This window comes from Nonomuraea sp. 3-1Str, assembly GCF_031570565.1.
Classification (GTDB): domain Bacteria; phylum Actinomycetota; class Actinomycetes; order Streptosporangiales; family Streptosporangiaceae; genus Nonomuraea.
The window spans coordinates 1-115,343 of record NZ_JALHBK010000024.1; the positions used below are offsets into that span (position 1 = coordinate 1).

At 71.7% G+C, this 115,343-nt stretch carries 99 protein-coding genes and 1 pseudogene (1 of these 100 running past the window's edge); 63 read left to right on the forward strand and 37 right to left on the reverse strand.

The features are described from left to right. Positions 1-207 precede the first annotated feature (207 nt). The 4 genes from MTP10_RS30375 to MTP10_RS30390 all read left to right on the forward strand — a co-directional run bounded on the left by MTP10_RS30375 (position 208) and on the right by MTP10_RS30390 (position 8,941). Positions 208-4,224, forward strand: a complete 4,017-nt coding sequence (locus MTP10_RS30375; protein WP_310713448.1) for a carboxypeptidase regulatory-like domain-containing protein — start codon at positions 208-210, stop codon at positions 4,222-4,224. A gap of 22 nt (positions 4,225-4,246) precedes the next feature. Next, entirely contained in the window at positions 4,247-5,296 is a 1,050-nt protein-coding gene (locus MTP10_RS30380) for a LacI family DNA-binding transcriptional regulator (protein ID WP_310713450.1), read from the forward strand. 69 nt (positions 5,297-5,365) lie between these two features. Next, a complete protein-coding gene (locus MTP10_RS30385) occupies positions 5,366-7,999 on the forward strand; it encodes a hypothetical protein (RefSeq protein ID WP_310713452.1) in 2,634 nt (877 codons plus the stop codon). 24 nt (positions 8,000-8,023) lie between these two features. Further along, a complete protein-coding gene (locus MTP10_RS30390; RefSeq protein ID WP_310713454.1) occupies positions 8,024-8,941 on the forward strand; it encodes a DUF72 domain-containing protein in 918 nt (305 codons plus the stop codon). Positions 8,942-8,948: 7 nt separating this feature from the next. Here the strand turns inward: MTP10_RS30390 and MTP10_RS30395 are convergent, their stop codons facing one another. Together MTP10_RS30395 and MTP10_RS30400 are read right to left on the reverse strand one after the other, a co-directional pair. Continuing rightward, complete coding sequence (locus MTP10_RS30395) at positions 8,949-10,637, reverse strand: acyltransferase (RefSeq protein ID WP_310713457.1); 1,689 nt, start codon at positions 10,635-10,637, stop codon at positions 8,949-8,951. A 66-nt stretch (positions 10,638-10,703) separates the two neighbouring features. Beyond that, a complete protein-coding gene (locus tag MTP10_RS30400) occupies positions 10,704-12,071 on the reverse strand; it encodes an SWIM zinc finger family protein (protein WP_310713459.1) in 1,368 nt (455 codons plus the stop codon). A 134-nt stretch (positions 12,072-12,205) separates the two neighbouring features. On the opposite strand from MTP10_RS30400, the gene MTP10_RS30405 reads away from it, so the two are divergent. Both MTP10_RS30405 and MTP10_RS30410 read left to right on the forward strand, forming a co-directional pair. Then, entirely contained in the window at positions 12,206-13,168 is a 963-nt protein-coding gene (locus MTP10_RS30405; RefSeq protein WP_310713461.1) for a LysR family transcriptional regulator, read from the forward strand. Between the two features lie 109 nt (positions 13,169-13,277). Beyond that, positions 13,278-14,441 (forward strand): FAD-binding oxidoreductase, encoded by a 1,164-nt coding sequence (locus MTP10_RS30410; RefSeq protein ID WP_310713463.1) that lies wholly within the window; start codon positions 13,278-13,280, stop codon positions 14,439-14,441. Between the two features lie 179 nt (positions 14,442-14,620). Here MTP10_RS30410 and MTP10_RS30415 read toward each other — a convergent pair whose 3' ends face one another. The 7 genes from MTP10_RS30415 to MTP10_RS30445 are packed head-to-tail and all read right to left on the reverse strand — an operon-like array spanning position 14,621 to position 21,542. Continuing rightward, a complete protein-coding gene (locus tag MTP10_RS30415; RefSeq protein WP_310713465.1) occupies positions 14,621-15,397 on the reverse strand; it encodes a Cof-type HAD-IIB family hydrolase in 777 nt (258 codons plus the stop codon). Continuing rightward, positions 15,394-16,197, reverse strand: a complete 804-nt coding sequence (locus tag MTP10_RS30420; RefSeq protein WP_310713467.1) for an inositol monophosphatase family protein — start codon at positions 16,195-16,197, stop codon at positions 15,394-15,396. Before MTP10_RS30420 ends, MTP10_RS30415 begins: the two co-directional genes overlap by 4 nt. Then, a complete protein-coding gene (locus tag MTP10_RS30425) occupies positions 16,188-16,952 on the reverse strand; it encodes an HAD-IA family hydrolase (RefSeq protein WP_310713469.1) in 765 nt (254 codons plus the stop codon). Before MTP10_RS30425 ends, MTP10_RS30420 begins: the two co-directional genes overlap by 10 nt. After that, a complete protein-coding gene (locus MTP10_RS30430) occupies positions 16,949-18,049 on the reverse strand; it encodes an ABC transporter ATP-binding protein (protein ID WP_310713470.1) in 1,101 nt (366 codons plus the stop codon). The genes MTP10_RS30425 and MTP10_RS30430 overlap by 4 nt, the downstream gene beginning before the upstream one ends. After that, positions 18,050-19,876, reverse strand: coding sequence for an iron ABC transporter permease (locus MTP10_RS30435; RefSeq protein ID WP_310713473.1), 1,827 nt, complete (start codon positions 19,874-19,876; stop codon positions 18,050-18,052). 29 nt (positions 19,877-19,905) lie between these two features. Beyond that, positions 19,906-20,565, reverse strand: a complete 660-nt coding sequence (locus MTP10_RS30440) for a DUF47 family protein (protein ID WP_310713475.1) — start codon at positions 20,563-20,565, stop codon at positions 19,906-19,908. Continuing rightward, positions 20,562-21,542 carry an inorganic phosphate transporter gene (locus tag MTP10_RS30445; RefSeq protein WP_310713672.1) on the reverse strand — a complete coding sequence of 327 codons (981 nt, stop codon included), beginning with the start codon at positions 21,540-21,542 and terminating at the stop codon, positions 20,562-20,564. Before MTP10_RS30445 ends, MTP10_RS30440 begins: the two co-directional genes overlap by 4 nt. A gap of 305 nt (positions 21,543-21,847) precedes the next feature. Here MTP10_RS30445 and MTP10_RS30450 point away from each other — a divergent pair, with 305 nt between their 5' ends. Beyond that, a complete protein-coding gene (locus MTP10_RS30450; protein WP_310713477.1) occupies positions 21,848-23,014 on the forward strand; it encodes an ABC transporter substrate-binding protein in 1,167 nt (388 codons plus the stop codon). A 122-nt stretch (positions 23,015-23,136) separates the two neighbouring features. Beyond that, positions 23,137-24,411, forward strand: coding sequence for a phytase (locus MTP10_RS30455; protein WP_310713479.1), 1,275 nt, complete (start codon positions 23,137-23,139; stop codon positions 24,409-24,411). 114 nt (positions 24,412-24,525) lie between these two features. On the opposite strand, the gene MTP10_RS30460 is transcribed toward MTP10_RS30455, so the two are convergent. Next, positions 24,526-25,800 (reverse strand): GH39 family glycosyl hydrolase, encoded by a 1,275-nt coding sequence (locus tag MTP10_RS30460; protein WP_310713481.1) that lies wholly within the window; start codon positions 25,798-25,800, stop codon positions 24,526-24,528. Positions 25,801-25,996: 196 nt separating this feature from the next. Next, entirely contained in the window at positions 25,997-27,034 is a 1,038-nt protein-coding gene (locus tag MTP10_RS30465) for a LacI family DNA-binding transcriptional regulator (RefSeq protein WP_310713483.1), read from the reverse strand. Between the two features lie 269 nt (positions 27,035-27,303). On the opposite strand from MTP10_RS30465, the gene MTP10_RS30470 reads away from it, so the two are divergent. The 7 genes from MTP10_RS30470 to MTP10_RS30500 all read left to right on the forward strand — a co-directional run bounded on the left by MTP10_RS30470 (position 27,304) and on the right by MTP10_RS30500 (position 36,052). Next, on the forward strand, positions 27,304-28,578 hold the full coding sequence (locus MTP10_RS30470; RefSeq protein ID WP_310713485.1) for an extracellular solute-binding protein: 1,275 nt from the start codon (positions 27,304-27,306) through the stop codon (positions 28,576-28,578). Positions 28,579-28,585: 7 nt separating this feature from the next. Further along, the gene (locus MTP10_RS30475) at positions 28,586-29,548 is read left to right on the forward strand and encodes a sugar ABC transporter permease (RefSeq protein ID WP_310713487.1); all 963 of its coding nucleotides are present in this window, start codon (positions 28,586-28,588) and stop codon (positions 29,546-29,548) included. Continuing rightward, on the forward strand, positions 29,545-30,390 hold the full coding sequence (locus MTP10_RS30480; RefSeq protein WP_310713489.1) for a carbohydrate ABC transporter permease: 846 nt from the start codon (positions 29,545-29,547) through the stop codon (positions 30,388-30,390). The genes MTP10_RS30475 and MTP10_RS30480 overlap by 4 nt, the downstream gene beginning before the upstream one ends. Positions 30,391-30,411: 21 nt before the next feature. Then, positions 30,412-32,739, forward strand: coding sequence for a glycoside hydrolase family 3 N-terminal domain-containing protein (locus tag MTP10_RS30485; protein WP_310713491.1), 2,328 nt, complete (start codon positions 30,412-30,414; stop codon positions 32,737-32,739). Continuing rightward, entirely contained in the window at positions 32,736-34,298 is a 1,563-nt protein-coding gene (locus MTP10_RS30490) for a glycoside hydrolase family 43 protein (RefSeq protein WP_310713493.1), read from the forward strand. The genes MTP10_RS30485 and MTP10_RS30490 overlap by 4 nt, the downstream gene beginning before the upstream one ends. A 115-nt stretch (positions 34,299-34,413) precedes the next feature. Beyond that, on the forward strand, positions 34,414-35,172 hold the full coding sequence (locus tag MTP10_RS30495; RefSeq protein WP_310713495.1) for an IclR family transcriptional regulator: 759 nt from the start codon (positions 34,414-34,416) through the stop codon (positions 35,170-35,172). Positions 35,173-35,212: 40 nt separating this feature from the next. Beyond that, positions 35,213-36,052, forward strand: a complete 840-nt coding sequence (locus MTP10_RS30500; protein WP_310713497.1) for an SMP-30/gluconolactonase/LRE family protein — start codon at positions 35,213-35,215, stop codon at positions 36,050-36,052. Between the two features lie 63 nt (positions 36,053-36,115). Here MTP10_RS30500 and MTP10_RS30505 read toward each other — a convergent pair whose 3' ends face one another. Beyond that, positions 36,116-37,057, reverse strand: coding sequence for a zinc-binding dehydrogenase (locus MTP10_RS30505; RefSeq protein WP_310713499.1), 942 nt, complete (start codon positions 37,055-37,057; stop codon positions 36,116-36,118). 269 nt (positions 37,058-37,326) lie between these two features. On the opposite strand from MTP10_RS30505, the gene MTP10_RS30510 reads away from it, so the two are divergent. From MTP10_RS30510 to MTP10_RS30560, 11 genes are all read left to right on the forward strand, one after another. Continuing rightward, on the forward strand, positions 37,327-38,409 hold the full coding sequence (locus MTP10_RS30510) for an alanine racemase (protein ID WP_310713501.1): 1,083 nt from the start codon (positions 37,327-37,329) through the stop codon (positions 38,407-38,409). Positions 38,410-38,433: 24 nt separating this feature from the next. Further along, on the forward strand, positions 38,434-39,198 hold the full coding sequence (locus MTP10_RS30515; RefSeq protein ID WP_310713502.1) for an SDR family NAD(P)-dependent oxidoreductase: 765 nt from the start codon (positions 38,434-38,436) through the stop codon (positions 39,196-39,198). Between the two features lie 114 nt (positions 39,199-39,312). Then, positions 39,313-40,614, forward strand: coding sequence for an alpha-galactosidase (melA, locus tag MTP10_RS30520; protein WP_310713503.1), 1,302 nt, complete (start codon positions 39,313-39,315; stop codon positions 40,612-40,614). Beyond that, positions 40,607-41,659, forward strand: a complete 1,053-nt coding sequence (locus MTP10_RS30525; RefSeq protein WP_310713505.1) for an amidohydrolase family protein — start codon at positions 40,607-40,609, stop codon at positions 41,657-41,659. Before melA ends, MTP10_RS30525 begins: the two co-directional genes overlap by 8 nt. Then, positions 41,656-42,588 (forward strand): sugar ABC transporter permease, encoded by a 933-nt coding sequence (locus MTP10_RS30530; RefSeq protein ID WP_310713508.1) that lies wholly within the window; start codon positions 41,656-41,658, stop codon positions 42,586-42,588. The genes MTP10_RS30525 and MTP10_RS30530 overlap by 4 nt, the downstream gene beginning before the upstream one ends. 9 nt (positions 42,589-42,597) lie before the next feature. Beyond that, entirely contained in the window at positions 42,598-43,467 is an 870-nt protein-coding gene (locus tag MTP10_RS30535; RefSeq protein ID WP_310713510.1) for a carbohydrate ABC transporter permease, read from the forward strand. Positions 43,468-43,476: 9 nt separating this feature from the next. Then, positions 43,477-44,817 carry a sugar ABC transporter substrate-binding protein gene (locus MTP10_RS30540; protein ID WP_310713511.1) on the forward strand — a complete coding sequence of 447 codons (1,341 nt, stop codon included), beginning with the start codon at positions 43,477-43,479 and terminating at the stop codon, positions 44,815-44,817. Between the two features lie 12 nt (positions 44,818-44,829). Next, a complete protein-coding gene (locus MTP10_RS30545) occupies positions 44,830-46,674 on the forward strand; it encodes a spherulation-specific family 4 protein (RefSeq protein WP_310713513.1) in 1,845 nt (614 codons plus the stop codon). Between the two features lie 142 nt (positions 46,675-46,816). Further along, positions 46,817-47,413: a helix-turn-helix domain-containing protein gene (locus MTP10_RS30550; RefSeq protein WP_310713515.1), complete on the forward strand. Its 597-nt coding sequence runs from the start codon at positions 46,817-46,819 to the stop codon at positions 47,411-47,413. Beyond that, entirely contained in the window at positions 47,413-49,149 is a 1,737-nt protein-coding gene (locus MTP10_RS30555; RefSeq protein WP_310713674.1) for an ABC transporter ATP-binding protein, read from the forward strand. The genes MTP10_RS30550 and MTP10_RS30555 overlap by 1 nt, the downstream gene beginning before the upstream one ends. After that, on the forward strand, positions 49,146-51,101 hold the full coding sequence (locus tag MTP10_RS30560) for an ABC transporter ATP-binding protein (protein WP_310713516.1): 1,956 nt from the start codon (positions 49,146-49,148) through the stop codon (positions 51,099-51,101). The genes MTP10_RS30555 and MTP10_RS30560 overlap by 4 nt, the downstream gene beginning before the upstream one ends. On the opposite strand, the gene MTP10_RS30565 is transcribed toward MTP10_RS30560, so the two are convergent. Further along, on the reverse strand, positions 51,098-51,514 hold the full coding sequence (locus MTP10_RS30565) for a VOC family protein (protein WP_310713517.1): 417 nt from the start codon (positions 51,512-51,514) through the stop codon (positions 51,098-51,100). The genes MTP10_RS30560 and MTP10_RS30565 overlap by 4 nt on opposite strands. Positions 51,515-51,589: 75 nt before the next feature. On the opposite strand from MTP10_RS30565, the gene MTP10_RS30570 reads away from it, so the two are divergent. Continuing rightward, positions 51,590-52,174 carry a TetR/AcrR family transcriptional regulator gene (locus MTP10_RS30570; RefSeq protein ID WP_310713519.1) on the forward strand — a complete coding sequence of 195 codons (585 nt, stop codon included), beginning with the start codon at positions 51,590-51,592 and terminating at the stop codon, positions 52,172-52,174. Between the two features lie 931 nt (positions 52,175-53,105). Here the strand turns inward: MTP10_RS30570 and MTP10_RS30575 are convergent. Together MTP10_RS30575 and MTP10_RS30580 are read right to left on the reverse strand one after the other, a co-directional pair. Next, positions 53,106-53,522: a hypothetical protein gene (locus MTP10_RS30575; protein WP_310713520.1), complete on the reverse strand. Its 417-nt coding sequence runs from the start codon at positions 53,520-53,522 to the stop codon at positions 53,106-53,108. Beyond that, a complete protein-coding gene (locus tag MTP10_RS30580) occupies positions 53,519-53,758 on the reverse strand; it encodes a hypothetical protein (protein ID WP_310713521.1) in 240 nt (79 codons plus the stop codon). Before MTP10_RS30580 ends, MTP10_RS30575 begins: the two co-directional genes overlap by 4 nt. A 421-nt stretch (positions 53,759-54,179) precedes the next feature. On the opposite strand from MTP10_RS30580, the gene MTP10_RS30585 reads away from it, so the two are divergent. Genes MTP10_RS30585 through MTP10_RS42060 form a run of 4 tightly spaced genes read left to right on the forward strand, consistent with a single transcriptional unit; the run spans position 54,180 to position 55,631 of the window. Next, complete coding sequence (locus MTP10_RS30585) at positions 54,180-54,365, forward strand: helix-turn-helix domain-containing protein (RefSeq protein WP_310713523.1); 186 nt, start codon at positions 54,180-54,182, stop codon at positions 54,363-54,365. Next, positions 54,362-54,640, forward strand: a complete 279-nt coding sequence (locus tag MTP10_RS30590) for a hypothetical protein (RefSeq protein WP_310713524.1) — start codon at positions 54,362-54,364, stop codon at positions 54,638-54,640. The genes MTP10_RS30585 and MTP10_RS30590 overlap by 4 nt, the downstream gene beginning before the upstream one ends. A gap of 23 nt (positions 54,641-54,663) precedes the next feature. Beyond that, positions 54,664-55,245 carry a tyrosine-type recombinase/integrase gene (locus MTP10_RS30595; RefSeq protein ID WP_310713526.1) on the forward strand — a complete coding sequence of 194 codons (582 nt, stop codon included), beginning with the start codon at positions 54,664-54,666 and terminating at the stop codon, positions 55,243-55,245. Continuing rightward, positions 55,242-55,631, forward strand: a complete 390-nt coding sequence (locus tag MTP10_RS42060; RefSeq protein WP_397334535.1) for a tyrosine-type recombinase/integrase — start codon at positions 55,242-55,244, stop codon at positions 55,629-55,631. The genes MTP10_RS30595 and MTP10_RS42060 overlap by 4 nt, the downstream gene beginning before the upstream one ends. A gap of 511 nt (positions 55,632-56,142) precedes the next feature. On the opposite strand, the gene MTP10_RS42065 is transcribed toward MTP10_RS42060, so the two are convergent. After that, complete coding sequence (locus tag MTP10_RS42065) at positions 56,143-56,664, reverse strand: polymorphic toxin-type HINT domain-containing protein (RefSeq protein ID WP_397334534.1); 522 nt, start codon at positions 56,662-56,664, stop codon at positions 56,143-56,145. Positions 56,665-56,710: 46 nt separating this feature from the next. Between MTP10_RS42065 and MTP10_RS30600 the strand changes: the two genes are divergently transcribed. Further along, on the forward strand, positions 56,711-57,067 hold the full coding sequence (locus tag MTP10_RS30600; protein WP_310713528.1) for a hypothetical protein: 357 nt from the start codon (positions 56,711-56,713) through the stop codon (positions 57,065-57,067). A gap of 125 nt (positions 57,068-57,192) precedes the next feature. Here the strand turns inward: MTP10_RS30600 and MTP10_RS30605 are convergent. The 9 genes and pseudogenes from MTP10_RS30605 to MTP10_RS30645 all read right to left on the reverse strand — a co-directional run. After that, positions 57,193-57,417, reverse strand: a pseudogene (locus MTP10_RS30605) (IS5/IS1182 family transposase); the annotation flags it as partial. Between the two features lie 225 nt (positions 57,418-57,642). Continuing rightward, positions 57,643-58,497, reverse strand: a complete 855-nt coding sequence (locus MTP10_RS30610) for a DinB family protein (RefSeq protein ID WP_310713530.1) — start codon at positions 58,495-58,497, stop codon at positions 57,643-57,645. Further along, the gene (locus MTP10_RS30615) at positions 58,494-59,003 is read right to left on the reverse strand and encodes a hypothetical protein (protein WP_310713532.1); all 510 of its coding nucleotides are present in this window, start codon (positions 59,001-59,003) and stop codon (positions 58,494-58,496) included. Before MTP10_RS30615 ends, MTP10_RS30610 begins: the two co-directional genes overlap by 4 nt. Beyond that, positions 59,000-59,542, reverse strand: a complete 543-nt coding sequence (locus tag MTP10_RS30620) for a hypothetical protein (protein ID WP_310713534.1) — start codon at positions 59,540-59,542, stop codon at positions 59,000-59,002. Before MTP10_RS30620 ends, MTP10_RS30615 begins: the two co-directional genes overlap by 4 nt. 39 nt (positions 59,543-59,581) lie before the next feature. Next, positions 59,582-60,022 (reverse strand): acyl-CoA thioesterase, encoded by a 441-nt coding sequence (locus MTP10_RS30625; RefSeq protein ID WP_310713536.1) that lies wholly within the window; start codon positions 60,020-60,022, stop codon positions 59,582-59,584. Then, positions 60,019-65,280, reverse strand: coding sequence for an SDR family NAD(P)-dependent oxidoreductase (locus MTP10_RS30630; RefSeq protein ID WP_310713538.1), 5,262 nt, complete (start codon positions 65,278-65,280; stop codon positions 60,019-60,021). The genes MTP10_RS30625 and MTP10_RS30630 overlap by 4 nt, the downstream gene beginning before the upstream one ends. Positions 65,281-65,285: 5 nt before the next feature. Beyond that, entirely contained in the window at positions 65,286-66,206 is a 921-nt protein-coding gene (locus tag MTP10_RS30635; RefSeq protein WP_310713539.1) for an enediyne biosynthesis protein UnbU, read from the reverse strand. Continuing rightward, the gene (locus tag MTP10_RS30640) at positions 66,203-68,107 is read right to left on the reverse strand and encodes a CRTAC1 family protein (RefSeq protein ID WP_310713540.1); all 1,905 of its coding nucleotides are present in this window, start codon (positions 68,105-68,107) and stop codon (positions 66,203-66,205) included. The genes MTP10_RS30635 and MTP10_RS30640 overlap by 4 nt, the downstream gene beginning before the upstream one ends. Continuing rightward, entirely contained in the window at positions 68,104-69,054 is a 951-nt protein-coding gene (locus tag MTP10_RS30645) for a DUF1702 family protein (RefSeq protein ID WP_310713543.1), read from the reverse strand. Before MTP10_RS30645 ends, MTP10_RS30640 begins: the two co-directional genes overlap by 4 nt. A gap of 522 nt (positions 69,055-69,576) precedes the next feature. On the opposite strand from MTP10_RS30645, the gene MTP10_RS30650 reads away from it, so the two are divergent. After that, the gene (locus MTP10_RS30650) at positions 69,577-69,987 is read left to right on the forward strand and encodes an SRPBCC domain-containing protein (protein ID WP_310713544.1); all 411 of its coding nucleotides are present in this window, start codon (positions 69,577-69,579) and stop codon (positions 69,985-69,987) included. Positions 69,988-70,543: 556 nt separating this feature from the next. Further along, the gene (locus tag MTP10_RS30655) at positions 70,544-71,476 is read left to right on the forward strand and encodes a hypothetical protein (protein WP_310713546.1); all 933 of its coding nucleotides are present in this window, start codon (positions 70,544-70,546) and stop codon (positions 71,474-71,476) included. Here MTP10_RS30655 and MTP10_RS30660 read toward each other — a convergent pair. The 3 genes from MTP10_RS30660 to MTP10_RS30670 are packed head-to-tail and all read right to left on the reverse strand — an operon-like array spanning position 71,445 to position 73,934. Further along, on the reverse strand, positions 71,445-72,167 hold the full coding sequence (locus MTP10_RS30660; protein WP_310713548.1) for a winged helix-turn-helix transcriptional regulator: 723 nt from the start codon (positions 72,165-72,167) through the stop codon (positions 71,445-71,447). The two genes, MTP10_RS30655 and MTP10_RS30660, sit on opposite strands and share 32 nt — an antisense overlap. Before the next feature lie 58 nt (positions 72,168-72,225). Continuing rightward, on the reverse strand, positions 72,226-73,452 hold the full coding sequence (locus tag MTP10_RS30665) for an AarF/UbiB family protein (RefSeq protein WP_310713550.1): 1,227 nt from the start codon (positions 73,450-73,452) through the stop codon (positions 72,226-72,228). Next, positions 73,449-73,934 carry a hypothetical protein gene (locus MTP10_RS30670; protein WP_310713552.1) on the reverse strand — a complete coding sequence of 162 codons (486 nt, stop codon included), beginning with the start codon at positions 73,932-73,934 and terminating at the stop codon, positions 73,449-73,451. Before MTP10_RS30670 ends, MTP10_RS30665 begins: the two co-directional genes overlap by 4 nt. Positions 73,935-74,080: 146 nt before the next feature. Here MTP10_RS30670 and MTP10_RS30675 point away from each other — a divergent pair, with 146 nt between their 5' ends. Then, positions 74,081-76,483, forward strand: a complete 2,403-nt coding sequence (locus MTP10_RS30675; RefSeq protein ID WP_310713554.1) for an AarF/UbiB family protein — start codon at positions 74,081-74,083, stop codon at positions 76,481-76,483. A 6-nt stretch (positions 76,484-76,489) separates the two neighbouring features. Here the strand turns inward: MTP10_RS30675 and MTP10_RS30680 are convergent, their stop codons facing one another. Together MTP10_RS30680 and MTP10_RS30685 are read right to left on the reverse strand one after the other, a co-directional pair. Further along, complete coding sequence (locus tag MTP10_RS30680) at positions 76,490-77,323, reverse strand: hypothetical protein (protein WP_310713555.1); 834 nt, start codon at positions 77,321-77,323, stop codon at positions 76,490-76,492. Beyond that, positions 77,320-78,483 (reverse strand): KR domain-containing protein, encoded by a 1,164-nt coding sequence (locus MTP10_RS30685; RefSeq protein WP_310713557.1) that lies wholly within the window; start codon positions 78,481-78,483, stop codon positions 77,320-77,322. The genes MTP10_RS30680 and MTP10_RS30685 overlap by 4 nt, the downstream gene beginning before the upstream one ends. A 352-nt stretch (positions 78,484-78,835) precedes the next feature. On the opposite strand from MTP10_RS30685, the gene MTP10_RS30690 reads away from it, so the two are divergent. The 8 genes from MTP10_RS30690 (at position 78,836) to MTP10_RS30725 (ending at position 87,944) form a co-directional block, all read left to right on the forward strand. After that, positions 78,836-80,107 (forward strand): HEAT repeat domain-containing protein, encoded by a 1,272-nt coding sequence (locus MTP10_RS30690; protein ID WP_310713559.1) that lies wholly within the window; start codon positions 78,836-78,838, stop codon positions 80,105-80,107. A gap of 50 nt (positions 80,108-80,157) precedes the next feature. Beyond that, positions 80,158-80,799, forward strand: coding sequence for a DUF6073 family protein (locus MTP10_RS30695; RefSeq protein ID WP_310713562.1), 642 nt, complete (start codon positions 80,158-80,160; stop codon positions 80,797-80,799). Between the two features lie 47 nt (positions 80,800-80,846). After that, on the forward strand, positions 80,847-81,860 hold the full coding sequence (locus tag MTP10_RS30700) for an SRPBCC domain-containing protein (protein WP_310713564.1): 1,014 nt from the start codon (positions 80,847-80,849) through the stop codon (positions 81,858-81,860). A 51-nt stretch (positions 81,861-81,911) separates the two neighbouring features. After that, on the forward strand, positions 81,912-83,180 hold the full coding sequence (locus MTP10_RS30705) for a cytochrome P450 (protein WP_310713566.1): 1,269 nt from the start codon (positions 81,912-81,914) through the stop codon (positions 83,178-83,180). Positions 83,181-83,342: 162 nt separating this feature from the next. Next, positions 83,343-84,434: a class I SAM-dependent methyltransferase gene (locus MTP10_RS30710; RefSeq protein ID WP_310713568.1), complete on the forward strand. Its 1,092-nt coding sequence runs from the start codon at positions 83,343-83,345 to the stop codon at positions 84,432-84,434. Then, entirely contained in the window at positions 84,431-85,864 is a 1,434-nt protein-coding gene (locus tag MTP10_RS30715) for an alpha/beta fold hydrolase (RefSeq protein ID WP_310713570.1), read from the forward strand. The genes MTP10_RS30710 and MTP10_RS30715 overlap by 4 nt, the downstream gene beginning before the upstream one ends. Before the next feature lie 11 nt (positions 85,865-85,875). Beyond that, entirely contained in the window at positions 85,876-87,327 is a 1,452-nt protein-coding gene (locus tag MTP10_RS30720) for an alpha/beta fold hydrolase (protein WP_310713572.1), read from the forward strand. Between the two features lie 26 nt (positions 87,328-87,353). Beyond that, positions 87,354-87,944 carry a hypothetical protein gene (locus MTP10_RS30725; RefSeq protein WP_310713575.1) on the forward strand — a complete coding sequence of 197 codons (591 nt, stop codon included), beginning with the start codon at positions 87,354-87,356 and terminating at the stop codon, positions 87,942-87,944. Positions 87,945-87,965: 21 nt separating this feature from the next. Here the strand turns inward: MTP10_RS30725 and MTP10_RS30730 are convergent, their stop codons facing one another. Beyond that, positions 87,966-89,255 (reverse strand): FAD-dependent monooxygenase, encoded by a 1,290-nt coding sequence (locus tag MTP10_RS30730; protein ID WP_310713577.1) that lies wholly within the window; start codon positions 89,253-89,255, stop codon positions 87,966-87,968. A gap of 148 nt (positions 89,256-89,403) precedes the next feature. On the opposite strand from MTP10_RS30730, the gene MTP10_RS30735 reads away from it, so the two are divergent. From MTP10_RS30735 to MTP10_RS30745, 3 genes are all read left to right on the forward strand, one after another. After that, on the forward strand, positions 89,404-89,775 hold the full coding sequence (locus MTP10_RS30735) for a VOC family protein (protein WP_310713579.1): 372 nt from the start codon (positions 89,404-89,406) through the stop codon (positions 89,773-89,775). Between the two features lie 147 nt (positions 89,776-89,922). After that, positions 89,923-91,434 (forward strand): MFS transporter, encoded by a 1,512-nt coding sequence (locus MTP10_RS30740; protein ID WP_310713581.1) that lies wholly within the window; start codon positions 89,923-89,925, stop codon positions 91,432-91,434. A gap of 40 nt (positions 91,435-91,474) precedes the next feature. Then, complete coding sequence (locus tag MTP10_RS30745) at positions 91,475-92,044, forward strand: DUF5655 domain-containing protein (protein WP_310713583.1); 570 nt, start codon at positions 91,475-91,477, stop codon at positions 92,042-92,044. 54 nt (positions 92,045-92,098) lie between these two features. Here the strand turns inward: MTP10_RS30745 and MTP10_RS30750 are convergent, their stop codons facing one another. After that, entirely contained in the window at positions 92,099-93,103 is a 1,005-nt protein-coding gene (locus MTP10_RS30750; protein ID WP_310713585.1) for a Rieske 2Fe-2S domain-containing protein, read from the reverse strand. Between the two features lie 169 nt (positions 93,104-93,272). On the opposite strand from MTP10_RS30750, the gene MTP10_RS30755 reads away from it, so the two are divergent. From MTP10_RS30755 to MTP10_RS30785, 7 genes are all read left to right on the forward strand, one after another. Further along, positions 93,273-93,716, forward strand: a complete 444-nt coding sequence (locus MTP10_RS30755; protein ID WP_310713587.1) for an ester cyclase — start codon at positions 93,273-93,275, stop codon at positions 93,714-93,716. A gap of 19 nt (positions 93,717-93,735) precedes the next feature. Further along, complete coding sequence (locus tag MTP10_RS30760; protein ID WP_310713590.1) at positions 93,736-94,224, forward strand: ester cyclase; 489 nt, start codon at positions 93,736-93,738, stop codon at positions 94,222-94,224. A 76-nt stretch (positions 94,225-94,300) separates the two neighbouring features. Next, on the forward strand, positions 94,301-95,191 hold the full coding sequence (locus tag MTP10_RS30765) for a helix-turn-helix domain-containing protein (RefSeq protein WP_310713592.1): 891 nt from the start codon (positions 94,301-94,303) through the stop codon (positions 95,189-95,191). Between the two features lie 46 nt (positions 95,192-95,237). Next, positions 95,238-96,254, forward strand: a complete 1,017-nt coding sequence (locus MTP10_RS30770; RefSeq protein WP_310713594.1) for a Rieske 2Fe-2S domain-containing protein — start codon at positions 95,238-95,240, stop codon at positions 96,252-96,254. A gap of 34 nt (positions 96,255-96,288) precedes the next feature. Beyond that, the gene (locus MTP10_RS30775) at positions 96,289-97,353 is read left to right on the forward strand and encodes a methyltransferase (protein ID WP_310713596.1); all 1,065 of its coding nucleotides are present in this window, start codon (positions 96,289-96,291) and stop codon (positions 97,351-97,353) included. Next, positions 97,353-98,552 (forward strand): cytochrome P450, encoded by a 1,200-nt coding sequence (locus MTP10_RS30780; protein ID WP_310713598.1) that lies wholly within the window; start codon positions 97,353-97,355, stop codon positions 98,550-98,552. Before MTP10_RS30775 ends, MTP10_RS30780 begins: the two co-directional genes overlap by 1 nt. A gap of 159 nt (positions 98,553-98,711) precedes the next feature. Then, complete coding sequence (locus MTP10_RS30785; protein WP_310713601.1) at positions 98,712-99,083, forward strand: metalloregulator ArsR/SmtB family transcription factor; 372 nt, start codon at positions 98,712-98,714, stop codon at positions 99,081-99,083. On the opposite strand, the gene MTP10_RS30790 is transcribed toward MTP10_RS30785, so the two are convergent. After that, positions 99,071-99,556 (reverse strand): SRPBCC domain-containing protein, encoded by a 486-nt coding sequence (locus MTP10_RS30790; RefSeq protein WP_310713603.1) that lies wholly within the window; start codon positions 99,554-99,556, stop codon positions 99,071-99,073. The two genes, MTP10_RS30785 and MTP10_RS30790, sit on opposite strands and share 13 nt — an antisense overlap. A gap of 85 nt (positions 99,557-99,641) precedes the next feature. Here MTP10_RS30790 and MTP10_RS30795 point away from each other — a divergent pair, with 85 nt between their 5' ends. The 6 genes from MTP10_RS30795 (at position 99,642) to MTP10_RS30820 (ending at position 104,876) form a co-directional block, all read left to right on the forward strand. Beyond that, on the forward strand, positions 99,642-100,535 hold the full coding sequence (locus MTP10_RS30795) for an LLM class flavin-dependent oxidoreductase (RefSeq protein WP_310713605.1): 894 nt from the start codon (positions 99,642-99,644) through the stop codon (positions 100,533-100,535). A 135-nt stretch (positions 100,536-100,670) separates the two neighbouring features. Beyond that, positions 100,671-100,910 carry a hypothetical protein gene (locus tag MTP10_RS30800; protein WP_310713606.1) on the forward strand — a complete coding sequence of 80 codons (240 nt, stop codon included), beginning with the start codon at positions 100,671-100,673 and terminating at the stop codon, positions 100,908-100,910. A 5-nt stretch (positions 100,911-100,915) separates the two neighbouring features. Further along, the gene (locus tag MTP10_RS30805) at positions 100,916-102,970 is read left to right on the forward strand and encodes a hypothetical protein (protein ID WP_310713608.1); all 2,055 of its coding nucleotides are present in this window, start codon (positions 100,916-100,918) and stop codon (positions 102,968-102,970) included. A gap of 14 nt (positions 102,971-102,984) precedes the next feature. Continuing rightward, a complete protein-coding gene (locus MTP10_RS30810; protein ID WP_310713610.1) occupies positions 102,985-103,527 on the forward strand; it encodes a hypothetical protein in 543 nt (180 codons plus the stop codon). Between the two features lie 93 nt (positions 103,528-103,620). Continuing rightward, positions 103,621-104,481 carry an NAD(P)H-binding protein gene (locus MTP10_RS30815; RefSeq protein ID WP_310713612.1) on the forward strand — a complete coding sequence of 287 codons (861 nt, stop codon included), beginning with the start codon at positions 103,621-103,623 and terminating at the stop codon, positions 104,479-104,481. An 8-nt stretch (positions 104,482-104,489) separates the two neighbouring features. Then, positions 104,490-104,876 (forward strand): DoxX family protein, encoded by a 387-nt coding sequence (locus tag MTP10_RS30820; RefSeq protein WP_310713614.1) that lies wholly within the window; start codon positions 104,490-104,492, stop codon positions 104,874-104,876. Between the two features lie 16 nt (positions 104,877-104,892). On the opposite strand, the gene MTP10_RS30825 is transcribed toward MTP10_RS30820, so the two are convergent. Continuing rightward, positions 104,893-105,564, reverse strand: a complete 672-nt coding sequence (locus MTP10_RS30825) for a DNA-binding response regulator (RefSeq protein WP_310713616.1) — start codon at positions 105,562-105,564, stop codon at positions 104,893-104,895. A 67-nt stretch (positions 105,565-105,631) separates the two neighbouring features. Here MTP10_RS30825 and MTP10_RS30830 point away from each other — a divergent pair, with 67 nt between their 5' ends. Continuing rightward, positions 105,632-106,474: an oxidoreductase gene (locus MTP10_RS30830; protein WP_310713618.1), complete on the forward strand. Its 843-nt coding sequence runs from the start codon at positions 105,632-105,634 to the stop codon at positions 106,472-106,474. A 46-nt stretch (positions 106,475-106,520) separates the two neighbouring features. On the opposite strand, the gene MTP10_RS30835 is transcribed toward MTP10_RS30830, so the two are convergent. Next, positions 106,521-107,759, reverse strand: a complete 1,239-nt coding sequence (locus MTP10_RS30835; RefSeq protein WP_310713619.1) for an FAD-dependent oxidoreductase — start codon at positions 107,757-107,759, stop codon at positions 106,521-106,523. A 124-nt stretch (positions 107,760-107,883) separates the two neighbouring features. On the opposite strand from MTP10_RS30835, the gene MTP10_RS30840 reads away from it, so the two are divergent. Together MTP10_RS30840 and MTP10_RS30845 are read left to right on the forward strand one after the other, a co-directional pair. After that, on the forward strand, positions 107,884-111,726 hold the full coding sequence (locus MTP10_RS30840) for a Pls/PosA family non-ribosomal peptide synthetase (protein WP_310713620.1): 3,843 nt from the start codon (positions 107,884-107,886) through the stop codon (positions 111,724-111,726). Beyond that, positions 111,723-112,994: a M1 family metallopeptidase gene (locus MTP10_RS30845; protein WP_310713676.1), complete on the forward strand. Its 1,272-nt coding sequence runs from the start codon at positions 111,723-111,725 to the stop codon at positions 112,992-112,994. Before MTP10_RS30840 ends, MTP10_RS30845 begins: the two co-directional genes overlap by 4 nt. Positions 112,995-113,010: 16 nt before the next feature. Here the strand turns inward: MTP10_RS30845 and MTP10_RS30850 are convergent, their stop codons facing one another. Next, the gene (locus MTP10_RS30850) at positions 113,011-114,213 is read right to left on the reverse strand and encodes a cytochrome P450 (protein ID WP_310713622.1); all 1,203 of its coding nucleotides are present in this window, start codon (positions 114,211-114,213) and stop codon (positions 113,011-113,013) included. A gap of 83 nt (positions 114,214-114,296) precedes the next feature. Between MTP10_RS30850 and MTP10_RS30855 the strand changes: the two genes are divergently transcribed. Next, the gene (locus tag MTP10_RS30855; RefSeq protein ID WP_310713624.1) at positions 114,297-114,932 is read left to right on the forward strand and encodes a TetR/AcrR family transcriptional regulator; all 636 of its coding nucleotides are present in this window, start codon (positions 114,297-114,299) and stop codon (positions 114,930-114,932) included. On the opposite strand, the gene MTP10_RS30860 is transcribed toward MTP10_RS30855, so the two are convergent. After that, positions 114,922-115,343, reverse strand: partial view of a medium chain dehydrogenase/reductase family protein gene (locus MTP10_RS30860; protein ID WP_310713625.1) — the 3' portion only. The gene runs 610 nt beyond the window's last position; the window shows 422 of its 1,032 coding nt (coding positions 611-1,032); its start codon lies beyond the right edge, outside the window; it ends in the stop codon at positions 114,922-114,924. The two genes, MTP10_RS30855 and MTP10_RS30860, sit on opposite strands and share 11 nt — an antisense overlap.

Consider the following 115,343-nt stretch of genomic DNA (forward strand, 5'->3'; position numbering starts at 1 on the left):
CGTCCTCGACGCCCTCCAGGCCGGCGACGGCGCCCACCTGCTGGACGCGGCCCTCATGGAGAGCCCGCCCCAGGACCGGTGGGGCATGTGCGGCAACCTCGTCACCCACGACGTCACCCACCCCACCCCTCTGTCCGGTTGATCCGTCCACCGGCGCGCCCTCCGCGAGGGGCGCGCCGGCCCACCCCCCTGCTGAGGAGCACGGCGATGTCACCCGATGCCGCCCCCGCCCGATCGAGAGCCCTCCGGATCCTGACGGCCGCCGCCCTGGCCGCGGCCCTGACCCTGCACGCCGCCCCCGCCGCGGCCACGGTGCAGAGCGCTGGGCAGACCTACTACGTCGACTCCGCCGGCGGCGACGACGCCGCGTCCGGCCTGGACGAGGCGCACCCCTGGAAGAGCCTGGACAAGGTCAACGCCACCACGTTCCACCCCGGGGACCGCCTCCTGCTGCGCGCCGGCGGACGCTGGACCGGGCAGCTCTGGCCCAAGGGCTCCGGTGAGAGCGGCGCGCCCATCACCGTCGACCGGTACGGCGACGGCGCCAAGCCGCGCGTCGACGGCGCCGGCCAGGTGGACGACGCGGTCCGGCTGTTCAACCAGGAGCACTGGACGATCCGGAACTTGGAGGTCACCAACGAGGTCCCCGCCACCGGCACCCCGGGCGAGAACCTGCGGGACCTGCGCGGCGTCCATGTCTCCGGCGACGACAGCCGGACCCTCGACGGGTTCGTCATCGACGCCGTGGACGTCCACGACGTCACCGGCCAGGTGAACTGGATCAGCGGCAGCATCGAGAACAACGCGCCCGGCGTGCGGTTCAAGACCGGCTGGGACGGCTCGAAGAGGACCGGCGGCATCGTGTTCGACACGACGGTGCCCGACATCAAGGCCCCGCCGGAGCGCGCCACCGTGCTCAACGACGTGGTCGTCCAGAACTCCACCGTCCGCGACACGTCGTTCGCCGGCATCGTCGTCAAGCAGTACACCGGCGACGGCAAGGACGACGCGGGCGAGACCATCGCCACCGCCACCGGCTGGGGCACCCGCACCAGCGCGGACGACCCCAAGTTCACCCCGCACACGAAGATCGTCATTCGGAACAACCACGTCACGCAGGGCGGCACCGCGTACGGCTGCAACGGCATGTACATCACCAACGTCCGCGGCGCGCTCATCGAGCACAACGTCGTATACCGCGCCGGCACCTCCGGCATCGAGACGTACTACGCCGACGACGTGACGCTCCAGTTCAACGAGGTGTACGAGACCCAGCAGAAGGCCGGCGGCGCCGACTCCAACGGCATCGACCCGGACAAGGGCACCACCCGGCAGGTCGTCCAGTACAACTACCTGCACGGCAACGGCGACGGCATCCTGCTCTGCCAGTTCGCCTTCGGCGACGCGGTCGTGCGCTACAACGTGATCGCGGGCAACACCAGGTACCAGGTCTACCTGCACTCCGACCGTGCCGCCACCGCGAAGGTGCACAACAACACGATCTACAACGACCGCAGCGCGTACCTCGTCTACGGGTACGGGACCTCCCTGGAGGCGACGTACGACATCCGCGACAACATCCTCTACTCCACGAGGGCCGGCGCGGCGCTGACGACCAGCCCGACCATCACCTACAGCCACAACCTGTACGGCGGCGCCGACCTCGCGGTGCCCGCGACCGACGAGCACGCGATCGTCGGCGACCCGCGCTTCGCCGCCGCCCCGGTCACCGGCCCGTACGGCACGCCCGAGAGCGGCCCGCGCCTCGACACCGCCCACGGCCTGCGCGTCGTCTCCGGCTCGCCGGCCGTCGACACCGGCGTCGCGGTCGAGGACAACGGCGGCCGCGACTACGCCGGCGCAGCCCTCTACAACGGCGCCCCCGACCGCGGCGCGTTCGAGTACACCACCGCGGACGGCGCCACGACCGAGTCCGTCACCGGCGTCGTCCGCACCCCGGCCGGCGCGCCCGTGTCCGGAGCGGCCGTGACCGTCCAGGGCGCGCCCGCCGGCGCGACCACCGGCGCCGACGGGCGGTACGCGGTCGGCAGGGTGCCCTTCGCCGACGGCGTCACGGTCACCGCCACCCGCAACGGCTACCGGCAGGCCACCCGCGCCGTGAACGTCCGGCCCGGCAACGTCACCGTCGCCGACCTCACCATGGCCCCGACCAGCGTGGTCGGCACCGTCACCGGCCGGGTGCTCGACCAGGCCGCCCAGCCGCTGGCCGGCGCCACCGTCACCGTCAAGGACGGCGACCAGGCCCTCGGCACCGCCACGAGCGGCGACGACGGCGCCTTCACGGTCGAGGACGTGCCGGCGGGCGACGGCTACACCGTCCGCGCCGAGCTCGGCGGCCACACCGCCGCCACCCGGACGGGCGTGAAGGTCGACGCGGCGACGGCCACCGACGCCGGCGCGCTGCTCCTCACCCGCCCGATCCCCGGCTACCTGGCCGTGCACGACTTCGACGCTCTCCCGGCCGGGCCGCTGACCAGCGGCGACGGGCTCGTGGTGAGCAGCGCGGGCGGGCGCGTGGACGTCGTCGAGACGCCCGGCGCCACCGGCAAGAGCGTCAAGCTCACCCGGACGACCAGCAGCGGCAGCACCAGCCTGTCCCGCTCGTTCTCGCCGCCGCTCAAGGGCGTCGTCACCGTGGAGGCGCGGGTCATGAGCGAGGCGGCGTACTCCTCCGGCAACCACTGGTTCTCCGTGCCGTACGTGCGCGGCTCGACCGGCCAGAACGCCGTCAGCCTCGCCTTCACCAAGAACACCATCGTCGCCTACCAGGGCGCCACCACCCGCACCGTCGGCACGTACGAGCCCGGCCGCTGGTACCACGTCGCGGCCGTGATCGACACGGTCAACCAGCGCTTCGACCTGCTGATCGACGGCAGACGGGTGCTGGAGGGAGCCACGTTCAGGACCGCCCTCGACGGCGTCGCCCAGATCGACTACTACGCCAACAGCACCAACTACGGCACCCTGAACCTCGACGACCTCCGCGTCGCCCAGGGCGTCGGCCTGGCCCGCGACGACGCCGGCCTGCTCAGCGTCGAGACCGGCCAGGGCACCCCCGGGCCCGGCGACGACGGCACGTACGTGCTGGACGTGCCGGCGCGCGTCGCCCAGGTGGACGTGACCGCCGTGGCGCGCAGCCCGTTCGCCCGCTCGGTCGCCATCGACGGCGAGCCGACCGCCGGAGCGCAGGCCACGCGCCGGATCACGCTCGGCGACACCGGCGCCGACGTGCGCGTCACCGTCACCGCCGAGGACGGCACCGACGCGACGCGCATCCTGAGGATCAGGCGCGGGCCGCTCGCCCAGGACACCAGCCTGACCGCCCTGGTCCCCGACGCCGGGACGCTCGACCCGGCCTTCGACCCCGACGTCCACGCGTACACGCTGACCGTGCCGTCCTCCCGCGACTCGGTCGCGTTCACGCCCACCGCGCTCAACCCCAAGGCCGGCATCACGGTCGCGGACCGGCAGGTCACCAGCGGCGCCACGTCACCCGCCGTCCCCGTCGCCGTGGGCGACACCGACGTCGCCGTCAAGGTGGTGTCGGAGGACGGCACGGCCGACGCCACGTACACGGTCGAGGTCACTCGTCCGGCACCCGAGCTCCCGCAGGACGGCGCCGCCGAGCCGCCCGGCTGCGCCGAGCTGTCGACCACCCTCGGCCAGGCGAACGGCCTGCGCGACGGCACCTACGACGTCACCGTGAACCTGTGGTGGGGCGTCAACGGCAGCGTCTTCGTCCTGTACGAGAACGGCAAGGAGATCGCCCGCCGCGACCTCACGCCGAGGACGCCCTCGGCCCAGCGGGCCACGGTGTCCGTCACCGGCCGCCCCAACGGCGGCTACGTCTACACCGGCGAGCTGCTGAACCAGGCCGGCCGCACCGCCACCACCTCCGTCAAGGCCGTGGTGACCGACGCCGCCCCCGGCGAGCCCGTGCTCAGCTCGGACAACTGGGACGGCGACGGCTCCTACACCGTCCGGATGAACCTGTGGTGGGGCACCAACGCCACCGCGTACCGGCTCTACGAGGACGGCGTCCTCGTCGACACGCAGCGCCTCGACGCGGCCACCCCCGCCGCCCAGAGCGCCGCGACCGTCCTCACCGGCCGGGCGGCCAGCACGCACACGTACGTGGCGGAGCTGGAGAACGCCGCCGGGGTCACCAGGAGCGGCCCGCTGACCGTCAAGGTGACCCGGTGATCCTGATGGCACAATGACCGCCATGACCGACGACGGGCAGGGGCGGGGCACGCCCGCCGCGGCGCCGACCCTGCACGACGTCGCCCGGGAGGCGGGCGTCTCGATCGCCACGGCGTCGCGCGCGCTCAACGGCAGCGCGCGCAACGTCCGCGCCGAGAACGTCTCCCGCGTGCGGGCCGCCGCGGCCAAGCTCAACTACGAGCCGCACCTGTCGGCGCAGGCCATCGCCCGGGGCTCGACCAGGACGGCCGCCCTGGTCGTCAGCGACATCGCCGACCCGTACTTCTCCTCGATCGCCGCCGGCGTCACGCTGGCGGCCGACGAGGCCGGGCTCATCGTCACGGTGGCCGTCGCCGACCGCTCGCCGGCGCGCGAGCTGGAGATCGTCAGGACGCTGCGCGGCCAGCGGCCCCGCGCCGTCATCGTCGCCGGCACCCGCATCGCCGGCGCCGCCACGCGAGAGGCGCTGATCGAGGAGCTGGAGGCGTACCGCACGGCCGGGGGACGGGTGGTGCTGGTCAGCCAGCACGACTTGCCCTTCCCGACCGTCACCGTCGACAACGCGGGCGGCGCCCACCGGCTCGCCCGCGCCCTCACCGGGGCGGGCTACCGGCGCTTCGCCGTGCTGCGCGCCCCCGACCGGGTCCGCACCTCCCACGACCGCTGCGCCGGGTTCGCGGCCGGCCTCGCCGAGGCGGGCGTCGCCCTGGACCAGGCTGACGTGTTCGAGACCGAGTTCACCCGCGCGGGCGGCTACGACGCGGCCCGCCGCCTCGCCCGGCGCGGCCTGCGCGGCGTCGAGCTGGTCTTCGCCGTCAACGATGTGATGGCCATCGGCGCCATGACGGCCCTGCGCGACGAGGGGCTCGTGCCCGGCCGGGACATCGCGATCGCCGGCTTCGACGACATCGCGCCGGCCCTCGACGTGGCGCCCGCCCTCACCTCGGTGTCGGTGCCGCTGGAGGAGGCCGGCCTGACCGCGATGCGCCTCGCCCTGTCCGCCGACCCGGGACCGGCCGTCACCACCGTCCCCGCCACGGTCGTCCTGCGCGACAGCACCCCGCCCCGGTAGGCGATCAAGATTGTCGTAAGCCGCCGCTAGTGTCCCGGATCCAGTGACGCCGTCCTGGAAGGGGCCCGCATGGCCGCCTGGCACGACCTGCACAAGCTCATCATCGGCGGCGACGTCGCCGGCACGGTCGCCTACGTCGCCGGGCTCGGCCCCGCCGACCGCAGGACCGTCGCGGCCGAGCTGGCCGAGCACGTCCGCCGGCGCCCCAGATGGGAAGGGAGGTGGCGGCACGAGGTACGGCCCCTGATGCTGGCGGGCGCCGGCTGCCTCGGCGGCTCGGCGGCCGTGGCCTCGTGGCTGTTCCGGCGCGACTTCCGGTGGCGCAGGCAGGACCCCCGTGACGTGGAACGCCTCCTCGGCCTGCTGCGCGACCGGCCCGAGCCGTGGCGTGCCGACCTGGCCAGCCGCCTCGCCGCGCGGCTGCGCCTCCCCGACCTGCAGCACTGGGAACTGACCGCCGCCCTCGTCCGCGAGACCGGCGTCGAGCCGCCGGACGGCGCGGCGTTCACGATCGGCTGGCTGCGTGCCCTCACCCCCGCTTCGGCCGCCGCCGACCCGCTGCTCCCCGCAATGGCCCAGCGCATCTTCGAGGCCGACGGCCTGAGTGAGGCGCTGCCCGGCGCCGTCCCCACCCTCGCGGCGCTGACGGACTCCGGGCTGCTGGAGCGCCGGGCCGTGCTCGACGGCGTCGTCGGACGCCTCCTGCGCGACGGCCAGAACGGGCTGCCCCTGCTCGCGACCCTGCACGACCGGCTCGCTCCCAGCCTCGGCGAGACCGCCGAGCGGGCCAAGGACTACGCCCGCCTGCTGCCCGCCGCTCCCGTCGCGGTGGCCGAGACGGCCGTGGCACGGCTGCGGGCGCTGGACGAGGCCGGGCGGCTGACCGGGGAGCTGTTCGCCGAGGCGGTGGAGTCCCTGGCGTTCCGGCCGGAGCCCAGGCTGCTGCGGTCGCTCCTGTCCTGGCTCGGCGCCACGGCCGCGGGTGCCGCCACGTCCGGTCCCGGCGGCGGACGGGCGGACGTCGCGCTCCGCGTCCTCTCGCAGGTCGCCGGGCACGACTCTCTGGTCCTGCAGGAGCGGGCCGTACGGCTGGCCGTGAAGCTCGCCCCAGTGGCGGGGGAGGAGGGCCGTGAGGCGGTCAGGGAAGCGGCGGCCGCGCTGCCGGCCGACCTGCGCGATCGGATCGGCGCGGCGTACGGCGAGGTCGGCGGTGAGGCCCCGCCAGAGGTGCCGGTCCTCGTCGCCGTCCCCGCTCCGCAACCGCTGCCGTCCATCGCGTCGCCCCGTGAGCTCGTCCGTGAGCTCATCGGCTTCCGGTGGCCGTACGACCCCCTCACCTTCGAACGCCTCCTCGCGGGGCTCGCCGAGTGGTCGCACCGGGAGCCCGACGCGCTACGCGAGGCACTGCGCCCCTGGTGGGAGCCGCACCGCGCGTACGCTTTCGACTACTTCGTCCGGGACGCCGACGACGCCCTGGACGAGGTCCTCGACCGGGCGTTCTTCGCGTTCGCCATGCCGAAGGTTAGCCGTGAGCTGCCGCACGACCCCGAACGGGCCCGCGATCGGTGGGCCGTCGCCGCGGGCGCGATCGACCGCCTCTCCCGGCGACGCGCCTTCGAGCTCGTCGCCCCGTTCGAGAGGGGCGTGGTCCATCCCGTCCTGCTGGCCACGCCTACGTCGGGCACCGGCCACGTCGACCACGGCGTGCTGCTCGACCGCCTCGAACGCCTGGAGGCAGCCGGGGCGCGGGCCCTGCCCGCCGACCTGACGCAGGCCCTGCTCAGACTGCCCCGGGAGATCGACGCGGCGACCGTCCGCCGGGTCAGGACGTTCACCTCGGACGCCGGCCGGGCCTGCGCCTCCTGGATGGCCGGCGACCGCCTGGCCGATCCCGAGGTGTCCTGCCGGCCGCGCGTCTCCGGCATGCCCGGCTCCGTCCGCTGGAGCGTGGACGTCGTCGTGACCGGTCGTGACGCCGCTCTGCCCGAGCCGGTCGCGGGGCTGTTCGAGCCGGCGCCGGAGCACAGGCACACGCTGGGGTGGTGGCCGCGCGGCCTTCCCTCGCACCGGGAGCTCGCCGCCGCCCACCTCGTGCCGCACCTGGCCGCCTCCGTGGAGGTGCGCGACGGCGGCGCGGCCGTCCTGCCCGCCCCCGCGCGCGGCGGGGGGCCCGCCGGTACGGCGACGGCGTACGCGCTGGCCTGCGGCATGAGCCACGCCGGCCCGGCCGCGCGGGCGAGCGCCACGGACGCCCTGCTCATCCTGGCCGCCCGCGGCGAGGTGCCCGTCGAGGCCATGGCCGACGCGCTCACCGAACGGATCACGAACGGCTACGCCAAGCTCAACCGCGTGGCGGCGGTCCTCGGCGACGCCACGCGGGCGGGAGCCCACGAGGCGGTGTGGGCGCTGTCGGCGCGGCTCGTGCCGGGACTCCTCCTGGGAGTCCTGCCGGGACTCATCCCGGAGCTCCTTCCGGAACTCGTTCCCGGGCTCCTCCCGGCAGACGGCGACAGGCCCCGCGCCGGACTCGCCGATCTGCTGGCCGTCGCCGCCGCGGCCGCCCGCCTCACGGCCGCCCGCGCCGACCTGCCGGGGCTCGCGGAGCTGGCATCCCGCAAGGGGTCCAGCCGGCTGCTCCAGGAGGCGCGCAGGCTCCAGCGGCTCATCGCGCCCCGGCCGGACGAATCCCCGGCGACGAGCTGACCTCGCGGAGCGTACGGTGAAGGCATGGGGAAGATCCTTGTCGGTACGGCCTCCTGGACGGACAAGTCGCTTCTCGCCTCCGGCTGGTATCCCCCGGATGCCGCCACGCCGGAGGCCAGGCTGGGGTACTACGCGAGCCGGTTCCCCCTGGTGGAGGTGGACGCCACCTACTACCACCCGCCCGCCGAGCGCACCGCCGAGCTGTGGCGGGACCGCACCCCGCCGGGCTTCACGTTCAACGTCAAGGCGTTCTCGCTGCTGACCCATCACCCGACCCGCCCCGCGGCGCTGTACAAGGACTTACGGGCCGCGCTCGGCGAGCCCCGGCGCACGCTCTACCTGCGTGACGTGCCGCCGGAGGTGGCCGAGCAGGTGTGGGCGCGGTTCCTGAGCGCGCTGCGGCCGTTACGCGAGGCGGGCAAGCTGGGGGCGCTGCTGTTCCAGTTCCCGCAGTGGTTCACCCCCGGCGCCGCGAGCCGCCGCCACATCCTGGAGTGCCGCGACCGCTGCCGGCCGGCGCGCATTTGCGTCGAGTTCCGCAACACCGCCTGGCTGGACGAGCGGCACCGCCGCGAGACGCTCGCCTTCCTGGAGGCCCACGACCTGCCGTACGTGGGGGTGGACATGCCGCAGGGGCATCCGTCGTCGGTCCCGCCCGTGCTGGCCGCCACCTCCGACCTGGCCGTGGTACGCCTGCACGGCCACTCGGACAAGTGGACGAGCCGGGTCATCGAGGAGCGGTTCGGCTACCTGTACGCGGAGGAGGAGCTGCGGGACTGGGCCGGCCGGATCGCGAAGCTGTCCGGCGAGGCCGCCACCACGCACGTGCTCACGAACAACTGCTGCGCCGACAACTCCCAGCGCAACGCCGCCCGCCTGGCCGACCTGCTGGCGGAACACGGCGCCGACGTCGTCCACCCCGCCGGCCCGCCCGGATCGTGAACGAGTCCTACCGGGCGGGGAGGTCGACGGCCGGTTCCGGGCGGTGGACGCCCCGGGGGCGGTAGCCGAGGGACTCGGCCAGGCCGAGCAGGTCGGCGACGTACCAGAGCGTGGCCAGCCACATCTCCGTGCCCTGGAGTCCCGGGCGGTGGTCGCGGTGGTTCGGGCCGCTCAGCGGCGGGTGCGCGAAGGGGAAGCCCTCGCCGTCCACCCATTGCGCGGCGATGAGCGCGACCTGGGCGGACGCCCACGCGGTGATCTCGTCGGCGCGGTGCGCGCTCTGCCGCCGGGCCAGCCAGAGGGGGTGCGCCACGTCGAGCCCGTTGCAGGCGGTGGTGCGTCCCGGGCCGAAGTGCCGGGTGTCGGCGGCGTGCGTGAGCACGGTGTCGACGGCGCGCTCCGGGTACGGCACCGGCAGCCCGAACTGGGCGAACGATCCCCGCGTCGCCCGGTAGAAGCCGTTGACCGGCTGGAGCAGCCCGTCGCTGGGGCGTTCGCGGCTCCACATGCCGTTGTCGGGGCGGCAGCGGGTGAGCAGGCCGCCGAAGAAGGCGTCGAGCTGGGCGGGGGAGACCTCGCCGTGGCGGAGGTTCCACATCAGGGCCGTGCCCAGCGTGTCGACGCCCGCCCCGGCCTGCCAGCCGGCGTCGCGCCACGGCTGCCCGTCGAGCACGGCCGAGATGTCCGCCGGGGTCATGCGCTCCACCGCGCGGATCGGGTGCTCGAACCGGGATCCGAGCAGGTCAAGGGCGTAGCCGAGGCTGAGGACGTGGTAGTGCGCGGTGCCGTCCTCGTACCCGGCGGGCGGCGGGGCGTGCCGGCCGTCGGGGCCGAGCAGCGGGGTCAGGCCCGAGACGGGGTCCTGGTTCTGCCGCAGCCTGCGGACGTGCTCCTCGCGCGGAAGCCGGCGCGGTGGCTCGCCGGTCAGCAGGAAGGACAGCTCGACGGCGTCGGCGTGCGCGCGCAGGGTCGGGGCGTCGCCGGGGGCGTTGACGTAGCGGCCGGACGGGGTGCCGTCGGGCGCGTCGGCGTCGTCCTCCCAGCTCCGCCCGACGATCCGCGCGCACTGCTCCCGCGCGCGGTCCGCCAGCTCGGCCAGGGCGTGCGCGGCGTCGGCGTGGCGGGACGCCTTGCGGTGGCGCCGGTCCCGGATGAACCGGGCCGGGTTGCCCGCCACGACGGCCCACTCGGGCACGTCCTTGGTGACGACCGAGCCGGCGCCGACGACGGCGTGGGAGCCGATGGTCACCCCGTCCACGATCACCGCGTTCGAGCCGATCCACACGTCGTCGCCGACGGTGATGCCGCGCTCGCTGTGCGGCTGCCGGTGGACGGGGCGGTCGGGCTCCATGGAGTGGTTGAAGCCCAGGATGGACGTGTGCGCGCCGATCCGGACGCCGTCGCCGAGGGTGACCTTGCCGCGTACGACGGTGAACGGGTTGACGGTGCAGTCGTCACCGGTGCGCAGGCTGCCGGTGACGTAGGCGTGGGCGGCGATGTAGCAGTCGTCGCCCATGCGCAGGTCGGCCGGGTGCACCATGGCCAGCTCGGAGACGAACGTCCGCTCCCCGATGGAGCCGCCGGTCAGCTCGACGAGCCCGCGCTGCCGTTCGAGCTGCGCCTTCCGCTGCTCCTCGTCCGCCTCCTGCCAGAACAGCCAGGCGTTGTAGTCCAGCAGTTTGGCGTCGTGCTCCATGCGGCTCCTCGCGGTCGCTGCCAGGATCGGGCAGATCGGACATGAGCGTCCAAGAGTGTACGACGTCTACGCCGGACCGCCGGGAAGAGGTGACGCGTCCGCGAGCTCGTCCGCGGTGGCGCGGGCGGCGATGCGGGCGGCCAGCACATGCTTGCACGGGCCGCGGGACCCACGGTGGTCCCACCACCACGGGCACGTGCAGGAGCCGTCGGCCAGCCCGACCTCGCGCACACCGCCGTCGGTGCGCACCCGCGCCGTGTCGCCGTCGAGCCGCACGGCCCCGGCCTCGACCAGCGCCTTCGCCGAGGCCAGGCGCGGGTTGAGATGCTGGACGTGCTCGCGGTCGTACGGCAGCTCGCGGTGGAAGTGCGCGGCCTCGGACAGGTCGTAGCCGACGCGGCCGGCCGTGCCGAGCTGGGTCAGGGCGGCCCGGACCCGGTCGGTGGGCAGGCCCGCGCGGTCGGCGAGCAGGCCGATCTCCACCTCCGGCTCGAAGTTGAGCAGCATGCCCACCACGTCGGCGTCGGCCTCGGCCTCGTCGGTGGCGAGGTCGGCCAGGACCGCGCCCTCACCGGAGAAGCCACGCCAGCGCTCCGGCGACAGGACCAGCGTGTACCGCATGCCGGGCAGCTCCAGCTCCCAGGCGCTGGACGCCGGGCCGCCGGTCCCGGCCGGGCCGTACACCTTGAGGCTCTTGGCGAAGCGGAGCAGGGGGAGCAGCGTGGCCAGGCGGCCCACGCCGGACAGGCACACCGCGCCCGCGGCGGGACGGTCGGTGACGCGCAGGTCGCGGCCCGCGGGGGCGACCCAGAGGTCGGCCGTCGCCCGCTTGGGCAGGGACCGCAGGAAGCGCACGGCGCTCATGCCGGGCAGCTCCGCCCGCAGGTCCATGCCCGCCGCGATGACCTGGACCTCGGCGAAGCCCCGCAGCCACCGCTCCGGCAGCGGCACCTTCTTCTCCACGACCGCGCCGTCGAGTGTCGTCACGGTCAGCTCGTCGGCGCCGACGCCCAGGTGGAGCGGGTCGCGTCCGCCCACCCTGGCCAGCGCCTCGCGCAGGGGGCCGTTGACGTCGACGTTCGTGGTGCCCCGGTCGAACACCTCGCCGTCCAGGGCGTCGTCGAGCAGGTCGAGCCGGGAGTAGACGCCGCCGCAGGCGGAGAACGACTCGAAGCGCAGCCGGTCGCCGCCGCAGGTGACGACCGGGTCGCGGGTCCAGCCGGGACGCGGCTGGTGGTAGCGGGTGAGGGCCACGTCGGCCACGCCCAGCAGCGCCGCGGCTGCGGGCGCGGCCTGGGTCACCACGCCGCTGAAGAACCGGGGCGCCAGGGAGGGGCCGCTGAGGGCCCGGCCACCGGAGGTGGACAGTCCCAGACGCCCGTCCACCATCGCGGAGGGCGCGGCGTAGCTGTAGGTCTGCGTCGCTTGGGTCATGGGCGGGACAGTAGAGATCATCACTGACAAAAGAGCGCGGGCGCGGCCTGTCCGGCATGTGGGTGGCGGCTGTTCGCGGGCGTGCTGCTGCGAGAGAATGGGTGGAATTGGTACATGTAAGGACAGATCTGCTGATGCTGAATCCGGTTCACCTCCGGACGCTCGCCGCCGTGCTGAACGCCGGATCGTTCGCCGGCGCCGCGCGGAGCCTCGGCTACACCGGCTCGGCGGTCTCGCAGCAGATCGCGGCGCTGGAACGGGTGGTCAGGGTGCCGCTGTTCGAGCGCGGCGCCCACACGATCACGCCGACCTCGGCGGCCCGCTACCTCGTCCTGCGCTCCGTGGACGTGCTGTCCGCGCTGGACGCCCTGGAGGAGGACGTCCGCGGCCTGTGCGAGGGCACGATCGGCCGCCTCCGGGTGGGCAGCTTCCCCACGGCCAGCCGGCGGCTCCTGCCCGTCGCCCTGGCCGCGTACGCCCGGACGCACCCGTCCGTCGAGACCCACCTCGACGAGGGCGAGCCCGACGAGCTCGTCCCCCTGGTACGCGCGGGGGAGCTCGACCTGGCGCTGGTCTACCGGTACGACCTGGTCCCGAGGGCCTGGCCGCGGGACCTGCACCAGGTGAGGCTGCTGGAGGAGGAGCTGCTGGTGCTGCTGCCCGAGCGGCACTCGCTGGCCGGCGCCGAGAGGATCGGGCTCGACGACCTCAAGCACGAGACGTGGGTGGCCACCCGGGAGGGCACCGCCGGAGCCGCGTTCCTGCGCGGCCTGTGCGCCCAGGCGGGCTACCAGCCGCGGGTCGACCACCGCAGCGGCGACTACGGCGTCATCCGCGGCTTCGTGCGCTCCGGCCTCGGTGTGGCCCTCGTCCCTGCGCTCGCCCACCAGCCCGGCGAGGGCGTGGTCGCGACCGGGCTCGACGGGGTCGCGGCGCGCCGCCGCATCGGCGCCGTGTACCGTTCCCGGACGACGAACCCGACGGTCGGCGGCGCGGTGCGCGCCCTGCGCCAGGCCGCGGCCCGGCTGGGCGAGGGCGGGCATCCCGGCCTCTCGTACGAGGCCGGCGGCGACGCAGCACAAGACGAGCGCCGATGAAGCACAAGAAGTTCTTCCGCCACGCCCGCAGATGGCCGCGCTCGACCGCTTCCTCCCGCGTCACCCGCTCCGCGATGCTGGACCTACCGTCGCCGAAAGGAGTCGTCTGATGCAGGAGTCCGGGCGCGAGCTGCCCGCGCGGGCCTCGGCCGTGATCATCGGGGGTGGCGCCATGGGCGTCAGCTCGGCCCACGCGCTGGCCGCGGCGGGGGTCCCCGACGTGGTCCTGCTCGACAAGGGGCCGCTGGGCTCCGGCTCGACCTCGAAGGCCGCCGGGGGAGTGCGCGCGCAGTTCTCCGACCGGGTCAACATCGAGCTCGCCGTCCGCAGCCTGGAGACGTTCGACGCCTTCACCGAGCGCTTCGGGCAGGAGATCGACCTGCACAAGCCCGGCTACCTGTTCCTGCTGGACTCACCGGCGGCCGTCGCCGAGTTCGAGAAGAACGTCGCCGTCCAGAACGACCTCGGCGTGCCCAGCCGGATGATCTCGCTGCGCGAGGCCGCCGAGCTGTCGCCGCTCATCGACACCGAAGGGCTGCTCGCCGCCGCCTACTCGCCGACCGACGGCCACTGCACGCCCGAGTCGGTGGTCCTCGGGTACGCGGGCGCGGCCCGGCGGCTCGGCGCGCGGCTGCTGCCGAACTGCGCCGCGACCGGCATCGAGACCGTGGACGGCCGCATCGTCGCCGTCCTCACCGAGGGCGGGCGCATCGAGACCGACACCGTGGTCTGCGCGGCCGGCGCCTGGTCGGCCCCGGTCGGCGGCTGGGTGGGCGTCGACCTGCCGGTCACCCCGCTGCGCAGGCAGGTCCTGGTCACCGAGCCGATGCCGGACCTGCCGCCGACGGCGTTCACCATCGACTTCGCCACCACGTTCTACTTCCACCGGGAGGGGCCCGGCCTGCTGCTGGGCATGTCCGACCCCGACGAGACCCCCGGCTTCAAGCTCGACCGGTCCGACGCGTGGCTGCCGAGGCTGGGCGAGGCCATGGCCCGCCGCGTCCCGGCGCTCATGGAGACCGGCATCGCCACCGGCTGGGCCGGCCTGTACGAGGTGACGCCCGACCACAACGCCCTCATCGGGGTGGCCCCGGACGTGGACCGGTTCATCTACGCCACCGGCTTCTCCGGTCACGGCTTCCTGATGAGCCCGGCCGTCGGTGAGGTGGTCCGCGACCTGTGCCTGGGGCGGGAGCCGTTCGTGGACGTCAGCGGCCTGGACGCCCGCCGCTTCGCCCGCGCGGGGGCGCGCCCCGAGCTGAACATCGTCTAGCGGGGCGCGGCGCCGGCGCTGTTGCTCCTCGCCGGCCGCCAAGCCCGCCGCGGTCGCCGCCGTCACCGCCACGCTGATCGGCGGGGGAGCGGTGGTCGTCCACGGCATACGGCCGGAGCCCGCGCCCCGGCGCGCAGCCGGGTCGCCTCCGCCTGACACCCTCGACATCAGGGCGGCCGTCAGGACCGGAGCGCGAGCTCCACCACCTCGGCGACCGCGCCGTCCGCGCAGGCCCCGGCGACGACGTCGGCGGCCGCGCGGACCTCGGGGTGACCGTCGCCGACCGCGACACCCACCCCGGCCGCCATGATCATGTCGAGGTCGTTGGGGTTGTCGCCGACGGCCGCGACCTGTTCCAGGGGCACGCCCCGGGACGCGGCCAGCTCGCGCAGCGCGCTGCCCTTGGTCGCCCCCGCGGGCAGCACCTCCAGGTAGGTCGCCTCCGACCGGACCGTCACTGTCCCGGGGATGTCCAGGTGCGGCAGCCGGTCGCCGATCAGCATGCACTTGGTGATGCCGCCGGGCGGCAGCGCCGTCCAGTCGCCCGGGTCGCGCAGCTCGATCCCGTCGCGCCGCGCGAAGTCCCGCAGCTCGGGCACGTCGTGCACCGCCAGCGCCTCCTCACCGCAGAAGGCGACCGGGTGGACGCCCTGCCGGGCCAGCTCGTCGAACCCGCCGAGCAGCGTCTTCCACGCCGGCGCCGGCAGGTGGCGCGAGCGCAGGACCGCTCCGGTGGCCAGGTTGACGGTCCGGGCGCCGTTGTAGAGGATCGCCGGCCCGTCCAGGCCCAGCTCGTCGTAGTAGCGGCGCGCCGACGCCTCCATCCGCCCGGTCGCGATGACGACCTCCCCGCCCGCCTCGCGGAAGCGGCGCAGCGCGTCGCGGCTGGCGGGGACCATGGCCAGGTCGCGTCCCACGAGCGTGCCGTCCAGGTCGGTGACGATCCAGCGGATCACGCGGTCATCCCCGGCCCGGCGACCTCGGCCATGACGGAGCCGGCCAGGTCGTACCCGCCCACGCAGGCGAGGTAGCCGCCGGGGGCGAGGACGTCGCCGGACAGCGGGATGTAGACGCCCCCGGCCTGCCGGACCAGCAGCGACCCGGCCGCCACGTCCCAGGCGTTGACGTGGGTGCCGTAGGCGACGTCCGACCATCCCGCGGCCACGTGCGCGAGCTTCAGCGCGGCGCTGCCCGGCCGCCGGGTGGAGGCGAAGGCGTTGACCATGCGGGCGAAGCGGTGCAGCGCCTCCTCGCCCTCCGCCTCCAGGTCGCGGGGGCTGGGATAGCTGGACAGCAGCACCGCGTCCCGGTCCGTGCGGGCGCCGGAGCTGCGGATCGGCTCCCCGTTGTACGCGGCGCCGCCGAGCCAGGCGGTGAACTCGTCGTCGCGGACGGGGTCGTAGACCACGCCGGCGACCACCTCGCCGTCCACGGCCGCCCCGATCGAGGTGCAGAAGAACGGCAGGCCGGCGGCGAAGTTGGCGGTGCCGTCGATGGGGTCGACGTACCAGTGGACGGCGCCCTCGCCGTGGGTGCCGCCCTCCTCGCCCACCACGACGCTGCCGGGGGAGCGCCGCGCCAGGACCTGCCTGATGTGGTCCTCGGCCGCCTTGTCGTGCTCGGTGACCGGGTCGTGGAAGTCGCGCTTGGTGCGCACCTCGGGCCTGGAGCGGAAGGCGTTCCTGAGCCGGTCGCCGACCGCCCTCGCCGCCTCGGCCGCGATGGCCGCCAGCTCGCGTGAGGTGTTCACGTCCATGTCGCCTCCAGAAGGTTCAGCAGGCCGCGCGGGTCCTCGACGGTGGCCTGCGGGATCTGCCGCACGGGGTACGGCATCTTGTCGGTGCTGGGGGAGACCATGAGGACGGTGGCCCCCACCCCGGCTCGCGCGCCGCACACCACGTCCCGGTCGTGGGTGTCGCCGACGTACCAGACGTCGGCCGGATCGACTCCGAGGGCGCGGCAGGCGAGCAGGATCATCTCGGGGTTCGGCTTGCGGACGCCGACCTCGTCGCTGTAGACCTGCGCCGCCACTTGGCGGTCGAGGCCGGTGCGGGCCAGGAAGTCGCGGTGCACGGCGCCGCACAGCGCGTTGCTGACGACCGCGGGCGTGACGGCGTGCTCGCGGCAGGCGGCCAGCAGCTCCTCCGTCCCCGGGCGGATCTTCCGGTCGCTGCGCAGCTCGCCCATGCGCTTGCACAGGGCCGTCGCCTCGACGGTCACCAGCGTTCGCGCCTGGTCCGGCCAGTCGGCCGCGACGAACTCCGCCCAGAAGCGACGGTGGGTGAGCTCCTCGGGCGCGATCCGCCGCGAGGCGGCGTTCTTCCAGGACGAGTCGGCCCGCGCCCCGGCCCGGATGTCGCCCTCGACCTCCTCGGCCGTGAGAGCGTCGAAGCCGGCCCCGGCCAGCAGGCCGTGCACCTCGGCGGCCAGCTCGGCCGCCCATGACGGGCGCTTGCCCGTCTGCACGATCACGCCGCCGAAGTCCAGCAGCAGCGCTCTGGGACGGATCACGCGCCCACCCCCTCGGCGTCCCAGGAGGAGATCCGGGTCCCGTCCGCGCCGAACAGGTGCAGCCGCTCGGTCCAGACGGTCAGCACGTCGCCGGGCTCGGCCAGGACCGGCGTGTAGGACACGGCGTACAGCTCGGCGTCGAGGACGCGCAGCCGTACGGTCCAGGAGGAGCCCGCCGGCAGGACGGCCTCGACGACCGCCTCCTCGCGCCAGGCGGAGCCGGGCGGCGGGTCCAGCCGCAGCGCCTCGGGGCGGACGCCGACGGCGGCGGGCGGCTCCGGGCGCGGCATGCGCTGCTCGACGTGGCGCAACAGGGACGCGGCCAGGCCGGCGGGTGAGGGGCCGACGTCCACGATGGCCATGGGCGGGCTGCCGACGAACTCGGCGACGAACCGGTTGGCGGGCCTGGCGTACATCTCCATGGGCGCGGCGAGCTGCTGCAGCTCGCCCTCGTTCATGACCGCGATGTCGGTGGCCATGGTCAGGGCCTCCAGCTGGTCGTGGGTGACGAAGACGATCGTGGCTCCCGACTCCTCGTGGATGCGCTTGAGCTCGGCGCGCATCTCCAGGCGCAGCCGGGCGTCGAGGTTGGACAGCGGCTCGTCCAGCAGCAGCACGGACGGGTTGACGGCGAGCATCCTGGCCAGGGCGACGCGCTGCTGCTGCCCGCCGGAGAGCTGCGACGGATAGCGGTCCATGGCGGCGTCGACGTGGACCATCTTGAGCGCCGTCTCGGCGCGGGCCCGCCGCTCCGGGCCGGGGACCTTGCGCATGCGCAGGCCGAACTCGACGTTCTCGCGCACGGACATGTGCGGCCAGAGCGCGTAGTTCTGGAAGACCAGCCCCATGCCGCGCTTCTCCGGCGGCACGTACAGGCCCTGCTCCACGGAGTCGAGGACCCGGTCGCCGACGGCGATGGTGCCCGCGGTCGGCTGTTCGAGACCGGCGATCATCCGCAAAGTGGTGGTCTTGCCGCAGCCGGAGGGGCCGAGCAGGCACATGAACGCGCCGTCGGGGACGACGAGGTCGAGGTTGTTCACCGCGCGGTCGCCGCCGCCGTAACTCTTGGCGACTCCGCTCAGGGTGATGGTCGGCATCTATCCTCCTAGGCCGGACGCCAGGCCGCTCTTGGTCAGGCGCTGGGTCAGGGACGTCATGGTGAAGGAGAGCAGGGCGATCACGAGGACGACCGCGTTGGCGAGCTGGGTGTATCCGTAGTCGACGAGGCCGATGGACAGGGTGGTGAGGAGCTCGGTGCCGGTGGTGGTCAGCATGATGACGATGCTGAGCTCCTTGAGCCCGGACACGAACGGCAGCGTGATCCCGGTGACGAGCGCGCCCTTCTGGATGGGGAAGACGATCCGCCGCATCCGCTGCCACCAGGAGGCGCCGGCGATCTGCGCGGCCTCCTCCGGCTCCCGGCCGAGCTGCGTCATCGCCGCGATGCCCGAGCGGGAGCTGTAGGGCAGGTGGGTCACGGCCATCACGAGGATGAGCAGGAACGTGGTGCCGTACAGCGCGGGGACGGGGCCCCTGGCGACGGCGAACAGCGACAGCGAGGCCGCCGCGAACGCGATGCCGGGGACGAGGTAGGGCAGGAAGGACACCTGCCGGAGGAACCCGCCGATGCGCGGCGCCGTCCCCCGGACCACGACGTACCCGATGAGCAGGCCGACGACGGCGCAGATCAGCGCGGCCACGCCGACGACGCGCAGCGAGTTCCACGCCGCCTCCCACAGCTCCGGGCCGCGCAGGACGCCGTGGGGGAACCCGACGGCCCCGGGCAGCCGCTCGGCGAGCCAGTAGTCGAGGGTGAGGGTGGACAGGTCGAGAGGCGTGCGGGTGAGCGTGGACAGCAGCAGCGTGAGCACCGGGACGAGCACGCTCACCGCGAAGACCAGCAGGCCGAGCGCGAAGGCGGGCCAGCGGCGGCGGCGCAGGTCGCCCAGCCGGTCCATCGCCCCCTTGCCGCCCACGGTGACGAACCGGCGGTGCTCGCGCACCAGCCGCATGTCGGTGAAGACGATCAGCACGCCGATGACCACGATGACGGTGGCCAGGACGGAGGCCACCCCGGTGCCGCGGTCGCGGATCGACTGGAAGAGGCCGGTGGATAGCACCCGGTAGTCCGCGGGCAGGCCCAGCACGTACGGCGTGCCGAACGTGCCCAGCACCCGGCCGACCACGAGCAGGACGGCCGAGGACAGCGCCGGCAGCATCAACGGCGCCACGATCCGCCGCACGACGGTCCGCCGTGGGGCGCCGAGGACCCTGGCGGAGTCCTCCAGCTGGGCGTCGATCCGGCGCAGCGCGTTCCCGACGAGCAGCAGGACGAACGGGTAGTAGTGCAGCCCCAGCGTGACGATGATCGGCAGGGCGCCGTAGGCCAGCCAGTCCGGCGTGCGGACGCCCTGCGCCTGCAGGAAACCGGGCTGCCCGCCGGAGCGCTCGTTCTTGAACAGCGTGAGCCACGCCAGCGAGAACGTCCACGAGGGCAGCATGTACGGGATGACGAGCGCGCCCGCCAGCCAGCCGCGCCCCGGGACGTTGGTCCGGGTCAGCAGCCAGGCCGTCCCGCCTCCGAGCAGCAGCGCGAACAGCGTGGTGCCGACCGCCACCACGATCGTGTTGACCAGCGGCTCCCAGAACAGCAGGCCGCTGATCGGCGAGCGGAAGACCCGCCACAGGTAGTAGCCGGTCCATTCGCCCGGCTGCTGCCCGGCGTGGACCTCGTCGCCGTACTGCAGGCGGAAGGCGTCCGACAGCACGGCGACCAGCGGAGCGACGACGAGGTAGGCGAGCAGGACGACGAGGACCAGGCCGAGCAGGGCCGTCGGGTCGTGGCGCAGCACGCGCAGCCGGTACAGCAGCCGGCGCCGCCGGGGCGGCCGGCGCGGCGGCTGCGTCCTGGTCGTTACGGCCATGGGTTCTCCTCCGGGGGGATGAGGGACGTTCAGTGGCTTCGTTTGAGCATCGCGTCGGCGAGCGCGTCGGCGGACTCCCCGAGCCGGCGGCCCACCGCGTCCAGGCGGGTCAGCAGCTCGCGCTCGCGCAGGGTGTCCATCCTCAGCGACCCGGCGAACAGCTCGGTGAGCCGTGCCTGGTGGAGCTGACGGACCCGGCTGCAGCACTTGCGGGTGGCCAGCACGGCCACGGTGACCGAGCCGGGGTCGTCGAAGACCTTGAGCAGGGCCTCCTCCAGCTCGTCGAGGCCGTCGACCACGGCCCGCAGCGGCTCGACGGCGAAGTCCAGGCCGGCCGGCCCGAACAGGTCCGCCTCGCGCACGAAGTCGCGCAGGTGGTCGAGGACGTCGTCGATGGAGCGGGAGAGCCGGAACAGGTCCTCCCGGTCGAGCGGGGTGGCCAGGATCCGCCGCAGGGCGCGGACGAGCTCGGCCCGCGCCGCGTCGCCCTCGTGCTCGATCTCGGTCATCCGGGTCCGCGCGGCCGGGCGCTCGATCGCGCCGGAGGCGGCCGAGCAGGCCAGGACGGCCCCGGCCCGCGCCATGGCGACCTGGCCGCGGACGAGATCGACGACCCGCCGTCCCGACCGGCCGCGCAGCTCGTCCCAGGCCCGCCCGAAGCGCCACCTGCGGCCGGTTCCGCCGCTCACAGCAGCCTCAGCGCGAGGCCGGCCACGCAGCCGAGCGCCAGGGACGACGGCAGGGTGACCAGCCAGGCCGTGCCCACGTTGGCCACCGCCTGCCAGCGCACCCGCCGGGAACCCTCGCTCGCCACCACGCCGACGACACCGGCGAGCACGGACTGGGTCATGCTGACCGGGCTGCCCAGGGCCGAGCTGCCGAGGACGGCGCCGGTGGCGGCCGTCTCGGCCGAGAGGACGTGCAGGGGCCGGGCGATGACCAGGCCGCGGCCGAGGCGCTCGCCCACGCGGGTCAGGCCGGCCAGGGCGCCGGCGAGGAACAGCAGGGCGAGGCAGGCCATCCAGCCGGGGGAGAGGCCGACGGGACCGACCCCGCCGAGACCGTCCCGGCCCACGTCCACCGCGACGCTCACCACCGCCACCATCTTCTGGCCGTCGTTGACCGCGTACGCCGTGCACTGGGCGGCGTAGGCCAGCAGGTGGGCGGCCAGCACCAGCCGGGGCATCCGGTGGTAGGACGGCACGCGACGCGAGAGGGCCCCCAGCAGGTAGCCCAGGACCAGACCGGCCAGCGGCGCGCAGGCGCCGACCCCGAGGACGACGGCCACGCCGTGCCACGACACCGGAAGCCCGGCGCCCAGCCCGGCGCCGGCGATGCCGCCGATGACGGCCAGCGTCAGGCTGGTCGGCAGTCCTTTGCCGGTGAGGGCGGCGACCACGGCCACCGCGGTGACCACTCCGGCCAGGAACACCGCCGCGCCGCCGTGGGTGCCCAGCCCCGCCAGGCCCTCGGTGAACGTTCGCGCGACGGCGAGCCCCAGCACGTACGGCCCGGCGAACAGGACCACCGTGAGCAGTGCCGCGGCGGCCCACCCCGGTGTCCGGGGGAAGCGCAGCCCCAGCCCGATCAGGGTGGCTCCGTCGTTGGCGCCGCTGATGAGGACGAAGAGGACCGCGACCACGGCGAACGCCGCCGTCCAGCCCATCACGTGGTGTCGGCGGCGGCGCCGGTGGCGCCTGTTGGACCGATGTCCGGCGGACTCACACGCATGTCGGCTCCTCGTCAGGGGCCTTCAGTATTAGATGAACACAAGATGAACAGTCAATACTTTGTCTTGACATTCTCACTACCTGTCGTCTTGCCGGGTGAAGGGATCCGGTGAGGCTTGTTCACTTCTACGTAAGTATGTCTTGACAAATTATTCACCTGATGTTCATCGTTAACCCCACCGGCGGCGGCTCGGGGCTCTGCGGGCGCCGGTGACCCGAGAGGCAAGGAGTGACGCCACCCATGAGGCGTACCAGGAAGATCATTTCTGTGGCGCTGCTGGCGGTCGCGGCGGCCGCCTGCGCGCCGTCCACCAGCGGCGCTCCGTCCCCGGCGGCGACCGCCGGGGCGTTGCCCGCCCCGTCCCTCGACGCCGGCCTGGACCTGGACGCCCTGGTCGCCGCCGCGAAGAAGGAGGGCAGCCTGCTGGTCTACGACTCCAGCGGCGACATCGAGGAGGTGGCGAAGGCGTTCACCGCCAAGTACGGCATCGCCATGGAAGGGGTGAAGTCCGACACTCCGCAGACCGCGGAGAAGATGATCAGGGAGCACGCCGCGGACAACGTCACCATCGACGCGGCCATGTACGAGGACGGCGGCGTGCTGGTCGGCCAGCTCATGCCGCAGGGCGTGGCGCGGACGTGGATCCCCTCAGACCTGACGGACCAGATCCCCGCCGAGAACCGGAACCCCCTGCTCGCCCTGTCGAAGGCCACGGTCTTCGCCTACAACGGCAGGCTCTCTCCCGGCGGATGCCCGGTCAAGAACGTCTGGGACCTGACCGAGCCGGAGTGGGCCGGCAAGCTGGTGATGCAGGACCCCCTCGGCAAGCCCACCGTGCTGTCGTTCTTCACCCAGCTCGACGCACATGGCAACCAGGCCCTGGAGCAGGCGTACCAGGCGAAGTACGGCAAGGCGCTGAAGACCGAGGAGAAGAGCGCCGCCTACGAGTGGATCAAGCGGATATCCCGCAACAGGCCGGTGCTGACCGGCTCCGACGAGGACGTCTCCGCCGCGGTCGGCGCGCCGAACGCCACCGACAAGAAGATCGGCTTCATGTCGATCTCCAAGTTCCGCAACAACGAGGACAAGGGGTACAAGCAGGCGACCTGCGAGGGGATGACGCCGTTCGCCGGCTTCAGCTACCCCAAGTACGTCGCGGTCGCCGCCAAGAGCAAGCACCCCAACGCGGCCAAGCTGTACGTCCGCTTCATCATGACCGAGGAAGGCGTCAAGCACGAGATCGGCGAGGGCGGCGTGTCCGGCAACACCACCGTCAAGCCGCTCGTCACCGCGCCCGGCCTGTCGGACTGGCAGGGCCAGCTCTTCCACACCGACCCCAAGGGCCTCCTCGGGGACCTGCGCGACCGCCAGACCGTCTCCGACTTCTGGCGGGTCAACCACGGCTGACCCGTGGAGGGTCCCCGGCGTTCACCGGCCCGTCACCCGGCCCGGCGACACTCGCCCGTGTCCCTGTGCCGGCTCCCGTAGCTCCACGGCTCCATCACCCCCGAAAGAGAAGAGGAGGCGCGATGCGTCCCCTGCCCAGGCTTCTCCTGGCAGCCCTGACGTTCACCCTGATAGGAGGGCTGGCCGTGCCCGCGGCCGGCTCCGACGTGGCGTCGATCGACCCGGACGTCGAGACCCCCGCCCTGTTCGACGACGAGGCCGGCGGCAACGCCAACGGCGACGACCCGGCGATCTGGGTCCACCCGTCAGACTCGGGCGCGAGCGTCGTGATCACCACCGCCAAGGAGGGCGGGCTCTACGTCTACGACCTCCGCGGACGGCAGCTCCAGCATCTCCCGGCGCCCGCCGCCCCCGGCCCCGACGACGAGGCCGGCCGGTTCAACAACGTGGACGTCACCTACGGCTTCGGCGGCAGGGACCTCGCGATCGTCTCCGACCGCGGCCGCGACACCCTGCGCGTCTACGCAGTCTCCGGCGGACACCTCACCGACGTGACCGACCCGGCCGCTCCGTTCGTCTTCAACACCACCCAGCAGCAGGTCAACGACGCCGAGACGGCGTACGGCCTGGCCGCCTGGAAGGACTCCACCGGCACCTACGCGCTGGTCAGCCGCCGCCACAGGACCTCCGTCGGCCTGGTGAAGCTGCTCGCCAAGCCGGGCGGCACGGTCGGCTACCAGGTCGTCAGGACGCTGGACCTGCCCGCGTCGTTCACGCTGCCGAACGGACGGACCTGGGCGCCCTGCCTGGAGCCCGGCGAGCAGGCCCAGGTCGAGGGCATGGTCGTGGACCAGGACAAGGACGTCCTCTACGCCGCCCAGGAGGACGTCGGCATCTGGCGGGTGCGGGCCGACCTCACCGGAACCCCCGTCCTGGTGGACAAGGTCCGCGAGTACGGCGTCCCGGGCACCTACGACCCGGCGACCGAGGAGTGCACCCCCGGCGCGGACCCCGGCTACGGCGGCCGGCACCTGACCGCGGACGCCGAGGGCCTGACCATCTACTACCGGGACAACGGCAAGGGCTACCTGCTGGCCTCCAGCCAGGGCGACAGCACCTTCGCCGTTTACCGCAGGGAAGGGACCAACCCCTACCTGGGCCAGTTCCGGATCGGCCAGCACGACGGCATCGACGGCGTCGAGAACAGCGACGGCTCGACCGTGCTGAACGCGCCGCTGGGCGACTTCGACGAGGGCCTGTTCGTCTCCCACGACGGCCTCAACACCCCTGCCGAGGCCGACCGGGAGAACACGAACTTCAAGTTCACCGGCTGGGACGACATCGCCGACGAGCTCGACCTGGACGTGGACACCGACGGCTGGAACCCGCGCGGCTGACGCACCTGCCGTGACGTGCCCCGGGGCGCCACCGCTTCAGGCGGTGGTGCCCCTCTCGACGCGGCGGAGGCCACCATGCGCCTCCTCGCGGGGATCACCGGCCACGCGGGGGCGTCACGGTGTGAGCGTGACGGCGTACGCGTCGAGGGGGTCCGCCCAGTCGATGGTCACCGTGACGGAGCCGCCGCCCACCTCGGCCCGGCTGTCGGAGACCGTCACCGGCGCGCCGACGTGGGAGCCGGTCGCGGGAAGGCGCTCCACCCGGATGTTCGTCGATCCGCCGCTCAGCAGGTAGGGCGGGACGTCGTCGTACCGGACGGCCACCTGGCCCGCCTCGGCCGCCGGCGTGGCTCCCAGCACGGCGATCGACCTGCGGGCGGCGGGATCCTGGAAGACCACGCCGTCGCGGGCCTCGGCCGCCCCGGGCGTGAGGCCGGCCCGGACGCCGCTCTGCTCGGCGTAGCGCTTGTACACCCACCACTGGCCCATGGGCAGCCCAGTTTCCGCGGTGGTGAGCTCGCCCAGCGTGTCGTGCAGCGACGGCGTCCGGCCGACCATGCCCCAGTTCGCCCGCGACCCGTCGCAGCCGCCCCGCTCCAGCCGCGCGACGTACCACGCGGAGGGACCCGGCTGCTGGTCGTCCCCGGCGGCCCCGTACTCGTTGACCGAGAACCCGGAGACGCTCATGTCACGGGCGGCCAGCAGGGCGCGCGCCTCGGCGGCCTCGGCGGCCGGGTCGCCGGGCAGGGTGTGCCAGCTCAGCACGTCGGGGACGACGTCGTTCGCCTTCACGTAGTCGAGGTAGGCGGCGAACCAGGGGTCCCCGGGCGAGCACGCCGAGCTCGGGCCCACGATCACGGCGCCCGGGAGGGCGGCCCTGATGGCCAGGGTGCCGCGGCGGAACATCTCCAGGTACTGGTCCTGGCCGCGACCGCGCCAGAAGGCGTCGTAGTCGGCCTCGTTCCACACGTCCCAGCGGATGTCCTCTCCGGTGATCCCGTCGGCCTTGGCGTCGCCGACGAGCTGGTCGAGGAAGGCGGTGTAGCCGCTCCAGTCGCCGTCGTCCCCCGGATAGCGCGGGATGTCGGCCCCGTCGGCGCCCCACAGATCGGAGAGCAGCACCTCGAGGTGGGCGCCGGTCCGCCCGGCCCGCGCGCGGTACGCCTTCACGAGGTCCCACCGTGCGGCGTACCCGCCGGTGACCCAGCCGCCGTCGGGAGCGGGGAGCTGCGAGCCGCCCGCCCGGAGCTGCCTGACCTTGATCTCGTCCGTCATGGGCGGCGGGGGCTGGGAGGCGTCAGGGGAGAGGCCGTAGAGGAAGCCGGACGCCCGATACGTGGGAGCTCCGCCGTGGGTCGCCATGTCGATGACGATGCGGTCGACGATCATGTCGCCTCCGTGGTCAGGGCGCGTGCCGCGCGGTCGTCGGCCGGGAGTCGTGGGGGAGGCGTGCGTTCCTGTGATAGCGCTAACAGCTGACGCTGGGTGCTCACGCCTGTGGTCCGCGTCACGTTAGGCGGGGCCGCGACGCACTGTCAAGGGTTCACCGAAGCCATACGTACGGTGAAACCACAGAAAGTTTCGGTCAGCGAGCGGGCGGAGCGGTGCTGCCCCGGACGACGAGCTCGGTGCCCAGCTCGACCCGGCCCTGGGGTGGCGGGCCGCCCCGGGCGAGCGTCACCAGCATGGTGGCCGCCGCTGCGGCCATCTCGGTCAGCGGCTGGCGGATCGTGGTCAGCGGCGGCAGTGCCCAGCGCATCGACGGCAGGTCGTCGAAACCGACCACGCTCAGGTCGTCCGGGACCCGCAGCCCCATCGCGTGGGCCGCCTGGTAGACGCCGATGGCCTGGCCGTCGTTGCCGGCGAAGATCGCGGTCGGCGGGTCTGGCAGCCGCAGCAGCGCGCCGGCCTGGGCGAGTCCGCCCTCGACGAGGAAGTCGCCCTGGCGGATCAGGTCCGGGTCGACGGGCACACCGGCCATGTCCAGGGCGGCGCGGTAGCCGTCGAGTCGGGCCCGGTTGCACAGGGCGTAGCCGGGGCCGGTGATGATCGCGATGCGCCGGTGCCCGAGCTCCAGGAGGTGGCGGGTGGCCGCGAGGCCCCCGCTCCAGTTGCCCGCGCCCACCGAGGGGAGTCCGCTCCCCGCGTCGCCGGTCGGGTCCAGGAGGACGAGGGGGATGTCGCGGGCCGCGAGCTGGGCGCACTGTTCGTCGGTCAGGCCGGAGAACACCGGGATCACCCCGGTGGGGCGGCGGGTCAGCACGTCGTCGATCCAGTCGCGGCCGGCGACGGGGCGGTGCCGCAGCTCCGAGACGACCACGGCCAGGTGGTGCTCGCGGGCCACCTGCTGGACCCCTTTGATGATCTCTATCGCGTAGTCGCCCTCCAGCGCGTGGAAGACCAGCTCCACCAGGGGGGCCTGGCTGACGCGCCGCCGCTGCCTGCGGTAGCCGTGCTCGCGGATGAGGCCCTCGACCAGGGCGCGGGTCTCGGGCGCGACCTCCGACCGGCCGTTGACCACCTTGGAGACCGTCGCCGTGGACACCCCGGCCAGCTCGGCGAGCTGCGCGATGGTCAGCGGCTGGGCGGGCGCGGAGCCGTACGGCTCCCTGGTCGCGGTCATGGCGGCAGTCTAACCAGAGCGTTTCGGGCGTTCACCCGACTGTTTCGGCGATCTTACAGGCAGGTTCTTGACGGGTTTCGAGACATCGGCCTAAAGTCGCGGCTTAACGATCGGCCATATTGCCGAAACTTTCAGGACCCGGCGTCCTTCCCGGCGAGGGCGCCGCGCTGCCGGTCGACGAGAACTCCCGTGCCAACCCCCTTCGACTCCACCGCCGCCGCGCCCGGCGGCCCGTGCCAGCACTGAAACCACCATCGGAAGAGATCGCCGTGAAGTCTCGCATCATCCCCTCGGCCGCGCTCACCGCGGCACTCGCCCTGGCCACGGCCGCCTGCGGAGGCGGGAGCACCTCGTCCCAGCCGGCCGGCGACGGCAAGTCCTTCGAGTTCTGGTCGTTCACCGGGATCAACCAGAAGGTCTCCGTCGAGGGCTACCAGAAGCAGAACCCGGGTGTGCAGGTGAAGCTCACCGAGGTGGGCAACTCGGTGGAGACGGCGCAGGCGCTCACCACCGCGCTGGCCGGGGGCAAGGTGCCCGACCTGGTGCTCATCCAGGGCGACGACCTGCCCAAGTTCGTGCAGCAGCCGCAGAACTTCCAGGACCTGCGCCAGTACGGCGCGGACAAGGTCAAGGGCGACTACCTCGACTGGGTGATGAGCCAGAGCACCGCCAAGGGCGGCGAGATCATCGGCATCCCCACCGACGTGGGCGGCATGGCCGTCGCCTACCGCACCGACCTGTTCAAGAAGGCCGGGCTGCCCACGGACCGGGAGGAGGTCGGCAAGCTCTGGCCCACCTGGGACGCCTTCATCGAGACGGGCAAGAAGTACACGGCGGCGACCGGCAAGGCGTTCGTGGACAACGCCGCCACCAGCGTGTTCTACCAGGCGGTCAACCAGGGCCCGCAGAAGTACTACGACCCCTCCGGCAACGTCGTCTACAGCACCAGCCCGCAGGTCAAGGCCGCCTTCGACCTGGCCATCAAGGCGGCGCAGGCCGGGATCACGGCCAAGCAGAGCTCGTTCACCGACGGCTGGAGCGCGGGCATGGGCAAGGACCAGTTCGCCGTGATCTCCGCGCCGTCCTGGATGCTGAACGGCATCCGCACCAACGCCCCCGGCACCAAGGGCAAGTGGGACGTCGCCGTCATCCCCGGTGGGGCGGGCAACTGGGGCGGCAGCTATCTGGCCATCCCCAAGAACGCCAAGAACCCCAAGGCCGCCTGGGACTACATCGCCAAGACGCAGTCGCCGCAGGGCCAGCTGGACCACTTCGTGGACTCGGGCGCGCTGCCCACCACCCCGTCGGTCTACAAGGACCCGAAGCTGACCGGACTGAAGGATCCGTTCTTCTCCGACGCGCCGACCGGCGCCATCTACACCACGTCGCTGCTCGGGCTGAAGCCGTTCCACATCGGCCCCGACAGCTCCGCCATCGGCCAGGAGTTCCAGAACGCCATCACCAACGTCGAGCAGGGCAAGGGCGACCCGGCCAAGGCGTGGGACGCGGCGCTGGGCAACATCAAGACCGCCATCGGCAAGTAGGACGAGCGTGACGACGAGTCTCGGCACGAGACGGGCGGCCGGCAGGCCGCCCGTCTCGCCCGCGCCCCCCACGAGCGCGCGAGAGCGCATCAGCGAGCGGATCGCCCCGTACGCCTACATCGCTCCGTTCTTCCTGATCTTCGGGGTGTTCGGGCTGGTGCCGCTGCTTTTCACGTTCTATGTGGCGCTGTTCGACTGGAACCCGATCGGCGAGCACGTCTTCATCGGCTTCGACAACTTCAGCCGTCTGCTCGCCGACACCCGGTTCTGGAACGCCGCCTGGAACACCATCAGCATCTGGCTGCTGTCCACCGTGCCGCAGTTGGCGCTGGCCCTCGGGCTGGCGCACCTGCTCAACCACGCGCGGCTGCGGATGGCGGTGTTCTTCCGCATGTCGATGCTGGTCCCGTACATCACCTCGGTCGCCGCCACCACGATCGTGTTCGCCCAGATGTTCGACCGCGACTACGGCCTGCTCAACTGGGTGCTCGGATGGTTCGGCGTCGAGCCGATCGACTTCGTCCAGTCGGTGTGGGGCAGCCACGTGCTGATCGCGGTCATGGTGACCTGGCGCTGGTTCGGCTACACGACGCTGCTGTACCTGGCCTCCCTGCAGGCGATCCCACGCGCGGTCTACGAGGCGGCCGCGGTGGACGGCGCCGGCGGCTGGAAGCAGTTCCGGCACATCTCCGTACCGTCGCTGCGGCCCGTCATCGTGTTCACGATCGTGACCTCGACGATCGGGGGCCTGCAGATCTTCACCGAGCCGCTGCTGGTCTCCCGCAGCGCGCCGCTCACCTGCGGGCCGATCCGGCAGTGCCAGACGCTCACGCTCTTCCTGTACGAGCAGGGCTTCGGCCAGTTCCAGTTCGGCTACGGCGCGGCCATCGGCGTGGCCCTGTTCGTGCTGGTCATCGCCGTGGCATCGCTCAACTACGTCCTGTCCACCCGCATCCGTCCGGAGCGATGATGACCGAGCCGAAGCGGCGTTCCGCCGAGCGCGTGCGCTGGTGGACCTACCTCCTGCTGGCCCTCGCGGTGCTGGGCTGCGTGTTCCCGCTGTACTGGATGTTCGTGGTGGCCACCACCGACACCGCGACCGCCACCCGGCTGCCGCCCGAGATCGTGCCCGGCGGCAACTTCTTCCACCTGGCCGGGCTGGTGTTCACGACCGTGCCGTTCGTCCGCTCGATCGTCAACAGCCTGATCGTGGCCGGGACGATCGGCGTCGGGCACGCCGTGCTGTGCTCGCTGGCCGGCTTCGCCTTCGCCAAGCTGCGCTTCCCCGGCCGCAACGCGCTGTTCCTGGTCGTCGTGCTGACCATGACCGTGCCGACGCAGCTCGCCGTCATCCCGCAGTACATGATCATTTCGTCGCTGGGCTGGGTGGACACCCTGCAGGCGCTGATCGTGCCGGGACTGGCCAGCGCGTTCGGCATCTTCTGGATGCGCCAGCACCTGTCCACCACGATCAGCGACGAGATCCTGCAGGCCGCCCGCATCGACGGTGCGACGACCTGGCAGATCTTCTGGCGCATCGCCTTCCCGCTGGTGCGCCCGGCCGCGTTCGTGCTCGGGCTGCTCGGCTTCGTCACCGCGTGGAACGACTTCCTGTGGCCGTTCATCGTGCTGAAGTCGCCCGAGATGTACACCGCGCAGATCGCCATCAAGGCTCTGCAGAACAGCTACACCGTCGACCTCGGCCTGGCCATGGCGGGCTCGTTCCTGACCACGCTCCCGCTGCTCGTGCTGTTCGTCTTCGTGGGCCGGCGCATGGTGGCCGGGATCATGGACGGCGCCTTCAAGGGCTGAAGCACTCACTCTGAGGAAGTCATGACATATGTGAACGTCCCGTGGCGGGACCAGGGCCGCACCCCCGCCGAGCGGGCGGAAACCCTGCTGGCGGAGCTGACCCTGGAGGAAAAGGTCGCTCAGCTCGGCTCGGTGTGGATCCGCGTGGACGACGGCGGCGAGGTCGCGCCCATGCAGGACTTCTTCGCCGTGCCCGGCACCGACCTGGACGATCGGCTGCGCGACGGCATCGGCCACCTCACCCGCGTCCACGGCACCGAGCCGCTGAGCCCCGCCGAGGGAGCCGAACGCCTGCGGCTGCTCCAGGAGCGGGTGGTGGCGGCCAGCCGGCTCGGCATCCCGGCGATCGCGCACGAGGAGTGCCTGACCGGGTTCGCCGCCTTCGGCGCGACCGCGTACCCCACGCCACTGGCCTGGGCCGCGACCTTCGACCCCGCCCTGGTGGAGCGCATGGCCGCCGCGATCGGCCGGGACCTGCGCGCCGCCGGCGTGCACCAGGGGCTGTCGCCGGTGCTCGACGTGGTGCGCGACTATCGCTGGGGGCGCGTCGAGGAGACCCTCGGCGAGGACCCGTACCTGGTCGGGCAGCTCGGCGCCGCCTACGTGCGCGGTCTGGAGCAGACCGGGATCATCGCCACGTTGAAGCACTTCGCCGGGTACGCCGCCTCCCGCGCGGCCCGCAACCACGCGCCGGTCGGCATGGGCCCGCGCGAGTTCGCCGACGTGATCCTGCCGCCGTTCGAGACGGCGCTGCGGGAGGGCGGGGCGCGCTCGGTCATGAACTCCTACACCGACGTCGACGGCGTGCCGGTCGCGGCGAGCGCCGACCTGCTGCGGCGGCTGCTGCGCGAGGAGTGGGGGTTCGACGGCACCGTGGTGTCCGACTACTGGTCGATCCCGTTCCTGGCCACGATGCACCGCGTCGCCGAGGACGACGCCGCCGCGGGCGCGCTCGCGCTGCGCGCCGGCATCGACGTGGAGCTGCCCGAGACCCGGAGCTACGGCCGCAACCTGGTCGAGCAGGTGAAGGCCGGCCGGGTGGAGGAGTCGGTCGTGGACGAGGCGGTGCGCCGGGTGCTGCGGCAGAAGGCCGAGCTGGGCCTGCTGGACGGCGGCCCGCTCGTCCCGGAGGGCGCGGCGGACGCCGACCCGGACAGCGCGGCCAACCGCGAGCTGGCCGCCGCCGTCGCGGAACGGTCCATCGTGCTGCTGCGCAACGCCGGCCGGCTGCTGCCCCTCGACCCGCGGACGACCGCCAGGATCGCCGTCATCGGGCCCTGCGCCGACGACCCGCGCACCCTGATGGGCTGCTACTCCTTCCCCAACCACGTGCTCGACCGGTATCCCTCCCGCGGCATGGGCCTGCCGGTCGAGACCGTCCTGAGCCGCGTCGAGGCGGAGTTCCCCGGCGCCGCCGTGCGGTACGCCCTCGGAGCGGACGTCTCCGGCGGGGACACGTCGGGCTTCGCCGCGGCGGCCGACCTGGCCGCGGGCTCGGATGTCGCGCTGCTGCTCGTCGGCGACCGGGCCGGGATGTTCGGCGGCGGCACCTCGGGCGAGGGCTGCGACGCGGCCGACCTGCGGCTGCCCGGCGTGCAGGCGGAGCTGGTGGAGGCGGTGCTGGAGACGGGGACACCCGTCGTGCTCGTCGTGGTGTCCGGGCGTCCCTACGCCCTCGGCGCGTACGAGGACCGGGTGGCCGCCGCGATCCAGGCGTTCTTCCCCGGGGTGGAGGGAGGAGCGGCGCTCGCCGGGGTGCTGAGCGGCCGGGTGAACCCGTCCGGGCGGCTGCCCGTGCAGATCCCGCGCTCGCCGTCCATCAACCCGTCCACCTACCTGCAACCGCCGCTCGGCGGCAGGGCCGACGGGATCACGGTGCTGGACCCCACTCCCGCCTTCCCGTTCGGCCACGGGCTGTCGTACGCGCCGGTCGCGTACGAGGCCATGGGCACGTCGCAGCCGGAATGTCGTACGGACGGCGAGATCGAGGCGCGGGTGACGGTCCGCAACGCGGGCGAGCGTCCCGTGGAGGAGGTCGTGCAGCTGTACGCCTCCGACCCGGTGGCGCAGGTCACCCGGCCCGTGGTGTGGCTGGTCGGCTTCGCCCGGGTGCCGCTGGAGCCGGGGGAGTCCCGCGAGGTCGCCTTCGACGTGCCCGCCGACGCGTTCTCGTTCACCGGCGTCGACGGCCGCCGGCTCGTGGAGCCGGGGGAGATCGTGCTGTCGTCCGGGCCGTCTGCGGGCGACCTGCCGCTGAGCGCCCGGATCCGGGTCACCGGAGCCCCAGGCGTGCTCGGTGCCGCGCGCCGGCTCACCACCCGTGCCCGTCTCCAGGAGAGGAACCAGTGAACACGCGGACCTACGACAACCCGGTGGTGGCCGGGTTCCACCCCGACCCGAGCGTGTGCCGGGCCGGCGACGACTACTACCTGGTGTGCTCCAGCTTCGAGTACTTCCCCGGCGTGCCGATCTTCCACAGCCGTGACCTGGTGCACTGGCGGCAGATCGGCAACGTCCTGGACCGGCCCTCGCAACTCCACCTGCCCCCGGACATCCCCGCCTCCGGCGGGATCTACGCGCCGACGATCCGCCACCACGACGGCACCTTCTACCTGATCACCACGAACGTGGGAGGGCGGGGCAACTTCATCGTCACCGCCGAGCGCCCCGAGGGGCCGTGGTCGGACCCGGTCTGGATCGACCTGCCCGGCATCGACCCCGACCTGACCTGGGACGAGAACGGCTCCTGCTGGTGCGCCTTCTCCGGCACCCAGGTCGCGCGGATCGACCCCGCGGCGGGCCAGATGCTGGAGGGCCCGTACCAGGTCTGGTCCGGCACCGGCGGGAAGTACCCGGAGGCGCCGCACCTGTTCCAGGTGGACGGCCGGTGGTACCTGCTGATGTCGGAGGGCGGCACCGAGCGCGGCCACGCCGTGTCGATCGCCCGCGCCCGCTCGCCGCGCGGCCCGTTCGAGCCCGGCCCGGCCAACCCGATCCTCACCCACCGCGGCACCGACCGGCCGATCCAGAGCACCGGCCACGCCGACCTGGTCCAGGCCGCCGACGGCTCCTGGTGGATGGTGCTGCTCGGCACCCGCCCGCGCGGCTACACCCCGGAGTTCCAGGTCCTGGGCCGGGAGACCTTCCTCACCCCGGTGCGGTGGGAGGACGGCTGGCCGGTCGTGGGGCCCGTCGAGGAGCGCCACCCCGCGCCCGCCGTCTGGCACCCGCTCGCGCCGGAGCCGTCCCGCGACGACTTCGACGGTGACGCCCTGGCCCCGTACTGGATCTCCCCGCGCGACCGCCCGGACGGTTCGTGGTCGCTGACCGAGCGCCCCGGCCGGCTCACCCTGCACGCCACCGGCCCGACCCTCGACCGGCCCGGCCACACCTTCGTCGGCCGCCGCCAGCAGCACCACGACTGCCGCGTCACCGCCCGGCTCGAACCGGCCCCACCCGGATCGGAACCGGCCGGATCGGAACCGCCCGGATCGGAGCCGGGCACGGCGGGGCTGTCCATCCGGATGGACGAGGCCCACCACTACGACCTGGAGGTGAGCGGCGGGCGGGCCCGGGTGATCGCCCGGATCGGGCCGCTGCGCCAGTGCGTGGCCGAGCGGCCGGTGCCGCCCGGCCCGCTCACTCTCACCATCGACGTCCGCACCCGCGACATCCTGCCGCCGTCCGTCATCGGGCCGGTCGCCGGGTCGCCCACGCAGCCGACCGGTGTGGCGGCCAGGGGCCCGGACACCATCTCCTTCTCCGCGGGGGACACGCTGCTGGCCGAGCTGGACGGCCGCTACCTGTCCACCGAGGTCGCCACCGGCTTCACCGGCCGGGTCATCGGCATGTACGCCACCGAGGGCAGCGCGTGCTTCGACTGGTTCGACTACCAGGCGACCGGCTAGGCATCAGGGGCACGGCTCCTTCCGACAAGTACCCGTTCTGGAGGGCGGATGTGAGGCGAGATTCCGGATGACGCGCTAGCATTCCATTGCATGGAATCTTCTGGAAGAGAGCCCCGTGGGTGAGGCCCAGTCCCCGGTGGGGAGCGTCGACCGCGCCCTGCTGATCCTGCAGGAGATCGGCAAGCACAGCCGGGGCGTTACGCTCGACGAGCTCGCCACCCGGCTCGCCCTGCCCAAGAGCTCGCTGCACCGCCTGCTCGGCGCGCTGAAGCACCGCGGCTTCGCCGCGCAGCCCGAGCCGAGCGGCCCCTACTTCCTGGGCACCGAGCTGCTGGCCACGGCCTTCCGATACTACGAGTCCATGGACCTGCGCACCCTCGTGCGTCCGCTGCTGCTGCGGCTGCGCGAGGAGTTCGACGAGACCGTGCACATGGCCGTGCTCGACGGCGGCGAGATCGTCTACCTCGACAAGGTCGAGGCCGTGCGGTCGATCACGATGAGCTCGGTGGTGGGCGGGCGCAACGCCGCGCACTGCACGGGCGTCGGCAAGGCGCTGCTGGCCTGGACGTACCCGACCGACGAGGCCGTCAAGGCGTGGGCCGAGAGGTACGGCCCCCTCGGCGTGCGGACCAGGAACACCATCACCGCCCCGGCCAAGCTCGCCGCCCACCTGGAGCAGGTCCGGGACCGCGGCTACGCGCTCGACCTGGAGGAGAACGAGCCGGGCGTGCGCTGCGTCGCGGCGCCGATCTTCCTGGGCAGGACCGTGCCGGTCGCCGCGGTGAGCGTGACCGCGATCAAGGACCGGATGTCGCCGGCCCGGCTGGAAGAGGTCGGGGCGGGCCTCCGTCGCGCGATCTCCGAGCAGCTCTGACCGGAATGCCATTCTGCATGGTGGATCGAAGGGGTTTGGGATGGACCTGAAACCGGTACCGGTTCCCGCGGCCCGGCTCGGCGAGGGGCCACGCTGGGACGACGGCACGGGGACGCTGCTGTGGGTGGACATCCCGGCCGGCCTGGTGCACCGGCTGGACCCCGCCGACGACGCCCTGGAGTCCATCGACGTGGGCCGGCCGGTCGGCGTGGCGCTGCCCCGGGCCTCGGGCGGCCTGGCGCTCGCGGTCAGGGACGGCTTCGCCGTCCACGAGGGGGGACGGCTGGAGGTGGTCGCCCCCGTGACCGCCGCCGAGCCGCCCGGCAACCGGATGAACGACGGCGCCTGCGACCGCGCCGGACGGTTCTTCGCGGGCACCAAGGCCGAGGACGACACCCCGGGCGCGGGCTCGCTCTACCGGCTGGACACCGACCGGAGCTGCGCGCGGGTGCTGGCCGGGGTGACGATCTCGAACGGCATCGCGTGGAGCCCGGACGAGCGGCTGCTGTACTACGTGGACACGGCCACCGACCAGGTGGACGTCTTCGACTACGACCCGGCGAGCGGCGAGATGGCGAACCGGCGGCGCTTCGCCGGGCTCCCGCAGCCCGACGGCATCACGGTGGACGCCGCCGGGCACGTGTGGGTCGCGCTGTGGGGTGGCGCGTCGGTCGTGCGGCTGCGGCCCGACGGCTCGACGGACCTGACCGTCCCCGTCCCGGCCGCCAACGTGACGAGCTGCGCGTTGGGCGGGCCCGATCTGGACGTGCTCTACGTGACCACCGCCTGGGACGGCAGCGGCGGCGGGGAGCTGTGGCGCTGCCCCACCCCGTACACGGGCCTGCCCGCCAATCCCTACCGCGACCTGCTCCGCCCCTGACGGCCGGCACGCACGGAGAACGGGCGCCCGAGGAGTCCGGGCGCCCGTGGAAGGCCGGGAAGGTCAGGCTCCGGGGGACAGGAGGGCCTTGACGGGGTTCGGGTCGCCGTTCATGAGCCTGGTGAAGACCTCCGCCCCTTCGCTCAGCGGGAACGTGTCCACCCAGCTCAGGTCCCAGCTCCCGACCATCGCGGCGGCGGCGGCGAAGTCGGCGCCGGAGTAGGCGAACGAGCCCAGCACCCGCTGCTCGCCGCGCACCAGCCCGGCCGCGTCGAAGCCGGGCTCGGTGTCGGCCAGCCCCAGCCAGACCGCCGTCCCACCCGGCCGCAGCAGGGCGGCCGACGCGCGACGGGTGGCCGCCGCGCCCACCGCGTCGAAGATCACGTCGTACTCGCCGGTCAGCTCGCCGGTCGCGGCGTCCGCCCCGAGGCGGCCGGCGAGGGCCAGGCGGCTCTCCGACCGGTCGGCGACGTCCACCCCGGCGGCCCCGCCCGTACGGGCGACCTGCAGGCACGCCAGCCCGATCGCGCCCGCGCCGATGACACCCACCCGCGCCCCGGCCGGGGCTCCGGCCAGCTCCCAGGCGTGCACGGCGTTCGCCACGGGCTCCACGACGCCCGCGGCCGTCCAGCCGAGTCCCTCGGGCAGGGCGACCAGCGCGGCGGCGGGCACGGACACGCGCTCGGCGAACCCGCCGGGCCGGTGCACCCCGACGATCCGCCGGTTCCGGCACACGTTCCGCAGCCCGAGCGCGCACACGTCGCACGACCCGCACGACAGGATCGGGTTGACCAGCACCGGCCGCCCGTCGTCGGTGCGGCCCGCGAACTCGTGCCCCATCACCAGCGGCGGCACCCGGAAGCCGGGCGTCCTGACGCCGTGCAGCTCGCTCCCGCAGATGCCGGAGGCGACCACGTGGACCAGCACCTCGTCCCGGCCGACCACGGGCTCGTCGACCTCCCGCAGCTCCACCGTCGCGGGTCCGGTGAACACCAGTGCCTTCACGGCGTCGCTCCGATCACAGGGTTGGTCAGGGTGCCGATGCCGGAGACGTCCACCTGGACGGCGGCCGGCGGGGGATCGCCGGTGCCGGCGCGTACGGTGCCAAGCCTCATATGTGCTCCCGATTCCGCTATGCAGAATGTAGTTCCGAAACCACGACAGAACATCAGCACCACGCAACGATGTCAAGAGTTCCGCTAAACGGAACGCTAGTGCGCCATGCGGAATTGGTGCTATTTTCGCCGGGAACTACCAGAGGGGCGGTCCCACGCATGTACCCCGAGATCGACACGCCGGCTCTCGTCATCGACCTGGACGTGGTCAGGGCCAACGTGAGCGAGATGGCGAAGGCGGCGGCGAGCAACGGCGTCCGCCTGCGCCCGCACATCAAGACCCACAAGATGCCCGAGCTGGCGCGCATGCAGCTCGACGCCGGGGCGAGCGGCATCACCTGCGCCAAGCTCGGCGAGGCCGAGGTGATGGCCGACGCCGGGATCGACGACATCCTGCTCGCCTTCCCGATCTGGGGCGAGCCCAAGCTGCGCCGGCTGGCGGCGCTGCGCGAGCGGGCCAGGGTCCGCGTCAGCCTCGACTCGCCCGAGGTGGCGGAGGGGCTCGGCCGGCTGGGCGGGCCGCCGGTGGAGGTCCTGGTCGAGGTGGACACCGGCCAGCACCGGCTCGGACGCCCGCCGGGGCGGCCCACCGCCGACCTGGTGGCCGAGATCGCCGCGATCCCCGGCGTCGAGGTCGTCGGCCTCCTCACGCTGGCCGGCCACGCCTACCACTCCCGCACCGCGGAGGAGCTGGCCGAGACCTCCCGGCGCGAGGGCGCCGACCTGGTGGCCACCGCCGAGCTGTGCGCCCGCGAGGGCATCGCCCTGCGCGAGATCAGCGTCGGCTCCACGCCCACCGCCAGGCACGTCGCGGGAGTGGCCGGGGTGACCGAGATCAGGCCGGGCACCTATGTCTTCAACGACACCGCGATGATCCGGCTGGGGGTCGCCACCGAGCGGACCGCCGGCGCCCGCGTGCTGTCCACGGTCATCGCCCGGCCGACGCCCGAACGGGTCGTGTTCGACGCCGGCACCAAGTGCCTCACCTCCGACGGCACCGGCACGCCCGACTGGATCAGGGTGGTCGGGCATCCGTACGCGCACATGGACTTCCTCAACGAGGAGCACGGCGTGGCGCTGCTGGAGCCGGGCCACCACGACGCGCTGCCGGTCGGCACGCGGGTCCAGCTCATCCCCGGTCACGCCTGCTCGGCCGTGAACATGTTCGACTCCGCGTACGGGGTCGAGGGCGGCCGGGTCACCACCGAACTGCGCGTCGCGGCCCGCGGCGCCGTGCGCTGACATGCTGACGAAGGGGGAGGTCGCATGAGGGGACTGGCCGGCAAGAGGGTGCTGATCAGCGGCGGCAGCAGCGGGATCGGCGCCGCCACGGCACGCAGGTTCCTGGAGGAGGGCGCCAGGGTCGTCATCGGCGGGCTGGACCCGGCCGAGGTGGCGGCGACCGCGTCAGAGCTGTCGGCGCTGGGCGAGGTGAGCGGCCTGGCGGCCGACGTGTCGGCGGAGGCGGAGGTCTCCCGGCTGGTCGAGGGCGCGATCGCGGCGCTCGGCGGGCTGGACGTCCTGATCAACAACGCCGGAACGGCCTGGCGCGAGCCGTTCCTGGAGATCTCGCCGGAGCACTGGGACCGGATCATGGCCGTGAACCTGCGCGGCATGTTCCTCGTCGCCCAGGCCGTGGCCAGGCGGCTCGTGGACCAGGGCACGGGCGGGGTGATCCTCAACATGTCCTCCACCAACGGCCTGGGCGGCGAGGCGGACTACGCCCACTACAACGCCTCCAAGGGCGGGGTGCTGCTGCTCACCAAGACCATGGCCGTGGAGCTCGGCAGGCACGGCATCCGGGTCAACGCGCTCTGTCCCGGCTACATCAGGACCCCGCTCAACGCCTCCATCTCGGCCGGGCTGGCCGACGACTTCGTCTCGTCGTACGAGAGCGAGCTGATCCCGCTCGGCCGCGCCGGTCTGGCCGAGGAGGTGGCCGCCGGCTACGCCTTCCTCGCCAGTGACGACGCGGCCTTCATCCACGGCACCGAGCTGGTCATCGACGGTGGTCAGCTGGCCGTCATGTAGATCCACCCCTTGACACGCTCTCCGCTCGGGTGGTGTCCTGTCCCTTATTCGGAATGGCATTCTGTCATACGGAACGCGTTCATTGCCTCACGCCCATGAAATTGAGGTAGATAGATGGCCCGCATCGTCCTGGTCGGCGCAGGCAGCATCACCTTCGCGAAGAACCTCCTCTCCGACCTCCTGACCTTCCCCGAGCTGACCGAGTCGACGATCGTGCTGCACGACATCGACCAGGGCCGGCTGGACACCGCCGAGGCGATGACCCGGTGGATGGTGACGGAGCTCGGGATCGGCGCGAAGGTCGAGGCCCACGCCGACCGCAGGGCCGCGGTGGACGGCGCCGACTACGTGATCAACGAGATCGCCGTGGGCGGCATGGACGCCGTGCGCCGCGACTTCGACATCCCCGCCGCGTACGGCGTCCGCCAGACCATCGCCGACACCCTCGGCATCGGCGGCATCTTCCGCGCCCTGCGCACGATCCCGGTGATGGTCGGACTCGGCGAGGACCTGGCCGAGCTGGCCCCGGACTCCACCCTGTTCACCTACACCAACCCGATGTCGATGATCCCCTGGGCCGTCTACGCGGGCACCCCCTTCCGCAACGTCGTCGGCGTCTGCCACGCGGCCCGCGACACGCAGAGGACCCTGGCCCGGATGGTCGGCGTACCCGAGGAGGAGATCTCCTTCCTCACCGCGGGCGTCAACCACCAGGCGTTCGTGCTGCGCTTCGAGCGTGACGGCGAGAACCTCTACCGCCGCCTGGACGCCCTCATCGAGCGCGAGCCGGAGCTGGCGCGCCGCGTCCGCGTGGAGGTCTACCGGAACTTCGGCTACTTCCCCACCGAGTCCAGTGAGCACGGCTCCGAGTATCTTCCCTGGTTCCTGTCCCGCGAGGAGGAGGTGGCCCGCTACCGCCTGCCCGTCGGCGTCTACCTGGAGTGGCTGGCCGACGGCTGGGAGGAGTACGAGTTCCACAAGCGCTCGCTGGAGGCGGGCCGGGGCGTGCCGATCCAGCGCGGCGAGGAGCTGGCCACGCTGGCCATCCACTCGATGGAGACCGGCACCCGCCGCATGATCCACGGCAACGTCCGCAACGACGGCCTGATCTCCAACCTGCCCCGCGAGGCCACCGTCGAGGTGCCCTGCCACGTGGACCGCGCCGGCGTCCAGCCCGTCCGGGTGGGCGAGCTGCCCGCCCAGGTCGCCGCGCTCAACCGGACGTTCCTCAACGTCAGCGAGCTGACCGTGAAGGCGGCGCTCGAAGGCCGCCGCGACCACGTCTACCAGGCGGCCCTGCTCGACCCCAACACCGCCGCCACGCTGCCGGTACGCCGCATCCGCGAGCTGGTCGACGACCTGATCGCGGCCCACGGCGACCTGCTGCCCGAGGGAATCAGGGACTCCCATGTGTGACGCCGATCTGCCCCTGTCCAGGTACCGCCCCGTCTCCCAGCTCCGGGTCGCCGCCCACGAGGTCGAGCGCGCCCGCGTTCCCGCCGTGGACGCCCACATCCACCTCGGCCGCTGGCTGACCGAGGACGGCGACTGGATGGTCAAGGACGTCCCCGCCCTGATCGGCCTGATGGACGAGCTGAACCTGCGCGGCATGGTCAACCTCGACGGCCGCTGGGGCCGGGAGCTGGCCGAGAACATCGAGCGCTACGACGCCGCCCACCCCGGCAGGTTCGCCACGTTCTGCCACGTCGACTGGTCGCAGACGGCCGAGCCCGGCTTCGGCGAGCGGCTGGCCGCGCAGCTGCGCAGGTCGGTGGCGGAGGGCGCGGCCGGGCTGAAGGTGTGGAAGGACGTGGGCCTGCGGGTCCGCGACGACCGCGGCGAGCTGGTGATGCTCGACGACCCGCGGCTCGACCCGCTGTGGCAGGCCGTCGCCGAGGCCGGCATCCCGATCGCGCTGCACACCGCCGACCCGGTGGCGTTCTTCGAGCCGATGGACGAGCGCAACGAGCGGCTCGAACTGCTGGCCGCCCGCCCCGACTGGAACTTCTCCGGCCCCGGGTTCCCGCCGTTCCAGCGGCTGATGGACGCGATGGAGTCGATGGTCGCCCGGCACCCGGCCACGACGGTGATCGGCGTGCACGCGGGCTGCTGGCCGGAGAACCTCGGCTTCGCCGAGCGGATGCTCGACACGTACCCGAACTTCCACATCGACATCGCGGCGCGCATCGCCGAGCTGGGCCGTCAGCCGCGCGCCACGCGCGCGCTGATGCTGCGCCACCCGGGACGGGTGCTGTTCGGCACCGACGAGATCCCGCCGGACCGCGACATCTACCGCATCCACTTCCGCTTCATGGAGACCGCCGACGAGGCGTTCCCGCACTCCCTGGACGACCCGCCGCTGATGGGCCGCTGGACGATCTCCGGGCTCGACCTGCCCGACGACGTGCTCCAGCAGGTCTACACCGGCAACGCCCTCAGGCTCGTGCCGAGGCTCGCATGACCACCAGCCTCACGCGCGGCAGGCCGCCACTGCTCAAGGTGGTCCGGCCGCAGCACAGCGCCGAGGGCGGGCAGGGCCGGGTGGCGCTGCTGTTCCTCATCCCGACGCTGGTCGGCTTCGCGGCCTTCTACGTCTACCCGAGCATCCGCGGCGTGTGGCTGTCCACCACGGACTGGAACCTGCTGTCGGAGCCCGGCTTCGTCGGCGCGGACAACTACGCCGAGCTGGCCACCGACCCGCTGTTCTGGCGGGCGCTGCTGCTGACCGTCTACAACACGGCGCTGAACCTCGTCGGCCAGCTCTCCCTGGCGCTGCTGCTGGCCGCGCTGATGCACCGGCTGACCAAGTCCGTGGTGCTGCGGGCCACGCTGCTGCTGCCCTGGCTGGTGCCGAACGTCTCCACCGCGCTGCTGTGGCTGTGGCTGCTGGACGCCAACCTCGGCTTCGTCAACCAGCTCCTCGACGCGGCGGGACTGCCCACGCACGGCTTCTTCAACGCGCCGGGCGAGGCCATGCCGAGCGTGGCGGCGGTGACCACGTGGGCCTCGGTCGGGTACGTGGCGCTGCTGCTGTACGCGGGCATGCTGCAGATCCCCGGCTCGGTCTACGAGGCGGCGGCGATGGACGGCGCGGGCGAGGTCCGCACGTTCTTCCGCATCACGCTGCCGCTGCTGCGCCCGGTGCTCGCCCTGGTGCTGGTGGTCTCGGTGATCGGCTGCTTCCAGGTCTTCGACGCCATCGCGGTGACGACCAAGGGCGGCCCGATCAACGCCACCAAGGTCATCTACTACTACATCTACCAGGAGGCGTTCACCCACTTCCGGATGGGCTACGCCTCGGCCATGGCGCTCAGTCTCGTGGTGATCCTGGGCGCGCTCACCTACCTGCAGATGCGCATCATGCGCGCCTCCAGCTCGGACCTGGGTTAGGAGGGGACGATGCGCGCAGGCAGGATCGCCGGATGGACGGTGCTGGGACTGGCCGTCCTGGTGACCGTGTTCCCGTTCTACTGGATGGTGCGGACGGCGCTCACCGACGCCAACCACATCTTCTCCGACAACTTCTCCCTCATCCCGAACCACTTCACCTGGGCGAACTTCAGGCGCGTGCTCGGCCTGTCCCCCCTCGCCGAGGCGCGGGCGGCCGGCGGCTCCGGCGCCTCGCTCGACTTCCTGCTGTACCTGCGCAACTCGATCGTCTACTCGGCGGTCGTGGTCGTGGTGCAGACCCTGTCGTGCGCGATGGCCGGCTACGCCCTGGCCCGGCTGCGCTTCCGCGGCCGGGAGGCGGTGTTCGCCGTGTTCGTCTCGGCGCTGATGGTGCCGCCGATCTTCACGCTGCTGCCGAACTTCGCCTTGGTACGAGACCTCGGGCTGCTCAACACGTTCGCCGGGATCGTCGCTCCGGTGCTGCTGATGACCCCGTTCACGGTCTTCTTCCTGCGGCAGTTCTTCCTCTCGCTGCCGCGCGAGGTGGAGGAGGCCGCCGTCATCGACGGGGCGGGGGTGTGGGGCCTGTTCTGGCGGATCGCGCTGCCCATGTCGCGGGGCCCGCTCGTCACCATCGGCCTCATCAACGGTGTCGGGGCCTGGAAGGACTACCTCTGGCCCCTCCTGGTCGGCAAGGAGGAGGACAGCCGCGTGCTGACGGTGGCGCTCGGCGTGTTCCTGGAGCAGTCGCCGAACGCCCGGCCCGACTGGACGGGCCTCATGGCCGGCTCGACCCTCTCCGTCATCCCCGTCCTGCTGCTCCTGCTCTTCTTCGGCAAGCGGCTGGCCGGCTCCCTGCAGTTCACCGGCATCAAGTAAAGGACCCCCATGTCCAGAAAAGCTCTCGCGGCCCTGGCCGGAATCGTCACCCTCGCCACCGCGTGCGGCAACGGCGGTGGCTCCGGCGAGGGCGGCGGCCCGGTCACCCTCAACTACCAGATGTGGGTCGACAGCCAGGTCCCCGCGTACAAGCAGTGCGCGGACGCCTTCACCAAGAAGAACCCGGACATCACCATCAAGCTCAGCTCGGTCGCCTGGGCGCAGTACTGGCAGAACCTCACCACCCAGGTGGTCTCCGGCACGGCCCCCGACGTGTTCCGCGACTCGGTCGCCTACTATCCGCAGTTCGCCAAGAACCACCAGCTCCTCGACATCGCCCCGATGGTCGAGCGCGACAAGGTGGACCTGGGCCAGTACCAGAAGGGCCTGACCGACATCTGGGTGCGCGACGGCAAGCGGTACGGCCTGCCGCTGGACTGGGACACCGTCGGCGTCTTCTACAACAAGGACCAGGTCAAGAAGGCCGGCCTCGACCCGGCCACCCTGGCGGAGTGGACATGGAACCCGCAGGACGGCGGCACGTTCGAGAAGGCCATCGCCGCGCTGACCGTGGACGACAAGGGCCGTAAGGGCACCGACCCCGGCTTCGACAAGGACCACGTCGCCGTCTACGGCATCGCCCCCGACTACAACACCGGCGCCCTCGGGCAGACCGGCTGGGCCGCCTTCGCCGCGAGCAACGGCTTCAAGTACCTGGACAAGAACCCCTTCGGCACCAAGTACTTCTACGACGACCCGAAGCTGGCCGAGACCATCGACTGGTTCGCCGGCCTGATCAAGAAGGGGTACGCGCCGGCGTACGACAAGCAGTCGGCGCTCGGCGGTGACGCGGTGCTCCAGGCCGGCAAGACCGCGATGGTGATGGCCGGGTCCTGGATGGCCAAGCCGTACCTGGACAACAAGACCCTCAACCTGGCCGTCGCGCCGCTGCCCACCGGGCCCCAGGGCCGCATGACGCCGATCAACGGCGTGTCCGACGCGATCTACGCCGGGACCAAGCACAAGGACGAGGCCTGGAAGTGGGTCAAGTTCGTGGGCTCCTCCGAGTGCCAGGACCTGGTCGCGGCCACCACCGAGGTGCTGCCCGCCATCACCACCGCCTCCGACAAGGCGCTGGCCGCGCACAAGGCGGCCGGTCGCGACGTGCAGCCGTTCGTGGACGAGGCCAAGGCCGAGGGCGGGACGTTCCTGCTGCCGGTCACCGACCACGCCGACAAGATCAACGAAATCATGGACGTCGCGATCTCCTCCGTGCTGCTCGGCCAGGCCGACGCCAAGACCGCGCTCCCCAAGGCCAACACCGAAGTCAACGCGCTGTTCCAGGAATAGGAAAGGGCTCAGATGCTCAAGTCCCGCTGGCGCGAGCTGCTCGCCGCCACGCTGTTAACCGTCCCCCTGCTCGCCGCCACCCCCACCGCCGCCGACGCCGCGGCCGCCACCCTGGACCAGCAGGTCGTGGTGCCCGCCTACTTCCTGCCCAGCGGTAAGGGCCTGGAGTACTGGAACCAGATGCTCACCGCGGCCAGCAAGCCCGCCATGGCGATCGCCAACGTGGCCAACGGCCCCGGGGGCGCCTCCAGCCCGGCCTGGGCCGGCATGCTCCCCCAGGCGCACAACGCCGGCATCAAGGTCATCGGGTACGTCGACACCGGCTACTTCGGCACCACCGGCCAGACCACCAGGCTCGGCTCCACCTCGATCGAGGACTGGCGCACGCAGATCCAGTCCGACGTCAACAAGTGGTACGCCTACTACGGCAGCAGCATCGACGGCATCTTCTTCGACCAGGCGCAGTACCACTGCGGTCCCGGCGACGTGGGGCAGACCTGGGCCGACCTGTACCGCGACTCCACGGCCTACGTGAAGAAGTACCACCCGGGCGCGACCACCATCGCCAACCCCGGTGTGTCGCCGTACGCGTGCTACCAGGACACGGCCGACATCCTCGTCACCTTCGAGGGCCCGTACAGCAAGTACCTCACCCGCGACGGCGACTACGTGCCCCAGGCGTGGGAGGCCGCCTACGACCCGCAGCGGATCTGGCACCTGATCTACGACGTGCCCGACACGACCGCGCTGGCCACGGTCATGGCCAAGGCCAAGGCCAACAATGCCGGACGCGTCTACGCCACCGACGACGTGCTCGCCAACCCGTGGGACAACCTGCCCGGCTCGGCGTACATGTCGGCCCAGATCACGGCCGCCAAGGGCACCGGCGGAGCCGTTCCCGCGACGCCCGCCAAGCCCACGGCCGGCCAGGTGAAGGCCGACAGCCTGCGCCTGAGCTGGACCTCCGCCGCGTACCCCGGAGTGGTCGGTTACGACATCTACCAGGGCAGCACGAAGATCGGCACCGAGGCCAACTTCACCCCGTCGGCCACGACCTTCGACGTGGGCGGGCTGTCCGCGGCCACCGCGTACTCCTTCACGATCAAGGCCCGCGACGCGGCCGGCAACGTCTCGGCCGCCAGCACGGCGCTCTCGGTGACCACCGCGGCCGCCAGCGCGACCGCGCCCACCAAGCCCGGCACCCCGGTCGCCTCCAACGTGGGCCCGACCAGCGCCAAGCTCACCTGGACCGCCTCGACCGACCCCGACTCCGGTGACGGCATCGGCTCGTACGAGGTGTACCGGAACGGCGTGCGCGAGCTGACCGTGCCCGGCACCGTCACCTCCGCCACCGTCGGCGGCCTGGCCATGGCGACCTCCTACAGCTTCACCGTCCTGGCCCGTGACACCACCGGCCGCGCCTCCGCGCAGACCGCCGCGGTGGCCGTCACCACCACCAACCCGGCGCCCATCACCGGCGCGACGGCGTCGGCCACGGCGACCACCGCCAGCTACACGGCCCAGTTCAACCTGCCGTACACGTCGTACCACGTCTTCATCGACACCGACGCCAACTACCAGACGGGCTGGTCCATCGGCAACGGCACCAGCTACATCGGCGCCGACTACATGATCGAGAACTCGACGCTCTACCAGAAGACCGGCGCCGCCGGCGAGTTCACCTGGACCGCCGTGACCGGCGTGAACCCGCTGGTGTCCAGCGCCGGCGGGCTCTACAAGTGGTCGGTCCCGCTGTCGTCGCTCACCGGCGTCGGCACCACCCACAACATCCTGTTCCACGGCACGGACGGGACCAGGAACGACTACTCGAACCTGGTCACGCTGACCCACAGCTGACCCCGCCCCGCAGCACGTGAGCCCGTCCCCTTGGGGGGCGGGCTCACGCCCGTTCACGGACCTTCGGGACAAAACCATTTGAACGAGTGAGTACTCGCTCATTATGCTCTGCGCCATGGCCAGAAGGAGAAGGGTGCCGGCCATGGCACCAGAAGATCGCCGTGCCGCGCTCATCGCCGCCACGCTTCCCCTGCTGCGCGAGTACGGCACCGCCGTCAGCACCCGTCAGATCGCCGAGGCCGCGGGAGTGGCCGAGGGCACGATCTTCGGCGTCTTCCCCGACAAGGCCTCGCTGCTGCGGGCCGCGCTGATGAGCGCGTTCGACCCGCAGCCGGCCGTGGACGCCCTGGCGGCCATCGGCACCCAGGTCGAGCTGCGCGCGCGGCTGCTCGCCGCCGTCACGAAGCTGCGGACCGGGATGAGCGCCAACGCCAACCTCATCGCCGCTCCCAAGGAGCTGATGACCGACGACGCCGAGTTCCGCGAGCGGATGTTCGGCGGCCGGCAGCGGATAGCGGCCGCACTGGCCGCCCTGATGGAGCCCGATCGCGACCGGCTGCGCCGCTCTCCCGAGGCCACGGCACACCTGCTGCTCATGCTGATCGCGGTACGGGTGCACCGCGGCTTCGGTCAGGGCGGCGATCTCGGAGACATGGACGACGCGGAGATCGTCTCCGTGCTGCTCGACGGGCTGCTCGTGCGGCCTTCCCCCGACCCTTCGACAGAAAGCCCTTCTTGATGCTGCTCCGTCTGCTGCGGGTCCAGCTCAGGCCGTACGGGAAAGAGATCACGCTCGTCGTCCTCTTCCAGTTCGTGCAGACGCTGGCCACGCTCTATCTCCCCACACTGAACGCCGACATCATCGACGACGGCGTCGTCAAGGGCGACACCGGCTACATCGCCCGCATCGGGCTGGTGATGCTCGGTGTGACGCTCGTCCAGATCGTCTGCTCCGTCGTGGCCGTGTACTACGGCGCCCGGACCTCGATGGCGCTGGGCCGGGACCTGCGGGCCGCGATCTTCCACCGGGTGCAGAACTTCTCGGCCCAGGAGGTCAACAGGTTCGGCCCGCCGTCCCTCATCACCCGGACCACCAACGACGTGCAGCAGGTGCAGCTGCTCGTGCTGATGACGTTCACGATGGTGGTGGCCGCGCCGATCATGTGCGTCGGCGGCATCGTCCTGGCGCTGCGCCAGGACGCGGCGCTGTCGTCGCTGCTGCTCGTCGCGCTGCCCGTGATGATCGTCGTCGTGGGCGTGGTCGTCATGCGGATGCGCCCGCACTTCCGCACCATGCAGGAGCGCATCGACCGGATCAACCAGGTGCTGCGCGAGCAGATCACCGGCATCCGGGTCATCAGGGCCTTCGTCCGCGACCGGCACGAGCGTGAGCGCTTCGGCGTGGCCAACGACCAGCTGACCGACGTGTCGCTGCGGGTCGGGCGGCTGATGGCGCTGATGTTCCCCACGGTCATGCTGGTGGTGAACCTGTCCAGCGTCGCCGTGGTGTGGTTCGGCGGCCACCGCATCGCCGACGGGGCCATGCAGGTGGGCGCGCTGACCGCGGTCATCTCCTACCTGATGCAGATCCTCATGTCGGTGATGATGGCCATGTTCATGTTCATGATGATCCCGCGGGCCGAGGTCTGCGCCGAGCGCATCGAGGAGGTGCTCGACACCGAGCCGACCGTCCACCTGCCGGCCGACCCCGTCACCCCCGAGCGGCGCATCGGCGAGTTGGAGCTGCGGTCCGTGGACTTCCGGTACCCGGGCGCCGAGCAGCCGGTGCTGTGCGACGTGAGCTTCACGGCGCGGCCGGGCCGTACCACCGCGATCATCGGCAGCACGGGCAGCGGCAAGACCACGCTGCTCAACCTCATCCCGCGCCTGTTCGACGCGACCGCCGGCGAGGTGCTGGTCGACGGCGTCGGCGTCCGCGACCTCGACCCGGCCGTGCTCTCCCGGGCGGTCGGCCTGGTCCCGCAGTCGCCCTACCTCTTCTCCGGCACCGTCGCCTCCAACCTGAGGTACGGCAGGCCGGACGCCACCGACGAGGAGCTGTGGCGGGCCCTGGAGGTGGCCCAGGCCCGCGAGTTCGTCGAGGCGATGCCCGGCGGCCTGGAGGAGCCGATCTCCCAGGGCGGCACGAACGTCTCCGGCGGGCAGCGCCAGCGCCTGGCCATCGCCAGGACACTGGTGCACCGGCCCGAGATCTACCTGTTCGACGACTCCTTCTCCGCCCTCGACTTCGCCACCGACGCCCGGCTGCGGGCCGCGCTGGCCGAGGAGATCACCGACGCCACGATCGTCATCGTGGCCCAGCGCGTCAACACGATTCGCGACGCCGACCGCATCCTCGTCCTGGAAGAGGGCCGCGTGGTCGGCAGCGGCGACCACGCCGAGCTCATGACCACCTGCCCGACGTACCGGGAGATCGTGCTGTCCCAGCTCACCGAACAGGAGGCGGCCGCATGAGCACCCCCCAAGCGCCCCCGCGGCGCCCTCAGCCCGCCTTCGGCCCCGGCCGGATGATGTCCGGGCCCGCCGAGAAGGCCCTCGACTTCGGCGGCTCGCTCCGCCGGCTGCTGCATCTGCTGCGGCCCGAGCGCGCGATGCTCGTCGTTGTCCTGGCCCTCGGCACGGCCAGCGTCGCGCTGACCGTGACGGGCCCCAAGATCCTCGGCCACGCCACGGACCTGATCTTCTCCGGCATCATCGGAGCCCAGCTCCCCGCGGGGAGCACCAAGGAGCAGGCCGTGGCGGGGCTGCGCGCCCGGGGCCAGGGCACGTTCGCCGACATGGTGTCGTCGATGAACGTGGTGCCCGGCCACGGCATCGACTTCACCGCGCTGGCCCAGGTGCTGGGCTGGGTGCTGGCCATCTACGTGGTGGCGGCGCTGCTCGGGATCGTGCAGTTCCGGCTGACCACGATCGTCGTGCAGCGCGCGGCGTCCCGGCTGCGCGGGCGGATCGAGGCCAAGCTGGCCCGGCTGCCGCTGAGCTACTTCGACGGCCAGCCGCGCGGTGAGATCCTCAGCCGCGCCACCAACGACACCGACAACGTCGCCCAGACGCTCCAGCAGACGATGAGCCAGCTCATCTCGTCGGCGCTGACGGTCGTGGCGGTGCTGGTGATGATGTTCTGGATCTCGCCGATCCTGGCGCTCATCGCGCTGGTCACGGTGCCGGTGTCGGTCTACGTCACCACGGTCGTCGGCAAGCGGTCGCAGCCGGAGTTCATCAAGCAGTGGTCCTCGACCGGCAAGCTCAACGGCCACATCGAGGAGATGTACGGCGGGCACACCCTGGTCAAGGTGTTCGGCCGGCAGAAGGAGGCCGCCGAAACCTTCGACCGGCACAACGAGGCCCTGTTCACCTCCAGCTTCCGCGCCCAGTTCATCTCCGGGATGATCCAGCCGGCGATGATGTTCATCGGCAACCTCAACTACGTGCTGGTCGCCGTGGTGGGCGGGTTCAAGGTGGCCTCGGGCTCGATCTCGCTGGGCGACGTGCAGGCGTTCATCCAGTACTCGCGGCAGTTCAGCCAGCCGCTGACCCAGGTGGCCGGCATGGCGAACCTGGTGCAGTCGGGTGTCGCCTCCGCAGAGCGGGTCTTCGAGCTGCTGGAGGCCCCGGAGCAGTCCCCGGAGCCGGACCGGCCCGCGCGGCCGGCGCAGGTCAGGGGCCGGGTGGCGTTCGAGAACGTGTCCTTCCGCTACGCGCCGGACCGGCCGCTGATCGAGAACCTGTCGCTGACCGTCGAGCCCGGCCAGACCGTGGCCATCGTCGGCCCGACCGGAGCGGGCAAGACGACACTCGTCAACCTCATCATGCGCTTCTACGAGGTGACCGGCGGCCGGATCACGCTCGACGGCGTCGACATCGCCGAGATGTCCCGGGAGGAGCTGCGCGCCGGCATCGGCATGGTGCTGCAGGACACGTGGCTGTTCGGCGGGACGATCGCGGAGAACATCGGCTACGGCGCCGAAGGCGCCACGCGGGAACGCATCGAGGCCGCCGCGGAGGCCGCCCACGTGGACCGCATCGCGCACACGCTGCCCGACGGCTACGACACGGTGATCGACGAGGAGGGCGCCACGGTCAGCGCGGGGGAGAAGCAGCTGATCACGATCGCCCGGGCGTTCCTGTCCGAGCCGGCGATCCTCATCCTGGACGAGGCCACCAGCTCGGTCGACACCCGCACCGAGGTGCTCATCCAGCGGGCGATGAGCTCGCTGCGCGAGGGCCGCACCAGCTTCGTGATCGCCCACCGGCTGTCCACGATCCGCGACGCCAGCCTGATCCTGGTCATGGAGAACGGGCGGATCGTCGAGCAGGGCACGCACGAGTCGCTCCTTGCGGCGGACGGCGCCTACGCCCGGCTGTACTCCGCCCAGTTCGCCCAGGCCGTGGTGGAGGTGGACTAGGGCGCGACATAGTTGTCCGCGTAGGCGGCGGACGGTGGGACCTCTTCGATCACATCGATGAGGACGCCGTTGGGGTCGGCCACGATGAAGTGTCGCTGGCCGAACTCCTCGGTGCGCAGATCCAGCTCGGGCTTCAGGCCCTCGCCGAGAACGAGACGCTCCCACTCGGCGTCGACGTCCTCGACCTCGAAGTTGAGCAGCAGGCCCTGGACCGGCCTGCGGTAGGCCTGGGGCACGGTGGGGTGACCGTGGTCGAGCAGAGCGAGCTCGTACCACTGGTCACCCCGCCGTCGCAGGCTGACGTACCAGTCCGCCTCGAACGTCACCTCGAACTCGAACAGCCGCGTGTAGAAGTCGCGTGACTCCCGCAGACGCGTGACACCGATGACGGGATAGAAGCTGGTCAACCTCATCAGAATCCCCATTCACATACCGATGGTATGTCGGATACGCTATTGACGTACCATCGGTATGTCAACGGAGCGCGGATGACCAGCAGAGCGGAGCAGCGCGAGCAGACCCGGCGAACCCTCGTGGCGGCCGGCCGGAGGCTCTTCGCGACCAAGGGCTACGGCGCGGTGGGCCTGTCAGAGATCGTCCGTGCCGCCGAAGTCACCAAGGGCGCGCTGTACCACCACTTCGACAGCAAGACAGACCTCTTCCGAGCCGTCCTCCAGGAGGTCCAGGACGAGGTGGGCAGGAAGGTGGCGGCCGCCGCCGACGCGCACGACGATCCGTGGACGCGGTTCACGGCCGGCTGCCGGTGCTTCCTGTCCGCCAGCACCCATCCGGACGTTCAGCGGATCATGCTCATCGACGGCCCGGCAGTCCTGGGCTGGAACGAGTGGAGAGCCATGGACGAGGCCGCCTCCGCCCGCCACCTGACGGAGGCGCTCACGAGCCTGATGGACGAGGGCGTCATCGCGCGCCGGCCCGTGAAGCCGTTGACTCATCTGTTGTCGGGAGCGATGAACGAGGCCGCGCTCTTCCTGGCCGGATCGAGCGACCCCCAGGACCTCCCCGACACCATGGCCGCCCTGACTCAGATCCTGGAGTCCCTCCGCACCACGTGAGCGAGGTGGGCGCACAGGCCACGCACGAGCCCGCTCGGAGAAGCCTTTTCACCACAACGTCGAGGAGCGGGCCGAGCCGCGGGGCCAGTAGCTTCCTGAGGAGCATCAGAGTCAGCACGAACGCGGCGGATGCCACGAATCGCCATCCGGCCTTGACAATCGCGTCATGGAGCCGGTTGTAGGTGAGATTGTCCGGGCTGAGGATCTGGTTTTCGTCGGGTTTTATGATCGGCGTGCGGATGCCGATTCCGGCGCCGTCGTAGCCGTTGCCGGGGAGAGTGGCAGACCTTGGGCGGCTGCGGCGTACAGCGCGCCCAGCGGGCCTCCCGGCCAAACTCGAAGCCCCGGCAATCGAGAGCGAACAGCATTCCATTCACTCGAAGCTTCCGCAAGAGTGGAAGCTTCCCTGTTCACCTCAGACTTTGCCTGAGGTGAACAGGGAAGCGCTAGGCAGAGTGCCTGCCCGTTACCGTCGCCAGCGCTGGCTGATCTCAGGAATCGAACTCGATGAGATCTTCGACTGCTTTCCGAAGCCATGCGTAGAAAGAGTCATAAACCACCCGCTCCTCCCAGTCTCGAGAAGCATAATCATGAATGACATGAACGCGCTCATCGCCCACGACAAAGCATGCCACATCATCATTGTCGTCCCTTTTGGCGAAAGGACCACGCCTCGGTCCACATATCTCTGCCGCAGGCCGCTATCGGTCTTCTAACTGCCGCCCGGGCATTATCTCCCATGGCTCGAGATGTATGATTTCTAGCTCTATAATACGGAGCAGCTCGCTGGGATAGGTGAACCCCGACGGCAGGGTTGCCGTATCCAGCAGTTCAGTCATTGGTTTCCGCTCCGACCCGTGATTTAGGAGCCGTACGGGAAACGGTTCCTATATTTGGCGTTCCGTGCAACATCAATGCATTCGCCTGCCACCTATTCCTCGGCACAGCTCGTTATCCACTCTTCAATGAATTTCTCCTGCTCCCTTGCCATGGCCACTTCGTCGGAGGGTGCAGGATCTACGCTTCCGACCACGGTAGCCGGATCGGCAGGCACGCCGAGATCAACGAGATAACAGGCGAGGCCGCCACTCATTTGACGCGCCATGGAAGATACAAACGCATTTCTCCGGTAGCGATTGCACAGCAGAAGTAGATGCTGCCTCTCCAGTTCCCTTCTCAGCTGCACTAGGCAGTCTTCGAAATCTACCTGGGACCGCACAATCACACGCGAAAGCCAGGCACGTGTGACCGTGATTTCATAGTTCGTATTTTTATGAACCAGCTTTATAAGACATCGAGATGTCTTATGCGTGTCTCGATCGAGAAGCTTGAGAATCTTCAGCTTCATCGCGGCACGTAATTCGGGTTAGCTATCCACCTATCCGGCTTGCCATATGCCCCAAGAATCCATGCACCCATGACATCCTCTGGCGCAATGCGCTTGTAATACACTGCAACCTCTCCGGAGCCAGGATCGGCGACCTGATAGATAGAACCTTCATTTTTGATGGCCAATCCTCGCGCACTACAGTAGCTGGTGGAGGTCGCAACAAGCCTGTTCCCGCTCGCCACATGCTCTTCCATGCTCACCTCGGTGCTCCGCGCACGCAATCCGTTCGCGAATATTTCCTTCATCTAGCGGCCGTCGCCTCGGTAAACCAAGCGAGGAGCGAGAGCAGCCTTTTCTGCACCTTCAGCAGCGACTGCTGCCTTTGTGGCCGTGCTGGCACGGACAGCAGCTCCTTCGCCGCCGACGAAAAGTGACAGTACCTGCGTGCCCCAATACCCAGTCTTGAAGGCATTTGATTCCGTGTCGGTGCCAGAAGCATTTGGGCTGGTTGCTTGGAAACGTTGTTCCAGCCCGGCTCAAGGATGTGGCAGACGAGGCAGGCCATATCCCAGCCGGCCTAACAGACCCCCACCGCGGAATCGCGGAAGCCCACCCATGATCTCTGGCTCTCCTCGCCGACGCACTGTTCGGCTCGGCCATCCCCCGGAGCCGCCTATGACCCGGCTCCTGCTCACCGGCCCCGAAGCCGCCGAGACGCTCGCCATCTCTCGCAGCAAGCTCTATCAACTCCTGCTCACTGGTGCGCTCGCCTCGGTCCTCATCGGCGGCTCACGTCGCATCCCCCAGTCTGCCCTGCACGACTACGTCAACCACCTCACCGACAAGGAGGCCGCAACATGACCACGACCCTGATCGCCACACCCGACGAGCCCGAAGACACCGGCGAATCCCGTGCCGCGCGACGGCGCACCAGCGGCGAAGGAACCCTCTACCAGCGCACCGACGGACGGTGGGAAGGAGCCGCCTACGTCCCCACCGCCGGCGGGCAAACCCGCCGCATCCGCGTCTACGGCAAAACCCGCCGCGAGGCCGCCGACAAACTCACAAAGAAGGTCAACGAGCACCGGCAGAAGCTTCCCTTCCCCGCCCGCGACTCCGCGCTCGGCGACTCCTGACCACCTGGCTCGACCACATCGCCGTGCACAAGGTCCGCCCCAACACCCTGGCCCGCTACCGCGCCTGCCTGCGTCTCTACTTCCCGCCGCCCCTGCTCAAGAAGAAGCTCCGCCAGCTCACCGCCAAAGAAATCGGCCTGTGGCTCGACCAACTCCGCGTCACCTGCCGCTGCTGCTCCCTTGGCCGCTGCTGTCAGCGCTACCTGTCCCCGCTGACCATCCAGTACATCCACGCCCTGCTCCGCACGGCCCTGGATCACGCCGTCCGGGAAGACGACCTCGCGCGCAACGTCGTCCGCAATGTCCAAGTCCTCGTCGGACGTCAGCAACGTTTTGAGCCCTTCACCCCCGCCGAAGCCCGTACCTTCCTGAATGCCGTTCAAGACTTCCGCCTGCATGCCCTGTTCGACCTCGCCCTGCGCACCGGCATGCGACGCGGCGAACTCCTCGGCCTGCGCTGGAGCGACCTCAACCTGACCAGCGGCACCCTGACCATCCGCCAGGCCCTCCAGTACGTCCCCGGCACCGGCCTGATCATCAGCCCCACCAAGACCCCAGCTCCGAACGCCCGCTCGCCCTGCCCCGTGAGGCCATCGCCTCCCTGACCCGCCAACGCGACCAACAGCAGGCCGACCAAGACACGGCAGGGTCTGCCTGGACCGATACCGGCCTGGTCTTCACCACCAAGACCGGCGCGCCGCTCCAGCCCAGCAATGTCAACCGCGACTTCCACCAGCTCCTACGGGGAGCCCGACTCCGCAAGATCCGCTTTCACGACCTGAGACACTCGTGCGCCAGTCTCCTGCTCGATCAAGGCGTAGACCTCATCGTGATCAAAGAGCTCCTCGTCCACGCCCACATCGCCATCACCGCCGACGTCTACGCCCACGTCCGACTCCGGCCTCCAGCGCGACGCCATCGAACGCATGTCCGGTGCACTCGGCGACGGCCCGGAATTTTAGCCGTCAGAAAACGATCACGACCACCTTAGCCGTCAGGCGGAATTCTGAAGCCCTCCCGATTTTATCTCGGGAGGGCTTCACGCAACTAAAGGGCTTCTGACACCCAGGCCCAATCGCCGGGGCGCTCGCGCAACCGCAGAAGCACTTGCTCTAGGCAGTCCCTAAAACTGGCAGACTCGGCCCGGATAAATCCTTGCTCACCCAGCGCCCTGCCGGACAATACCAGGGTCCAGGGTTCACCACCCTCAGACATCCGCTCGTCGTCAACCTTGAGAATCATGGTGACTCCGGAGCGGCCCAGCCTTTCCATGAGCTGCTCAATATCCACTGCCCACACTCCGATCAGTAGCCTCGCAGGGCTGCTGCGATGTCGCTGACGTCGTGCAACTGGCCCTTCCCTACTCTATCGATGACTCCCCCGGAGGTCCGCCGACGTAGGTCCGCTAATGATGTTATTCCGTTGCATAAGCTGTTCAACCACCGCCTGCGCAGTGCGCTTATTGCCGTTGTTGAACATATGGCCACCAGCGATATCGCGAATCACAACCGCAGATTTTCCCAGAAGCTATTATAGCGACTGGCGTTGGCTAGCGTATTGGCAGGCGACCCACTGAGAAGATTTTCTCCACCGAATCCACGATTAATATCTGTGATTTCGTCAGGGCTAACACCTACCTTGAATCCTCCGCATGGCCCAGAGTTATGGACGAGGACCGCTTGGTCTCCGGCGAGCACATAGTACGTGTGGAGCTCACGTACCGTTAAGTTGTGGACCCGCTGGACGGCGTCCCACCGCTTGATCGCGCTTACTTGCACGTGAGTGCCCGTGGAAGTGCGCAGCCACATGCCGGGCTCAAGCTCGGTTGCCTTGATCCACTTCCGCAGAGCAGGAACCCAGAACGGGTGGTGATCGGTAGCAATCAGCGTGCCACGCGAGTCTCCATGTTGACCATCGATGTCCAGACCCATCTGAACTAGGTGCTTGGATCCCTTGCTTGTCATGACCGCGGTGACGGGCTCAGCTTTTGTCTCCCCGGTCTCGGGGTCACGGGCCAGACCCATACTGGCGCGTCGTAGATACACATAGAGATGTAGGGGGAGTCATTGCATGACCGGCGAACAGGAGCCCGAGTTCCTTCGATGGATCCGCAAGGTCCTCAGCCAGTTGAGTTGGGACGCCAATCGACAACTGGAGCATGTTCGAAGCCTGAAGGTGGACGTGGACGAATTAGCTCTGGAATTCGACGATGCGCTGCACCTGGCACAGGCAAAGGTGCACGAGGGCCTCCTGAGTCACGAAGCACTCCAAGCGCTCCTTCCAGTCGATGCCAAGCTGAGTCACATGACTGAGCATGGTGCCGAACTCTGGACCAAGGAGGCAGTTGCGACCGCTGCCGCCTGGGAAGAACTGCGGGCCATCGCACGGCAGGCGCAATTGGCTTTCGGTCGCAAGCACGCTGGTTGATTCCGCACGGCCTGGAGGCCTGAGCCGCCTCCAGGCCCACGCGTGTTGCCCAGATGCCGAGAGGCGGGGCCTCCTCGGCTACGACTTCCAACAGAACCCGAGCATGGTCATTGCTGGAGCGTTTTTCATCCTGAGTAGCGTGCCTCTTCGATGAGCTGCAGGACGAGGATGGCCTGCACGATCGGAGTGGCGCGGTGCGGGCAGCAGCGCAGCCGGGTCAAAAGATTCCAGTCCTTGACGGTGGCCACGACGCGTTCCCCGCAGGCACGGATGCGAGCGTGCGCGGGGTTGACCGAGCGCTGGTGGCGCGACAGTGGAGGCCGGTGACGGTGGCGCTTGATTCGGCGCCGAGGAGCTGGTGCCGTAGCTGGCGTGTCACCGCCTCGGCGACATAGCCGGAGACGTTGTCGGTGAGCTTCCTGAGCTCGGCGACCTGGTCACTCGGGAGCGTCACCGTGATGCGTGTCGTATCAGCCATAAAGCAAGCATGCCGTGGTATGCGCGCCGGGAGTCGAGTTCGGAGCGGGTTCGCACGCAGCCCGGGATCGCGCCGAACAGAGGACGGGACGGGACTGTCAGGACGGCAGCCGCATGATCCGGAGGAAGGCGGGGAGCAGCCACGGCCGTCTGCCCCGGACGACGACGTCGCCGGCGAGCACCGTCCGTGCCCTGCTGACCCGGCCGAACAGCATCAGGTTGAGCGCCACCGGGTCGAAGGTGAGGCGGACATCCGTCGGCCCGCCCGGCGGTTCGACGGTCACCCGGCCGTCGTCGATCACGATGGACCGGGTGGTCGTGTACGGGGAGGCGAACTCCACCGCGACCCGCCGTCTCGGCCAGGGGCCGTGACCGTCGAGCAGCCTGCCGTAGCCGTGGTGGATGACGCCGATGAGGAACAGCTCGAAGAACAGGGCGGCCTCCCGCCGGGGCACCCACCACCGCGCGCCCACCGGCCGGGCGATGTCCCGGCCGTGGATCTGCAGCTCGTTGAGCAGGTGGGCGAGCAGGCCGGCCACGGGGACCGCGGAGCCGCCGAGCCACGGCACGGCGGCGGCCGGGTCCTCGCCGTCCGTCGCGTCGAGGAGCAGCTTGATGTCCGAGCGGATCTGACCGGCCAGCGCCTCCGGGTCCCGCTCCGTGAACCGTCCCAGGACGACCTCGTTGAGGTCCGCGACGGTGTCGATGGTGGTCTCCCTCATCAGCTCGCCGAGGCCGTGGACCGGTGGCGGGGCGACTCCGAACATGGAGGCGCACGCCTGGGTGAGGGTGGCCACGTGGGCGGCGGTGTCGGCCACCGACCAGTGCCGGGTCGCCGGAACGGAGCGGGCGGCGGTGGCGGTCGCCGAGAGCAGGTCGGCGAAACGATCACCTGTTGTCGCCAGTGCGGCGCGCGCCGTCCGCCACGCGTCGTCCGTGATCGCGACGATCATGTTCGTTCACTCTCCAGTTCCACGCCCCCACCGGAGGTTCCACGGGAGCTCCCGCCGGAGCCCCGGCGGGAGGCCAGTCCCCGGCGTACCGCTCCCACGACCGGCGCGAGGGCGAAGGCCAGCAGCGCGAGCTCGGCCAGGAGCAGGAAGACGGTGAAGATCCATTCGTTGGACCCGTGCGGCCCGTAGACCCGGTTGGGCAGCCCGACGTCGATCGCCTCGGTCTGCCGGCCCACGTGGTCGGTGTCCCGGTCGCTGCCGGCGAGGGTGACTCCCGTGCGGCGGACGACGCCGTCGTGGGAGCGGAAGTCGCCGGTCCACGCGCAGCTCTCGTGGCCGGGGTGCCGCACGCAGTCCAGGCGTTGCGCGGTGAAGGTCCCGGACCGGCCGGCCCCGCCGGCGAGCCGCAGCGCCGGGCCGATCCCGGGGACCGTCCAGGACAGCAGGAGGGCGGTGACGAGCAGCAGGGCCACGGTCAGCGGCGGGGACGGGCGCCTTCGTCTCATGCCGCTCCGAGCGCGCAGCCACACCGCATGACACTGCGCTCGGCCTCGCGCGGCCGGCGGTGCAGCAGCATCGCGACCACCATCGGGACGAAGACCACGGCGTTGTAGAACAGGTGCAGCTCCACGCGGGGGATCACGAGCTGGATGATGCTGGTCGGAACGGGCCGTCCGGCCAGGTGCGTGCCGGTGATCGCCTGGAGCAGCAGGAGCAGGTGCTCGATGTGGTGCCAGAACTGGATGGCGAGCGCGATTGTCCACCACGTCCGGGAGCGGCCGGTGAAGCCGGGCCGCAGCAGGATCAGCCCGACGAGCATGACCAGGGCGTAGCCGTAGTGCATCCATTCGGAGGTGACGAGCCAGGGGAACGGCAGCCCGAGCACCCCGCGCGCCTCCGGGATCGGCCATCCGAGCGCGTAGATCTGGATCGCCTGCACGATGTGTTCCGCCCAGTGGGCGAGGACGATCACCAGGAAGACGCCGAGGGCGGCCTTGTGGTGTCGCTCGTTGAGCTGCCGCCGAGTGATGACGGGGGTGGACATGGTCGAGCTCCTGACGTCGGACTTTCCGGTGGTGGATGCTCAGGGCGTCGTGATGGGGGAGTAGCGGTCGAGGGCTCGTCTGAGCGAGGCGGGGATCTCGGCCGGGGTGAGGGCGCCTGCGGGGTCGCGGCGCATGCACGCGATCGTCTGCCGTCCGCCGGCGACGAGCCGGGCCGGGCCGGCGCCCAGCCGGTAGTAGCGGAAGTCCATGGTCACCCGGTTCGCCTCGATGCCGCCCAGGGACATGCGGATCGACACCTCGTCGAGGGCGTACAGCTCGGCGAAGAACTCGCACGAGCAGTCGGCTGTGACCAGGACGAGGTCGCCGGCGAGCGCCTGGAGGACCTCGGGCGCCTGGTCGGCGAGGAAGCGTTCCCGGCAGCGGCCCTGCCACTCGAAATAGTGGGAGAAGTACACGTTCCCGACGACGTTGGTGTCGGCGAAGGTGACGACCTGGCGGTGTTCGTAGAAGGGAGTCATCGCGTCTCCTGGGTGAGCACGGCGACGACCATGGATCGCGGCGGGCCGTCGGAGCTGTCCAACGTGAGCAGTCCGGACAGGACCGCCAGCCCGGACGGGCCGGTCAGCTTGATCCAGCCGTGCTCGTAGGCCGCCTCGACCTGCAGCGCCTCCGCCTGGCCGGCCTCGGGCAGGCACTTGTGAGCCGTTCTCAGCCGGGAGTCGAGGGTGAGCCGGGACTCGCCCGTCAACCGCGCGAGCTGCTCGGCCTGCCGGGTCCACCCCGGCTCGGGCTGGAACGGCGGCTCGGGACGGAGCGGCGGCTCGCCCAGCTCCAGCCACTCGTCGGTCACGGCCGACGCCCCCGGGCACAGGTCTCCGACCATCCGCTCCAGGTACGGGCCGGTCAGCAGCGCAGGCATGGCGTCCATGCGCAGCGGCCCGGTGTCGAGGAGCCGCAGCCCCGTCCAGCTGAACACCGGCCGCCCGTCCGCCGACCGGGCCACGACGTCGTAGACGTAGTCGGCGCCGTGATGCGACCGTTCGACCGCCTCGACGACCACCTCCGCGGGCGGGGCCGCGCGGCCGTGCGCCTGGAACCGGTCGCAGCCGACCGGCAGGAGCCGCCGGTGCGGCACGCACGCCTGGAGCACGTGGATGGCCGCGTCGTGCAGGGCGGCCTCCCCCAGGACCGGTGACCCCATGTCGAGGTCGTCGCCGGTGGCCGACAGGACGGCGCGGCAGCCGGTGGGGAAGAGGGCCTCGAAGCGGGCCAGCCGCCGGAACGCGGGCCCGTGGAAGAACAGCGGCCCGTACAGGTCGGCCGGATCGTGGGCGGGGGGTTCATCGGCCGGGACGGCGACGTCCGGGGGGCCGGCGGACGTGGCGGCGACCCGGCCGGCGAAGTGCACGGCGGAGAAGTCGGTCTCCGCGCTGCGGATGGTGACCTCCACGTCGCCGCCGGGGTGGCGGAGGGCGTGGATCCGCAGCGTGCGGGTGCCGTCGTCGGGCACGATGACCGGCCGCTCGAACCGCGCGTCCGTGATCGTACGAGCGGGGGTGCCGAGCAGCTCCGCGGCCTGGGCCATGGCCTCCAGGGCGCAGACCGCGGGCAGCAGCCGCACCCCGTCGAGCCGGTGGTCGGCGAGGTACCTGCTCGCCGGGTCGAGCTCGCACTCGGCCGCCAGCTCGACCCCGGGGACGAAGCTGCGGACCCGGTGCAGCAGCGAATGCCGTGACGGGGTGTCCTCCGCGCGGTCGAGCTGGGGCAGCCGGCCGCTGATGACGATGGTCTCGCCGGCCGGGCGCGCCGCGATCGCCTCCAGCAGCAGCTCCGCCCCCCGCTCCACGGGCAGCGTGCCGATGCCGGCGCCGGTGAGCTGCTGGACCACGCCGAGCCGTTCGGCCATCCCGGCCCCGGCCCAGGCGGTCCAGGCGAGCGTCGCGGTGACGCAGCCGGGGGGCAGCTTGCCGGCCAGGGCGCGGACCATGGCCTGGAGCCGCCCGTTGGCCAGCGCGTAGTGGGTCTCGCCGGCCAGCCCGAACCGCCCGATGACCGAGCCGTAGGCCAGGACGAGGCGCAGCCGGTCGGTGTCCAGGGCCGCCAGCACGTTGGCCAGGCCCTCGCACTTGGTACGGGCGTGCTCGGCGAAGTCCTCCTCGGTGAGCTCGCCGAAGCGGGCCGGCCGGTTGACCCCGCCGGCGTGCACGACGCCGGTGATCGGGCCGAGCCCGGACAGCTCGGCCACGGCCCGCCCGACGGCGCTCGCGTCGGTGACGTCGGCGCTGCGGTAGGCCGCGACGACCCCGGCGGCGCGCAGCCGCTCCAGCCCCTCGGCCAGCTCGGGGTCGGCCGCGGGATCGGACCGGCCGATCAACGCCAGCCGCACCCCGTACGCCCCGGCCAGGGTGAGCCCGGCGTGCAGCCCGATCCCCTTGCCCCCTCCGGTGACGAGGACCACCTCGTCCCGGTGGAGGGGAGCCGCGCCGTCCCCGGGGGGCAACGGCAGGTGCCGGACGGCGTACGCCTGCCCGGCGCTGTCCACGCCGTGCCAGTGGGCGTCGAGCTCCGGGTGCTCCTGGCGCAGCGCGGCGACGAACCCGGACGCGCAGTCGGCCTCGTCGGCGACGACCAGGGGCCGCCCTTCGGCGATGGCCTGCCGGGCCGCGGCGAGCAGGCGGCCCACGTCCGCGTCGGCGGGTCCGGCGGGGACGCGCACCCGCAGCGCGCCCTCCGGTTCGGGAGGCTGGACCGGCACGGGGTGCTCGGCGAACAGCCGGAACCATTCCGGCGCGTCGGGCTCGCGCTCGCGAGCCGGGGGGAACGTCTCGACGGCGGCGATCAGGTCGCCGACCGTGGCCTCGGCGATCCGGGGCAGCTCGGCCGGAAGCGCCCTCCCGCACGCCGACGCGCACTCGACGGCGAGCTGTATGACGCGCAGGGAGTTCAGATGCAGGTCGGCCAGGAGGTGGTCGTCGTCGCCGATCGCGTCCGGCTCCAGCTCCAGGGCGGCCGCGACCAGGGCGCGGACGGTCCCGGCCACGCTCCCGCCGCTCGGCAGGGCCGGCTCGGGGGTGCCCGCCCGCGCCGGCTCCGGCGTCTCCCGCCGCGCCGGTTCGTGGGACGGCGCCAGCTCGCACGGGTTGGTGAGGAACACCGGCTCCCGGTCCAGGTCGTACGGCCGATGGAAGCGATGGCTGAACAGGGGCAGCAGCGAGTCCGTCGCGCCCGCCGCGAACAGGGCGGCGGCGCTCTCCAGCAGGCCCTGCCCGCTGCGCTCGCCGGCGTCGACGGACACGGCGGGCGGCGAGGCGCCGAGGTGGGCGATGGCCAGGGCCGCCAGCGTCCGGCCGGGTCCCACCTCGACGAGCAGGTCGCACTCGGCGGCCAGCAGCTCCAGGGCCTGGCGGAACCGCACCGGGTCGGTGATCTGCGCGGCCAGGTGCTGCCGCAGGTCGGTGGCCGCGCCCAGCTCCGCACCGGTCACCGTCGAGAAGACCCGTCCCACCGGCGCGATGAACGGCACCTTGTCCAGGCAGGCGGCGAACGGCGAGGTGGCCTCAGCCACGGCGGGCGAGTGGAAGGCGTGACTGACCTCCAGCTCCTTGGCTGGGAGGCCCGCCGAGCCGGCCCGGCCCAGCGCGGCCGCGATCGCGGTCAGCGGTCCGGCGACGACCGTGGAGGCGCCGTTGTCGGCGGCGACGACCAGGTCCAGGCCCTCGATCAGGGCGGCGGCGCGGTCCGCCGGGGCGGCGATGGACGCCATGCCGGTGCCGGCGGCCCCCACCTCGCTCATGATCCGGCCGCGCTCGGCGACCAGGTCGAGCGCGTCCTCCTCGTCCACGGCTCCGGCCCAGGTCAGCGCGGCGATCTCGCCGACGCTGTGGCCCAGTGCCGCGACGGCCGTCACGCCGAGGCTGTCCAGCCACCTCAGGGCGGCCATCGAGGCCCGGAAGACGGCCGGCTGGACGATGCCGGTGTCGACGCCTTCCTGCCCGGTGAAGTAGGGCCGTGCCTCCTCGAACAGCCGGCCCAGAGCGCCGGCGCCGCCGCGCGCCGGGACGCCCTGGCCGGTGAACATCAGGCCGATCCTGCGGGCCGGTCCGGTCCCGCTGTAGATCCCGGATTCGGCGGCGTCGCGGCCGGCCATGGCCATGGCCTGTCCGGCCCGGCGGGCCAGCTGGGCCGGGTGGTGGGCGGTGAAGGCCACCCGGCAGGCGCGGGGCGGCTCGTCGGCCAGCCGGGCGGCCAGGTCGGTGAGCTCGGCGAAGGAGATGGACTCCGCGCGGCGGGCGATCCGCCGCAGCTTGCCGGTGAGCTCGTCGGGGGTGCCGGCCGTCACGGCGAACACCTCCGCCTCCAGCGGCGCCCGCGCCATCCGCTCCTGTACGGCGGACAACCGGCTGCGCCGCGCCGGGCCGGCGGCCTCGATCACCAGATGGGTGTTGATGCCGCCGAACCCCATCGCGCTGACCGCGGCCCGCACCGGGGCGGCAGGCCAGGGGACGGGCCGCTCCGCGGTCGCCAGGCCGTCTCCGAGCAGTTCGTGCGGCGTGTGCGAGCCGGTGGTGGGCGGGATGATCTGGTGGTGCACGGCCAGCGCCGCCTTGATCAGGCCGGCCGCGCCGGCCGCCGCTTTGGTGTGCCCGATGTTGGCCTTGACGGACCCCACGAACGCGGGGCTCCGGTGCGGCCCCCGGACGGCCCGCATGGCCTCCAGCTCGGCGTGGTCGCCCACCGCGGTCCCGGTGCCGTGCCCCTCGAAGTAGCCGACCGTCTCCGGGCCGAACCCGGCTCGCTCGTAGGCGCGCCGCAGGGCCAGCAGCTGCCCGCCGGCCTCGGGCCTGCTGATGCCGCCGCGGCCGTCGGACGAGACCCCCCAGCCGCGGATGACCGCGATGGGCCGCCGTCCCGTGGCCAGCGCGTCGCCGAGGCGCATCAGCGCGACCATGCCGCATCCCTCGCCCGGCCAGAAGCCGGTGGGGGAGGCGTCGTAGATCCGCATGTCGCCGCGGGCGAGCGCGCCGGTCCGGGCGAACCCGACCAGCTCGAAGGGGTCGAGGCTGAGGTCGACGCCTCCGGCGAGGGCGAAGTCCAGGTCCCCGGCGGTCAGCGCGGCGCAGGCGTGCGCGACCGCGAGCAGCGAGGAGGCGCACGCGCCGTCGACGGTGAAACCGCCGCCGTGCAGGTCGTAATGGTTGCAGATCCGCCCGGCGATGGTGTTGGCCAGCGCTCCGGCGAGGGTCTCGTCGGTGGGCTCCGGGAACGGCGCCTTGTAGAGCTCCTCGGACCGCAGGAGCAGCCGGTCGCGGACGTCCTCGGGGAGGTCCTCGCGGGCCAGGGTCTCCTGCAGGACGCGGCGGACGTACGGCCACCGCAGCCGCATCGCGGTGGCCCTGGTGTAGTCGCCGGTCAGCGTGTTGCCCATGATGACCCCGGCCTTGTCGCGGTTCATCCCGCCGGCGTCGGCGAAGCCCGCCATGGCCAGGGTGTCGGCGGCCACGTCCAGGGCCAGCCAGTGTGCCGGGTCGGTGACGCGATAGGTGGCGCCGGGGACGCGGTGGCGGGCCCGGTCGAACGACCAGCCCTCCAGGACCGCCGCGTAGCGGACGTAGGTCGAGTCCAGGTCGTCGGTGTCGTAGTCGGCGGGGTTCAGCCGAGCCGCGGGGAGCGGCCGGAACGCCCGTCTGCGGGCCATGACCAGCTCCCACAGCCGGTCCGGGCCGGAGGCGTCGGGATAGCGGCAGCCCATGCCGACGATGGCGATGCCGTCTGCCATGGCGATCACCTGGAGGTGGGGACGGCCACCGAGGTGGCGGGGGCCGACACGTCGCCGTGCTGCGCGGCGGCCGCGCGGGCGGCCAGCGCCGCGAGCAGCACTCCGCGGGCGGCGCACACGATGACCAGCGCGAAGAACAGGCCGTACACGATGTGCAGGTGGACGAGCAGGCTGTAGACCGCCGCGGTCGTGACGCCGAACACGACCTGGTTGCGGGGCCGCGTCGGCGTCGTACCAGGGTCGGTGATCATGTAGTTGGTGAACAGGACGAAGGCGACGCCCGTCATGACCACCAGCGCGCTCGTCGTCGCCGTGCCGTCGATCCAGGTACGGATGAGGGCCTGGGCGAAGAACGCGCCGACCCAGCCGAGGATGAGTGGCATCTTCTTGGTGAGCCCGGCGTTGAGCAGGGTGCCGGCGACGAGGATGAAGCCGGGGATCAGCCAGTCGATCGGGCTGGTGACCCACTCGGTGAAGTGGTAGGGCGGCGCGATGCCGACCCACGGGAACACCAGCAGTGTGATCGCGATGCCGGCGTTGGACGGGTTGAGGACGTGACGCCTTCTGCCGGCGACCCGCACGCGGATGAGGTACTTGGTGCCGATCGCGACCGCGACGGCGAACAGCACCGGCAGGAGGCGGTCGTTGGCGTACAGGAGCATGGCGCAGGCCAGGCCCGTGATGTGCGCGGGCAGGAGGAAGTCGAACATCTTCTCGGTCCGGTACTTCGGCTCTCGCCGCTCGGCCCACGCCTCCGCCGTCTCCAGCGCGAGGTCGAGCAGGTAGGCGAACGCCACGGCGGCGACGGGGGTGACGAACGCCTGCTCGAACCCGAGCCAGGCGTGTCCGAGCACCGTGAACACGGTGATCGAGAGAGCGAATCTGCGGAGCGCGGCCGTTCTCGGGTTGCGCTGAGCAGAGGTCATGGCGTCTCCTCCGTGAGGGATGTGATCGAACCGTCGTCTCCGAGACGGAGGCGTTGCCAGCCGGGCGCGAGGTCGGCGGCGGCGGTGCGCGGCCGGCCGCAGGTGTCACGCCAGGTCACCTCGACGGGCACGGACGGCGTGTTCGGGCGAAGGGCGAACATCAGCTCCGCGGCGGTGACGCCGGCGTGCCCGTTGGCGGGGTAGAGCTGACCGGTCCGCAGGCCCTGGGCGCCGGCCTTCAGCCGTACGGTCGCGCCGATGGCGGGGGAGAGGGCGCCGGTGCCGGCGGAGCAGCCACCCGCCGGGCGCATCAGCTGCAGCCCCAGGAACGGCGCGCGTGCCGGCGCGGTGTTGCGGTAGAAGTAGCTCTGCCGCCACTGGTTGGCGACCGCGAAGTCCAGCCGGCCGTCGTGGTCGACGTCGGCCGTGGCGATGCCGCGGGACGGCCCCGGATCGGCCACGCCGAGGTCGCCGGCGATGTCGGCGAACCGGCCGTCGGGGACGCGGGCGAAGAAGGCGTTGGTGTTCTCCCCGGAGATGTCGGCGTCCGGTTGGAAGCGGGGCCACATCGCGGGGTTGGCGAGGAGATCGTCGTTGGTCATGGCGAGCTCCTGCAGGTCGGCCCAGCGGTTGACGTCGCCGCGGAGGAACCCGGTCGCCTGGATGATCTCCGAGACGCCGTCGCCGTTGAAGTCGCCGGCCTTGATGTCCCAGCCCCATCCGCTGCGCGACAGGCCGAGGCTCTCGCTCTCGTCGGTGTAGAGGGCGGTGCCGTCGCCGTCGAAGATCCGCTTCTGGCCGCTGATCCACGCGAAGTTGCTCTCCAGCAGCCCGTACTGCTGGGTGATGTTGCTGACCACGATGTCGGAGACGTCGTCGCCGTTCAGGTCGGTGAACGCGACGCCCATGCCCTTGAAGGAGTCCTTGCCCAGCACCTTGGACTTGGGGGTGGTGAGGTGGCGCGGGCCGAGAACCTCCTCGAAGGCGACCTTGCCGGGACGCGACCGGTTGCGCAGCAGGTGGTCCGGGGCGAAGTCGTTGGCCAGGTACAGCTCGGGAAGCCCGTCGCCGTCGAGGTCCTGGGCGCCGATGGCCAGGGTCCAGCCGTCCGCGACCTCCTTGCCGAAGGCGCCGGCGGCCTCGGCGAACGTCCCGCCGCCCCGGGACAGCAGGACGCGGTTCGTGCCGCCGTTGGCGGCGTTCGACATGGACGCCTGCATCCGCAGCTCGGGCCGTGCCGGGGCCTTCGGGTCCAGGACCCGGGCGCCGTCGGGGAAGTAGTTGCCGACGACCACATCGGTGCGGCCGTCGCCGTCCACGTCGGCCAGCGCCAGCGCCTCGGTGTTCCACAGCTGGTAGGGCTGGACCAGCTCCCGCGCGGTGAAGGCCGCCGGGCCGGTGAGCGGCCCGGCGCCGCGCAGGAACAGCACGGGTGAGCGTCCCCAGTAGTAGACCAGGACGTCGATGGAGCCGTTGTCGTCGTAGTCGCCGGGCACGCAGCCCATCGGCGCCATCGTCGCGTCGTACGGCAGCCCGGCGGGGGTCAGCGGGATCGGCTGGTACCGGTTCTGCGTCTGGGGGGCCGGCTGGAGGGTCACGGTGTCGGCTCGCGGATCGACCAGGCACACGTCGTCCGGACGGGAGTTGCCGTCCAGGTCGGCGAGCCCGACCGCGGCCCCGACCGAGGAGATCCAGTGCCGGATGCCCTGGTAGGCGGGGGCGACCTGGCGGACGGTGCGCCCGCCGGTCGGCGCGTTGAGCGGCTGCTGGGTGAAGGAGAACGACGCGGCGACCCGTTGTGCCTCGGCAGGGGGGATGGCGGGCAGGGCGGCCGCCCAGCCGGTGACGAGGATCGTGAGGAGGGCGCCGAACTTGACCGCGGGGGCCGGCCATCTGCTCATCGGAGAACGTCCTCCGCGTGTCGTTCGTAGGCTCCTCGGATCTCGGCACGCCAGCGTTCGTAGTCGCGGGGCGAGGCCGGCCGGGGGATGCGGGCGAGGGCCTGGTCGGTCCACTCTGCGGCCTGGTGCGGGCTCACCCCGGTCAGCAGGCCGACGGCGCGGGCCGACCCTGACGGGACATGGCCGCCGAGCACGTGCGCCTTGGCCGCGAAGGCGGCGCCCTGGGCGAGGTCCGCGCGGTGGCCGGCGCCGGCGGCGAGCAGGTCGTCCAGCTCGTGGACCACTCCGGTGTAGGCCGCGGCCAGGCCGATGCCGGCCCACAGATCGCCTTGGCGGTGCCGCGGATACGCGCCGATGAGCCGGGCGATCAGGTCCGGGTCGGCGCCGGTGTAGAACCACAGGGCACGGCCGGTTCCCTGGTCCCTGATGGACCTGGTGGCGCCGCGGGCGCCGCGCTCGACCCAGTGATCGTGGAAGACCTTGCGGGCGTTGAAGTACGCCTGGTGGAATCCCCAGCCGTCCCAGGCCAGCCAGGTGAGCATGGGATGGCCGATGCCTCGCCAGCGGGTGCGGCGCAGCCGGGCCAGCGCCCAGCCGGCGCCGACATGGATCAGGTGGGTGTACGCCCCTCCCGTGCCCTCCTCCAGGGCACGCAGCCGCCGGTTCCCGCTCAGGGTGATCGTGTCCAGCAGGGTGCAGCTCATGGCGGCGCCCTCGAAGGCGAAGCCATGCAGGCGGCGCGGCAGGTCGCCGACGTCCGGATCCCCGGTCAGGGCGCTGTTATAACCTTTTCCAAATGCGGCGACAACCTCCAGCAGTTTTTCTCCGACCGGGCTTGATTTTGGCACGAAGCCTGTCAGCCGATTTTCGGGCAGGCGAAATAGCCGGGTAGGCTCCATGGCTGTTCCCGTTCTGATCTGGGCGACCTTCACGGTGAAACTAAGCATTTTTCAAGCAAGGGTCAAGGCGGCTCCGATCGGCCGGACCGGAGCGGCGAATGCGAATTCGGCGACCCCGGCCGGGCGAAATTTGAATGTTTGACCAGCGAGGTCGGCGGCCGTTTTACGCGGCGCCGTGACGGAGTGCGCACGGGCCCGATCCGAATAAGAGCACTTTTCGGCGGGGTAATCAGACATCCGCAATGGTTACGGAGCGGAGACGATCGCCGACGCCCTTCGAATATCGCCGGCCACCTCAAGTGACCCGGGGTTTACATTCGTCCGACAGAAAGGGTCGAGGATTGTCTCCCATGCGTTAGCACGCCTGGGCGCGGGCCGTCGGGGCGGGCGCGATCGTCAGGAGGCGCCGCAATGGCAGATCTTGACGGCATATTCATTGCGGCAGGTCATGTGGAGACCATCCGGCGCCATGATCGTAAATTCGTCCGCGCCGTCACGCCCGCCTCCCCTGGCCGGCCCGGTCGATGTCCTAGGATCTGGTGGGTCGCTCTCCGCTGAACAAGGAGCACCGTGCACGACGCCAGTCCCGCCGCCATCTCGGTCGACCAGTACATCCCCGCGCCGCCGGCGAAGGTGTGGAGCTCCCTGACCGAACCCGAACTGCTCGCCCGCTGGTGGGTTCCCGGTGACATCAGCGCGGTCGTCGGTCACCGGTTCCATCTGCAGATGCCCGGCCGCGACTCGGTGCCGTGCGAGGTGCTGGAGGTCGAGCCGTACGAGCGGCTCGTCTACACCTTCAACACCACCTGGGTCCTGACCTGGCGGCTGGTCGCCGAGGGCAAGGGCACCCGGCTGCTGCTCGAACACTCGGGCTTCGACCTGGACGACAAGCGCGACCGCGCCGCCTTCGAGCGCATGGGCCGCGGCTGGGAGAGCTCGGTCCTGCCGCGGCTCGTGGAGCTCGTCGCCGAGCCGTCCTGAACGGGCGCCGGCCGGTCCCTGACCTGAGCCCGCCAGGCCCGGCCTGTACTCCGTCACCGGCACGTCCGGCCGGCTGAACTCCTCAAGCGCGCCCGGAACCCGCACGGCCGGCTGGTCGCGAGGAATGTCCCGCAACCGCCGCAACCGCCGCCGTAACCGCCGCCGCAGCGCTCCGGCCCCCCGTTCGCAGCCCCTCGCCGGCCGGTCCACGCCCATGCCCTGCGCGGGTCGGCGTGCTCGATCGCGGGCAGCCGGGCGTCGATGGACGTCGCACGCCCCCTCACTTCCGCATCCACTTCACTAACCCATAGTCAGCGCGCCCGAAAATAGGGAGACCTAGACCTGTACCGGGACGATTGATATAGCTGTTTCAAGTAGCAGCACCCTCGACGCCGCCCCGGAGCCGGCGGCAAGGTGGACCGGCCGAGGGTGAACATCGGCACGGCCGATGCGCGATCCACCGCGATCCGGAAGGCGATCACCTGTGCCTCCGGGCCCGCCCCTGATCTCACCCGCTCCGCCCTGTCCGTTCAGCTCGCGCGCAAGGGAGACTCACGTGACGCTCACCCAGCAACAGTCCGCTGAACGGACCGGGGTCAGCCGCCCCTGGCCGGCCGTCGTCGTCAGCGTGCTGATCGGGTTCCTGCTCACCGTCGTCTGGTCGGCCGAGTTCGTCGACCAGGTCATCGGGGAGAACGTCGCCAGCGCCCTGCTCGGCCGCGAGGCCGAGGGCACGGTCATCGGCGGCGTCCTGCCCGGCATCGTCTACGCCTTCGCCACCGGGCTGGGCGGCACCTTCACCGCCTGCAACATCGCCGTCCTCGGCGCGCTCTGCCCGGTCGTCGGGCAGCCTCGCTCGCTCGCCACCCGGGTCGGGGCCGTCTTCAAACCGCTCGGCTGGCTCGCGGCGGGCATGCTCACCGTCTCCGGCCTGTACGGGATCGTCGTCGGACTCGTCGGGACCGCCATGCCGCAGTTCTCCACCGAGCCCTCCGCCCCCGGGGAGCTGTCGGCCAGGAGCGTCCAGTCCATGGTGGCCTTCGGGCTGATCGGGCTGGCCTTCCTCTGGCTCGGGCTCGCCTCGCTCGGCGTCGTGCGCGACCCGCTCGCCCGGCTCACCCGGCGCTTCCCCAACGCGCCGCTGGTCGTCATGGGGGCGCTGATCGGCGGCTTCCTCATCGGCCGGCCGTACGGGCTGTTCCGGCAGCTCTTCCGGGACGCGGCCGAGAGCCACAACCCGGTGTACGGGGCGCTGGCCTTCATGCTGCAGTCCGTCGGCAACATCGTGATCCTCACGGTGCTCTTCGTGCTGCTGGCCGTGGTCATGGGCAGCCGGGTGCAGCGCTGGCTCGCCGCCCGCCCCGGCCGCCTGGCCCTGATCACCGGAGCGGCGTTCATCGTCGTCGGCGTCTTCACCTTCCTCTACTGGGACGTACGGGTGCTCGCCCGGCGCGAGATCATCCCCTGGTACCCGATGATTCCCTGGTAGCCCCGGCGGGGCCGTCGCCGGGCAGCAGCCCCAGCAGGCGGGAGCAGCGGGTCAGGGCCTCCTGCTCCCCCTCCAGGGTCAGCCGCCTGGTCGCCACCGCCTCGAACGGCGAGATCCGGCCCGAGCCGATGTCCACGAACGTCTTGGCGTCGGTGGACACCCGCAGGGCCGCCCGTTCGGCGCCCTCCTGGTGGACCGAGATCCGCCGGTCCTTCACGGCGATGTGGAAGACCTGATCGTCGACGAGGAACTCGTAGGACTCGTCGACCTCGGGGATCTGGTCCCTCCTGATCAGCGCTTCGACGGCCAGCACCCCCCACTGGGGCCGCACCTCGTCCTCGGCGTCGAACGGGTGCGGGACGTTCAGGCCCCAGCGGGCCAGGCCGAGAATCGGCTCACGCAGTCCTTCGCCGAAACGGGTCAGCTCGTAGGAGTGGCCCTTGCCGTTGGAGCGGGGATGCTGCCGGATCACGCCCTGACGGGTGAGCCAGCGGAGCCGTTCGGCGAGCAGGTTGGTGCCGATGCCGGGAAGATTGTGCAGCAGCTCGTTGTAGCGCTGCGGGCCGATGAGCAGCTCCCGGACGATCAGGAGTGTCCATCGCTCGCCGATCACGTCCAGGCCCGCGGCGAGGCCGCAGTACTGGCCGTAGCGTCTGCGTTCGCCGGCGCGGACCGCCGACTCGTTTGCCATACTAATAAACTCTATAGCGACGAGCCGGTTCTCCCGGTGACGGATGTGACGGAGGGGCTCAGCGCCCGGCGCGGGCGCGGGCGACGATGGAGCGAAGGACCACAGGGCCCGCCAGCGACTGGAAGTTGATCCCCGGGTCGAGCTGCTTGACCTGCCCTTCGATGGCCAGCAGCGCCATGAGCGGGAAGATGAACTCGGCGCGGGAGAAGGCCCGGTGCCGCCGCTGGACGGCGAAGAAGCGGGCGGCGAACCCGGTCAGGGAGAAGCTCCCCGCGGTCAGCCCCGTGATGGAGCCGATCAGGTGCTCCATGTCGCGGCGGAACGCCTTCTCGTGCTCCGGCGAAACGGGCTGGGCGGCCGCGGCCAGGGCGTGGGTGGCGCAGACCTCGGCGTTGCCGCTGGACATCCCGAGGAAGAACTCGGCGAAGTGCGTCCGCATCTCGTCGTCCAGCTCATAGGTGAACCCGGCGTCGACGATCGCCAGCCGCCCGTCGGGCAGCTCCCACCAGTTGCCCGGGTGGAGGTCGCAGTGGACGACGCCGTTGACGAAGAGCATCTCGTACAGGGTCAGGACCAGCCGCTTGGCGGTCCGCCGGGGATCGGCGAACCGCCGGCCGCCGGCCTGCCCGGGGAGCCAGGTCATCGTCAGCACGTCGGGCCCGCTCGCGTCGTCCAGGACCCGGGGGAAGACGACGGGCAGGACCAGTTCGAGGTCTTCGAGCCGGCGCAGGGCCGCGGCCTCGGCGACCAGGTCGGTCTGCCGGCGCACCGACGCGCACATCTCGTGCACCACATGCCGCAGCGTCGGCCCCGAGCGCCGGAGCAGCGCGCCGGCGATCCCGGTCATCGCCGTGATGAGGCCGAGGTCGACCCGCAGCCGCTCGGCGGCGGTGGGGTGGATCGTCTTCACGGCGGCGTCGACGCCGCCGACGAGGTGTCGCTCCACCGAGGCGACCGATCCGATCTCCACGCCCTCCTCGGCGCCGCCGGCCCGGCCGCGGGCCAGGCCCGACTCCAGCTCCTCGCAGAACGCGGCCGCGAAGAGGTCCCTGCGGCTGGACAGCATCTGACCGACCTTGATGAACGCCGGGCCCAGCCGCCACAGGGCCGCGCTCACGACGGCGCCCGCGTCCCGGAGGATCCGCTCACGGCGGCCACGCCCGGCGTGCCGCACCAGGGACCCGGCCATCGACGCCGCCACCCCGCACAGAACGACGGCGATCTGAGCGGTCCGGACCACCGGCCAGGCGAGGTCGCGCAGCGGGTGCCGGTCCGCGGCACTCACTTCGGGCCCCCCGCCCGCCGGGTCGCGGCAGCGGCGTCCGCGGGGACCGGGGGAGCGGCGGCCAGGTGCCGCCGCAGACAGTCCAGGTAGTCGGCCCAGCCGCGCGCGTAGCCGTCGGCCAGCTCCGGCGGTGGATGCAGGTGCCGCAGCTCCAGAGTGGACCCTGTCCGCGCGGCCGCGCCGACCCGCACCTCGACCGTGCTGTCCGAATATCCTTCGTCCTGCAGAAGGAGACGGTATTCGCCGACGCTCCCGCGCCGGCGGCAATCGAGCACCGTCGCGTATTTCACATGCGTCTCTCCGGAATCCTCGGTGAATCGCAGGGAATAGCGCCGGTCCGGTTCCAGGCGACACGGTGTGAACCAGGCGGAGACGGACCCGGGTGAGGACACGGCCTCCCACAGATCGGCGAAATCGCAGTCGAAATGGCGACGGAGGGATACGGTGGCGGAATCGGCTCCCGAATCTCTGTCCGCGGGCATGGGGTCACGGTAACACGGCGATATCGACGACGGAACGGCGTCAGCCCCGGCATATCACGCGCGCAGGGCAGCAATTTCGGAGAAGTGCGGCGGTACGGGCGCGGCTAGAATCTGGTCATTTGCTGCCGGAATACGGGGGCGTCCGAATGAGCAGGAAATCCGCGCCATCCGCCGGGACGGCCCGCGACGACAGCGACGGCGGCGACGTCGGCCTCGAATTGCCGCGGCCGATGGCCGTCGTGGCCACCGCGATGGTCGCCGCCATGCTGGAATTCGGCTCGCGAACGGGACTGAGCGCGGCACTGGCCGAGGGCCCGTCACAGGCGGCCGAGCTCGCCGAGGCCACCGGCGGCGACGCGCGGCTGGCGGAGGAGTGGCTGCGCGGCATGGTCGCCGCCGGACTGGCCGCCCATGACGGCTCCCGCTACGCCTGGCTGCCGGAGGTCCGGCCGTACATCGGCGGCATGATGGACGTCGGGCCGGGTGTGGCGCTGTTCGGCGCCCTGACCCGGTCCGTCCCCCAGGTCGCGGAGGCGTACCGCGCCGGGGGAGCCTTCGCGGACGTGTGGTACCCGCGCGAGCTCGCCGACGCCATGCAGCGGATGAGCGCCCAGTGGACCAAGGTCATCCTGCCGGACGTCTGGCTGCCCGCCGTTCCGGGGCTCACCGACACCCTGCGGGGCGGCGGACGGGTGGCCGAGATCGGCTGCGCGTCCGGGGAGACGCTGGAGACGCTGGCGGCGGCGTTCCCCCGGATCACGGCGGACGGATTCGACCTCGACGAGCGGCTGACCAGCGCCGGCAACGCCCGGCTGGCCGACAGGGGCCTGGCCGGCCGGGTCACGCTCAGCCCCCTGGACGCGACGACGGCCCTGAACGGCGAGTACGACCTGATCGTCGCCCTCAGCGTGCTGCACGACGTGAGCGACCTGCCGCGGCTGCTGCGCGCGGCGGCGTCCGCGCTGCGCCCCGGCGGCACCCTGCTGGTGGTGGAGTCCCCGCCGCTGACGGGCCCGGCGGCGGCGATGCTGCTGGCGACCAGCGTGCTGTACTGCGTCCCCGCCACCGCCGCCCGGGGCGGCCAGGCGCTGGGCACCATGGGGCTCACCCCCGACGTGCTGGTGCCCATGGCCGCCGACGCGGGTCTGGCGCCGGTCACGACCCTTCCCGCCGTGCACCCGCTCGTGTCGGCGTACGCGTTCGGCAAGGCGGGAGCGCGGCCGCCGGGCGACGCCGAGCCGGGGGAGACGGCGCGGGAGGAGCAGGCCGTCCCGGACCACCTCCCGCGCGTCGGCCGGCTCCGCCTGGCCGGCCGGGCCGTCCAGCTCGCCGCGCGGGTGGCCGCCGCGTCACTGCACATCGTCTCGATGTGGGTCCTCGACCGGCTCGTCTCGGGGAAGGTGAAGGCGCAGGCGCGCGGGACCCGGCGTCTCGTCCTGCACCTGGAAGGCATGGGGCCGACCTACGTGAAGTTCGGTCAGATGCTGGCCAGTCGCGCCGACCTGTTCCCCGCCCACGTCACCGCGCGGCTGGCCGCCCTGCACGACGACGTCACCCCGATGGGCGCCGGGGAGTTCGCCCGGCAGCTCGCCCGGGCGGTGCGGCAGGAGCCGCGTTTGAGCCGGCTCAAGGTGATGGATCGCTGCATCGGCAGCGGCAGCATCGCCTGCGTGTACGAGGCCCTGGACGCGGACGGCCGTCCGCTGGCCGTGAAGCTGCAGCGCGAAGGCGTGGCCGAGTCGATGTCGATCGACCTCACGCTGCTGACCGCGCTCACCCGGGTCGCCGAGCGGCTGCCCGCCGCGGGCGGCGCGCCCATGGCCGACCTCGTCGGCTACATGTCGCGGGCCCTCTACGGGCAGATCGACTTCTTCCGCGAGGCGGCGTACCTGCGCCGCCTGGCCACCAACCTCGCCCGGTACGACGAGATCATCGTGCCGCGGCTGCACGAGGAGTACACCTGCGCCACGGCCCTGGTGACCGACCTGGTCCCGGGCCTGACCGACGGCGCCCCGGCCGGTGTGGACCCCGCGACGGGCGACCGGGTCGCCGCGCGGGTGCTCGACGCCGTCGGCTCGATGATCTTCAAGGACGGTTTCGTCCACTGCGACCTGCACCCGGGCAACATCTACATCCGCTCCGACGGCACGGTCGTCATCCTGGACGCCGGCTACTGCGTGGAGATGCCCGAGGCGGTCCAGCACGCCCTGCGGGACTTCTTCATCAACCTGGCCCTGCGCAACGGCGTCCGGTGCGGAGAGATCATGTACGACTCGGCGTTCCCCGGCGGGCCTCCCGCCCGGCACACCGCGGCCGATCGGCGCGCGTTCGCGGGCGAGATCGCCGAGCTGGTCCGGACGGCGACGGAGCCGGGCGGACGGTTCGACATGACGGACTTCGGCCCCCGCGTCTTCGAGTCGCAGAACAGGTTCGGGGTGCACCCGCCGGCCGACTTCGCCTTCCCGCTGATGTCCTTGATGATCGTGGAGGGGACGCTCCGGCGCTGGTGGCCCGACCTGCAGATCCCCGCCGCCGCGGGAGTGGGGTGAGCGCCGTCAGACCTGGGCGGCCCGCTGGAGCGTGTGCTGCCAGGTGGCCAGGAACCGGTCGCGGAGCACCTCGCGCGTCTCCGTGTCCAGGTCCAGCGCCGACCACCCCGTGTGCCGCACCCGAAGCTCCAGCGACGACGCGTTCGCCGTGACGGCGACCTCGGCCTCGGTGGGCGGGGACCCGCGGACGGCCTCGATGCCGAGGGCGATCAGGTCGTCGAAGTGCACGCGCCAGCGGAGGATGGGGAACGGCCGCGGCCCCTCGGAGTCGACGACGTAGAACCAGCGCGGCGGCCATGCGGGACCGGACAGCGGCAGCCACTCGCCCAGCACGGCCCGGTGCAGCGGCCGCCATCCCGGCCTGTCGAGCGTGCAGCGCACGCTGATGTCGGGGATCGGGCCGCCGCCCGCGGCTCCCGCGACCTCGGCCCCCGGCCCCGCCGGCGCGACCGGCAGAGCCGCCGCCAGGCGGTCGAACCGATGCTGCCACAGCAGCCTGACCTGGTAGACGGTCGCCGGGTCCGCCGCGTCCAGGGCCTCGGTGACGCGCAGCCGCACCGGCCCCGAGCCGAGCACCTCCAGCCGGACGGCGCTGAGGGGACTCACCCCGAGGTACGCGGAGGTGAACTCGAGGGCCCGGCCCGGCACGATCGACTCGATCCAGACGCGGTACACCGACGACGAGCCCGTGGAGACGGTCAGCTCCTGGGCGATGTGGGTGATGTCCCTCTCCAGCCGCCCCCACCACGCCTGGGCGCGCCCGGCGTCCACCAGCATCCGCCAGACGGTCGCGGCGTCGGACGGCAGCTCTACCGAGTGCTCGACGGTGAAACCCCTCACCCCTGCCTCCGCGGTGTCCGTGTGGTCCAGTCCTGACAGCCGGAACCCCAGGTGTAGACGGTGTGGTCGGCCACCTGGGCGCGGAGGACGCGGTCCCGCCGGCCGACCGGCTGATGCCGCGCGGCCCGGCCGGGCCGGCAGAGCTCCACCAGACGCCGCACGGACGCGTCGTCCAGGGCCAGGGAGCTGCCGCCGATCCCGCCGATCGCCGCCACCGGGCGATCGGGCGTGGGCTGGGGCCCGCCGAGCGCGATCTCGTCGGGAGCCGGGCGCCGCTCGTCCAGGAGGTGCTCGGTGATCTGGACGCCCCAGGCCGGCGGCACGATCGCGAACCCGGCCCGGCCCGCCATGGCCGCGGCGGCCGCGCCCATCCCGACCGCCGACCAGAGGGACCACTCGGCGGTGACGACGCGCATCCCGGGATGCTCCTGGCGCAGCCGGGCCGCCTCGCGCCGCAGGAGCTCGTTGGCCAGCGCGTACGCGCCGAACAGCCGGTGCGGCCGGCGGGACTCGGTCGAGCCGAACGCCACCACCGAGCGCAGCCCGGCCGGGGCCAGCGCGCCCACCAGGGTCCGCAGCGCTCTCGCCTTGCCGACGGCCAGCCGTTCCAGCTCGTCGCCGGCCAGCTCGGCCAGGGGGCTCAGGTGCAGCTCGCCCGCGGCGTGCACGAGCCGCATGATCGGGAACGGGGCCGCCGGAACGTCCGCGGTGACATCCGTCCGGTCGACGATCACGCGGGTGCGCGTGACGAGGGCGGCCAGCCGCCGCCGGGCCGCCGGCGGCAGGCTCTCGGCGGGGCGCCTGTCCAGCAGCCACAGCGGGTGCCCGGCGGCGGCGAGCCGCGAGGCCAGCACCAGGCCGATCCCGCCGAGCCCGCCGCTGATCGCCACCCCGGCCGGCTCGCGGTCCGGGGCGGCGCCGGGGAGCCGGTACTGCATCCAGCGCGGCGGGCGCGGATGGAAGGACGCGTGGCGGCCCTGCACGACCTCGCGGCAGCGCAGCCGGGGCCATTCGCCCGACGCCGCCTGGAGCAGGCTGCCGCCGCCGGCGCCGCGGTGGGCAAGGGTGAGCGGGACGTCGCGGGCCACCGCCCGCCTGATCCCGTCGAGGAGGAGCGTGGCGTCGCCGGGACGCCAGCGGCTCCCCAGCTCGACGACCACCCCGTCGTCACCCGAGTGAATTCTTGAATCAGAATTCGACGTCGCCACCGGGGCGCAACGGAGCGGCGGGCAGGGGCTGGGGACGAATGTCAAATCCGTGCTCGGTGCGATTAGGTTGCCCATCGCGGCCCTTCCGTGGACTCCCATGATCGGCGAATCGGCTTTCCCGAGTCATGCCGACGGTATCCGATCACCAGAGCGTCCGCCAGCTCCGATACCGCCGATCACAGGGGTGGGCAAGGTGGGAGAAGTTTTGTCACCCGGCCCCTCCTAACGTGAATTCCGTAGCCACAACTTCGCCCTTCGGAGGCAACAGATGGCAATTGATCTATGCAATAAGTCCCCGGAATCGGTGGGCAATCCCGATCCTCAGTCATCGCTTCCGGTCGAGGCTCCGCCGCTTGAGTCGCTGCGCGACGAGCAGCGCGACGCGCTCAACTTCGCGTACCGCACGACGCTCAGCATGGACCCGCGCTTCGTGGCCGGCGACCCCGCCGCCTGGTGCAGCGACTTCGGCTACGCCCTGAACCGGGCCGCCGTCCGCGTCGACAACCGCACCGACGAGGAGCTGCAGCACGACGCGCTGCACCACCCCGACCCGGTCATGCGCGAGCAGGCCGTCTTCGAGTACGCCGACCGTGACCTGCCCGACGCGTTCGAGCTGCTCACCGAGGTCATCAGGCACGAGAAGCACCGCGAGGTCCGTTGGGACACGCTCTGGGCCATGGAGAAGCTCGGCGGCCCGCACGCGATCGCGGCGCTGCGCCGCTTCGCCACGGACTCCGACCCCGAGATCGCCGAGTGGTCCAAGCTGTTCGCCAGCGAGCTCACCACCGGTGACCCCGCCTTCGACGGCCGCAGCGGCGTCTTCACCGAGGGCCGGACCTTCGACGAGACCATCTACCTGCTCATCCACTGCGACCTGTACGTCCGGCTGGACGACACCAACCGGCACTGGGGCAAGGTCTCGCTCGGCCCCCTCGGCCTGGCCCGGATCTACGGGCAGGCGCACGCGTGCCCGAACGTGGCCACCCGCGAGAAGCAGCTGCTCATGGCCAAGACCATCAGCGGCCTGCACGCCGACGGCTCGCCGCACATGGACAACTACCTGTTCCGCGGCTTCACCGACCGGTCCAGGCGCGACCGCGGCAACTTCTTCTTCGAGTCGCAGGTCCCGCGGACGTTCTTCAAGTCCGGCCGGGCCGACGACGACTCGATGGGCACCCACGACACGCGGATCGGCTTCGCCCGCTACGGCACCTGGCACCTGGACCCGACGCTGAAGGTCCGCGGCGAGGACGCCATCAGGTACGTGCGCGGCCGCTTCCAGGGCTGGGGCTACACGAACGTCGCCGGCGTCGCCGGCAAGTCCCTCGAGGAGATCCTGCAGCCCGGCAACGGGATCCTGTCGACCATGCACGACCCCGAGGTCAGGGACCTGACCAACGTCTTCATCCTCGGCACCTTCAAGGGGAAGCTGAACGACTGGGACGGCGACGGCCGGATCGACCTCAACTCCCGCGACGTCTACAGCACGGTCGACGGCGAGGTCGACAGCGACCAGGACGGCATCGCCGACGAGCCGGGGCGTACCTGCTGCGACCACCGCGCCGTGGGCCTCTAGCCCGCCGTCACCACAGGCCGATCTCACACTCCCCGAAAGGAACAACCATAATGACCACTCCCGCAAAGACCACCGTCTTCGGCCGGCCGGTCACGACCGACGGGGTGCCCAACCTGTACGAGGGCACGCCGGTCGTCAGGTGGGCGACGCCCGAGGCCGGAATCGACAATCTCGGGCTCCACAGCTGGGACACGTTCGCCATTCCCGGGGTCGGCGAATTCGACGTCGAGTTCGATGGTTACGTCCGGGTGGTCCGGTCCCAGCCCACCGACAACGAATGGGCCGACGCCGAGGTCTACACCAACCTCATCGAGATGAAGATGACCGGGGAGTCGGAAGAGCTGGGGACCATCACCGTCAGCCTCAACCCGACCTGCCTGTCCGCCGGCCAGATCCGCACCCCCTTCGACCCGTACGCCGGTGAGGGCCCCGCGGCCAAGGCGTGCCGGATGGCGGTCGGCTGCCTGTTCGACATGCCCAAGCTGGGCAAGACGCTCTTCAACAAGGAGCCGGTCATCCTCACCATCGACGACGTCCGCTCGATCCCGCCGGCGGGAGCCCCCGGCAAGGGCCAGATCTACCGGATGCTGCCGCTGATGGACCTCACGGACCCCGACGGCATGCCGGTCGGCTACCTGACCAGCCTGCGGTTCAACATGGGCGGCTACCTGGCCCCGGAGCGGTTCGCCTGATCCGGGCGCAACCAGTCCCCAGCCCCTGCTGATCGAGCCGAGGAGCCATGACCGCTGTCGAATCACTGCCCGACGATCTCACCGTCCCGCTCATGGAGCCGTCGCCCTTCCCGCCCTTCCGGTCGTCGGCCCAGCCGGTCGCGCACGACCGGTGGGAACGGGTGGTCGCGTCGGTGACCGTCCCGGCCGACCTGGACGCCGCGTGGACGGCGCTGACCGACCCCGACCGGGTCGGAAAGTGGTTCGCGAGGACCGGGGCGACCTGGGCCCGCGAGGGCGAGCGGAGCATGCTCGACTTCCGTGACGGCGAGTTCTTCTGGTGTCACACCGACGTCGTCGAGCCGCCCGGCGCGGACGGTCACTCGGCCAGGCTGGGCTATCGATGGCGGTGGGTGGGCGTGGGCCCGGCCACGCGCGTGACGTGGCAGCTCACCGCCATGGGCGCCGCCACCACGGTGACCGTCACGGAGATCAGCTCGAACGGGCCGTCGGACTGGCGGAGCTGGAACGGCACGGGCTGGCCGGGCATCCTCGACCAGCTGTCCGACCACGTCCAGACCGGACGTGACGTGCGCTGGACCTGGCGGCGCATGGGGCCCTACGTGCAGACCGAGCTGCCCGTCCCGGCCTACGAGGCGTGGGCGGCGCTGACCGCCGTCCCGGCGTTGCAGTACTGGACGGGCCGCACGTCGGGCTCGCTGAACGTCGACGACCCGATGACGTTCGTGATCGGCGACGCCAGCGGAAGCTGCGTCCTGACGGTCACCGAGCACATCGAGGCCGGCCAGCGGTTCCCGTCGTACCTGCCGAGCCTGCACTTCCGGCTCGACCGGGGCGGATGGCCGGACCAGCTGTCCGGCCACCTGTGGATCGAGCCGACGCACCTCGGCGGCAGCCTGCTGCAGGTCTTCCACTACGGGTGGGAGATGTTCGGCTCGACGGAGACCGCCCCGCACGACCGCACCCTGCTCACCCAGTTCTGGGCCGCCGCCTTCGACCGTCTCGGCAATCTCGTCCGGCGGATGTCCCCGCCGGACATGCCGGACGGCATGCCCGGATGACGGTCACCTCGCGCAAGTTCCCCACCCATCCACCACGGAAGGACCGGCGATATGGCACACGCCGAGGACGAGCTTCACCCGCTGTATCAACCGCACCTCCGCCACGACCCCTTCCCCGTCTACGCGCAGATGCGGGAGGAGGGACCGGTCCAGCTCGTCAAGGAGCCGCGCGGCATCGAACACTGGGTGATCACCCGGTACGACGAGGCGCGGGCCGCGCTCGCTGACCGCCGGCTCTCCCGCGACCCCCGGAACATGTGGGACGTCATGCGGCAGACCGAGCTGTACGACGAGGGCGAGGAGGACTCCGAGCCGCACATGCTCAACGCCGACCCGCCCGAGCACACCCGGCTCCGGCAGCTGGCGAACAAGGCGTTCAGCGCCGAGCGGGTGCAGCGGCTGCGCCCGCGCATCCAGCAGATCACCGACGAGCTGCTCGCCGAGATCGACACCTCCAGGCAGTTCGACTTCATGAGCTCGTTCGCCGCGCCGATGCCGATCAAGGTCATCTGCGAGCTGCTGGGCGTGCCGTTCCAGGACGCCGTGAGCTTCACCAACTGGGTGCTGGCGGCCCTGACCCCGACCTACGTCACGGGCGAGCGGATCCGCCCGTACGAGGCCAACCGGCTGCTGCGGGACTACTTCGTCGACCTGGTCGCCCGTAAGCGCGCCGAGCTCAAGCCCGGCTCCGGGCACGAGGAGGAGCAGCCCGACCTGCTCAGCGCCCTGATCGTGGCGTCCGACTCGGGCAGCACGTTCACCGAGAAGGAGGTCGTCTCCACGGCCAACCTGCTGCTCATCGCGGGCTACAAGACGACCGTGAACCTCATCGGCAACGGCATGCTGGCGCTGCTGCAGAACCCCGGCGAGATCGACCGGCTGCGCGCCGACATGTCGCTGATGCCGTCGGCCGTGGAGGAGCTGGCCCGTTACGACGGCCCCGTGGAGCGGGCGATGCTGCGGGTGGCCACCGAGCCCATCACGATCGGCGAGGTGACGATCCCGGCCGGAGCGCTGGTGACCATCGCCAACGCGTCGGCCAACCGCGACGAGCGCAGGTTCGACGAGGGCGAGCGGCTCGACGTGAGCCGCGGCGACCGCAACCACCTGGCGTTCGGCTACGGCATCCACTACTGCATCGGGGCGCCCCTGTCCCGCCTGGAGACGGAGATCGCGTTCACCTCGCTGCTCAACGAGTTCTCCGAGATGACGCTGGCCCTGCCGGTCGAGAAGCTGGAGTACCGAGAGACGGGCGTCCTCCGCGGACTCGGCGAGCTGCCGGTCTGGTTCACCCGGACGGGCGACGGCGCCGCGCGTTAGCGGCCCGGACCGGCACGCCGACCCCCGCGCAGCGACGCGGACCGGCGTGCCGGTTTCGCTCTGCCCGCGATCGTGCGCGGGCGCAATCTCGAAGAAGCCGCCCGGCCGAGGCGATGCCTACGCTGGCGGAACCGGACAGGCAACCGATGACAGGCGGCGCACATGGGCAACCCCATCGTTTCCGACCGTGGAGCCGACATCGAGCAGACGCTCGCGGCCGGGGCACAGTTCATGGCGGACCTGAGCCGCGCCATGGTGACCCTGTCGTGCGCCCTCGGGGACCAGCTCGGGCTGTTCCAGGTGCTGGCCGACGGCGCTCCCCGCAGCGCCGACGCCATCGCCGGCAAGGCCGGCGTCGACGCCCGCTACGTGAGTGAATGGGCGCGGACGATGGTCGCGGGCGGCTACCTGGAGATGGACCCCTCCGGGCAGGAGTTCCGGCTGTCGCCGGCCCACGCCGCCCTGCTGGCCGACCCCGAATCACCCTTCTACGTCGGCGGCATCGCCCGGCTGGTCCCGCCGCTGGCCGCGATGGTCGAGCAGGTGGCGGGCTGCTTCCGCAGCGGCGCCGGACTGACCCCGGCCGACTATCCGCCCGCGATGTACGAGGCCACCTGGCGGATGAGCGCCAAGTGGCTCAGGGCGATGCTGCTCGACCAGTGGCTGCCGCTCGTCCCCGGCCTGGAGGAGAAGCTGACGGCCGGCGCGCGGGTCGCCCATCTGGCCTGCGGCTCGGGCACCGCCCTCGCCCTGCTCGCCCAGCGGTTCCCGGCGTCGCGGTTCGTCGGGGTCGACCGGCACGACCTCAACGTCGAGCGGGCCCGCCGGGAGATCGCCGAGCTCGGCGTCACCGACCGCGTGACGCTCACCAGGGTGGCGGAGTTCGCGGACGGCCTGTCCGGCTCCTTCGACCTGATCATGACGTTCGACGCGCTGCACCTGGCCACGGACCCCGGCGAGGTCCTGCGCAGGGTCGCCGGGGCGCTGACGACGACCGGCGTCCTCCTCCTGCTGGAGACCCACTGCTCGACCGACCCGCACGAGAACGTGGGGGAGGTCCCCGCCTTCCTCTACGGCACCAGCACCCTGTACTCGGTTCCGCTGTCCCGGACGGGAGAGACGGTGGCGGGCATGATGGGGCTCCCTCACCCGGTGCTCGCGGCCATGTGCGCCGACGCCGGGCTGACGGCTCCCCAGCAGGTCGCCGCCCCCACCCCCTTCAACGTCCTCTACCAGATCAGGAGGGCGTCATGAGCCCCGCCCCCAGTGCCCGTCCGGTCACCGGCGCCCCGTCACCGGCCGCGCCGATCCGCTGGACGGAGGCGGCGCCCCAGGCCGGCGACGGCTCGCAGCGGGCGCGGGTGCCCGTACCCGTGGACCATCGTGACCCGGACGGGCCGACGATCGACCTCGCCGTGGTCCGTCACCCGGCGGGCGGGCGCGGCACCCGGCAGGGCGTGCTGGTCGTCGCGCCCGACGATCCCGGTAGCTCCGGCATCGCGCTGGCCGCCGAGCTGAGGAAGGCGCTGCCCCCGTCGGTCACCGACGTCTTCGACGTGATCGGGTTCGACCATCGCTTCAGCGGTGAGAGCGCGCCGCTGCAGTGGGGGCTGGACCAGCGGGAGATCTTCTGGGTGTTCCACCAGTCCGAGTCGTTCGCCGCCGAGGTCCGCTTCCAGGCCGAGATCGCGGCCAAGGCGGCCGACCGCTCCCTGGCCGTCCTGCCGCACATCACCACCCGCAACATCGCCCGGGACATCGACGTCATCCGGCGCGGCCTCGGTGAGGAGCGCATCTGCCTGATCGGGCACAACTACGGCTCCTACGTCGCCGCCGTGTACTGCCGGCTGTTCGGCGACCGCGCCGACCGGGTGATCCTCGACAGCGTGCTCAGCCCCGACTGGGTGTGGCGCGGCCTGTTCGGCAACTTCGCGCGCAACTGCGAGGCCACCCTGCGGCAGTGGTGCGCGCGGACCGCCCGGCCCGGAGGACCGCTCGGCGACACCCCGCAGCGGGTGCGCGACGCCTTCGACGAGGTGCTGCGCAAGGCGGGCGCCGGCGGGATCATGCTCCCCGGCGTGCCGGTGCCGTTGGACGACCAGTTCCTGCGGGTGCTGGCGATGATGATGCTGAGCTCGCAACGCTCGCACCCCGCCCTGGCGGACGTCGTGCGGTCGGCCAGGACCGGCGCGGCCCTGCGGGCGGAGACCCAGCAGCTCATCGGCTCGATGTTCGCCGTCCCGCGCGACGCCGCCACCTCCGCCGCGCAGATGGCGATCCTGTGCGGGGACGCGGCCTGGCCGCGGGAGCTGGAGGAGTACGAGGCGGCGAGCGAGGAGGGGACGGGGTTCATGGACCGGGCGCTGCTCGGGGTCAAGGCGGGCGCGTTCTGGCCGGTCCAGCCGCTCGAACCGCCGACGGAGTTCGGCCCCGCCGCCGCGGACGGGGTGCTGCTCGTCCAGGCCGAGCAGGACATGTTCACCTCCTCCGTCGGCGCGACGCAGCTGCGGGGCCTGCTGGGCGAGCGGGCCCGGCTGGTCATGGTGCGCGGCATGACGGAGCACCGCGTCTTCCCCTTCGCCGGCGACGCCCGGGTCGACGCGCTGGCCGGGGAGTTCCTGACGACGGGACGGCTGCCGGACGCCGACGTCGTCCTGGACGGCGACCGGACGCGAGAGCTCTGAGGGGGCCGACGATGAACCAGCCGAACACCGACCTGGCCGCCTACTACGACCAGCAGGTCGAATGGAGCGCCCCCGACCCCGCGCTGGGCGGCGCCCGCCGCGCGGCGCTGCGGGTTCCCCTCGACTACCGGCGCCCGGGTGACCGCGACATCGAGATCGGCATCGCCAGGCACGAGGCGACCGGCCGCCGCCGGGGCGTGCTGATGATCGGCCCGGGCGACGACCTGGGCAACAGCGGCCTGAACCTGCTCACCGCGCTGCTCGGCAGCCTGCCCGATGCGCTGATCGAGGCGTTCGACGTCGTCGGCTTCGACCACCGGTTCATGGGGGCGAGCACACCGATCTACTGCGACCTCGAACCGTCCGAGCGCTTCTGGGTCTTCCACTACCCCGAGTCGTTCGACGCCGAGATCCGCTACCAGGCCACGGTGGCCGCCAAGTGCTCGGCCGGCTCGCTCGACCTGCTCGCCCACGCCAACTCCCGCAACATCTGCCGGGACATGGACGTGATCCGCGGCGTGCTCGCCGCCGACCGGATCGACTACCTGGGCTACTCGTACGGGACCTATCTGGGCGCCGTCTACGGCGAGATGTTCGGCGACCGCCTGAACCGCGCGGTCCTGGACGCCATCTGCAGCCCGGACTGGGTGTGGCGCGGGCTGTTCACCGACTTCCCCGAGAACGGGGAGCGCGCGCTGAACCGGTGGTGCCGCTGGGCCGCCACCCGGCACGGCACGTACCGGCTCGGCTCCACCGGGCCCGACGTGCGGGCCGCCTACGACGGCGTGCTCGCCGCGGTCGACCGGGGGGACCAGGTCACGCTGATGGGGTTCCCGCTCGATCGCACCCTGGCCAGGCTGATCCCTGTGGGGATGCTCAACAGCGAGAAGGCGTACCCGGTCCTCGCCGGCATCGTCCGGCACCTGCTCACCGGAGCGGACCTCGACGCGGACAGCGTCGACTTCCTCACCCGGATGTTCGGGCAGCCGAAGGAGGAGAGCGGCACGGTCGCCCAGCTCGCGATCCTGGCCGGCGACGCGTCATGGCCCCGCAGCCCCGCCCTCTACGAGCAGGACATGCTCAAGGCGGCCGAGGAGTTCCCCTGGACCGGCGCGGCGCTCAACGGGATCAAGGCGCCGGCGTTCTGGCCCGTCCCGCCGGCGGAGCCCGCCACCCGGCTCGGCACGGAGGCAGGGGGCGGACGGTACCTGCTGGTGGCCGCCGACGAGGACATGTCCACCCCGTGGGTGGCCGCCCGCCGCATGCACGAGGTGCTGGGGGACCGGTCGAGCTTCGTGACCGTCGCGGACACGGCGCATCATCGCGTCTTCCCCTTCTACGGGAACGCCGGCCTGAACGAGCTGGTCAGCGACTTCCTGCTGACCGGCAGGACGCCGGGCCCCGACCACGTCTGCCCCAACCCCGACAGGATGCTGGAGCCGCCCGCGTCCGGCCGGGGATGACGGGCCGCGGGCGGTAGCCTCCCCTCATGCTGATCGAGAAAGAACGGCATGACGGCATTCGCAGCGGCGCCATCACCGTGTTGTTCCGCCGCTGGCGGCAGCGGCAGGCGACCGCGGGCAACGTGTACCGCACCGCGCTGGGCCGGGTGGCGGTCGACGCGATCGACGTCGTGGAGGCCGGGCGGATCACCGACGCCGACGCGGAGGCCGCCGGCTATCCGTCGGCCGCCGCCGTGGTCGAGGATCTTCGCGGGCATCCCGGCGACCCCGTCTACCGGCTCCGCGTCCGGTTCGTCGACGAGCCCGACCCGCGCGACGAGGCGGCGGCCTCCGGCGACCTGTCGGCGGAGGAGCGGGAGACCATCGCGGCCAGGCTCGCCCGGCTGGACCGGGGGAGCAGGACCGGCCCGTGGACCGAGGCGACGCTGGAGATCATCAGCCGCCGGCCGGAGGTCCGGGCCGGCGACCTGGCCGACGAGCTGGGACGTGACGCCGCGCAGTTCAAGCTGGACGTGCGCAAGCTCAAGAACCTCGGGCTGACCGTCAGCCTCGGCACCGGCTACCGGATCTCCGCGCGGGGAGCGGCCTACCTGGCGGGCCGGGCACGCGATCGGTGAGGCCCCGCGGCCGGCGGCCGCTCAGCGCGGGGCCTCCTCGGGGGGAGCCCAGCCGAACACGTCCGCGCTCTGCTGGCCGGCGTCGCCCCCGCGGGTCGTGGCGATCAGGATCGCCCTGCGGATCGCGACCAGCAACGGCGAGCGCACGTGACCGACCCGGCCCAGCAGCCGTGACTGGCGGACGATCCGGCGCACGCGCGGGCCCCGCTCGGCCGCGTAGCGCCGCAACGCCCGCTCCACCCCGGCGCCGTCGGTCAGGTCCGGCGTGGCGCCGTCGGTCCCGCCCACCCCGGCGCCGTCGGTCGCGTCCGGCATGGCGGTGCAGGTTCCGGTGAGCGCGGCGGCGAGGACGGCCGCGTCCTCCAGGGCCATCCCGGCCCCCTGCCCGAGGGTGTACACCATCGGGTGCGCGGCGTCGCCGGCGAGCACGACGCGGCCCCGGCTCCACGTGCGCGGCGGCGGCCGGTCGAAGACGTCGTGGACGACACAGCCGGCCGGATCGGCCGAGGCCGGCACCTTGCGCAGGTCCGGATGCCAGGAGCTGGTGCGGTCGATCACGTGGGCCAGCGCCTCGGCGACCGGCCGGCGCGGCCAGACGCCGCGCGGCGCGGTCATCGACGCCACCCAGTACAGGTCGCCCCCGCCGAGCGCGGCGGCGAAGAGCACCAGGCCCCGTCCGTAGGCGATGAACCCGTCGGGGTGGGCCGCGGGGGCGGGCCCGATCCCGCGCACCGCGGTGAACCCCCGGTAGCGCGGCTCGCCGTCGCCCAGCAGTTGCGCGCGTACGGCCGAGTTGACGCCGTCGGCCCCGACCAGCAGGTCGCCGCGCAGCACCTCGCCGGCGTCGGTGACCAGCTCGACGTGCGAGCCGTGGTCGAGGTACCTGGCGGCGGCGCGTCCGCCGGCCAGCTCCACCCCGGCGTCGGCGGCCGCCTCCCAGAGCAGCGCGTGGAGGCCGGCGCGCAGGATGGTGACCGCCGGCATGCCGTAGCGGTCCTCGTACCCGTCGAACGACACCGACCCGAGCAGCCGGCCGCGCTCGTCCAGGAACGCGCTGCGATGCGGGGGCGCGCCGCGGCCGCCGGCGGGATGGCCGGCCGCGCGGACCCGGCCGGCCAGACCGGGCGCGATCGCGGCGAGCGCCTTGACGGCGTTGGGGGCCAGCACCAGCCCGCCACCGGCCGGGTCGGGTCCGGCCGAGCGCTCCAGGACGACGGCGGCGAACCCGCGGTGGCGCAGCGCGATGCCCAGCGCCAGCCCGGTGACGCCGCCGCCCGCCACGAGTACGCGGCCTCGCCTCGTCGGATGCATGTCCCGAGCATGCCCGAGGCGGGTCGCGAACCCTTCTCCGACATTGCTGCCACCGGTCCGTGACGGCTCTCCGGCGGCTCGCGACATGAAACGCGTAGGATGTAGCCGACCCTTGACGGGTAGGATCTTCCCTACCTAGGATTGCCGCATGGAAATCACGCATCTGCAGAAGTTGACCATTCCCGTCACCGACCAGGACGCCGCCAAGGCGTTCTACGTCGACAAGCTCGGCTTCGAGGTCCGCAGCGAGACGCCGATGCCGATGGGCGACAACCTGCGCTGGATCGAGGTGGCGCCCAGGGGCGGGCAGACGACGCTGGTCCTGTGCAACTGGATGCCGGACCTCCCCAAGCTGCAGAACGCCATGCTCGAGACCAAGGACACCGACGAGGCCGTGGCCGCCCTGCGCGACGCCGGCGTCACCGTCGACGACCCCAACCAGACTCCGTGGGGCAAGCAGGCGGCCGTCACCGACCCCGACGGCAACCGCTTCATCCTCGTCGACGGCGGCGGCGCCTGATCGTTCGTCACCACCGCGCGGCGTGCCCGCGGTGATCCACCCAGTCGTCCCTCCGTGGGAGAAGCCATGACCCAACCCCCTCGTGACGAAACGTGGTCACCATCCGGTGCCGACGATGCCGCGCCCGCGAGCACCGTCTCGTCCCGGATGTGGATCACCCTGGTGCTCGTCTCTCTCGGGGCCATGATGGAGGCGCTCGACTCCACCGTGATGGCGCTCGGGAACCCGAAGATCGCCGTCGAGCTGGGGACGGAGCTCAGCCAGCTGCAGTGGGTCAGCAACGGCTACATGTTCGCGGTGGTCGTCTTCCTGATCACGGCCGGGAAGATGGGCGACAGGTTCGGCCACCGCACCACCTTCCTCGTGGGGATGGTGGGGTTCGCCGCGAGCTCGGTGGCCGCGGGACTGGCCGGCTCCGTCGAGGTGCTGATCGCCGCCCGCGTCGTGCAGGGCCTGTTCGGGGCCGTGCTCGCGCCCAACTCCCTGGCGATCATCCGCAACCTGTTCCCGTTCGACCGGATGAAGACGGCCATCGGCGTCTGGGCCGGGTTCGGCGCGCTGGCCATGGCGGCGGGGCCGTTCATCGGCGGCCTGGTGGTCGGCCAGTTCGGGTGGCGGGGGATCTTCTTCCTCAACGTCCCGATCTGCGCGATCGTCGTGATCGCCGGGCTGGTGCTGATGGACAAGGGGCGCGAGGAGCGACTGGCCGCGCCGATCGACATCCCCGGCGTGATCCTGCTGTCGGCCGCGTTGCTGGCGCTGGTGTGGGGGGTCGTCCGCATCCCCGTGGACGGTCTCGACCTGTACACCGGGCTGTGTTTCCTGGGCTTCGTCGTGCTGGGGGCGCTGTTCCTCTGGCGGCAGCAGGCGTCGGCGAACGCGGTCCTGCCGCTGCGCCTGTTCCGCTCCGCGTCCCTCTCGGCCGCGGTCGTGGTCCTCACGATGGCCGCGTTCGTGGCCTTCGGCAGCTATTTCTACTTCGGCCTCTACCTGGAGCAGGTGCAGGGGGCCACGCCGCTGCTCGCCGGGGTGCTGTTGCTGCCGCAGACCGTCCTGTTCGGGGTCGGCGCCGCGGTCGGCGGCAAACTGGGCAACGACCGGGGCCCTCGCGTGCCGATGATGCTCGGCGCGGTCCTGGTCGCCCTGGGCTCGGTGGGGATCACGCTGCTGCAGGCCGACTCGTCGTACGCCCTGCTCGGTCCGTCGCTGGGGCTGATGGGCATCGGGATCGGCGCGATCGTCCCGGTGGCCGTCGGGGTGATCCTGGGACACAGCCCGGCCAACCTCGCGGGGACGGCGTCGGGCATGCAGCAGACCGGCCTGATGCTGGGCGCCGTGCTGGGCACGGCCATCCTCGGGGCGATCATCAGCGTGCGCGTCGCCGCGGACCTTCCCGGGCGGCTCAGGGCCGCGGGCGTTCCGCCGGACGCCGTCGACAAGGCGACGGACCAGGCGGCCGTGGCGGCTCAGGGCGTCCTGCCGCACGTCACCGGGGTGGCGCCGGATGTCGGTGCGCAGATCAGGACCGCGGTCGGCCAGAGCTTCACCAGCGGCCTCAACACCGCGCTGATCGTGGGCGCCGTGCTGATGGTCGTGGCCGCCGTGATCGCGAGCCGGGTCAAGGCGCCCCCACAGGGGGCGGGCGCGTCCTGGGGCTGAGCAACTCCCCCCTTCCGCAATCCGACGAAAGGAACCTGGAATGGCGCTCTCCGGAGCGGAGATGCTCGTCCGCGTCTCGGCATCCCTTCCCGACAAGACCGGCAAGTCGCTCGATGAGTGGGTGGCCGAGGTCCGCAAGTCCGGGACCGACCCGCTCGATCAGCGCGCGGTGCGGCAGTGGCTCAAGTCCGAGCACGGCCTGACCAAGCCGCAGCAGGAGGCGGTCGCCATCGCCGCGGCCAAGGACGCCGGGTGGGCCGAGCCCACCGCCGACGACCATCTCGCCGCCCAGTACGCCGGACCTCAGGAGAGCCTGAAGCCGATCTACGAGGCGCTCGTCGCGGCGGCCACCGAGCTGGGCGACGACGTGGCCGTCGAGGTGCGTGCCACCTTCGTCGCGGTGAACCGCAAGCGCCAGTTCGCCGCGGTGCAACCCGCCACCGGCAGCCGGATCGACCTCGGGCTGCGGTTCGTCGACCCGCCGGCCGACGAGCGGCTCAAGCCGGCCAAGGCCCCGGGCCAGTCCACCCACAAGATCGGCCTGACCGCCGTCGAGCAGGTGGACGACGGCATCAAGGCGCTGCTTCGGCAGGCGTACGAGCAGAACTGACGCGACCTGCTGTCTCCGCCGGCCCGCCTGGTGGCGGGGCCGGCGGGGCGCGGGTCAGCGCAGATAGTCCCGGGCCGGGTTGGCCCGCGGGTAGCGGCGCAGGTACGAGAAGAAGTCGGCGAGGGCGGCGTCGCCGTGGGTCAGCAACCCGGGGGTGTAGTGGATCGTCATCAGCACGGGCGCGTCCTCCGCCAGCAGGTTGAACATGAACGCCTGCACCCTGGTGAGGAACTCCTCGGCCGCCTCCGGCGGCTCGCCGGGCAGCACATGGGTGCCCCAGCCGAAGAATGAGGCGGTGGTCCGCTCCCGGGGCGCCGCCATGCCGGTGATCCAGTAGAACCAGCGGCCGTCGAGCGTTCCCTGCTGCCAGAAGATGTTGCTGCCGTGGATCGACGCCCACACCCGGTACTCCTCTCCGCCGGGCATCAGCGCGTGGTAGCGGTATCCCACCGAGAACCGGTCCCAGGTGACCGAGTCGTTGGGGTCCTCGACGAACTTCCCCTCATGGGGGAGCGCGAAGTGCTGCAGGTCCATCGTCTGGGCCGCGACCACCCAGGGATCGACCGCCAGCTCCTGGTCGAACGCCAGCGCCCGCGTCGCGACGGGCGTCCCGGGCATCGGCGGCTCCGGCTGGGGGAGCGCGAACAGCGGGGCCGAGCCGTTGAACGCCCAGACGATGCCGTGCGACTCGACGGTGGGGAAGCGGAACAGGCGCGCCCGGGGATCGACCGGCGTGCCGTTGGCCGACAGGCAGCGGCCGTCCATGCCGTAGCGCCAGCCGTGGAAGGCGCAGCGGATCGCGTCACGTTCGAGGCGGCCCACCGACAGGTCGGCGCCCAGGTGGACGCAGTAGGCGCTGAACACGGCGACCTCGCCGGAGCGGGAGCGCACGGCCACCACCCGGCCGCCGAGCAGGTTCACGCCGACGATGCCGCCGTCCGCCGGCAGGGCGGTGCTCAGGCACACCGGGAACCAGGTCTGCGTGAACAGGCCGTCCGCACCCTCGGACGGGATGCTCTCGGCGCGGGGCCGAGGTCGTACGTCATCCGAGATGGTCATGGTGAATGCCGTCCTTCCCGGCAGGCGCTGGACCGCGTTCAGTGTCTCTGCGGCCTGACGGCCCGGTCAATCGCACCCGGCAGAACGACAATCTCGAAGAAACCCCGACATATGCCGATGTGTTTGCCTATGAGGGTGTCATCCGTGGAGGGGCCGACGGGGAGGAACCGTGACCGTGGAAACGGACCAGCTGGCCGCCAACAAGGCCGTCGTACAGAAGCTCGTCGACGCGTGGAACGTCCGGGACGTCTCCGCGATGATGCGGTACTGGGCACCGGACATGGTGCATCACGGCCGCGACGGGACCATGCCGGCCGGCCTGGTGGGCAGCGAGATGCAGCGGTTCATCGCCGCGTTCCCGGACATCCGGATCGACGTCGAGGACATGGTCGCCGAGCGTGACCTCGTCAGCACCCGGCTCACGGTCTCGGCGACCCACTCCGGCCCCTATCTGAACATGGAGCCGACGGGCCGGGCCGTCCGCTGCGCGCTGATGGGCCAGCTGCGCATCGTCGACGGCAAGGTGGTCGAGCACTGGGGCGTGGCCGACACCGTGCATCTTCTTGAGCAGCTCGGGCTGATCGACAGCGAGCTGCTGGAGGCGACGGCCTGACAGCGACCTGGGAGGGCGTGTGAACGACGAACTGGCCAAGATCAAGGCCGAACGGGAAGAGATCGTACGGCGTTTCCGCGGAGCCGTGCTGTTCTCGAAGGACTTCACGGCGATACAGGAGGTGCTGGCCCCGGAGTTCGTGGACCACTTCGCGCCCCCGTGGGACCCGCCCGGCCGCGACGGCGTCGCGCACCGGTTCGGCCAGGCCGCCGACGCGCTCACCACCACCAAGGTGGAGGTGCTCGTCTCGGTGTGCGAGGGGGAGTACCTGTCGCAGGCCATCGAGCTGCACTTCGCGCACACCGGCGAGTTCATGGGCGTCCCCGCCACCGGCAGGACGTTCGCGATCGGCGGATCGAACACCTTCCGCTTCGACGGCGCCCAGATCGTGGAGCACTGGGGGGTCTTCGACGTGGCGAAGATCCCGGATCTGCTGCGGGAGACGCACGGCGCGCAGGGCGGCTGGGCGTCGATGTGGCCGAACCCGGAGCCCTCCAACCGGCCCTGAACGACCGTCGCGGGCGGCGGGTGGACCTGGGGGACGTATCGATGGATGCTGCAGGGACCTGGAGGTAGGAGTGCGGATGCGCGAGAACGGCGCAACGGGCAGGGTCGACGTCCACGACGATCACCGGCTCCGGGCGGTGGAGGAGGTCCTCGGCAAGATCCGCCGCGACCTGTCCCGCGCGCACTCGCTCGACGACCTGGCGCAGACCGCGTGCTTCAGCCCGTTCCACTTCCTTCGCGTGTTCCGGCTCATCACCGCCACCACCCCGGCGCGGTTCCTGGCGGCGCTGCGGATCGCCGAGGCCAAGCGGCTGCTCGCGGCCACTGATCTGGACATCACCACGATCTGCATGCAGGTGGGGTACACGAGCCTCGGCACCTTCTCCCACCAGTTCGCCCGGCACGTCGGGGTCTCGCCGCGGAAGTTCCGGCGGCTGATCACCGAGATGTCCGACCAGTCCTGGGACGCGGTGCTGGACGCGGTGGCGCCGCCCCCGCTCCGTGCCGGGCGGGCCCGCAAGCTCCGGGTACGGTTCAACGGCCTGGAGCCGGGCCGCATCGCGCTGGTCGGGCTGTTCGAGTCCGGCATCCCGCAGGGCTGGCCGGCCGCCTGCGCCATGGCCCGGGAGTCCGCCGAGGTGGACATGGCGGTCGGCCCCGACGGCGCCTACATGGCGCTGGCGATGAGCTTCTCGCCGGACGCCGACATCGAGGCCATGATGACCGGCGACCTGCCGAACCAGTACCTGGTCGGCTCGTACGGGCACGTCCACGTCGAGGACGGCCACGTCGCCGAGAGCGACATCGTCATCGATCTGCGCCCGCGCCGGCCCAGCGATCCGCCCATCGTCTTCGCCTCCCCGCTGCTGGCCGCCCAGGAGAGCGGCTTCGATCCGACGCCGAAAAGCCTGCCGGTCGGCCGCGAGCGAGCTTGCGCAGGATCGAAGAAGTTCCGGGACCTGGCCTGATCTAGCGTTTGGGCCACCGCGCGAACCGAACAAGCGGAGGTGACCCGTGACCACACCCCCGGCCCCGGCGACCGGCCAGGACGATCCGGTTCCCCGCCCGATGGGCGAGCACCTGCCACACGAGGGGGACGACGGACTCTACACACAGAGCTGGTATCCGATCTGCATGGCCGCCGACCTGACGGCCGGCAAGGTCGTCGGCGCGGAGTTCCTGGGCGGGCGCGTCGTCGCGTTCCGCGACAGCTCGGGCCGGCCGTCGGTGGTGTCGGCCTACTGCCTGCATCTCGGCGCCGACCTCAGCGTGGGAACCGTGTCCGACGGCATGCTGCGATGCCGTTTCCACGGCTGGGTCTACGACGAGCAGGGGGTGTGCCGCCGGACCGGCAGCGGCGACCCGGTGCCGGACGGCGCGCGGTTGTTCCGCTTCCCCACCGCGGAGAGGTTCGGCGTCGTGTGGGCGTTCAACGGCACCGAGCCGATCTTCCAGATCCCCGAGCTGCCCTGCCCGGAGGACGAGGTCCGGGCGCGACGGGGACGGTTCGGGCACCTGGCCATGGAGCCCTGGATGGTGTCGGCGCACACCCTGGACCTGCAGCACCTGTCGCTGCCGCACGGGTTCGACCTGAAGACGCCGCCCGCCGACACCGTCCGGCACAGCGCGCACAGCCATGGGTACGACCTCGTCGGCTCCCTGCCGGACGGCACCTCGTACGACGTCCAGATCGACATCCACGGCCCCAACCTGTTCCTGCAGACGGGCCTGCTCAACGGCCGCTGGTACTTCTGGATGACCTCGCCGAGCCTGCCGGCCCCGGGCCGGACGGACTCCTTCTTCGTCTACGGCGTCCGCAAGGGCGAGTCGGAGACCGAGGAGTCGGCGGAGAAGGCGCTGCAGCAGGTGTTCGAGGCCCAGATGCAGTTCTACTCCGACGACTCCGACATCTTCGACACCATCCATTTCCAGCCGGGCCTGCTCACCTCCCGTGACAGGACCCTGGCGATGTTCCTGGACTACATGCGGACCTGTCCCCGCGCCAATCCGGCACGCGAGTTCCTCAGCTGACCACCCCGTGTCCCGCTCTCGAACGGAGTACAAGGTGTCCGACGCACGTGCCCCCCGCGATGTCCAGGCCGACAACGCGTTCATCACCATGCTCAACCTGACCGACACCGTGGCGCCCTGGGCCATCCGCGCGGCGGCGACGCTCCGGCTGGCCGATCTGGTCACGCCCGACGGCGCGTCCGCCGACTCGATCCTGAAGGGGCTGGAGGTCGCCGGGGAGAGCGTCGATCCGGAGGCGGTGCGCCGGCTGCTGCGGTACCTGGCGCACCTGGGCGTCTTCGACCACGACGAGCCCTCCGAGGTGTACCGGCCGACGAGGCTGTCGGCGCTGATGTCCGAGGACAACCCGGTCAGCATGCGCGACTGGTGGGACATGGGCGGCGCGATGACCCGGCTCGACCAGACACCCGTGCACATGATCGACGCGGTGCGGACCGGCGGGCCGGTGTACGAGCGGATCTTCGGCCAGGACGTCTGGGCGGACCTCGCGGAGCACCCGCATCTGGCGGCCTCGTTCGAGAAGGCGATGGCCCACAAGACCCGCATCTCGCTGGACAGCGTCATCACGGCCATCGACTGGTCGGCCCGCGGCGACGTCGTGGACGTGGGCGGCGGCCACGGGCTGTTGCTGGAGGCCGTCCTGCGCGCGTCCCCGGACGCCCGCGGCATCGTGTTCGACACTCCGGCCGGGGTCGCGACTGCACGGGCGCACCTGGCCGGATCGCCGGTCGCCGACCGCGCCGGCTTCGTCGAAGGGGACTTCTTCGCCGCCTGGCCCACCGGCGCGGACACCTACGTCCTGATGAACGTCCTGCACAACTGGTCCGACGACCAGGCCGTGGCGGTGCTGCGGCGCGGCGCCGAGGCGCTCGGGTCCACCGGCCGGCTGCTGGTCATCGAGACGGTCGTCGGCGGCGGCGGGGACCAGCGGAGCCTGGCCCGGCTGGACATCATGATGCTGCTGTTCTGCGGCGGCAAGGAACGCAGCCGCCCGCAGTACGACGAGCTCGCGGCACGAGCGGGGCTGACCGTCGCCGAGTCGTACCCGACCTCCTTCGGCCTGGAGATCCTGGAGCTGCGCCCCGCCGGGAGCCGGTGATGGACGAGCGCCCCGTTCACCCGTTCCCGTTCGGGCCCACCACCGCGCTGGAGCTGGACGGCAAGTACCGCAAGCTGCAGGAGTCCGAGCGGGTCGCCCGGGTCCGCATGCCGTTCGGCGGGGACGCGTGGCTGGTCACCGGGTACGAGGACACCAAGTTCGTCCTCTCGGACCCCCGGTTCAGCCGTGCCGTCACGCTGACGATGGACCTGCCCCGGCTGCAGCCGCAGATCGTCCAGAGCCCCGACATGATCATGAGCATGGATCCGCCCGACCACACGCGGGTCCGCCAGGTCGCCGCCCGGGCGTTCACGCCCCGCCGGGTGGAGAGACTCCGGCCGTGGATCGCCGACCGGATCGACGGCCTGCTCGGTCAGATGGCCGCGAAGGGGCCGCCGGCCGATCTGATGAGGGACCTCGCGCTGCCCCTTCCCATCTCGGTGATCTGCGAGATCCTGGGCGTTCCGTTCGCGGACCGGGAGAAGTTCCGGGTGTGGTCGGACATCGTCATGTCGGTCACGGCGTTCACCCCCGAGGAGATCTTCGCCGCGTTCCAGAGCCTCACCGCGTACCTGCAGTGGCTGGTCAGGCAGCGCCGGGTCGCGCCGGCCGACGACCTGTTCAGCGTGATGGTCCGGGCCCGCGACACCGAGGCGGTGATGAGCGAGCAGGAGCTGGTGACGTTCGGCGTCACCCTGCTCGTGGTCGGCCACGAGACCACCGTCAACGAGCTCGCCGACATGATGTTCGTCATGCTCCGCGACGGCCTCTACGCGGAGCTGGCCGAGGGCCGCGGCGCGCCGCTGCCGCGGGTGGTCGAGGAGTTGCTGCGCTTCATCCCGCTGGAGAGCCCGGGAGGGTTCGCCCGCGTCGCCACCGAGGACGTCACCATCGGCGACACCCTCATCGCCAAGGGGGAGGCCGTCTACACCCAGTTGTCGGCGGCCAACCGCGACCCGCGGGTCTTCTCCGACCCCGACGAGATCGACGCCGAGGCGGCAAGAGAGCAGCACCTAACCTTCGGTTTCGGGCCGCACCGGTGCATGGGCGCGGCACTGGCCAAGGTGGAGATCGAGCTGGCCGTCGAGGCCCTGCTGCGCAGGTTCCCCGGTCTGCGGCTCGCCGTCGACCCGCAGCAGATCACCTGGAAGGCCGACCGGCTGGTACGAGGGCCTGAGGCGCTGCCGGTGACGTGGTGACCCGGCCGGCGAGAGGGCGGCCGGGGGGTGATCCAGCGGCCCACCGGCGCCGGGCGGATCGGCGGGCCGCGTTGACAGGTAGGATAGCCCCTACTGATAATGTACTGGAGTCGACGGATATCGGGCCGCCGACGACAGTGCGATCAGGGGCTGCGAACCATGCCGCGGAGCGGGAAGACGACGACGCCGGACGGTGTCCCCACCCTGCTCGACGACGTGTTCCCGGCGCTGGCCAACCCGGTCCGGCGCCGCATCCTCCAGCTCCTGCTGCAGGGCCCGCAGTCGGTCAACAGCCTCGCCGCGCACTTCGACATGGCCCGCCCCAGCGTGTCGGAGCACCTCAAGGTGCTGCGGGACTCCGGCCTGGTGACGGAGCGCAGGGTCGGCCGGGAACGCCACTACTCACTGTGTCAGGCGCCCATGCAGGAGATCTCCGACTGGCTGCACCCGTACGAGGCCTACTGGAGAGATCGGCTGAGGCTCCTCCGCGACACCGTGGTGGAGGAGGAAGGCGACCATCAGGGCGGGTAGGGCCGCCCCTCCCGGGCGACGTCCTGCCCGGCGACCTTGTCCGCGAGGACCGCTGCCAGCCGGCTGAACAGCCACGAGCGCCAGCCGCCGCCCATGATCCGGCGCGCCCGCTGCTGCAGCTCGTTGTCCGGGTCGAAGCCCTCGTGGTCGAAGAACAGGCGGGTGCCGTGGCCCTCGGCCACCAGCCGCCAGGTCGCCGTGCACCGCGCCCCGCTGGGACCGTGGTCGTCCCAGCTGATCCGCAGCATCCGCTCCGGCTCGACGGCCAGCACCTGGCAGTGGATGACGCCGCCGAACTTCGTCGTCGGAACGGCCTGCGCCACGATCGTGAACCGGTGGCCGACGATCGGCCGGAAATCCTCCGGCCCGAGCCATTTCATCACCAGCCGGGGCTCCGCGAACGCCCGCCACACGCGATCGGGGGGATACGGCAGGAACTCATCCAGTCTGATCGCCTGGGGGTCGTCCGTCATATCCGTCAGCTCTCGATCAGGGACTGAATGACCAGAGCGAGTCTATCGCCACAGCCAAGACGGCGCACTGACGAAGGGGACACCCATGAAGATCGGAATCGGGTTGCCGGGTGACGAGCCGGACCTGTTGCTGGACTGGGCGCGGCAGGTGGAGGCGGGGCCGTTCAGCACGCTCGGACTGCTCGACCGCTTCATCTGGCGCAACCCGGAGCCGCTGGTGATGCTGGCCGCCGTCGCCGCCACCACATCACGGGTCCGGATCCAGACCGAGGTGCTGATCGGCCCGCTGCGCGACACCGCCCTGCTGGCCAAGCAGGTGGCAACGCTCGACCGGCTGGCCCACGGCCGGTTCACGCTGGGCATGGGCGTCGGCAGCCGGACCGACGACTTCGCCGCGGCCGGGATGCCGCTCAAGGGGCGTGGTCGCCGGCTCGACGACCAGCTGATCGCGCTGCGGCAGCTGTGGGCGGGGGAGCGTACCCCGTGCGGACTCGGGCCGGTCGGGCCCGCGCCGGTGAGTCCGGGGGGCCCGGAGATCCTGTTCGGGGCGTTCGCGCCGGCGGCGCTGGCCCGGGTGGCCCGGTTCGGACACGGACTGCTGTGCGCCGCGCCTCCGCCGTGGGCCGGCGACCTCTTCCGCGCCGTCGACAAGGAGTGGTCGCAGGCGGGCCGGGCCGACCGCCCGCGCAACGTCGGCCAGCTCAACGTCGCCTTCGGCTCGGACGAGACGGTCGCCACGGCCAAGGCGGCGATCAGCGAGTGCTACGCCATCGTCGGCGCCTCCCACTGGATGGTGGAGGGCATGCTCACCACCGAGGACCAGATCCGTACGGCGCTGCGAGGCTTCGAGGAACTCGGGGCGGACGAGGTCATCCTCTACTGCTGGTCGCCCGAGGTCGGCCAGGTGGCCCGGCTCGCCGACCTCGTCGACCGATACACCGCCGACAACCCCGGCCATCATCAGCACACGAAGTCATGACGAATTCGGCCGCCGAAAACCCGCTTATCCATAGTCATATCGCTGAGTCGGCGACATTCCACTTCAACCCCGCCTTCCCTGTGGTTACCATCTCATCGACCCCGGGATCTCCCACTTCCACGAGATCGGGCGACGATGGCGACGCAGGAAGAGATAGACGCTGCCCGGCGTCATATCGAGCGATTACGCGACGAGCATGCGAACGACGTGATCGCGCTCGTCCGGCTGGTCGATGACGGCGCGCTGAAAGGCGAGGCCGGGGACAGGCTGGCCGCCGATCTGCGCGCGTGGGACCGGGGCTTCAAGGACCTGTTCACCCGGGCCCTGTCCGTGCTGGACTCCGTCCGGCCGTCCGAAGGGGCGGCGCCCCGGTGAGCCCCATGGTCGGCATCAACCCCGCGCTGATGACGCAACTGATCAACGGCATGAAACGGGTGAGCGGCACGATCCCGGACGTCGGCCTCCAGGTGGAGCGGGCGCTGACCTCGTTGGACATCCCGCTGTGGGGCCCGACCCCGCTCGGCGCCATCGGCCGGCAGATGAGCGAGCAGATTCCCGCACTCCAGGGCCGCCTCGACCTGATCCTCGCCACCCCCGACCGCGAATCCGGCAAAGGCGGCACCCTGTGGGCCAACGAGTCGGACTGGCTGTCGAAGTCACCCGCCGAGGGCGCGGCCTCCGCCAAGGCCGTGGCCGCCGAGCTGCGCGAACAGCTCGAAGGCCACACGCTCGACGCCAAGACGGTGGCCGAGCTCGAACGGCACAAGAACGACCCGTACTTCGCCCTGGCCCTCGCCAAGGAGATACCCGCGCGCGAGCTCAAGGCCCTGGTCGCCAGGGCGTACGGGACCGGCCTGCCGCGCTCGGAGCGCCCTTCCCAGCGCGACGTCCGGACCCAGGACAGGCTCGCCACCATGCTCAGCAGGATCCTGGGCGCGGCCTCGCACGGCGTGGGCTCGATGAAGCTGCCCGCCGACTACGCCGATCGGCTGGTCGAGGACATCGACGACCCGCGGAACGCGTTCGCGCTGAAACGGCTGCTCCAGGACGGGGACTTCGGCCACACGTTCCTGCTCACGCTGGTCCGCAAGCTGTACGACAAGGACGTGGCGCATCCACCCGACCCGAGCCTGCCGCGCGACCCGTGGACGATGCCCGGCCCCAAGGACATCTCACCCGGCGACCTCAGCCCCATGGGCACGGCCCTGGTGGCGCTGGCCCACCATCCCGCCGTCGCGCAGGACTTCTTCACCGACCCGCAGCGCCGGCCGCTGGCCTACCTGATGCGCAAGCACGCTTGGGACGGCGACGCGGACGGGGATCTGGGGTGGGCGATCCAGGCGGCGAGTACGGAGTTCCGCGACCATGATCTGCCGCCGGGGGGTTCGCGGGGGTACAAGTCCGCGCTGATCGCCTCGTGGGCGGTCCGCTTCTGGAGCGACCCCAAGGTCCAGGCAAACCTGCCGCATACCCGCGCCCACCTCGGTACGGTCTTGGCCCAGTACACGGGGGACGTGCACCGCGATCTGCAGTCCTTCAGCACGAAAATGCCTGCCGTGGTGACGAAAGTGGATGCGGACAAGAACCTGCAAAGCGCGGAGCCCTATGGAGCCAAGTTCAATGCGCAGGACACCAAGAGCGCCATGAAGTGGGCATTCGACGATGATGAGGCGTTCCAGACCGTGGCGGCTGCTCACGGGCTGTACGCCGCCAGGATGCTGGATGAACTGGCCGGCAGAATCGCGGGCGAGGTTGACGCTGACTTCACGGAGTGGCGGAAGTCGCATCCGGACGCCACGCGGCGGCAACTCGACGCCAAGCGCCAGGACATACTCGAAGAGCGTATGAGCCGCAGCGGAGGCGCCGCATTCTCCTGGGCAGCGGGCAACCTCAGCAGAACGACGTTTGTGATCACCGATGCCGCCAACCTCTCCGCCATCGATGCGGCCAAGGCCGAAGATGCGCGCTTCGCTGCTTTCAAGGAAATGGCCGAGAAGGTTGCCGGACTGGCGCCGGGTCCTCAGGGGAAGTTCATGGGGCTCATGGTCGACAAAGCCAAAGAGGCCATCTTCGGAAAAGTGAAGTCCAGCAGCGAGGACAAGGCTCGTGAAGGAGCGGACACCACGCTGGAAGTGTCCCAGAGCATGTTCACCGATCTCACGGTGGCCACGATGATGCGACATGGCCTCTTCGGTGATCCGCTTGTGCCCGCCAAGACACACCCATACCGCTACAAGGACTTCTCTCCCGGCGCTGACGGCCACTTCATGGATGACGGGCAGGTTCTGGCTCGTGACGAGATGAATGCCGACCAACTCGACAGCTACAAGGAGTGGCTGGGCCTGAGTGACGTCGGTCGCGTTCTCGGCCGGCCGGGTGATGCCATTGAGGACGGCTTCGACGCTGCCAAGAACTACTACGGGCGTGGCTCATGAGGATGACACTGGCAGTGGGATCCACCCTGGCCGTTCTTGCCTTGGCGGCGGCTTGTTCGGCCCCCTCACCTCCGCCGCCGGACAACCGGCCGCTGGGCGACGTGACCGCAGCCCCACAAGAATGCGACCTGATCTCAGCGGACGCCATCAAGATCGCCACAGGCCTCAATGACTACGAGGCCTCTGGCACGAAAATGGATATGGGCCGGCGTTTCGCGTCATGCACGGTGCGTGAGAAGGGCGTGTCCGACAGCAGTCTGGGCCTCCTGATCGAAGTCTTCGACCCGTCGCCGGATGACGCGGAAGACTTGGAGAACACCAAGCTGTCCACTCGGGGGAGTGATCTGCCCGAGGCATTGGGGCCAGGCTTCGCAGCGCGGCGGAAGAACGCCAAGGACAAGACCATCGCTTTCGTCTACGGATGGACGCCCGACTACCAGCGTCTTCTCACCGTCAACATCATCGAGCACGCCCCCGGCCGGGACTCGCTGGCCGACGCGACCGAGTTCTTCCGTCAGCTCAAACCCCTCCTCCTCGACAACCCTGCGCCATCGTGACCTGAGTCACATCCCCCTCCCCGGCGTCACACCACAAGCCCTGGTTTCTCTCTCATATGCGCCAGCGAACTCCTGCCCACGAGAGAGAACTCCATGATCCTCATAACCGGTGCGACCGGCACCATCGGACGTCTCATCACCGAGCGGCTCTCCGCCGAAGGCGTCCCCGTGCGCGCCGTCAGCCGCTCACCCGAGCACGCCGGCCTCCCGGCCGAGGTGGAGATCGTCCGGGGCGACCCGGCGCGGCCGGACACGATGGCCGCCCACTTCGACGGCGTCGAGGCCGTCTTCCTGCACCCGCGCACCTTCGGCGACACCGCCGACCGGCTGCTCGCCCTGGCCGCCGAGCGGGGCGTGAGCAAGGTGGTGGCCCTCTCCGCCATGAACATCGACGACCCGTTCGACCTGCAGCCCTCCCGCTGGCGGGGCGACCGCAACAAGGAGGCCGAGGAGGCGGCCGTCGCCAGCGGCCTGGCCTGGACCAGCCTCCGGGCCGGCAGCTTCGCCGGCAACACCGCGCAGGCGTGGGGCGCGCAGATCCGCGCGGGCGACGTCGTCCGCTACGTGTACGCCACGTTCCGGGAGTCCTTGATCGACGAGCGGGACCTGGCCGAGGTCGCGGTTCGCGCGCTGCTCACCGACGAGCTCGTGGGCCGCAGGCTGGAGCTCACCGGGCCGCAGTCGCTGTCGCACGAGGAGATGGTCGGTGTGATCGCCTCCGCGCTCGGCAGGCCGCTGCGCTTCGAGGAGATCCCGGCGCAGGTCGCCGCCCGGCGCCTGGCCGGCAACGGGTTTCCCGAGCCGTGGGCCGGCGCCCTGATGGCCAGGTATGCCCACTACCTGGGCCGGGACCAGAATCCCGTGACCGGGGACGTGGACAGGGCCCTCGGCCGTCCGGCCCGGACCTACGCCGAGTGGGTGGCCCACCACCTCTCCGCCTTCCGGAACGGATGAGTCTCCCCATGTCGACCGCCTACGTCGTCACGGCTCTGGTGACCGTCGCCGTCAACACGTTCTCCGGATTCGCGGCCATGACCCGGTTGGCGCCGATCATGCGTACCCTCGGCCCGGCACTCGACCGGGCCGGCGTGCCGCAGTCGTGGCTGTTCTGGCCGATCGGCGCGCTCAAGGCCCTGGGCGCGCTCGGGCTGGCGCTGGGACTGCTCGGCGTGCCGCTCATCGGCACGGCGGCCGCGGCCGGGCTCGTCCTGTACTTCGTCTGCGCGCTGTACACCCACCTGCGCGTCAGCGACTTCTCCCCGCAGTTCTACCTGGCGATCGTGTTCCTCGGCCTGGCGGTCGGCACCCTGGCCCTCGACCCCGCGCTCGTCCTGGACACGACACGCTGAGAGCCCTGGTCGAGCCCTACGCTCGGCGGGGCAGACCCAGCTCGCCCGCGCGCAGCCCGGCCTGGAAGCGGGAGTCGGCCTCCAGCTTGGCCATCAGCTCGGCGACGCGCCGCCGGTAGGTGCGCAGCGAGACGCCGAGCCGTCTGGCCGCCGCCTCGTCGGTGAGTCCCGAGCCGAGGGCTTCGAGGATGGTGCGGCCGTCGGCGTCGAGATGGGGGAGGTCGCCGCGCAGATAGGTGTCGAGGTCAAGGGAGTTGTCCCAGATCGCCGAGAACAGGGAGTAGACACCGTCGACCAGGATCTGCGACGTCGTCACGGTGTACTCGCGGCCGGCGGGGGTGTCCTTGCCGGCGAGGATCATCACCCGCCGGTCGATGATGATCGTCTCGTGCGGCAGCGGCGAGCCGCTGATCCGGACGACAGCCCCCTGGCTCTGCACCTGCCGCAGGTGCGCGCGGGCCTCCTCCTCGGCGAGCGCCACCGGGCTGAGCAGCTTGCGGGAGGTGAAGCCGGGGGAGTCCGGGGCCCGCATCCGGTGCCGGATCGCCGCCCTGGCCTCCGGCTGCGACCAGGTCCTGAGGTCCCGGGCGGCGCACAGGAACTCGGTGTACGCGGACTCGAAGAGATGGCCGGCACGCGCGAGCAACTCCGCGTCCCCTTGGACGGAGAACACCTGTTCATTGCGCATCCTGCCAGTCTGGCAGCAAGCTGCCACCAGCTCGCCGGGCGAGGTGGCGGCGGACACCATGAGCCTCATGACGACGAAGACTTTCTCCCTCGGCGGAGACCTGACGGTCAACCGGCTCGGCTTCGGCGCGATGCGCCTGGCGATGAGCACCTTCGACGGTCCGACGCGAGCCCCCGAGAACGGCGTCGCGGTGCTCCGGCGCGCTGTGGAGCTGGGCGTGAACCACATCGACACGGCCGGCTTCTACGGCCGGGAAGGGGTGTGGGCCAACGAGCTGATCCGTACGGCGTTGACCCCCTACCGTGACGACCTGGTGATCGCGACGAAGGTCGGGCCGCTGCTCGCGCCGGACGGTGTGCCGAGCGGGCAGGCGACCCCTGATCAGCTGCGCGGCCTGGTCGAGGCGGATCTGCGCTCCCTCGGGCTGGACCGGCTCGACCTGGTCTACCTGCGGGTGGGCGGGATCGCCGGGCCGGGGGGCGAGTCGATCGCCGAACGGTTCGCGGTGCTGGCCGAGCTGCGGGCGGAAGGGCTGATCCGGCACCTGGGCGTCAGCAACGTCGACGCCGCCCAGCTCGCCGAGGCCCGGGCGATCGCGCCCGTCGCGGCGGTGCAGAACGCCTACAGCGACGACATGGGGCTGCTCGCGGAATGCGAGGAGGCGGGTATCGCGTACGTGCCGTTCTTCCTGCTCGGCGGTGGCCGCGACCCTCTCGACGTCGAACGGCTCGGCAAGGTCGCGGCACGTCTGAGCGCCACCACCGCGCAGGTGCAGATCGCCCTGCTGCTGGCGACGTCACCGTCGGTGCTGGCGATCCCGGGCACCGGCGCTCTCGATCACCTGGCGGAGAACCTCGCGGCGAACGAGCTCAGTCTCAGTGAGGAGGACCTGTCCGACCTGCGCGGCTGACGGGCCGGATCGCCAAGGACGCCTGTGCGGCTGACGGGCCGGACCGCTAAGGACGCCTGCGCGCGAAGGCCGGCGCGTGCTCCGGCCGCGGGCCGAAGCCCACGAACCGCGCCGGTATCGCGCGAAGCCGGGGAACCAGGCGGCTGAGAAGCAGGAGCGTCCTGGGCGGTCCGGAGAACGTGCCCGCGAACAGCGGCTCGAAGACGACCCGCTGGAGCATCCGCTGGAACGCCTGGACGATCACGGTGGGTCGTTGCCTGCGCCGCTGCACGGCGGCCAGGTCGGCCGGCGTGACGGAGTGCCGCCGCAGGGGCTCGGCGAGGATGGCGGCGGCGGCGACCGCGTCCTGGACGGCGAGGTTGATGCCCACGCCGCCGGCGGGCGACATGGCGTGCGCGGCGTCGCCGATGAGCAGCAGCCCGTCGAGGTGCCAGCGTTCGAGGCGGTTCAGCTTCACGTCGAGCACGAACACCTCGTCCATACTCCTGAGGTGCTCCACGCGGCCGGCGAAGTCCGGCCGCAGGCGGGCGACCCGCTCACGGAACCGCTCGATCCCCTCGGCCCGCAGCCGGGCGTCGGAGCCTTTGGCGGTGAAGTACGCCACCTGGTAGAAGTCCTCGCGAGTCAGAGAGATCAGCGCCTCGGAGCCCCGCGCGACCGGCACGATGCCGGCGGGCACGCCCGCGTCGCTCTCCCACTTGGGCAGGCGGAACCACCAGACGTCGAACGGCACCCGGAACTCCTCCGGCACCAGGCCCGCGGCCCGCCGGAGGGTGGAGTGCCTGCCGTCGCACCCCACCGTCAGCTCGGCGCGGATCTCCCCTTCCTCGCCGTCCGCCGTGCGGTACCTGACTCCGACGACCTTCTCGCCGTCTCTGACCAGCGCGGTCGCCTCGGTGTTCATGTGCAGCGAGAAGCCCGGCTCGTCGCCGGCCGCCTTGGCGAGGAAGGCGAGCAGGTCCCACTGGGGCACCATCGCGACGTAGTCGTACGGCGCGGGCAGCATCCCGAAGTCGGCGAAGGCGATCACGCTGCCGTCGGAGGCGGGGAACGACAGGTTGCCCAGGCGGCTCTGCGGCAGGGCGCGGAAGCCCTCGCCGAGGCCGAGCTCGTCCATGAGGCGGACGGTGGAGGGATGGACGGTGTCCCCTCGGAAGTCGCGCAGGAAGTCGCCGTGTTTCTCCAGCACGGTGACCTCGATCCCCGCCCTGGCCAGCAGCAGGCCCAGCATCATGCCCGCCGGTCCGCCGCCGCACACCAGGACGCCGGTGTTTCGCGTGATCATGGCTCTCCCTTTCCAGGCTTTAATTCATCGTACGATGAAATGCCGGGAAAGTGTAGAGGGCCGATCACGCGGGCACGGCGCGTACCCTTCAATGTCAGCGGTCGCCGATCCGAGGGAGCACTGCTTGCCCAGCAACCCGGCCGAGTTACGCGCCAGAACGGCGACCGCGATCTACCCCGCGGGCGTGCTCGCGACGCCGCCCCGTACCCTCGTCGACGTCCTCGACGACACCACGCGCCGGCACCCGCACGCGCTCGCGATCGACGACGGAACCGTGCGCCTCGACTACCGCTCGCTGCGCGCCGAGGTGGACCGGCTCGTCGCCGAGCTGGGCGCGGCAGGGGTCGGCCACGGCGACCGGGTCGGCGTGCGCGTCGCGTCGGGAACCGCCGAGCTGTACCTGTCCATCCTCGCCGTGCTCGCCGCCGGCGCCGCGTACGTGCCCGTCGACGCCGACGACCCGGCGGAACGGGCCGCGCTGGTCTTCGCCGAGGCCGAGGTGGGCGCGGTCATCTCGGGCGAGCTGACGGTGAGCGGCAGCGCCGCGTCGGCCCCCGCGCCGCCCGCCCTCGACGACGACGCGTGGATCATCTTCACCTCCGGCTCGACCGGCCGGCCGAAGGGCGTCGCGGTGACGCACCGGTCGGCGGCCGCGTTCGTGGACGCCGAGGCCGGGCTCTTCCTGGGGGAGCGGCCGCTGGGCCCCGGCGACCGGGTGCTCGCCGGGTTGTCGGTGGCCTTCGACGCCTCCTGCGAGGAGATGTGGCTGGCGTGGCGGCACGGCGCCTGCCTGGTGCCCGCGCCCCGAGCCCTCGTACGCACCGGGATGGACCTCGGCCCCTGGCTGGCGGAGCAGCGGATCACCGCCGTCTCGACCGTGCCCACGCTGGCCGCGCTGTGGCCCGCCGAGCACCTCGACGGCATCCGGCTGCTCATCTTCGGCGGGGAGGCCTGCCCGCCCGAGCTGGCCGAGCGGCTCGCCGTACCGGGGCGTGAGGTGTGGAACACCTACGGGCCCACCGAGGCGACGGTGGTGGCCTCCGCGGCCCGGCTCACCGGCGACGGCCCGGTACGCATCGGCCTGCCCCTCGACGGGTGGGACCTGGCGGTGGTCGACGGCGCGGGCGAGCCGGTCGCGATGGGGGAGACCGGCGAGCTGGTGATCGGCGGCGTGGGCCTGGCCCGCTACCTGGACCCGGTCAAGGACGCCGAGAAGTACGCGCCGCTGCCGTCGCTGGGCTGGGAGCGCGCCTACCGCAGCGGCGACCTGGTACGGGCCGACCCCGAGGGCCTCGTCTTCGCCGGCCGCGCCGACGACCAGGTGAAGCTGGGCGGGCGCCGGATCGAGCTGGGCGAGGTGGACGCCGCGCTGCGGGCGCTGCCCGGGGTCGCGGGCGCGGCCGCGGCCGTCCGCACCGCCGGCGGCGGCCACCAGGTGCTGGTCGGCTACGTCGTCGCCGAGCCCGGCTTCGACCTCCGCCGGGCGCGGGAGCTGCTCGCCGACTCGCTGCCCGCGGCCCTGGTGCCGCGCCTGGCGCCGATCGACGCGCTCCCGGTCCGGACCTCGGGGAAGATCGATCGTGACGCGCTGCCCTGGCCGCTGGCCACGCCGCCCGTCACGCCGGAGGGCGGGCTGAGCCCGGCCGAGGCGTCGCTGGCCGAGCGGTGGACCGCCGTCCTCGGCGTGGCGCCGAGCGGACGGGACGCCGACTTCTTCGCCGACGGCGGCACGAGCCTGGCGGCGGCCCGGCTGGTGTCGGTGCTGCGCGCCGACCATCCCGACGTGGCCGTGGGCGACGTGTACGCGCGGCCGACGCTCGGCGGGCTGGCGCGGTTGCTGGACGGCCGGGGCGAGGCGGAGCCGGGCCGGCGGCCCGTGACGCCGATGCCCCGACGGGCCGCGCTGGCGCAGTCGGCGCTCATGATCCCGCTGCTGGGCGTGGGCGCGATCCGCTGGATCGTGCTGCTCGCCGCGGTCGGCAACGTGCTGGCGCCCGCGTGGGCCCCCGCCCTGTCGTGGTGGTGGGTGACGCTGGGCGCGCTGCTGTTCGTCACCCCTCCCGGGCGGATGGGACTGTCGGCGGCCGTGGCCCGGCTCCTGCTGCGCGGCGTGCGGCCGGGCAGTCATCCGCGCGGCGGGGCCGTACACCTGAGGTTGTGGTTCGCTGAGCGGTTCGCCGAGCGGCTCGGCGTTCCCGACCTGGCCGGCGCCCCCTACCTGGCGTGGTACGCCCGGCTGCTGGGCGCGCAGGTGGGGGACGACGCCGACCTGCACTCGCCGCCGCCCGTCACCGGGCTGCTCAAGCTGGGCCGGGGCGCGTCGGTCGAGCAGGAGGTGGATCTCTGCGGCCACTGGTACGACGGCGACCGGCTGCACATCGGCGAGATCAGGATCGGCGCCGGCGCGAGGGTCGGCTCCCGCTCGACGCTGCTGCCCGGCACGAGAATCGGGAAGAACGCCGAGATCGCCCCCGGATCGGCGGTCGCCGGGAGCGTGTCGGCGGGGCGGCTCTGGGCCGGCGCCCCCGCGTTCAGGCAGGGCAAGTCGCGCAGGTCGCGGCCGGCGGAGCGGCCCGCCCGCTCCCGGTTCTGGGCCGCGCTGTACGGGCTGACCGCCGTCGTGCTCAGCCTGCTGCCGGTGGTCGCGGCCGGAGCCGGGCTCGCGGTGCTGGCCGGGTTCGCCGGCGACGCGCGCACGCTCGGCCAGGCCCTGGCCGCCGCCCTGCCGGGCGTGCCGCCGGCGACGATCGCCGGCATGGCCGCCTACGCGCTGGTCACGCTGGTCAGCGTGCGGCTGCTCGGTATGGGCCTGCGCGCGGGACGCCATCCCGTGCACAGCCGCCAGGCGTGGCAGGCGTGGGCGACGGGCCGGCTGATGGCCTCGGCGCGCGTCTGGCTGTTCCCCCTGTACGCCAGCGTCCTGACGCCCGCGTGGCTGCGGGCGCTCGGCATGAAGGTGGGCCGCGGCGCCGAGCTGTCCACGGTCCTGGCACTGCCCTCGATGACGTCCGTCGGGGACGGCGCCTTCCTGGCCGACGACACGATGGTCGCCCCGTACGAGCTGGACGGCGGCTGGATGCGCATCGCCTCGGCCCGCATCGGCAAGCGCGCCTTCCTCGGCAACTCGGGGATGACCGCGCCCGGCCGCAAGGTGCCCAAGGACGGCCTGGTCGGGGTGCTGTCGGCGACGCCGAAGAAGGCCAGGTCCGGCTCGTCGTACGTGGGCATGCCGCCCATGGAGCTGCGCCGTACCGCCGAGGAGGGCGACCGGAGCCGCACCTACGACCCGCCCGCCCGGTACAAGGCGGCCAGGGCGCTGGTCGAGGCGTTCCGGGTGGTGCCCGCGATGTGCGCGGTCGCGCTCGCGGTCCTGGTCGCGGCCGCCTTCGAGTGGCTGGCGGCCGGCTACGGCTTCGCCGCGGCGCTCGCGCTGGGCGGCGTGGTGCTGGCGGCCGCGGGCGTGGCCGCCGCGACGGTGGCGACGGCCGCGAAGTGGGCGCTGGTCGGCCGCATCAGAGCGGGCAGCCGGCCGCTGTGGAGCTCGTTCGTCTGGCGCAACGAGCTCGCGGACAACTTCGTGGAGGTGCTGGCGGCGCCCTGGTTCGCGCGGCCGTGGCTGGGGACCGCGCCGTTGAACGCGTGGTTGCGTTCGCTCGGGGCGCGCATCGGGCATGGGGTCACCTGTGACACGTACTGGCTGCCGGAGGCGGATCTGGTGACGCTCGGGGACGGCGCCTGCGTCAACCGGGGCTGCGTCCTGCAGACCCACCTGTTCCACGACCGGGTCATGAGCATGGACACGGTGACCCTGGAGGCCGGCGCGACGCTGGGCCCGCACGGTGTGGTGCTGCCCGCCGCGCGGGTGGGGGCCGACACCACGATCGGGCCCGCGTCGCTGGTCATGCGCGGTGAGGCGGTGCCCGCTCGCACGCGCTGGTTCGGCAATCCCATCTCGGCGTGGCGATGACGTCGTACTTCCCCGCGCACGGCGACCATCGGTACGGGGTGTCGCACTACGACCTGACGCTGAAGTACCGGGTGGTGGGCAACCGGCTCGACGGCACGGCCCGGCTGACCGTGTCGGCCGCCGAGCCCCTCGGCGTGCTCGACCTGGACCTCGGCCGGTTCCGGGTCTCGGGCGTCACCGTGGACGGGGTCCAGGCCCGCCACCTGCACGGCCGGGGCAAGCTGCGGGTCACGCTGCCCAGGCCGCTGCCCGCTGGAGGCGGCGCGGTCGTCGAGATCCGCTACTCGGGCAACCCCGTGCCGGTGCCGAGTCCCTGGGGCGGCGTGGGGTGGGAGGAGCTGACCGACGGCGCGCTGGTGGCCGGCCAGCCGATCGGCGCGCCCTCCTGGTTCCCGTGCAACGACCGGCCCGACGACAAGGCGTCGTACCGGATGACCGTGACGACCGCGTCGCCGTACCTGGTCGTCGCGAACGGCGTGCTCACCGGCCGGCGCCGCGGGGCCGGGACCACGACCTGGATCTACGACCAGCCGGAGCCCATGGCCGGCTATCTGGCCAGCGTGCAGATCGGGCGGTACGAGCTCGCCGAGGTCGCGGGCACCCGGCTGGCCCACCCGGCGCGCCTGGGCGCCCGCGTCCGGCACGACTTCGGCCGGCAGGGCGAGATGATGGCGGTGTTCGCCGACCGGTTCGGCCCCTACCCGTTCAGCGGCTACGTCGCCGTCGTGGCCGATGACGACCTGGACATCCCGGTCGAGGCGCAGGGCATGTCGATCTTCGGCCGGAACCACGTGGACGGCCGGCGCGGGTTCGAGCGGCTGGTCGCGCACGAGCTGGCGCACCAGTGGTTCGGCAACAGTCTCACGGTGTCCTGCTGGAGCGACATCTGGCTGCAGGAGGGCTTCGCCACGTACGCCGAGTGGCTCTGGTCCGAGGCGTCCGGCGGCCCGCCCGCCGCCGAGCACGCCCGGCGCTGGCATCAGCGGCTGGCCGGGCTGCCGCAGGACTTCGTGCTGGCCGATCCCGGCGTGGATACGCTGTTCGACGACCGGGTGTACAAGCGGGGCGCGCTGACCGTGCACGCGCTGCGGCGGACGCTGGGCGACGAAGACTTCTTCGCCGTCCTGCGCTCCTGGACCGCCGCGCGCCGGTACGGCAACGTCAGCACGCGTGACTTCGCCGAGCACGTCCAGCGGCACACCACGCGGCCGGTGGGTCCGCTGCTGTCCGCCTGGCTGCACGACAAGCCCCTCCCACCGGCCGCCTGAGGTCACGGCGCCGCCGTCACCAGGTGACGGGCAGCTCGTGCATCCCGTAGACGGTGGCCTCGTCCTTGAACGAGAGCTGCTCGGCGGGAACGGCCAGCCGCAGGCCAGGGACCCGCCGGAACAGGGTGTTGAAGACGATCTCCAGCTCCACGCGGGCGAGGTTCTGGCCCAGGCACTGGTGCGGGCCGTAGCCGAAGGCCAGGTGGCTGCGGGCGTCGCGCTCGATGTCGAAGGCGTCCGGGTCGGCGAACACCTCCGGATCGCGGTTGCCGGCGTTGGCGAGCGTGAGCACGCCTTCCCCCGCCGGGATGACCGTGCCGCCGAGCTCCACGTCCTCGACCGCGATCCGCATGATCGCGAACTCCGCGATGGTGAAGTGCCGCAGGAGCTCCTCCACCGCGCCCGGCGTCTTGGCCGGGTCCTCACGCAGTGCGGCGAGCGCGTCGGGATGCCGCAGCAGCATGTACGTGCCCAGCGAGATCATGTTCGCCGTGGTCTCGTGCCCGGCGATCAGCAGCAGGAACGCCAGGCTGAGCAGCGCTCCATGGTCCACCTGGCCGCTCTCGCGCTGCTTGACCACCTGGCGGCTGAGCAGGTCGTCGGTGGGGTTCTCCTCCTTGACCCTGATCAGCTTGTCCAGGTAGACGGCCAGTTCGAGGGCCGCGTGCTGCCGCTCCTGCGCCGTGATGGTGCGGTCGAGGAGCTGCGCGGAGTGCGTCTGGAAGAACTCGTGCTCGTCGTACGGCACGCCGAGCAGCTCACAGATCACCAGCGAGGGCACCGGCAGGGCCAGCGCCTGCACCAGGTCGACCGGGCGCGGGCCGGCCAGCATGGCGTCGAGGTGCTCGTCCACGATCTGCTGGATGCGCGGCCGCAGCGCCGCCATGCGCCTGACCGTGAACTCCCCGACCACCGCGCGCCGCGCCGGGCCGTGCTCGGGCGGGTCCATCTCCAGCATCATCTTGGGCAGCGGCGACTGGCCGGCCTCCGTCTCGCCGTTCAGCCTGGGGGCGTTGGGATGGCGGCGGTCGGCGCTGAAGCGCGGGTCGCTCAGGACCGTGCGGATGTCCTGGTAGCGAGTGGCGATCCAGGCGCTCGAACCGCCGGGCAGCTCGACCTTGGCGACCGACTCCTCGCGCAGGAATCGAAGGTGCTGCTCCGGCGGAGCGTAAGGGCAGGTGCGGGTGATCTGGAGCGTCTCAGCGGAGTCAGTGGTCACGGGTGTCCCCCATCAGACATGCCAATCCAACTTCCCTACAAGTGCAGGCTAACCTACAGATGTAGGCGTCAGTACACTGAGGCGTGGCCCTCACCAGAGACAGAGACCGGGACAGAGGCGGTGACCTGGGCGACCCGCGGGTGCGCCGCACGCAGGCGGCCCTGCGGCACGCGCTGATCGACCTCGTCCAGGACCGCGAGCTGTCCCGGATCAGCGTGGCCGACGTCGCCGAACGCGCCGGGGTGAGCCGCTCCACGTTCTACGACCACTTCCGTGACGTGCACGAGCTGGCCGACGCGGCCTGCACCGCCATGATCGACGGCCTGATCGAGGCCATCCCCAACCCCGGGGCCGGCGACGTCCCGGACACGACGACCGGCACCCTGCTGACCTTCTTCGCCCACCTCGCCGAGCATGCCCGCCTCTACCGCGGGGTGCTGGGGCCCGAGGGGAGCGCGCGCGTCGTCGACCACGTGCGCCGCCGCGCCACCGTCGCCGCGCACGTCGGCGCCCACCGGACCGCCACCGGCGACGACGCCCCCGCGGACTACCCGGCTCAGACCCCGCACGACGTGCCCGCCGCGTTCACCGCGGGAGCGCTCATCGGCGTCGCCACGGACTGGCTTCAGCGTGGATGCCCGCGCCCACCCGCCGAGATGGCCGCCCTGACCCGGCCGCTGCTGATGGCCCTGTACCGGGGAGACGGCTCTACGGATTGAGGACGACCTTTCCGGCGACGGTGCCGGACTCGGCCAGCCGCACGGCTTCGGTGACGCGGGCGAGCGGGAGCTGGGCGGCGATCTGGGCGGTGACGTCGCCGCGCTGGAGGGCGGCGAAGACCTGGGTGAGGTCGGCGCGCAGCCGGGCCCGGAACCGGTTCCTGGCCAGCGCCCGGCCGGCCCAGACGTTGAAGAAGTAGGCGCGGCGGCGGTTGGGCAGGGCGTTCCACAGCCACACCCGGCCGAGCAGCTTGAGCACGGGCCACTGCTTGGACCCCTCGTCGTCTCGGGTGGAGGCGCTGCCGTACGAGACGAGCGTGCCGCCGGGCGCGAGGAGGCGCCAGGAGTCGACGACACCGCGGCCGCCGACGTGGTCGAAGACGGCGTCCACCCCGCCGGGGGCGAGCTCGC

Bases quoted from the DNA above. Each gene is read 5' to 3' on its own strand.
- MTP10_RS30715 (WP_310713570.1), top strand. From the start codon at position 84,431: ATGAGCCCCGCCCCCAGTGCCCGTCCGGTCACCGGCGCCCCGTCACCG.
- MTP10_RS30675 (WP_310713554.1), top strand. From the start codon at position 74,081: ATGAGCAGGAAATCCGCGCCATCCGCCGGGACGGCCCGCGACGACAGC.
- MTP10_RS30640 (WP_310713540.1), bottom strand. From the start codon at position 68,107: ATGAGCAGATGGCCGGCCCCCGCGGTCAAGTTCGGCGCCCTCCTCACG.
- MTP10_RS30835 (WP_310713619.1), bottom strand. From the start codon at position 107,759: ATGATCACGCGAAACACCGGCGTCCTGGTGTGCGGCGGCGGACCGGCG.
- MTP10_RS30660 (WP_310713548.1), bottom strand. From the start codon at position 72,167: ATGGCAAACGAGTCGGCGGTCCGCGCCGGCGAACGCAGACGCTACGGC.
- MTP10_RS30575 (WP_310713520.1), bottom strand. From the start codon at position 53,522: ATGAAGCTGAAGATTCTCAAGCTTCTCGATCGAGACACGCATAAGACA.
- MTP10_RS30730 (WP_310713577.1), bottom strand. From the start codon at position 89,255: ATGCATCCGACGAGGCGAGGCCGCGTACTCGTGGCGGGCGGCGGCGTC.
- MTP10_RS30485 (WP_310713491.1), top strand. From the start codon at position 30,412: ATGACATATGTGAACGTCCCGTGGCGGGACCAGGGCCGCACCCCCGCC.
- MTP10_RS30480 (WP_310713489.1), top strand. From the start codon at position 29,545: ATGATGACCGAGCCGAAGCGGCGTTCCGCCGAGCGCGTGCGCTGGTGG.
- MTP10_RS30820 (WP_310713614.1), top strand. From the start codon at position 104,490: ATGTCGACCGCCTACGTCGTCACGGCTCTGGTGACCGTCGCCGTCAAC.
- MTP10_RS30530 (WP_310713508.1), top strand. From the start codon at position 41,656: ATGACCACCAGCCTCACGCGCGGCAGGCCGCCACTGCTCAAGGTGGTC.
- MTP10_RS30815 (WP_310713612.1), top strand. From the start codon at position 103,621: ATGATCCTCATAACCGGTGCGACCGGCACCATCGGACGTCTCATCACC.
- MTP10_RS30410 (WP_310713463.1), top strand. From the start codon at position 13,278: ATGCAGGAGTCCGGGCGCGAGCTGCCCGCGCGGGCCTCGGCCGTGATC.
- MTP10_RS30580 (WP_310713521.1), bottom strand. From the start codon at position 53,758: ATGGAAGAGCATGTGGCGAGCGGGAACAGGCTTGTTGCGACCTCCACC.
- MTP10_RS30455 (WP_310713479.1), top strand. From the start codon at position 23,137: ATGCGTCCCCTGCCCAGGCTTCTCCTGGCAGCCCTGACGTTCACCCTG.
- MTP10_RS30385 (WP_310713452.1), top strand. From the start codon at position 5,366: ATGGCCGCCTGGCACGACCTGCACAAGCTCATCATCGGCGGCGACGTC.
- MTP10_RS30705 (WP_310713566.1), top strand. From the start codon at position 81,912: ATGGCACACGCCGAGGACGAGCTTCACCCGCTGTATCAACCGCACCTC.
- MTP10_RS30395 (WP_310713457.1), bottom strand. From the start codon at position 10,637: ATGGAGCACGACGCCAAACTGCTGGACTACAACGCCTGGCTGTTCTGG.
- MTP10_RS30800 (WP_310713606.1), top strand. From the start codon at position 100,671: ATGGCGACGCAGGAAGAGATAGACGCTGCCCGGCGTCATATCGAGCGA.
- MTP10_RS30500 (WP_310713497.1), top strand. From the start codon at position 35,213: ATGGACCTGAAACCGGTACCGGTTCCCGCGGCCCGGCTCGGCGAGGGG.
- MTP10_RS30445 (WP_310713672.1), bottom strand. From the start codon at position 21,542: ATGGGCTGGACGGCGGCGTTCGCCGTGGTCGCGGTCCTCTTCGTCCTC.
- melA (WP_310713503.1), top strand. From the start codon at position 39,313: ATGGCCCGCATCGTCCTGGTCGGCGCAGGCAGCATCACCTTCGCGAAG.
- MTP10_RS30845 (WP_310713676.1), top strand. From the start codon at position 111,723: ATGACGTCGTACTTCCCCGCGCACGGCGACCATCGGTACGGGGTGTCG.
- MTP10_RS30560 (WP_310713516.1), top strand. From the start codon at position 49,146: ATGAGCACCCCCCAAGCGCCCCCGCGGCGCCCTCAGCCCGCCTTCGGC.
- MTP10_RS30565 (WP_310713517.1), bottom strand. From the start codon at position 51,514: ATGAGGTTGACCAGCTTCTATCCCGTCATCGGTGTCACGCGTCTGCGG.
- MTP10_RS42065 (WP_397334534.1), bottom strand. From the start codon at position 56,664: ATGGGTCTGGCCCGTGACCCCGAGACCGGGGAGACAAAAGCTGAGCCC.
- MTP10_RS30630 (WP_310713538.1), bottom strand. From the start codon at position 65,280: ATGGCAGACGGCATCGCCATCGTCGGCATGGGCTGCCGCTATCCCGAC.
- MTP10_RS30720 (WP_310713572.1), top strand. From the start codon at position 85,876: ATGAACCAGCCGAACACCGACCTGGCCGCCTACTACGACCAGCAGGTC.
- MTP10_RS30765 (WP_310713592.1), top strand. From the start codon at position 94,301: ATGCGCGAGAACGGCGCAACGGGCAGGGTCGACGTCCACGACGATCAC.
- MTP10_RS30750 (WP_310713585.1), bottom strand. From the start codon at position 93,103: ATGACCATCTCGGATGACGTACGACCTCGGCCCCGCGCCGAGAGCATC.
- MTP10_RS30615 (WP_310713532.1), bottom strand. From the start codon at position 59,003: ATGAGACGAAGGCGCCCGTCCCCGCCGCTGACCGTGGCCCTGCTGCTC.
- MTP10_RS30585 (WP_310713523.1), top strand. From the start codon at position 54,180: ATGACCCGGCTCCTGCTCACCGGCCCCGAAGCCGCCGAGACGCTCGCC.
- MTP10_RS30635 (WP_310713539.1), bottom strand. From the start codon at position 66,206: ATGACCTCTGCTCAGCGCAACCCGAGAACGGCCGCGCTCCGCAGATTC.
- MTP10_RS30710 (WP_310713568.1), top strand. From the start codon at position 83,343: ATGGGCAACCCCATCGTTTCCGACCGTGGAGCCGACATCGAGCAGACG.
- MTP10_RS30725 (WP_310713575.1), top strand. From the start codon at position 87,354: ATGCTGATCGAGAAAGAACGGCATGACGGCATTCGCAGCGGCGCCATC.
- MTP10_RS30420 (WP_310713467.1), bottom strand. From the start codon at position 16,197: ATGGACGTGAACACCTCACGCGAGCTGGCGGCCATCGCGGCCGAGGCG.
- MTP10_RS30450 (WP_310713477.1), top strand. From the start codon at position 21,848: ATGAGGCGTACCAGGAAGATCATTTCTGTGGCGCTGCTGGCGGTCGCG.
- MTP10_RS30390 (WP_310713454.1), top strand. From the start codon at position 8,024: ATGGGGAAGATCCTTGTCGGTACGGCCTCCTGGACGGACAAGTCGCTT.
- MTP10_RS30570 (WP_310713519.1), top strand. From the start codon at position 51,590: ATGACCAGCAGAGCGGAGCAGCGCGAGCAGACCCGGCGAACCCTCGTG.
- MTP10_RS30540 (WP_310713511.1), top strand. From the start codon at position 43,477: ATGTCCAGAAAAGCTCTCGCGGCCCTGGCCGGAATCGTCACCCTCGCC.
- MTP10_RS30405 (WP_310713461.1), top strand. From the start codon at position 12,206: ATGCTGAATCCGGTTCACCTCCGGACGCTCGCCGCCGTGCTGAACGCC.
- MTP10_RS30545 (WP_310713513.1), top strand. From the start codon at position 44,830: ATGCTCAAGTCCCGCTGGCGCGAGCTGCTCGCCGCCACGCTGTTAACC.
- MTP10_RS30550 (WP_310713515.1), top strand. From the start codon at position 46,817: ATGGCACCAGAAGATCGCCGTGCCGCGCTCATCGCCGCCACGCTTCCC.
- MTP10_RS30380 (WP_310713450.1), top strand. From the start codon at position 4,247: ATGACCGACGACGGGCAGGGGCGGGGCACGCCCGCCGCGGCGCCGACC.
- MTP10_RS30535 (WP_310713510.1), top strand. From the start codon at position 42,598: ATGCGCGCAGGCAGGATCGCCGGATGGACGGTGCTGGGACTGGCCGTC.
- MTP10_RS30735 (WP_310713579.1), top strand. From the start codon at position 89,404: ATGGAAATCACGCATCTGCAGAAGTTGACCATTCCCGTCACCGACCAG.
- MTP10_RS30805 (WP_310713608.1), top strand. From the start codon at position 100,916: ATGGTCGGCATCAACCCCGCGCTGATGACGCAACTGATCAACGGCATG.
- MTP10_RS30610 (WP_310713530.1), bottom strand. From the start codon at position 58,497: ATGATCGTCGCGATCACGGACGACGCGTGGCGGACGGCGCGCGCCGCA.
- MTP10_RS30825 (WP_310713616.1), bottom strand. From the start codon at position 105,564: ATGCGCAATGAACAGGTGTTCTCCGTCCAAGGGGACGCGGAGTTGCTC.
- MTP10_RS30645 (WP_310713543.1), bottom strand. From the start codon at position 69,054: ATGCTTAGTTTCACCGTGAAGGTCGCCCAGATCAGAACGGGAACAGCC.
- MTP10_RS30700 (WP_310713564.1), top strand. From the start codon at position 80,847: ATGACCGCTGTCGAATCACTGCCCGACGATCTCACCGTCCCGCTCATG.
- MTP10_RS30780 (WP_310713598.1), top strand. From the start codon at position 97,353: ATGGACGAGCGCCCCGTTCACCCGTTCCCGTTCGGGCCCACCACCGCG.
- MTP10_RS30555 (WP_310713674.1), top strand. From the start codon at position 47,413: ATGCTGCTCCGTCTGCTGCGGGTCCAGCTCAGGCCGTACGGGAAAGAG.
- MTP10_RS30465 (WP_310713483.1), bottom strand. From the start codon at position 27,034: ATGACCGCGACCAGGGAGCCGTACGGCTCCGCGCCCGCCCAGCCGCTG.
- MTP10_RS30740 (WP_310713581.1), top strand. From the start codon at position 89,923: ATGTGGATCACCCTGGTGCTCGTCTCTCTCGGGGCCATGATGGAGGCG.
- MTP10_RS30375 (WP_310713448.1), top strand. From the start codon at position 208: ATGTCACCCGATGCCGCCCCCGCCCGATCGAGAGCCCTCCGGATCCTG.
- MTP10_RS30790 (WP_310713603.1), bottom strand. From the start codon at position 99,556: ATGACGGACGACCCCCAGGCGATCAGACTGGATGAGTTCCTGCCGTAT.
- MTP10_RS30620 (WP_310713534.1), bottom strand. From the start codon at position 59,542: ATGTCCACCCCCGTCATCACTCGGCGGCAGCTCAACGAGCGACACCAC.
- MTP10_RS30525 (WP_310713505.1), top strand. From the start codon at position 40,607: ATGTGTGACGCCGATCTGCCCCTGTCCAGGTACCGCCCCGTCTCCCAG.
- MTP10_RS30830 (WP_310713618.1), top strand. From the start codon at position 105,632: ATGACGACGAAGACTTTCTCCCTCGGCGGAGACCTGACGGTCAACCGG.
- MTP10_RS30745 (WP_310713583.1), top strand. From the start codon at position 91,475: ATGGCGCTCTCCGGAGCGGAGATGCTCGTCCGCGTCTCGGCATCCCTT.
- MTP10_RS30695 (WP_310713562.1), top strand. From the start codon at position 80,158: ATGACCACTCCCGCAAAGACCACCGTCTTCGGCCGGCCGGTCACGACC.
- MTP10_RS30600 (WP_310713528.1), top strand. From the start codon at position 56,711: ATGACCGGCGAACAGGAGCCCGAGTTCCTTCGATGGATCCGCAAGGTC.
- MTP10_RS30590 (WP_310713524.1), top strand. From the start codon at position 54,362: ATGACCACGACCCTGATCGCCACACCCGACGAGCCCGAAGACACCGGC.
- MTP10_RS30670 (WP_310713552.1), bottom strand. From the start codon at position 73,934: ATGCCCGCGGACAGAGATTCGGGAGCCGATTCCGCCACCGTATCCCTC.
- MTP10_RS30400 (WP_310713459.1), bottom strand. From the start codon at position 12,071: ATGACCCAAGCGACGCAGACCTACAGCTACGCCGCGCCCTCCGCGATG.
- MTP10_RS30510 (WP_310713501.1), top strand. From the start codon at position 37,327: ATGTACCCCGAGATCGACACGCCGGCTCTCGTCATCGACCTGGACGTG.
- MTP10_RS30435 (WP_310713473.1), bottom strand. From the start codon at position 19,876: ATGGCCGTAACGACCAGGACGCAGCCGCCGCGCCGGCCGCCCCGGCGG.
- MTP10_RS30460 (WP_310713481.1), bottom strand. From the start codon at position 25,800: ATGATCGTCGACCGCATCGTCATCGACATGGCGACCCACGGCGGAGCT.
- MTP10_RS30795 (WP_310713605.1), top strand. From the start codon at position 99,642: ATGAAGATCGGAATCGGGTTGCCGGGTGACGAGCCGGACCTGTTGCTG.
- MTP10_RS30625 (WP_310713536.1), bottom strand. From the start codon at position 60,022: ATGACTCCCTTCTACGAACACCGCCAGGTCGTCACCTTCGCCGACACC.
- MTP10_RS30430 (WP_310713470.1), bottom strand. From the start codon at position 18,049: ATGCCGACCATCACCCTGAGCGGAGTCGCCAAGAGTTACGGCGGCGGC.
- MTP10_RS30515 (WP_310713502.1), top strand. From the start codon at position 38,434: ATGAGGGGACTGGCCGGCAAGAGGGTGCTGATCAGCGGCGGCAGCAGC.
- MTP10_RS30785 (WP_310713601.1), top strand. From the start codon at position 98,712: ATGCCGCGGAGCGGGAAGACGACGACGCCGGACGGTGTCCCCACCCTG.